The 114,060-nt window shown below is 72.1% G+C and carries 99 protein-coding genes and 1 pseudogene (2 of these 100 cut by a window edge); 55 read left to right on the top strand and 45 right to left on the bottom strand.

What is annotated here, in order from left to right; all coding sequences use genetic code 11:
* The 3 genes in view from ACWD11_RS18450 to ACWD11_RS18440 are tightly spaced (at most 35 nt apart) and all read right to left on the bottom strand, a layout consistent with a single transcriptional unit that may run on beyond the window.
* On the bottom strand, positions 1 to 1,217 hold the 5' portion of the coding sequence (locus ACWD11_RS18450) for a cation:proton antiporter (protein WP_389419970.1). The gene continues 91 nt to the left of window position 1, outside the view; only the first 1,217 of its 1,308 coding nucleotides appear in the window; the start codon lies at positions 1,215 to 1,217; its stop codon lies beyond the left edge, outside the window.
* Between the two features lie 35 nt (positions 1,218 to 1,252).
* Positions 1,253 to 2,266 carry a 2-oxoacid:ferredoxin oxidoreductase subunit beta gene (locus tag ACWD11_RS18445; RefSeq protein WP_389419969.1) on the bottom strand — a complete coding sequence of 338 codons (1,014 nt, stop codon included), beginning with the start codon at positions 2,264 to 2,266 and terminating at the stop codon, positions 1,253 to 1,255.
* On the bottom strand, positions 2,256 to 4,139 hold the full coding sequence (locus ACWD11_RS18440) for a 2-oxoacid:acceptor oxidoreductase subunit alpha (protein ID WP_389420087.1): 1,884 nt from the start codon (positions 4,137 to 4,139) through the stop codon (positions 2,256 to 2,258). Before ACWD11_RS18440 ends, ACWD11_RS18445 begins: the two co-directional genes overlap by 11 nt.
* A gap of 196 nt (positions 4,140 to 4,335) precedes the next feature.
* Between ACWD11_RS18440 and ACWD11_RS18435 the strand changes: the two genes are divergently transcribed.
* From ACWD11_RS18435 to ACWD11_RS18420, 4 genes are read left to right on the top strand one after another with little or no spacing between them, the layout of a single operon-like run.
* Positions 4,336 to 5,595 (top strand): beta-ketoacyl-[acyl-carrier-protein] synthase family protein, encoded by a 1,260-nt coding sequence (locus ACWD11_RS18435; RefSeq protein ID WP_451284095.1) that lies wholly within the window; start codon positions 4,336 to 4,338, stop codon positions 5,593 to 5,595.
* The gene (locus ACWD11_RS18430; RefSeq protein ID WP_389419967.1) at positions 5,592 to 6,818 is read left to right on the top strand and encodes a beta-ketoacyl synthase N-terminal-like domain-containing protein; all 1,227 of its coding nucleotides are present in this window, start codon (positions 5,592 to 5,594) and stop codon (positions 6,816 to 6,818) included. Before ACWD11_RS18435 ends, ACWD11_RS18430 begins: the two co-directional genes overlap by 4 nt.
* 2 nt (positions 6,819 to 6,820) lie before the next feature.
* Positions 6,821 to 7,618 carry an SDR family NAD(P)-dependent oxidoreductase gene (locus tag ACWD11_RS18425; RefSeq protein ID WP_389420086.1) on the top strand — a complete coding sequence of 266 codons (798 nt, stop codon included), beginning with the start codon at positions 6,821 to 6,823 and terminating at the stop codon, positions 7,616 to 7,618.
* 26 nt (positions 7,619 to 7,644) lie between these two features.
* Complete coding sequence (locus tag ACWD11_RS18420; RefSeq protein WP_389419966.1) at positions 7,645 to 8,529, top strand: aromatase/cyclase; 885 nt, start codon at positions 7,645 to 7,647, stop codon at positions 8,527 to 8,529.
* On the opposite strand, the gene ACWD11_RS18415 is transcribed toward ACWD11_RS18420, so the two are convergent.
* Positions 8,526 to 9,278, bottom strand: a complete 753-nt coding sequence (locus tag ACWD11_RS18415; protein ID WP_451284093.1) for an SDR family oxidoreductase — start codon at positions 9,276 to 9,278, stop codon at positions 8,526 to 8,528. The genes ACWD11_RS18420 and ACWD11_RS18415 overlap by 4 nt on opposite strands.
* A gap of 237 nt (positions 9,279 to 9,515) precedes the next feature.
* On the opposite strand from ACWD11_RS18415, the gene ACWD11_RS18410 reads away from it, so the two are divergent.
* The 7 genes from ACWD11_RS18410 to ACWD11_RS18380 all read left to right on the top strand — a co-directional run bounded on the left by ACWD11_RS18410 (position 9,516) and on the right by ACWD11_RS18380 (position 15,235).
* Complete coding sequence (locus ACWD11_RS18410) at positions 9,516 to 11,081, top strand: acyl-CoA carboxylase subunit beta (RefSeq protein WP_389419964.1); 1,566 nt, start codon at positions 9,516 to 9,518, stop codon at positions 11,079 to 11,081.
* Entirely contained in the window at positions 11,078 to 11,299 is a 222-nt protein-coding gene (locus tag ACWD11_RS18405) for an acyl-CoA carboxylase subunit epsilon (protein WP_451284091.1), read from the top strand. The genes ACWD11_RS18410 and ACWD11_RS18405 overlap by 4 nt, the downstream gene beginning before the upstream one ends.
* The gene (locus tag ACWD11_RS18400; RefSeq protein WP_451284089.1) at positions 11,296 to 12,225 is read left to right on the top strand and encodes an MBL fold metallo-hydrolase; all 930 of its coding nucleotides are present in this window, start codon (positions 11,296 to 11,298) and stop codon (positions 12,223 to 12,225) included. Before ACWD11_RS18405 ends, ACWD11_RS18400 begins: the two co-directional genes overlap by 4 nt.
* Positions 12,226 to 12,355: 130 nt before the next feature.
* Complete coding sequence (locus tag ACWD11_RS18395; protein ID WP_389419961.1) at positions 12,356 to 12,745, top strand: cell division protein SepF; 390 nt, start codon at positions 12,356 to 12,358, stop codon at positions 12,743 to 12,745.
* A 227-nt stretch (positions 12,746 to 12,972) separates the two neighbouring features.
* Positions 12,973 to 14,235, top strand: coding sequence for an ATP-binding protein (locus ACWD11_RS18390; RefSeq protein ID WP_451284262.1), 1,263 nt, complete (start codon positions 12,973 to 12,975; stop codon positions 14,233 to 14,235).
* Complete coding sequence (locus ACWD11_RS18385) at positions 14,232 to 14,558, top strand: nucleotide pyrophosphohydrolase (RefSeq protein ID WP_389419959.1); 327 nt, start codon at positions 14,232 to 14,234, stop codon at positions 14,556 to 14,558. The genes ACWD11_RS18390 and ACWD11_RS18385 overlap by 4 nt, the downstream gene beginning before the upstream one ends.
* A gap of 194 nt (positions 14,559 to 14,752) precedes the next feature.
* Positions 14,753 to 15,235, top strand: a complete 483-nt coding sequence (locus ACWD11_RS18380; RefSeq protein ID WP_389420085.1) for a DUF6099 family protein — start codon at positions 14,753 to 14,755, stop codon at positions 15,233 to 15,235.
* Between the two features lie 52 nt (positions 15,236 to 15,287).
* Here the strand turns inward: ACWD11_RS18380 and ACWD11_RS18375 are convergent, their stop codons facing one another.
* The gene (locus ACWD11_RS18375; RefSeq protein WP_451284086.1) at positions 15,288 to 15,488 is read right to left on the bottom strand and encodes a hypothetical protein; all 201 of its coding nucleotides are present in this window, start codon (positions 15,486 to 15,488) and stop codon (positions 15,288 to 15,290) included.
* A 243-nt stretch (positions 15,489 to 15,731) separates the two neighbouring features.
* Here ACWD11_RS18375 and ACWD11_RS18370 point away from each other — a divergent pair, with 243 nt between their 5' ends.
* The 3 genes from ACWD11_RS18370 (at position 15,732) to ACWD11_RS18360 (ending at position 20,792) form a co-directional block, all read left to right on the top strand.
* The gene (locus ACWD11_RS18370; RefSeq protein ID WP_389419957.1) at positions 15,732 to 16,655 is read left to right on the top strand and encodes an LLM class F420-dependent oxidoreductase; all 924 of its coding nucleotides are present in this window, start codon (positions 15,732 to 15,734) and stop codon (positions 16,653 to 16,655) included.
* Positions 16,656 to 16,797: 142 nt separating this feature from the next.
* A complete protein-coding gene (locus ACWD11_RS18365) occupies positions 16,798 to 18,258 on the top strand; it encodes a 3' terminal RNA ribose 2'-O-methyltransferase Hen1 (protein WP_451284084.1) in 1,461 nt (486 codons plus the stop codon).
* Positions 18,255 to 20,792 (top strand): polynucleotide kinase-phosphatase, encoded by a 2,538-nt coding sequence (locus tag ACWD11_RS18360; protein ID WP_451284082.1) that lies wholly within the window; start codon positions 18,255 to 18,257, stop codon positions 20,790 to 20,792. The genes ACWD11_RS18365 and ACWD11_RS18360 overlap by 4 nt, the downstream gene beginning before the upstream one ends.
* A gap of 9 nt (positions 20,793 to 20,801) precedes the next feature.
* On the opposite strand, the gene ACWD11_RS18355 is transcribed toward ACWD11_RS18360, so the two are convergent.
* Positions 20,802 to 21,695: a hypothetical protein gene (locus ACWD11_RS18355; protein WP_451284080.1), complete on the bottom strand. Its 894-nt coding sequence runs from the start codon at positions 21,693 to 21,695 to the stop codon at positions 20,802 to 20,804.
* Positions 21,692 to 22,762, bottom strand: coding sequence for an SPFH domain-containing protein (locus tag ACWD11_RS18350; RefSeq protein ID WP_451284078.1), 1,071 nt, complete (start codon positions 22,760 to 22,762; stop codon positions 21,692 to 21,694). The genes ACWD11_RS18355 and ACWD11_RS18350 overlap by 4 nt, the downstream gene beginning before the upstream one ends.
* 129 nt (positions 22,763 to 22,891) lie before the next feature.
* On the opposite strand from ACWD11_RS18350, the gene ACWD11_RS18345 reads away from it, so the two are divergent.
* On the top strand, positions 22,892 to 24,115 hold the full coding sequence (locus ACWD11_RS18345) for an arginine deiminase (protein ID WP_451284076.1): 1,224 nt from the start codon (positions 22,892 to 22,894) through the stop codon (positions 24,113 to 24,115).
* Between the two features lie 79 nt (positions 24,116 to 24,194).
* On the top strand, positions 24,195 to 25,205 hold the full coding sequence (gene argF / locus ACWD11_RS18340; RefSeq protein ID WP_451284074.1) for an ornithine carbamoyltransferase: 1,011 nt from the start codon (positions 24,195 to 24,197) through the stop codon (positions 25,203 to 25,205).
* Positions 25,206 to 25,211: 6 nt separating this feature from the next.
* Here argF and ACWD11_RS18335 read toward each other — a convergent pair whose 3' ends face one another.
* A complete protein-coding gene (locus ACWD11_RS18335; protein ID WP_389419950.1) occupies positions 25,212 to 25,664 on the bottom strand; it encodes an ATP-binding protein in 453 nt (150 codons plus the stop codon).
* A gap of 293 nt (positions 25,665 to 25,957) precedes the next feature.
* Here ACWD11_RS18335 and ACWD11_RS18330 point away from each other — a divergent pair, with 293 nt between their 5' ends.
* Positions 25,958 to 26,785, top strand: coding sequence for an enoyl-CoA hydratase family protein (locus ACWD11_RS18330; protein WP_389419949.1), 828 nt, complete (start codon positions 25,958 to 25,960; stop codon positions 26,783 to 26,785).
* Positions 26,770 to 29,133 carry a bifunctional salicylyl-CoA 5-hydroxylase/oxidoreductase gene (locus tag ACWD11_RS18325; RefSeq protein WP_451284071.1) on the top strand — a complete coding sequence of 788 codons (2,364 nt, stop codon included), beginning with the start codon at positions 26,770 to 26,772 and terminating at the stop codon, positions 29,131 to 29,133. Before ACWD11_RS18330 ends, ACWD11_RS18325 begins: the two co-directional genes overlap by 16 nt.
* 54 nt (positions 29,134 to 29,187) lie before the next feature.
* Here ACWD11_RS18325 and ACWD11_RS18320 read toward each other — a convergent pair whose 3' ends face one another.
* Positions 29,188 to 30,000 (bottom strand): PaaX family transcriptional regulator, encoded by an 813-nt coding sequence (locus ACWD11_RS18320; protein ID WP_389419947.1) that lies wholly within the window; start codon positions 29,998 to 30,000, stop codon positions 29,188 to 29,190.
* 15 nt (positions 30,001 to 30,015) lie between these two features.
* Positions 30,016 to 31,620: an AMP-binding protein gene (locus ACWD11_RS18315; RefSeq protein ID WP_451284069.1), complete on the bottom strand. Its 1,605-nt coding sequence runs from the start codon at positions 31,618 to 31,620 to the stop codon at positions 30,016 to 30,018.
* Positions 31,621 to 31,774: 154 nt separating this feature from the next.
* Here ACWD11_RS18315 and ACWD11_RS18310 point away from each other — a divergent pair, with 154 nt between their 5' ends.
* Both ACWD11_RS18310 and ACWD11_RS18305 read left to right on the top strand, forming a co-directional pair.
* Positions 31,775 to 32,905 carry an acyl-CoA dehydrogenase family protein gene (locus ACWD11_RS18310; RefSeq protein ID WP_451284067.1) on the top strand — a complete coding sequence of 377 codons (1,131 nt, stop codon included), beginning with the start codon at positions 31,775 to 31,777 and terminating at the stop codon, positions 32,903 to 32,905.
* Entirely contained in the window at positions 32,902 to 33,300 is a 399-nt protein-coding gene (locus ACWD11_RS18305; RefSeq protein WP_389419944.1) for a RidA family protein, read from the top strand. Before ACWD11_RS18310 ends, ACWD11_RS18305 begins: the two co-directional genes overlap by 4 nt.
* A gap of 8 nt (positions 33,301 to 33,308) precedes the next feature.
* Here ACWD11_RS18305 and ACWD11_RS18300 read toward each other — a convergent pair whose 3' ends face one another.
* Positions 33,309 to 33,503, bottom strand: coding sequence for a DUF5999 family protein (locus ACWD11_RS18300; protein WP_389419943.1), 195 nt, complete (start codon positions 33,501 to 33,503; stop codon positions 33,309 to 33,311).
* Positions 33,504 to 33,730: 227 nt separating this feature from the next.
* Here ACWD11_RS18300 and ACWD11_RS18295 point away from each other — a divergent pair, with 227 nt between their 5' ends.
* A complete protein-coding gene (locus ACWD11_RS18295) occupies positions 33,731 to 34,153 on the top strand; it encodes a DUF6299 family protein (protein ID WP_389419942.1) in 423 nt (140 codons plus the stop codon).
* Positions 34,154 to 34,283: 130 nt separating this feature from the next.
* On the opposite strand, the gene ACWD11_RS18290 is transcribed toward ACWD11_RS18295, so the two are convergent.
* The 4 genes from ACWD11_RS18290 to ACWD11_RS18275 form a co-directional block, all read right to left on the bottom strand.
* Positions 34,284 to 34,856: a DUF305 domain-containing protein gene (locus ACWD11_RS18290; protein ID WP_451284064.1), complete on the bottom strand. Its 573-nt coding sequence runs from the start codon at positions 34,854 to 34,856 to the stop codon at positions 34,284 to 34,286.
* Between the two features lie 58 nt (positions 34,857 to 34,914).
* A complete protein-coding gene (locus ACWD11_RS18285) occupies positions 34,915 to 36,444 on the bottom strand; it encodes a helix-turn-helix domain-containing protein (protein WP_389419941.1) in 1,530 nt (509 codons plus the stop codon).
* A gap of 64 nt (positions 36,445 to 36,508) precedes the next feature.
* On the bottom strand, positions 36,509 to 36,706 hold the full coding sequence (locus ACWD11_RS18280) for a DUF4236 domain-containing protein (protein ID WP_190194188.1): 198 nt from the start codon (positions 36,704 to 36,706) through the stop codon (positions 36,509 to 36,511).
* Between the two features lie 37 nt (positions 36,707 to 36,743).
* Complete coding sequence (locus ACWD11_RS18275) at positions 36,744 to 37,442, bottom strand: hypothetical protein (RefSeq protein ID WP_389419940.1); 699 nt, start codon at positions 37,440 to 37,442, stop codon at positions 36,744 to 36,746.
* Positions 37,443 to 37,663: 221 nt separating this feature from the next.
* Here ACWD11_RS18275 and acnA point away from each other — a divergent pair, with 221 nt between their 5' ends.
* Positions 37,664 to 40,381: an aconitate hydratase AcnA gene (acnA, locus tag ACWD11_RS18270; RefSeq protein WP_389419939.1), complete on the top strand. Its 2,718-nt coding sequence runs from the start codon at positions 37,664 to 37,666 to the stop codon at positions 40,379 to 40,381.
* Positions 40,382 to 40,596: 215 nt separating this feature from the next.
* Here acnA and ACWD11_RS18265 read toward each other — a convergent pair whose 3' ends face one another.
* From ACWD11_RS18265 to ACWD11_RS18250, 4 genes and pseudogenes are all read right to left on the bottom strand, one after another.
* Entirely contained in the window at positions 40,597 to 41,802 is a 1,206-nt protein-coding gene (locus tag ACWD11_RS18265) for a vWA domain-containing protein (RefSeq protein WP_451284260.1), read from the bottom strand.
* Positions 41,803 to 41,933: 131 nt separating this feature from the next.
* A pseudogene (locus ACWD11_RS18260) lies at positions 41,934 to 43,174 on the bottom strand (AAA family ATPase).
* An 83-nt stretch (positions 43,175 to 43,257) separates the two neighbouring features.
* Positions 43,258 to 45,075 carry a hypothetical protein gene (locus ACWD11_RS18255; RefSeq protein WP_451284061.1) on the bottom strand — a complete coding sequence of 606 codons (1,818 nt, stop codon included), beginning with the start codon at positions 45,073 to 45,075 and terminating at the stop codon, positions 43,258 to 43,260.
* Between the two features lie 159 nt (positions 45,076 to 45,234).
* Entirely contained in the window at positions 45,235 to 49,023 is a 3,789-nt protein-coding gene (locus tag ACWD11_RS18250; RefSeq protein WP_451284059.1) for a GH92 family glycosyl hydrolase, read from the bottom strand.
* Between the two features lie 345 nt (positions 49,024 to 49,368).
* Here ACWD11_RS18250 and ngcE point away from each other — a divergent pair, with 345 nt between their 5' ends.
* The 10 genes from ngcE (at position 49,369) to ACWD11_RS18200 (ending at position 62,909) form a co-directional block, all read left to right on the top strand.
* Positions 49,369 to 50,814, top strand: a complete 1,446-nt coding sequence (ngcE, locus tag ACWD11_RS18245) for an N-acetylglucosamine/diacetylchitobiose ABC transporter substrate-binding protein (RefSeq protein ID WP_389419935.1) — start codon at positions 49,369 to 49,371, stop codon at positions 50,812 to 50,814.
* Between the two features lie 74 nt (positions 50,815 to 50,888).
* Entirely contained in the window at positions 50,889 to 51,818 is a 930-nt protein-coding gene (locus tag ACWD11_RS18240; RefSeq protein ID WP_389419934.1) for a carbohydrate ABC transporter permease, read from the top strand.
* A gap of 19 nt (positions 51,819 to 51,837) precedes the next feature.
* The gene (locus ACWD11_RS18235; protein ID WP_389419933.1) at positions 51,838 to 52,758 is read left to right on the top strand and encodes a carbohydrate ABC transporter permease; all 921 of its coding nucleotides are present in this window, start codon (positions 51,838 to 51,840) and stop codon (positions 52,756 to 52,758) included.
* Between the two features lie 183 nt (positions 52,759 to 52,941).
* Positions 52,942 to 54,141: an ROK family transcriptional regulator gene (locus ACWD11_RS18230; RefSeq protein WP_389420083.1), complete on the top strand. Its 1,200-nt coding sequence runs from the start codon at positions 52,942 to 52,944 to the stop codon at positions 54,139 to 54,141.
* Positions 54,142 to 54,274: 133 nt separating this feature from the next.
* Entirely contained in the window at positions 54,275 to 55,372 is a 1,098-nt protein-coding gene (locus ACWD11_RS18225) for a substrate-binding domain-containing protein (protein WP_389420082.1), read from the top strand.
* Between the two features lie 183 nt (positions 55,373 to 55,555).
* Positions 55,556 to 56,347, top strand: coding sequence for an ATP-binding cassette domain-containing protein (locus ACWD11_RS18220; RefSeq protein WP_383314236.1), 792 nt, complete (start codon positions 55,556 to 55,558; stop codon positions 56,345 to 56,347).
* A complete protein-coding gene (locus tag ACWD11_RS18215) occupies positions 56,344 to 57,636 on the top strand; it encodes a sugar ABC transporter permease (RefSeq protein WP_451284056.1) in 1,293 nt (430 codons plus the stop codon). The genes ACWD11_RS18220 and ACWD11_RS18215 overlap by 4 nt, the downstream gene beginning before the upstream one ends.
* A gap of 191 nt (positions 57,637 to 57,827) precedes the next feature.
* The gene (gene dxs, locus ACWD11_RS18210; RefSeq protein WP_389419931.1) at positions 57,828 to 59,744 is read left to right on the top strand and encodes a 1-deoxy-D-xylulose-5-phosphate synthase; all 1,917 of its coding nucleotides are present in this window, start codon (positions 57,828 to 57,830) and stop codon (positions 59,742 to 59,744) included.
* Between the two features lie 138 nt (positions 59,745 to 59,882).
* Entirely contained in the window at positions 59,883 to 61,406 is a 1,524-nt protein-coding gene (locus ACWD11_RS18205) for an amino acid permease (protein ID WP_389419930.1), read from the top strand.
* A 75-nt stretch (positions 61,407 to 61,481) separates the two neighbouring features.
* Positions 61,482 to 62,909 (top strand): glycosyltransferase family 39 protein, encoded by a 1,428-nt coding sequence (locus ACWD11_RS18200; RefSeq protein WP_451284053.1) that lies wholly within the window; start codon positions 61,482 to 61,484, stop codon positions 62,907 to 62,909.
* Here ACWD11_RS18200 and ACWD11_RS18195 read toward each other — a convergent pair whose 3' ends face one another.
* A complete protein-coding gene (locus ACWD11_RS18195; protein ID WP_451284051.1) occupies positions 62,910 to 63,278 on the bottom strand; it encodes an NTP pyrophosphohydrolase in 369 nt (122 codons plus the stop codon).
* Positions 63,279 to 63,329: 51 nt separating this feature from the next.
* Between ACWD11_RS18195 and ACWD11_RS18190 the strand changes: the two genes are divergently transcribed.
* On the top strand, positions 63,330 to 64,343 hold the full coding sequence (locus tag ACWD11_RS18190) for a hypothetical protein (protein WP_451284049.1): 1,014 nt from the start codon (positions 63,330 to 63,332) through the stop codon (positions 64,341 to 64,343).
* Between the two features lie 54 nt (positions 64,344 to 64,397).
* On the opposite strand, the gene ACWD11_RS18185 is transcribed toward ACWD11_RS18190, so the two are convergent.
* The 5 genes from ACWD11_RS18185 to ACWD11_RS18165 all read right to left on the bottom strand — a co-directional run bounded on the left by ACWD11_RS18185 (position 64,398) and on the right by ACWD11_RS18165 (position 70,996).
* Positions 64,398 to 66,527, bottom strand: a complete 2,130-nt coding sequence (locus ACWD11_RS18185; protein ID WP_389419926.1) for a 3-hydroxyacyl-CoA dehydrogenase NAD-binding domain-containing protein — start codon at positions 66,525 to 66,527, stop codon at positions 64,398 to 64,400.
* Entirely contained in the window at positions 66,524 to 67,744 is a 1,221-nt protein-coding gene (locus tag ACWD11_RS18180; RefSeq protein ID WP_389419925.1) for a thiolase family protein, read from the bottom strand. The genes ACWD11_RS18185 and ACWD11_RS18180 overlap by 4 nt, the downstream gene beginning before the upstream one ends.
* Positions 67,745 to 67,944: 200 nt before the next feature.
* Positions 67,945 to 69,255 (bottom strand): ribonuclease D, encoded by a 1,311-nt coding sequence (locus tag ACWD11_RS18175; RefSeq protein ID WP_389419924.1) that lies wholly within the window; start codon positions 69,253 to 69,255, stop codon positions 67,945 to 67,947.
* A 173-nt stretch (positions 69,256 to 69,428) separates the two neighbouring features.
* Positions 69,429 to 70,091, bottom strand: coding sequence for a response regulator transcription factor (locus ACWD11_RS18170; RefSeq protein WP_053751649.1), 663 nt, complete (start codon positions 70,089 to 70,091; stop codon positions 69,429 to 69,431).
* A gap of 233 nt (positions 70,092 to 70,324) precedes the next feature.
* A complete protein-coding gene (locus ACWD11_RS18165; RefSeq protein ID WP_451119868.1) occupies positions 70,325 to 70,996 on the bottom strand; it encodes a DUF3000 domain-containing protein in 672 nt (223 codons plus the stop codon).
* A 129-nt stretch (positions 70,997 to 71,125) separates the two neighbouring features.
* Here ACWD11_RS18165 and hemE point away from each other — a divergent pair, with 129 nt between their 5' ends.
* On the top strand, positions 71,126 to 72,181 hold the full coding sequence (hemE, locus tag ACWD11_RS18160; RefSeq protein ID WP_389419922.1) for a uroporphyrinogen decarboxylase: 1,056 nt from the start codon (positions 71,126 to 71,128) through the stop codon (positions 72,179 to 72,181).
* Between the two features lies 1 nt (position 72,182).
* Here the strand turns inward: hemE and ACWD11_RS18155 are convergent, their stop codons facing one another.
* Positions 72,183 to 73,004, bottom strand: coding sequence for a rhomboid family intramembrane serine protease (locus tag ACWD11_RS18155; protein WP_389419921.1), 822 nt, complete (start codon positions 73,002 to 73,004; stop codon positions 72,183 to 72,185).
* 95 nt (positions 73,005 to 73,099) lie between these two features.
* Here ACWD11_RS18155 and ACWD11_RS18150 point away from each other — a divergent pair, with 95 nt between their 5' ends.
* Positions 73,100 to 73,393, top strand: coding sequence for a hypothetical protein (locus tag ACWD11_RS18150; RefSeq protein WP_389419920.1), 294 nt, complete (start codon positions 73,100 to 73,102; stop codon positions 73,391 to 73,393).
* Here ACWD11_RS18150 and ACWD11_RS18145 read toward each other — a convergent pair.
* The gene (locus ACWD11_RS18145; protein ID WP_451284046.1) at positions 73,390 to 74,787 is read right to left on the bottom strand and encodes an FAD-dependent oxidoreductase; all 1,398 of its coding nucleotides are present in this window, start codon (positions 74,785 to 74,787) and stop codon (positions 73,390 to 73,392) included. The two genes, ACWD11_RS18150 and ACWD11_RS18145, sit on opposite strands and share 4 nt — an antisense overlap.
* Before the next feature lie 39 nt (positions 74,788 to 74,826).
* Positions 74,827 to 75,732 carry a DUF4349 domain-containing protein gene (locus tag ACWD11_RS18140; RefSeq protein ID WP_451284044.1) on the bottom strand — a complete coding sequence of 302 codons (906 nt, stop codon included), beginning with the start codon at positions 75,730 to 75,732 and terminating at the stop codon, positions 74,827 to 74,829.
* Between the two features lie 171 nt (positions 75,733 to 75,903).
* Here ACWD11_RS18140 and hemG point away from each other — a divergent pair, with 171 nt between their 5' ends.
* Both hemG and hemQ read left to right on the top strand, forming a co-directional pair.
* Positions 75,904 to 77,361, top strand: coding sequence for a protoporphyrinogen oxidase (gene hemG / locus ACWD11_RS18135; RefSeq protein WP_451284042.1), 1,458 nt, complete (start codon positions 75,904 to 75,906; stop codon positions 77,359 to 77,361).
* Positions 77,362 to 77,366: 5 nt separating this feature from the next.
* A complete protein-coding gene (hemQ, locus tag ACWD11_RS18130; RefSeq protein ID WP_389419916.1) occupies positions 77,367 to 78,098 on the top strand; it encodes a hydrogen peroxide-dependent heme synthase in 732 nt (243 codons plus the stop codon).
* 16 nt (positions 78,099 to 78,114) lie between these two features.
* On the opposite strand, the gene ACWD11_RS18125 is transcribed toward hemQ, so the two are convergent.
* From ACWD11_RS18125 to zapE, 11 genes are all read right to left on the bottom strand, one after another.
* Positions 78,115 to 79,692 (bottom strand): alpha/beta hydrolase, encoded by a 1,578-nt coding sequence (locus ACWD11_RS18125; RefSeq protein ID WP_451284040.1) that lies wholly within the window; start codon positions 79,690 to 79,692, stop codon positions 78,115 to 78,117.
* A 122-nt stretch (positions 79,693 to 79,814) separates the two neighbouring features.
* Entirely contained in the window at positions 79,815 to 80,588 is a 774-nt protein-coding gene (locus ACWD11_RS18120) for a TIGR04222 domain-containing membrane protein (RefSeq protein ID WP_389419914.1), read from the bottom strand.
* 116 nt (positions 80,589 to 80,704) lie between these two features.
* A complete protein-coding gene (locus tag ACWD11_RS18115; protein WP_451284038.1) occupies positions 80,705 to 81,991 on the bottom strand; it encodes a DUF692 domain-containing protein in 1,287 nt (428 codons plus the stop codon).
* Between the two features lie 84 nt (positions 81,992 to 82,075).
* Entirely contained in the window at positions 82,076 to 82,813 is a 738-nt protein-coding gene (locus ACWD11_RS18110) for a peptidyl-tRNA hydrolase (RefSeq protein WP_451284036.1), read from the bottom strand.
* A 46-nt stretch (positions 82,814 to 82,859) separates the two neighbouring features.
* On the bottom strand, positions 82,860 to 83,042 hold the full coding sequence (locus ACWD11_RS18105) for a hypothetical protein (RefSeq protein ID WP_389419911.1): 183 nt from the start codon (positions 83,040 to 83,042) through the stop codon (positions 82,860 to 82,862).
* An 18-nt stretch (positions 83,043 to 83,060) separates the two neighbouring features.
* The gene (locus tag ACWD11_RS18100) at positions 83,061 to 83,903 is read right to left on the bottom strand and encodes a polysaccharide deacetylase family protein (RefSeq protein WP_451284034.1); all 843 of its coding nucleotides are present in this window, start codon (positions 83,901 to 83,903) and stop codon (positions 83,061 to 83,063) included.
* Positions 83,904 to 83,985: 82 nt separating this feature from the next.
* Positions 83,986 to 85,365 (bottom strand): PhoX family protein, encoded by a 1,380-nt coding sequence (locus tag ACWD11_RS18095; RefSeq protein WP_451284032.1) that lies wholly within the window; start codon positions 85,363 to 85,365, stop codon positions 83,986 to 83,988.
* Between the two features lie 433 nt (positions 85,366 to 85,798).
* On the bottom strand, positions 85,799 to 87,253 hold the full coding sequence (locus ACWD11_RS18090; protein ID WP_451284258.1) for a SulP family inorganic anion transporter: 1,455 nt from the start codon (positions 87,251 to 87,253) through the stop codon (positions 85,799 to 85,801).
* A gap of 8 nt (positions 87,254 to 87,261) precedes the next feature.
* Positions 87,262 to 87,840 (bottom strand): carbonic anhydrase, encoded by a 579-nt coding sequence (locus ACWD11_RS18085; protein WP_451284030.1) that lies wholly within the window; start codon positions 87,838 to 87,840, stop codon positions 87,262 to 87,264.
* Between the two features lie 82 nt (positions 87,841 to 87,922).
* Entirely contained in the window at positions 87,923 to 88,087 is a 165-nt protein-coding gene (locus ACWD11_RS18080) for a hypothetical protein (RefSeq protein WP_389419907.1), read from the bottom strand.
* Between the two features lie 153 nt (positions 88,088 to 88,240).
* Positions 88,241 to 89,347, bottom strand: a complete 1,107-nt coding sequence (zapE, locus tag ACWD11_RS18075; protein WP_451284028.1) for a cell division protein ZapE — start codon at positions 89,345 to 89,347, stop codon at positions 88,241 to 88,243.
* Between the two features lie 104 nt (positions 89,348 to 89,451).
* Here zapE and ACWD11_RS18070 point away from each other — a divergent pair, with 104 nt between their 5' ends.
* The 6 genes from ACWD11_RS18070 to ACWD11_RS18045 all read left to right on the top strand — a co-directional run bounded on the left by ACWD11_RS18070 (position 89,452) and on the right by ACWD11_RS18045 (position 95,618).
* Positions 89,452 to 90,207 (top strand): pyrimidine reductase family protein, encoded by a 756-nt coding sequence (locus ACWD11_RS18070; protein WP_451284026.1) that lies wholly within the window; start codon positions 89,452 to 89,454, stop codon positions 90,205 to 90,207.
* Positions 90,208 to 90,401: 194 nt separating this feature from the next.
* On the top strand, positions 90,402 to 90,857 hold the full coding sequence (locus tag ACWD11_RS18065; RefSeq protein WP_389420080.1) for an indole-3-glycerol phosphate synthase: 456 nt from the start codon (positions 90,402 to 90,404) through the stop codon (positions 90,855 to 90,857).
* A 74-nt stretch (positions 90,858 to 90,931) separates the two neighbouring features.
* Positions 90,932 to 92,317 (top strand): UDP-N-acetylmuramate--L-alanine ligase, encoded by a 1,386-nt coding sequence (murC, locus tag ACWD11_RS18060; protein WP_389419904.1) that lies wholly within the window; start codon positions 90,932 to 90,934, stop codon positions 92,315 to 92,317.
* 13 nt (positions 92,318 to 92,330) lie between these two features.
* Positions 92,331 to 92,738: a peptide-methionine (R)-S-oxide reductase MsrB gene (gene msrB / locus ACWD11_RS18055; protein ID WP_451284023.1), complete on the top strand. Its 408-nt coding sequence runs from the start codon at positions 92,331 to 92,333 to the stop codon at positions 92,736 to 92,738.
* Between the two features lie 160 nt (positions 92,739 to 92,898).
* Entirely contained in the window at positions 92,899 to 94,251 is a 1,353-nt protein-coding gene (locus ACWD11_RS18050) for an FAD-dependent oxidoreductase (protein ID WP_451284256.1), read from the top strand.
* Between the two features lie 146 nt (positions 94,252 to 94,397).
* Positions 94,398 to 95,618, top strand: coding sequence for a PP2C family protein-serine/threonine phosphatase (locus ACWD11_RS18045; RefSeq protein WP_451284021.1), 1,221 nt, complete (start codon positions 94,398 to 94,400; stop codon positions 95,616 to 95,618).
* Between the two features lie 518 nt (positions 95,619 to 96,136).
* On the opposite strand, the gene ACWD11_RS18040 is transcribed toward ACWD11_RS18045, so the two are convergent.
* Together ACWD11_RS18040 and ACWD11_RS18035 are read right to left on the bottom strand one after the other, a co-directional pair.
* Positions 96,137 to 97,117: a lysylphosphatidylglycerol synthase transmembrane domain-containing protein gene (locus ACWD11_RS18040; protein WP_389419901.1), complete on the bottom strand. Its 981-nt coding sequence runs from the start codon at positions 97,115 to 97,117 to the stop codon at positions 96,137 to 96,139.
* A gap of 203 nt (positions 97,118 to 97,320) precedes the next feature.
* Entirely contained in the window at positions 97,321 to 98,112 is a 792-nt protein-coding gene (locus ACWD11_RS18035; protein WP_389420078.1) for an SAM-dependent methyltransferase, read from the bottom strand.
* Between the two features lie 259 nt (positions 98,113 to 98,371).
* Between ACWD11_RS18035 and ACWD11_RS18030 the strand changes: the two genes are divergently transcribed.
* Together ACWD11_RS18030 and ACWD11_RS18025 are read left to right on the top strand one after the other, a co-directional pair.
* Entirely contained in the window at positions 98,372 to 98,953 is a 582-nt protein-coding gene (locus ACWD11_RS18030) for an Rv1733c family protein (RefSeq protein WP_451284019.1), read from the top strand.
* A gap of 237 nt (positions 98,954 to 99,190) precedes the next feature.
* Positions 99,191 to 100,246 carry a PucR family transcriptional regulator gene (locus ACWD11_RS18025; RefSeq protein ID WP_389419899.1) on the top strand — a complete coding sequence of 352 codons (1,056 nt, stop codon included), beginning with the start codon at positions 99,191 to 99,193 and terminating at the stop codon, positions 100,244 to 100,246.
* Between the two features lie 34 nt (positions 100,247 to 100,280).
* On the opposite strand, the gene ACWD11_RS18020 is transcribed toward ACWD11_RS18025, so the two are convergent.
* Entirely contained in the window at positions 100,281 to 101,039 is a 759-nt protein-coding gene (locus ACWD11_RS18020; protein ID WP_389419898.1) for a DUF4142 domain-containing protein, read from the bottom strand.
* Positions 101,040 to 101,239: 200 nt separating this feature from the next.
* On the opposite strand from ACWD11_RS18020, the gene ACWD11_RS18015 reads away from it, so the two are divergent.
* The 3 genes from ACWD11_RS18015 to ACWD11_RS18005 all read left to right on the top strand — a co-directional run bounded on the left by ACWD11_RS18015 (position 101,240) and on the right by ACWD11_RS18005 (position 105,884).
* Positions 101,240 to 103,927 (top strand): SpoIIE family protein phosphatase, encoded by a 2,688-nt coding sequence (locus ACWD11_RS18015; protein WP_451284253.1) that lies wholly within the window; start codon positions 101,240 to 101,242, stop codon positions 103,925 to 103,927.
* Positions 103,928 to 104,082: 155 nt separating this feature from the next.
* Entirely contained in the window at positions 104,083 to 104,769 is a 687-nt protein-coding gene (locus ACWD11_RS18010; protein ID WP_389419897.1) for a response regulator, read from the top strand.
* A 2-nt stretch (positions 104,770 to 104,771) separates the two neighbouring features.
* On the top strand, positions 104,772 to 105,884 hold the full coding sequence (locus tag ACWD11_RS18005) for a sensor histidine kinase (RefSeq protein ID WP_389419896.1): 1,113 nt from the start codon (positions 104,772 to 104,774) through the stop codon (positions 105,882 to 105,884).
* Positions 105,885 to 105,887: 3 nt separating this feature from the next.
* Here ACWD11_RS18005 and ACWD11_RS18000 read toward each other — a convergent pair whose 3' ends face one another.
* Together ACWD11_RS18000 and ACWD11_RS17995 are read right to left on the bottom strand one after the other, a co-directional pair.
* Positions 105,888 to 107,324 carry an ATP-binding protein gene (locus ACWD11_RS18000; protein WP_451284016.1) on the bottom strand — a complete coding sequence of 479 codons (1,437 nt, stop codon included), beginning with the start codon at positions 107,322 to 107,324 and terminating at the stop codon, positions 105,888 to 105,890.
* The gene (locus ACWD11_RS17995; protein ID WP_451284014.1) at positions 107,321 to 108,010 is read right to left on the bottom strand and encodes a response regulator transcription factor; all 690 of its coding nucleotides are present in this window, start codon (positions 108,008 to 108,010) and stop codon (positions 107,321 to 107,323) included. Before ACWD11_RS17995 ends, ACWD11_RS18000 begins: the two co-directional genes overlap by 4 nt.
* A gap of 157 nt (positions 108,011 to 108,167) precedes the next feature.
* On the opposite strand from ACWD11_RS17995, the gene ACWD11_RS17990 reads away from it, so the two are divergent.
* From ACWD11_RS17990 to ACWD11_RS17980, 3 genes are read left to right on the top strand one after another with little or no spacing between them, the layout of a single operon-like run.
* Positions 108,168 to 109,508, top strand: coding sequence for a ferredoxin reductase family protein (locus ACWD11_RS17990; protein ID WP_451284012.1), 1,341 nt, complete (start codon positions 108,168 to 108,170; stop codon positions 109,506 to 109,508).
* Positions 109,509 to 109,518: 10 nt separating this feature from the next.
* A complete protein-coding gene (locus tag ACWD11_RS17985; RefSeq protein ID WP_451284010.1) occupies positions 109,519 to 109,920 on the top strand; it encodes an FMN-binding protein in 402 nt (133 codons plus the stop codon).
* Between the two features lies 1 nt (position 109,921).
* Positions 109,922 to 110,656 (top strand): FAD:protein FMN transferase, encoded by a 735-nt coding sequence (locus ACWD11_RS17980; protein WP_451284008.1) that lies wholly within the window; start codon positions 109,922 to 109,924, stop codon positions 110,654 to 110,656.
* Positions 110,657 to 110,838: 182 nt separating this feature from the next.
* On the opposite strand, the gene ACWD11_RS17975 is transcribed toward ACWD11_RS17980, so the two are convergent.
* Complete coding sequence (locus ACWD11_RS17975; protein ID WP_389419891.1) at positions 110,839 to 111,639, bottom strand: class I SAM-dependent methyltransferase; 801 nt, start codon at positions 111,637 to 111,639, stop codon at positions 110,839 to 110,841.
* 99 nt (positions 111,640 to 111,738) lie between these two features.
* On the opposite strand from ACWD11_RS17975, the gene ACWD11_RS17970 reads away from it, so the two are divergent.
* From ACWD11_RS17970 to ACWD11_RS17955, 4 genes are all read left to right on the top strand, one after another.
* On the top strand, positions 111,739 to 112,116 hold the full coding sequence (locus tag ACWD11_RS17970) for a hypothetical protein (protein ID WP_389419890.1): 378 nt from the start codon (positions 111,739 to 111,741) through the stop codon (positions 112,114 to 112,116).
* Positions 112,117 to 112,201: 85 nt separating this feature from the next.
* Complete coding sequence (locus tag ACWD11_RS17965) at positions 112,202 to 113,335, top strand: ABC transporter ATP-binding protein (protein WP_389419889.1); 1,134 nt, start codon at positions 112,202 to 112,204, stop codon at positions 113,333 to 113,335.
* Entirely contained in the window at positions 113,332 to 113,982 is a 651-nt protein-coding gene (locus tag ACWD11_RS17960; RefSeq protein ID WP_451284005.1) for an ABC transporter permease, read from the top strand. The genes ACWD11_RS17965 and ACWD11_RS17960 overlap by 4 nt, the downstream gene beginning before the upstream one ends.
* A protein-coding gene (locus ACWD11_RS17955; protein ID WP_451284003.1) for an ABC transporter permease crosses the window boundary here: on the top strand, positions 113,979 to 114,060 show its start. It continues 593 nt past the right edge of the window; the window shows 82 of its 675 coding nt (coding positions 1-82); its start codon is at positions 113,979 to 113,981; its stop codon lies off the right edge, out of view. The genes ACWD11_RS17960 and ACWD11_RS17955 overlap by 4 nt, the downstream gene beginning before the upstream one ends.

The following is a 114,060-nucleotide window of genomic DNA, read 5'->3' as shown; positions in this document are numbered from 1 at the left end:
AGCAGCGGCGCGGCCATCGCGGTGGTGACCAGGGCCATGATCACCATGGCGCTGAACAACTCGACGGAGAGCAGGCCGAGTTGGAGACCGACGTTGAGGATCACCAGCTCGGTCAGGCCACGAGTGTTCATCAGCAGCCCGAGCACGGTGGCGTCGCGCCAGTTCATCCCGGTCAGCTTGGCCGGGATCGCCACACCGCCGAGCTTGCCGATGCAGGCCACCGCGATCACGGCGAGCATCACCATCAGGCCGCCGCCGGTGATCGTGGTGAGGTCGACGGACAGGCCGGTCACCACGAAGAACAGGGGCAGCAGCAGCTTGCTGGCCTTCTCGGTCGGGCCGAAGGCCGACTGCATCAGCCTGCGGTCCCGGGGCATGACCAGGCCGAAGAAGAACGCGCCGAAGATGGCGTGGATGCCGATCTCGGAGGTGAGCCAGGCGGAGCCGAAGGCACCGCAGGCGGCGATCACCATGACGTACTGCATCGCCGAGTCCCGCATCTTCGCGGTGGCCTTGCGCAGCAGCGGCTTGACGATCCACAGCATGCCGGCCACGTACACCAGCGACCACAGCAGCATCGTGATGAACGCGCCCGTGCCGGTGGCCGTCACCAGCGCCACGACCAGGGCGAGCATGCACCACGCCAGGACGTCGTCGGCCGCGGCCAGCGCCAGCGAGAGCGCTCCGGCCCGGCTGAACTGCAGGCCCTGGTCGGCGACGATGCGGGCCAGCACCGGGAAGGCCGTGATCGACATGGCCACGCCGAGGTAGAGGGTGAACTCGAACATCCCCACCTGTTTGCCGTTCACCGTGCCGTAGGTGCCGTAGATCAGCGCGGCGAGGCCCATGCCGAGGGCGAGCGGGCAGGCGATCGAGCTCAGCCAGATGATGCCGGTGGACTTGCGGCGTCCGCTGAAGCTGGTGCCGTCGAACTCCCAGCCGATGACGAACATGAAGAGGATCAGGCCGATCTGGGCGGCGGTGCCCAGATGGGCGCGTGCCTCGGGCGGAAAGAACTGGTTCGGGAGATCGCCGGGCAGCAGACCGAGCAGACTGGGGCCCAGGCAGATGCCCGCGGCGATCTCACCGACCACGGCCGGCTGGCCGAAGCGCCGGGCGCAGACCGCGAAGGCCACACCCACCAGCAGCGTCAGCGCGACGCCGCCGATCACTGTCGTGGTCAGCCACTCGGAGTTGGCGGCAGCTGCGAAGCTCACTGGGTCTCCTTACATACGGGTGGGGCGGGAACGGATCAGCGGCTCCATGTGTCGCTGCCTGCCAGGACGGCCGCGAGGTCGCCCTTGCCGTGCTGTTCGACCGCGGCTTCCAGCTGGTCGGCCAACTGCCGGTCGTAGACCGGCCGTTCGATGTCCCTGAAGACACCGATCGGCGTGTGGTGCAGGGTCTGCGGATCCGCGAGCCGGGACAGCGCGAAGGCGGTGGTGGGAGAGGCCGCGTGGGCGTCGTGGACGAGGACGCGGTCCTCGTTCTCGCCGGTCACCTCGACCACCTCCAGATCGCCGGTGGCCGGGTCGCGCACGACACCCTTGGCGCCGTCCGCACCGAAGCGGACGGGCCGGCCGTGCTCCAGCCGGATCACCGACTCCTGCGCCTGCTGCTTGTCCTTGAGGACCTCGAAGGCGCCGTCGTTGAAGATGTTGCAGTTCTGGTAGATCTCCACCAGCGCGGTGCCCGGGTGCTGATGGGCCGCGCGCAGCACCTCGGTGAGGTGCTTGCGGTCGGAGTCGACGGTCCGGGCCACGAAGGTGGCCTCGGCGCCGAGCGCCAGCGACACCGGGTTGAAGGGCGCGTCGAGCGAGCCCATCGGCGTCGACTTGGTGATCTTCCCCAGTTCGCTGGTCGGGCTGTACTGGCCCTTGGTCAGGCCGTAGATGCGGTTGTTGAACAGCAGGATCTTGAGGTTCACATTGCGGCGCAGGGCGTGGATCAGATGGTTGCCGCCGATGGACAGCGCGTCGCCGTCGCCGGTCACCACCCACACGCTCAGGTCCGGCCGGGTCACGGACAGGCCGGTGGCGATCGCCGGGGCACGGCCGTGGATGGAGTGCATGCCGTAGGTGTTCATGTAGTACGGGAAGCGCGAGGAGCAGCCGATCCCGGAGATGAAGACGATGTTCTCCCGTGCCACCCCGAGCTCGGGCATGAAGCCCTGCACGGCCGCGAGGATCGCGTAGTCACCGCACCCGGGGCACCAGCGCACCTCCTGGTCGGACTTGAAGTCACGGGCGAGCAGGTCAGCCGGCATGGATCTCCTCCTTCAGGACCGCGGCGAGCTGCTCCGCCTTGAAGGGCATGCCGCTCACCTGGGTGTGGCTGCGTACGTCGACCAGGTACCGGGCACGCAGCAGGGCCGCGAGCTGGCCGAGGTTCATCTCGGGGACCACGACCCGCCGGTAACGCCCGAGGACCTCGCCGAGGTTGCGCGGGAAGGGGCTGAGATGGCGCAGATGCGCCTGCGCGATCCGCTCCCCGGCGGTGCGCAGCCGGCGCACGGCCGCGGTGACCGGGCCGTAGGTCGAACCCCAGCCCAGCACCAGGGTGTCGGCGCCGTGCGGGTCGTCGGCCTCCAGGTCGGGCACCCAGACGCCGTCGATCTTCCGCTGCCGGGTGCGCACCATGAAGTCGTGGTTGGCCGGGTCGTAGGAGATGTCGCCCGTGCCGTCCTGCTTCTCGATGCCGCCGACGCGGTGCTCCAGACCCGGGGTGCCCGGGATCGCCCAGGGGCGGGCCAGGGTCAGCGGGTCGCGCTTGTACGGCCAGAAGACCTCGGTGCCGTCCCCCAACGTGTGGTTGGGCCCGTCGGCGAAGTTCACCCGCAGGTCCGGCAGTTCGTGCAGCTCGGGGATCCGCCACGGCTCGGTGCCGTTGGCCAGGTAGCCGTCGCTGAGCAGATAGACCGGGGTGCGGTAGGTCACGGCGATGCGGACCGCCTCCAGCGCCGCGTCGAAACAGTCGGCGGGCGTCTGCGGCGCCACGATCGGCACCGGAGCCTCGCCGTTGCGCCCGTACATCGTCTGGAGCAGGTCGGCCTGCTCGGTCTTGGTCGGCAGGCCCGTCGAGGGGCCGCCGCGCTGGATGTCGACGATGACCATGGGCAGTTCGAGGGCGACGGCCAGACCGATCGTCTCGCTCTTGAGCGCCATCCCGGGGCCCGAGTTGGAGGTCACCGCCAGCGAACCGCCGAACGCCGCGCCGAGCGCCGCGCCGGCCGCCGCGATCTCGTCCTCCGCCTGGAAGGTCCGCACCCCGAAGTTCTTGTGCCGGCTCAGCTCGTGCAGGATGTCGGAGGCCGGAGTGATGGGGTACGAGCCCAGGAAGAGCGGCAGGTCCGCCTGCCGGGCCGCGGTGAGCAGACCGTAGGACAGGGCGAGGTTGCCGGAGATGTTGCGGTAGGTGCCGGACGGGAACGTGTTCGCCGCCGGGGCGATCTCGTAGGAGACCGCGAAATCCTCCGTCGTCTCGCCGAAGTTCCAGCCGGCCTTGAACGCGGCCACGTTGGCGGCCGCGATCTCCGGCTTCTTGGCGAACTTCGTCCGCAGGAACCGCTCGGTGCCCTCGGTGGGCCGGTGGTACATCCAGGACAGCAGACCGAGCGCGAACATGTTCTTGGCGCGCTGGGCCTCCTTGCGGGTCAGCCCGAACTGCTTCAGCGCCTCGACGGTGAGGCTGGTCAGCGGCACCGGGTGCAGGCGGTAGCCCTGGAGCGAGTCGTCGTCCAGGGGGGAGGTGTCGTACCCGGCCTTGGCCAGCGCCCGGGAGTCGAACTCGTCGCTGTTGACGAGGAGTTCGCCGCCGGGGCGCAGGTCGCCCAGGTTGGTCTTCAGGGCCGCCGGGTTCATGGCCACCAGCACGTCCACGGCGTCGCCGGGCGTGAGGATGTCGTGGTCCGCGAAGTGCAGCTGGAAGGAGGAGACGCCGCCCAGGGTGCCGGCGGGGGCACGGATCTCGGCGGGGAAGTTCGGCAGGGTCGACAGGTCGTTGCCGAACGAGGCGGTCTCCGACGTGAATCGGTCACCCGTCAGCTGCATGCCGTCTCCGGAGTCGCCTGCGAACCGGATGACCACACGGGACAGTCGCTCGGTCCGCGAGGAAGCGTCCGAGGCCGCCGGTGGATGGATGCTGGGGTGAGGAGCTGCAGTCACCGAGCCTCTACCTCTCTCTCGTGGGGTGCCCACGGCGGTTGCAGTGTCGGTAGGTCGCCTAGAGGGGTGGTCAAGAAGCGGTGCACCGGGGGAGGGTGTGCCGACGTACGCCCGTCGGCCAGGTCGGGCACCCCTCCACCACCCCTTGAGCCTGCGCCTCGACCATCGCCGCATGACCCGACGCGCAGTGATCACCGGGCTGGGTGTGGTCGCCCCCGGTGGCATCGGCACCAAGGACTACTGGGCGCTGCTCACCGGCGGCCGGGCCGCGACCCGGCACATCACCTTCTTCGACGCCTCCGGCTACCGCTCCCGGGTCGCCGCCGAGGTCGACTTCGACCCCGCGGCCGCCGGACTCGGGGTCCGGGAGATCCACCGCATGGACCGCTCGGCGCAGTTCGCCGTGGTCAGTGCCTGGGAGGCGGTCGCCGACAGCGGCCTCGCGCTCGGCGGTCTGGACCCGCTGCGCACCGGCGTCAGCATCGGCTGCGCGGTCGGCGCGGCCACCAGCCTGGACGCGGCCTACCCGCTGCTCAGCGACGAGGGCCGCGACTGGCGCACCGACACCCGCTATGCCGTCCCGCAGCTGTACGACTACATGGTGCCGAGCGCGCTCGCCCGCGAGGTCGCCTGGACCGTCGCCGCGCAGGGTCCGGTCGCGATGGTCTCCACCGGCTGCACCTCGGGGCTCGACGCCCTCGGCCACGCCGCCGGGATCATCGCGGAGGGATCGGCCGACGTGATGCTCGCCGGGGCGGCCGAGGCGCCCGTGTGCGCCATCACCGCGGCCTCCTTCGACGCCATCAAGGCCACCACGCCGTACCAGGGCGACGAACCCGCCGAGGCGTCCCGGCCCTTCGACCTGAACCGCGACGGATTCGTGCTCGGCGAGGGCGGCGCCGTCCTCGTCCTGGAGGAGAAGGAGCACGCCCGCCGCCGCGGCGCGCACGTCTACGCCGAGGTCGCCGGGTTCGCCACCCGCGGCAACGCCTACCACATGACCGGACTGCGCCCGGACGGCACCGAACTCGCCGCCGCCGTCGCCGCCGCCCTGGACGAGGCCCGGCTGCCCGCCGACGCCGTCGACTACATCAACGCCCATGGCTCCGGGACCCGGCAGAACGACGTCCACGAGACCAACGCGCTGAAGATCGGCCTCGGCCCGCACGCCTACGACGTACCGGTCAGCTCCATCAAGTCGATGATCGGCCACTCGCTGGGCGCCATCGGTTCCCTGGAGGCGGCCGCCTGCGCCCTGGCCCTGGAGCACGGCGCCATCCCGCCGACCGCGAACCTTCACACCCCGGACCCGGAATGCGATCTCGACTACGTGCCCTTGACCGCGCGGGCTCAGCCCCTCAAGACCGTCCTCAGCGTGGGCAGCGGCTTCGGCGGCCTGCAGAGCGCCCTCGTCCTGAGGAAGCCCGAATGACCCCCGAACCCGTCCCGGCCCCGCCCGCCCGGGTGCGCGCGGCCGTCACCGGACTCGGTGTCGTCGCCCCCAACGGCGTCGGCACCCGCGCCTGGTGGGAGGCGACCCTGCGCGGGGTCAGCGCCCTGCGCCCGGCCCGCGACGCCCCCGTCAACCGCGTCCCGGTCGCCGGTGAGGTCACCTCCTTCGTGGCCGAACAGCACGTGCCCAGCAGGCTGTTGCCGCAGACCGCCCGCTTCACCCGGCTCGCGCTCGCCGCCGCCGCCGAGGCCCTGTACGACGCCGACGTCGACCCCGCCGCGCTGGAGGAGTCCGGCGCCGGCGTGTTCACCGCCAGCTCGGCCGGCGGCTACGAGTTCGGGCAGCACGAGATGGGCGCCCTGTGGCGCACCGGCAGCGACAGCGTCAGCGCCTACCAGTCCTTCGCCTGGTTCTACGCCGCCTGCACCGGCCAGGTCTCCATCCGGCACGGGATGCGCGGCCCGAGCGGCACCCTGGTCACCGAACAGTGCGGGGGACTGGACGCGGTGGGCCAGGCCCGGCGGCGGCTCGGCGACGGCACCCAGGTGCTGCTGGCCGGCGGCTCCGACGCGGGACTGTGCCCGCTGGGCTGGGCGGGCCACCTCGCCACCGGACAGGTCAGCCCGCACACCCACCCGGCCCGTGCCTACCTGCCCTTCCACCCCGATGCCTCCGGTTACGTCCCCGGCGAGGGCGCCGCCTACGTCGTACTGGAGGAGCGGCAGGCCGCCGAGCGGCGGGGCGCGCAGGTGCTCGGCGAGGTCGCCGGGTACGCCGCCGCCTTCGATCCGCCGACCGGGCCCGGCAACCTCGGCCTCGCCGCCCGGCTCGCGCTCGCCGACGCCGGACTGACCCCGGACGACATCGACGCCGTCTTCGCCGACGCCTCCGGGGTGCCCGCGCTGGACGCGGCCGAGGCCGAGGTGATCGAAGCGCTCTTCGGGCCGTACGGCGTCCCGGTCGCGGTGCCGAAGACGATGACCGGACGGATCGGCGCCGGCGGCTCCGCGCTCGACCTGGTGGCGGCGCTGCTGGCGCTGCGCGAGGGGGTGCTGCCGCCGGCGGTGCACGTGGACCGGCCCAAGGACGTCTGGCACCTCGACCTGGTCACCGGTGCCCCCCGCCCGGTCGAGCTGCGCGCCGCGCTGGTGCTGGCCCGGGGATACGGCGGATTCAACTCGGCCGCGGTGGTGGTGCGATGACGATGGGCAGGGCCGTGCCCGGCTCCTGGGCGGGCGCCCTGGGCGGCGGCCCGCGGGGCCGCGACCGGCCGCACCGCACCGCGCTGGTGACCGGCGCGACCGGCGGTATCGGACGGGCCGTCGCCGAACGCCTCGCCGAGGACGACTTCGACCTGTACGTCTGCGCGCGCGACGCGGACGCGGTCGCCGGGACCGTCGCCGCGCTGCGCGCCAAGGGCGTGAAGGCGGACGGCATGGCCGCCGACGTCCGCGACCCCCGGGCCGCCGCCGAACTGGCCGAGGCCGCCGTCGCCTGCCACGGCCGGCTCGACGTCCTCGTCAACAACTCGGGCCGCGACGGCGGGGGAGTCACCGCCGAACTCACCGACGAGCTCTGGCTCGACATCATCGAGACCAACCTCAACAGCGTCTTCCGCCTCACCCGCGAGATGCTCCGCCGGGGCGGCGCCGTCGACCGCGGCTGGGGGAGGATCGTCACCATCGCCTCCACCGCCGGGAAACAGGGCGTGATCCGCGGCGCCCCCTGCTCCGCCGCCGAGCACGCCGTGGTCGGCTTCACCAAGGCCCTCGGCCTGGAGCTCGCCACGACCGGCGTCACCGTCAACGCGGTGTGCCCCGGCTACGTCCGCACCCCGTCGGCCGAAGGGTTCTTGCGGGACCGCGCCGACGCCACGATCCCGCTGGGCCGTCACACCACCACGGAGGAGGTCGCCGGCCTGGTCGGCCACCTGGTCGGCGACGACGCCGCGGCCATCACGGCCCAGGCGATCAATGTCTGCGGCGGCCTGGTAAGCCACTGACCGTCTCCGACACCGAGGGAACCGGCATGCCGAACACCGTCCACACCACCCGGATCGCGGCGCCCGCGCAGGCCGTCCACGCGCTCGTCGCCGATGTGACCGTCTGGCCGCTGATGTTCGAGCCGAACATCCACACCGAGTACGTCGAGGGCTCACCGCGCACGGAGGGCAGCGAACGCATCCGCATCTGGGCGTTCGCGGGCGAGCAGATCCGCAGCTGGACCTCCGAGCGGACCCTCGACCCGCACGCGCTGACCGTCGGCTTCCGCCAGCAGGACCCGGCCACGCCGCTGACGTCGATGAGCGGGCGCTGGGTGGCCAAGGACATCGGCGGCGGTGAGACGCTGCTCGAACTGCACCACGAGTTCCAGGCGTTCACCGACGAGCACTTCGTGCTGCACGCCCTCCATCACAACAGCCCGGCCGAGCTGGCCGGGGTGCGGATCGCCGCGGAGAACCCGAGGACGCCGTACACCTTCGAGGACAGCCTGCGCATCGCCGCGCCCCCGGAGGCCGTCTACGGCTTCCTGTACGACGCCGGCCACTGGCCGGACCGGCTGCCGCACGTGGCCTCGCTGGACCTCACCGAGGAGACGCCGGGCATCCAGCGGATGGCGATGGAGACCCGGAGCCCCGACGGCACGCTGCACCACAGTGAGTCGGTACGGGTGTGCAGGCCCGGCACCGGCAGCATCGTCTACAAGCAGATCCGCACCCCCACGGTCCTGGTGGCCCACACCGGGCAGTGGCGCCTCGACCCGCTGCCGGACGGCACGACGCTGGCCACGTCCCGGCACAGCGTGATCCTGGCGGACCCCAAGGCACGCGAGGCGGTGCGGGCCGCGCTGGGGACGAACAGCAGGGCGACCCTGCGCCGCGCCAAGGAGTTCGCGGAAACCCGCCGCGCCTAGGCCCTGTTGCCGCCGGTGGACCGCGCCCCCGCGGCACGGGGTGCGGTCAGCGCGGGCGCGGGGCGCCGTGCGCCGGTCGGGCCTGTCGTCGCGTCCGGCCGGCGCCCGAGCAGGGCGTACACCGCCTCCGCGACCTCCTCGCAGGTCTCCGCCCGGACCGGGTCCGTCAGGCCCGGGACGACGGCGTCGACGCGGACCTGCGGACCGGTCACCGCCGCCAGCAGCCGCGTCAGGTCGGTCAGGGCCGCCGCCTGGCTCACGGCGCGCGGCCCCCGGCCCCCGGACGGCCGCCCGTCGGCCACCGGCCCCACGTTGACCACCCGCCCGGCCCCGCCCGCCCGCAGCTGCGGCAGCGCGGCCAGACACATCTGCCAGGTCCCGACGACGTCCACGTCGAAGAACTCCCGCCACACCTCGGCGTCCTGGCGCGGCCCCCGCCGGGGCACGCCCAGGGAGTTCACCAGCACATCCAGCCGGCCGTAGCGCCGCACGGCCGCCGCGACCAGCGCCTCGGCCTCCGCGCGCACCGCGATGTCGGCGGCCACGTACAGCGCGTCGGGCAGCCCGGCCGCCGGCACCTCGCCCGCCGCCCGGCCGTGCGCCACGTTCACCACCACCCGCATGCCCGCGGCCGCGAGCCGGCGCGCCACCGCCGCCCCGGTCCCCGCCGTCCCTCCCGTCACCAGGGCGACCGGCGCCCCTCCCCGCTGACCGGCTCTGCCGTGTCCATCCTCGGACGCATGTGTCATGGCACACCTTTCCGCCAGGTTCCCCCGGCTCCCGCCGGGCCGTCCGCATGGTCCGCCCCGGTCGTCGAGTGCGGCTCGACGCCCGAATGAGCAAGCGCTGCCAGTCTTCGCGCCCAGGTACGCGCGGTGGCATTTAAGCCCCACTCCACCGGCTCTCCAGCTCAGCGACGCACTCTGTCGCCCACGCGTTCCGAAAACGGGCTGAACCAGCCTCTTGACGACCTGTGAGGAGCGTCAATGGACCGCTTTCCACCTCCACTCCGGGAACGGACTGCCGAACTCCACGAACTGCGCGAGTCGGTGCACCGCGGTCCCTCGGAGCGGGCGACCCAGGCACAGCACGCCAAGGGGAAGCTGACCGCACGCGAACGGATCGATCTGCTCTTCGACAAGGGCACGTTCACCGAGACCGAGGGCCTACGACGGCACCGGGCGACCGGCTTCGGCCTGGAGGCCCGCCGACCGCACACCGACGGCGTGATCACCGGCTGGGGCCGGATCAACGGCCGCACCGCCTTCGTGTACGCCCATGACTTCCGGATCTTCGGTGGCGCGCTAGGCGAGGCGCACGCCCAGAAGATCCACAAGCTGATGGATCTGGCCACGGCGGCCGGCGCCCCGGTGATCGGCCTGTGCGACGGCGCCGGCGCCCGGATCCAGGAGGGCGTCACCGCGCTCGCCGGGTACGGCGGCATCTTCTCCCGCAATGTACGCAACTCCGGGGTCATCCCCCAGATCAGCGTCATCATGGGCCCGTGCGCGGGCGGCGCGGCCTACTCGCCGGCGCTCACCGACTTCGTGTTCATGGTGCGCGGCACCTCGCAGATGTTCATCACCGGCCCCGACGTCGTCCAGGCGGTGACCGGCGAGGAGATCACCATGGACGGGCTCGGCGGCGCCGACCCGCACTCCACCGCCTCCGGCGTGGCCCACGCGGTCTTCGACGACGAGGAGGAGTGCCTGGAGAACGTCCGCTTCCTGCTCTCCCTGCTGCCCGCCAACAACCGCGAACTCGCCCCGTCCGTCGCCGAGTCCGACCCGGTCGACCGGCGCACCGAGGCGCTGCTGGACATGGTCCCGGCCGACCCGCGCGCCTCCTACGACGTCCGGGACGTCATCGAGGAGATCGTCGACGACGGCTTCCTCTTCGAGGTCCACGAGAACTGGGCCCGCAACGTGGTCTGCGCGCTGGTCCGGATGGGCGGCGACGTCACCGGCATCGTCGCCAACCAGCCCATGGTGCAGGCCGGTGCGCTGGACATCGCGGCCTCCGAGAAGGCGGCGCGGTTCGTGCGGTTCTGCGACTCCTTCAACATCCCGCTGGTCACGCTGGTGGACGTGCCCGGGTTCCTGCCCGGCGTCGGCCAGGAGCACGGCGGCATCATCCGGCACGGCGCGAAGCTGCTGTACGCGTACTGCGACGCGACCGTGCCCCGGGTCCAGCTGATCATGCGCAAGGCGTACGGCGGCGCGTACATCGTCATGGACTCCCGTTCCATCGGCTGCGACGTCTCCCTGGCCTGGCCGGTCAACGAGATCGCGGTGATGGGCGCGGAGGGCGCGGCGAACGTCGTCTTCCGGCGCGAGATCGCGGCCTCGGACGATCCGCAGGCGACGCGCGAGCAACTGGTGAAGGAGTACCGCTCGGAGCTGATGCACCCGTACTACGCGGCCGAACGCGGCCTGGTGGACGACGTCATCGACCCCGCGGAGACCCGCGCCCGGCTCATCGACGCGCTGCGCACGCTGCGCCGCAAGCACGCCGACCGCCCCTCCCGCAAGCACGGGAACCAGCCCCAGTGACCGAGGACCGGGTGATACGAGTGCTACGAGGCGAACCGACACCGGAGGAACTCTCCGCCCTGCTCACGGTGCTGCTGGCGATGTCCGGCCGCCGGGAGGCGCCGGCGGAGGTGGAACCCCTGCCGGTCCAGCCGCCGGCGGTGGCCTGGACGCAGACGGGCGGAGGGGGAACGAGTTGGGCGGCGCCGGGATACCCGTACTGGACGGCGGTGACATGAGCGGATCCGCGACGCGGCTGCGGACCGAGCTCACCGAGGTCGCCGACGGGGTCTACGCCCACCTCCAGCCCGACGGGGGCTGGTGCCTCAGCAACGCGGGTGTGGTCGCCGGTCCCGAGGGCCTGCTCCTCGTCGACACGGCGGCCACGGCCGCGCGGGCGGCGGCTTTGCGGGAGGCGGTGGGAGGGCTCGGCCGCGGCCCGGTCCGGGTCCTGGTCAACACCCACCACCACGGCGACCACACCCACGGCAACGGCGCGTTCGCGGGCGCGACGGTGGTGGCGCACGCCCGGACCCGGGCGGAGATGGAGCGCAACGGCCTGGCCCTCACGGGGGTCTGGCCGGACGTGGCGTGGGGAGAGCTGTCGGTACGGCTGCCGGACCTCACCTTCACCGACCAGCTGAGCCTCTACCAGGGCGACCGCGAGATCCGCCTGCTCCATCTGGGCCCGGCGCACACCAACGACGACGTGGTGGCGTGGCTCCCCGAGGAACGGGTCCTGTTCGCCGGGGACGTCGCGATGGCGGGCTGCTCGCCGTTCGTCCTCATGGGCTCGGTGTCGGGCTCCCTGGCGACCCTGGCCCGGCTGCGCGCCCTCAGGCCCCGCACGGTGGTCTGCGGCCACGGCCCGGTACGGGGGCCGGAGGTGCTGGACGAGACGGCGGAGTACCTGCGCTGGATCCAGCGGGTGGCGGCGGAGGGCCGGGCCCGGCGCCTGACCCCCCTGGTGGCGGCCAGGGAGGCGGGCAAGGGCGCCTTCGGCCATCTCACCGAGTTCGAGCGCATCGTGGGCAACCTGCACCGCGCCTACGCGGAACTCGACGAGCGCGAGGCGATCGCCTCCGGCCGGACGGTGGACGTGGCCGAGGCGTTCGGCGAGATGATCACCTACAACGGCGGCGCCCTCCCCACCTGCCACGCCTGACGGGGCACCGACACAGGCACCGACACAGGCCGCACCACTCCGGCCCGTGTCGGTGTTGGGCCGAACGGGTGACTTGGCGTAAGAATTGGCTGGTGCAGGCATTGAGTACCAGTCAGTTCGGGGGGAGCCGGTGAACCGCTACGACGTCACCGATGAACAGTGGGAAGGGCTCGCCCAGGTCGTACCCCTGCGCGGCCGGGACGCATGGCCGTCCGCGGTGGACCACCGCTCGCTTCCCGAGGCGGCGACCGAGCCGCGCCGCCGCTTCGTGGTCCTGCGGGTCAACGTCTTCGGCGACGCCCGTGAGGTCGCGGAGACGCTGATGGCCGGCATCCCGGTCCTCCTCGACCTCACCGGCGCGGAGACGGAGGTCGCCAAGCGCGTCCTCGACTTCAGCACCGGCGTCGTCTTCGGCCTGTCGAGCGGGATGCACCGGGTCGACCGGAACGTGTTCCTGCTGACCCCGCACGGCACCGAGGTGAGCGGCCTGATGGAGGGAGCGACGGTCCCCGACTCCTGACCCGCCCGGTCCCCCGATCGTAGGAACCCCCCACCACCGAAACGATTCCCCCGCCCCCACCCTCCTACGGTCCGCATATGACCCCACCCCCCACGCCCCCGAAGCCGACCGACTCGCGCGTGCCGGACCCCGCCGTCTCCACGCGGGCCGACGGCGAGCCGCCGAGCCTGTCCCGCGCGCCGGGTTCTCCGACGTCCGCCCGCACGCCGAAGCCACCGGCGCCTCGCGTGCCCGCGCCGACGGAGCCCCCGAGCCCTTCCCACGCACCCGGCTCCAGCACGTCCACCCCACCCCCGACCCCGACCGCCCCCCGGACATCCCGCGCGACCGCGTCCCCCTCGGGTGGGCCGAGCGCTGTCTCCGGGGAGGTCCGGCGTCCTCAGCGGCCGCAGGTCACCGAGTTGCGGCTTTCCGCGTTTGCCGGGCATCGGGGGGTTCGGGTGCCGTTAGGGGCGTGCACCTTGCTCGCGGGGGTCAGTGGGTGCGGGAAGACGAGTGCGCTGCGGGCGTACGAGGCGCTGGCCCGGCTCGGCGGGGGCGCCGCACTGCGGGACGTGTTCCCCGATCCCCTCGCCTGCGTGCCGGACGGCGCCCGCCCCGACGCCCAGCGCCGCCGGGGCTTCCGCATCGGCTGCACCGCCGACGGCCCCGAGGGCCCGGTCCGGCTCGACCTCGCCGTACAGGCCGAACCCGCCCTGCGGATCGTCGGCGAGCGGCTGACGGCCGACGGCGTCACCCTGCTGGAGACCGCCCTGCGCGACCCCGGCCGGCGCACGGTCCAGGCCGCCTGGCACACCGCCGGATCCGCGCCCGTGACCCGCGCCCCGCTCCCCGACGACCTGCTCGGCACCGCGCTGCTGCCCCTGCGCGTGGCCGGCAAGACGGACGGCCAGCGCCGCGTCCTGGCCGCCGCCGAGCAGATGGTCGTCGCCCTGCGCTCGGTCTTCCCCTGCGATCCGCACCCGGACCGGATGCGCGCCCCCGTCCCCACCGGCTCCGGACGCCTCCTCGGCGGCTGCGACAACCTCGCCGACGTCCTGTGGCGCACCCGCGTCGAGTGCGCCCGCCGCCACCAGCAACTGATCGCCGCGGTACGCGCCGGATGCGCCGGCCCCGTCCAGGACGTCCTGGCCGAACAGCCCGGCGACGGCACCGTCCGCGGCGTGCTGGACCGCGGCGACGGCACCCGCACCGACTTCGCCCGCCTCGGTGACGGCGAACTCCGCCATCTCGCGCTCGCCCTCGTCCTGCTCACCGGCCCCGGCGTGCTGGACCTGGACGCCCCCGGCGAGGTGCCCCCGGCCATGCGGACCCTCACCGTCCTGACGGACGGCCTCGAACGCGCCCTGGACCCACACCAGCGCACCGAACTCCTGCGGCTCGCCGCCCGGATGTGCGCCCGCGGCCACATCCGCCTCGTCGGGACGGTCAGCGACCCGGCCTGCGCCGACGGAACGCCCGGCGTCACGGTGGTACACCTGACCCCGTGACCGAACCCCTCGACGTGGCGAAGCTCCAGCGCAGGCTGGCCGAGTTCGCCGCCGCCCGCGACTGGCAGCCGTACCACACCCCCAAGAACCTCGTCGCCGCGCTCAGCGTGGAGGCCTCCGAACTGGTCGAGATCTTCCAGTGGCTGACGCCCGAGGAGTCGGCCCGGGTGATGTCCGACCCCGACACCGCGCACCGCGTCACGGACGAGGTCGCCGACGTGCTGGCGTATCTGCTGCAACTGTGCGAGGTGCTCGGCATCGACCCCCTGGCGGCCCTGGCCGCGAAGATCGACCGGAACGAACGCCGGTTCCCGGCGCCGTAAGGCCGGTCGTGCACCTGGGAGTTGATCAGCCCTATATCACTCTCAGTCACCAATCACCCGCCCGAAACCGATTTGTTGTCCGCAGATTTCCGTCTTCCTCTGGCTTTTCGTCTCACACCCCCTCACTCTGGGTAGTGAACAAGGGAGTTCAGGAAGACGTGCCAGAGGCGCGTCGGAGCAGACGGGGGCAGCGCATGGACGCGGTGCGGCTCATCGTGACGAGCAGGCGTGCCCTGGCGGCGAGCGACCGCACGCCGGAGATCATGACCGAGGTGTGGCAGGCACAGGCGCTGGCCCAGGCGATAGGCAGCCGGCTCGCGGTCTTCGGCCCGCCCGAACTGCGCGGCGAGGCACTGGGATTGACCGAACTCGCGGGAAGGGGCTGCGGGGTGCTCGACACCCCCGTACTCGACCTCAAGGACCTGCGCGCCGCCCAGCTCGGCGACCTGGGCGACGCCCGCCAGGCGCTGATGTACCTGGGCGGGCTGCTCGGTGAGGTCGGCATCGCCCTCGTCGGTCTGGCGAGCGCGGCGGACGACGAGGCCACGTACTGGCAGTGCATGGAGGCCATCGACGCGGCCGACGAGTCCCGCGACCGCGTCCTGGAGATGCTCCGCAGACTGGCCGACCGGGACAGGGAACTGCTGTTGCAGGAGGCGCAGAGAGAAGCCGGCTGACCGGCCCACCGACCTCAGCCCCCACGAGGAAAGCCCCCCGGCGAGAACCTTCCTAGTCGCCGTCCTCCACGACCCCCGCCGCCGCACCCCGCCCCGGCCCTCCGGCCGACTGGAACTCCGCGTCCAGCGCGGACAGATCCGCGTTCAGCGCCGCCATCAGCTCCTCCATCTGCTGCAACAGCCCCTTCGGCTGACCGGCGGCGCCCCCGGCGCCCCCGGCCCCGCCCTGCTGCGGCACGGATTCTTCGGACATGACGGCCTCCTCGGCCCCCGGCCCCGGGTTGCGGAGACCGATGCGGGTGTCGCCCGGCGGCGAACAGGCCGGTGCGGGAGCCGGGCGGTCCGGCTCCGCCCGAGCCAACGATCATCACCGAACCGGGTCACTGGCCCGGCCCCGCCCCGGCCCACGCCGTCGACGTTTTTCACCCGACCGTGGGGGAGCGCGGCCGGTGGGACCGCCGGGGTTGACCACCGCCCCACCATGCAGGATGGAGGCATGGATCTGCGCATCTTCACCGAGCCCCAGCAGGGGGCCACCTACGACACCTTGCTCACCGTGGCGAAGGCCACCGAGGACCTTGGATTCGATGCCTTCTTCCGGTCCGACCACTATCTGAGCATGGGCTCCGGGGACGGCCTGCCCGGCCCCACCGACGCCTGGATCACCCTCGCCGGTCTCGCCCGCGAGACCAAGCGCGTCCGCCTCGGCACCCTCATGACCGCGGGCACCTTCCGGCTGCCCGGCGTGCTCGCCATCCAGGTCGCGCAGGTCGACCAGATGTCGGGCGGCCGGATCGAACTCGGCCTCGGCGCGGGCTGGTTCGAGGAGGAGCACAAGGCGTACGGCATCCCCTTCCCGAAGGAGAAGTTCGGGCGCCTGGAGGAGCAGCTGGCGATCGTCACCGGTCTGTGGGCCACCGAGACCGGCAAGACCTTCGACTTCCACGGCACCTACTACGACCTCACCGGCTCGCCCGCGCTGCCCAAGCCCGCCCAGGCGAGGATCCCGGTGCTGATCGGCGGCCACGGCGCCAGCCGCACCCCGCGTCTGGCGGGCCGGTACGCGGACGAGTTCAACATGCCCTTCGGCAGCATCGAGGACACCGTCCGGCAGTTCGGCCGGGTCCGGGCCGCCGCCGAGGCGGCCGGCCGCCCCGCCGACGCGCTCACCTACTCCAACACCCTGGTGGTCTGCGTCGGCAAGGACGACGCGGAGGTAGCCCGCCGGGCCGCCGCCATCGGCCGTGAGGTGGACGAACTGAAGGCCAACGGCCTGACCGGCTCCCCGGCCGAGGTCGTCGACAAGATCGGCCGCTACGCCGAGACCGGCTCCAGCCGGATCTACCTCCAGCTCTTGGACCTCTCCGACCTCGACCACCTGGACCTCATCTCCTCCCAGGTGCAGTCGCAGCTCTCGTAAGGCCGCAGGAATAAACAAAGGCGCCGGTCGGGCCCGGTGTGCGAAGGTGTGACCGTCGTCCTGAAGGCCCCCAGGATCACCCTCCTGGGGGCCTTCGTCGTACGGCGGCGCATCCGTCCACCGAGCCTCAAAGGCCCTGCCCATGTTCCTGACGATCAGTACCACCGGCACCCCACAGCGCCCCGCCACCGACCTCGGCTACCTGCTGCACAAGCATCCCGAGAAGGCGCAGGCGTTCTCCACGTCCTACGGCACGGCCCATGTCCTCTACCCCGAGGCGGACGCCGAACGCTGCACGGCGGCGCTGCTGCTGGAGGTCGACGCGGTGGCGCTGGTCCGGCGCGGCAAGGGCAAGGGCCGCGGCGGCGCCCCCGACGCGGCGCTCGCGCAGTACGTCAACGACCGCCCCTACGCCGCCTCCTCGTTGCTCGCGGTGGCCCTGAGCGGGGTGTTCTCCAGCGCGATGAAGGGCGTCTGCGCGGCCAGGCCGGACCTCCCGGGACAGGCCCGCCCGCTGTGCGTCGAGGTGCCCGCGCTGCCCGCCCGCGGCGGCCCGGACCTGGTGCGGCGACTGTTCGAGCCGCTCGGCTGGACGGTCACCGCCGAACCGGTGGCCCTCGACGAGCGGTTCCCGCAGTGGGGCGATTCGCGCTACGTCCGGCTCGTCCTGGAGTCGGATGCGCTCACCCTCGCCGAGGCGTTGCGCCACCTGTACGTCCTGCTGCCCGTCCTGGACGACGCCAAGCACTACTGGGTCGCGCCGGACGAGGTCGACAAGTTGCTGCGCGCCGGTGAGGGCTGGCTGCCGGAGCATCCCGAGCAGAAGCTGATCACCAGCCGCTATCTCTCCCGCCGCTGGTCGCTGACGCGCCAGGCCATGGAGCGTCTTGAGCTGGTGCGGCTCGCCGAGGCCGATGACAGCGAGGTCGAGGACATCGACAACGCCGTGGAGGCCGACGCGGAGGAAGAGGAGCGCCCCACCCCGCTCGCCGTGCAGCGCCGGGACGCGATCCTCGCCGCGCTGCGGGAGTCCGGTGCCGCACGCGTCCTCGACCTCGGCTGCGGCCAGGGCCAGTTGGTGCAGGCGCTGCTCAAGGACGTCCGCTTCACCGAGATCGTCGGCACCGATGTCTCGATGCGGGCGCTGACCATCGCCGCCCACCGGCTCAAGCTGGACCGCATGGGCGAGCGGCAGGCGTCCCGGGTGAAGCTCTTCCAGGGCTCGCTCGCCTACACCGACAACCGGCTCAAGGGCTACGACGCCGCCGTGCTCAGCGAGGTCATCGAGCACCTCGACCTGCCGCGGCTGCCCGCCCTGGAGTACGCGGTCTTCGGCGCCGCCCGCCCGCGGACGGTCCTGGTGACCACCCCGAACGTCGAGTACAACGTCCGCTGGGAGTCCCTCCCGGCCGGACACGTCCGGCACGGCGACCACCGCTTCGAGTGGACCCGCGAGGAGTTCCGCGCCTGGGCGCGGAAGGTCGCCGAACGGCACGGCTACGCCGTGGAGTTCACCCCCGTGGGACCCGAGGACCCCGAGGTGGGTCCGCCCACCCAGATGGCCGTCTTCCGGCTGACCGACAAGGAGGCGAAGGCCGCATGACCGAGAACCAGGGGCGTACCCTGCCCGTCACCGACCTCTCCCTCGTGGTGCTCGTCGGCGCCTCCGGCTCCGGCAAGTCCACCTTCGCGCGCCAGCACTTCAAGCCCACCGAGGTGATCTCCTCGGACTTCTGCCGGGGCCTGGTCGCCGACGACGAGAACGACCAGAGCGTCAGCAAGGACGCCTTCGACGTCCTGCACTACATCGCGGGCAAGCGGCTCGCGGCCGGCCGCCGTACGGTCGTCGACGCCACCAGCGTCCAGCAGGATTCCCGGCGCCAGCTCATCGAATTGGCCAAGCGCTATGACGTGCTGCCGATAGCCATCGTGCTGGACGTGCCGGAGGAGGTGTGCGCCGAGCGCAACGCGGCCCGCACCGACCGCGCCGACATGCCCCGCCGGGTGATCCAGCGGCACATCCGCGAACTGCGCCGCTCCATCCGGCAGTTGGAGCGCGAGGGCTTCCGCAAGGTGCACGTCCTGCGCGGAGTCCAGGAGGTGGAGCAGGCCACCGTCGTCACCGAGAAGCGCTACAACGACCTGACCCACCTCACCGGCCCCTTCGACATCATCGGCGACATCCACGGCTGCTCCGCCGAACTGGAGGCGCTGCTCGGCAAGCTCGGTTACGCCGGCGGCGTCCACCCGGACGGCCGGACCGCCGTCTTCGTCGGCGACCTCGTCGACCGCGGCCCGGACAGCCCGGGTGTGCTGCGCCGGGTGATGTCGATGGTGAAGTCGGGTCACGCGCTGTGCGTGCCGGGCAACCACGAGAACAAGTTCGGCCGCCACCTCAAGGGCCGCGCGGTCCAGCACACGCACGGACTCGCCGAGACCATCGAGCAGATGGAGGGGCAGAGCGAGGAGTTCGTGCGCGAGGTAAGGGAGTTCATCGACGGCCTGGTCAGCCATTACGTTCTCGACGGCGGCAAGCTGGTCGTCTGCCACGCCGGTCTGCCGGAGAAGTACCACGGCCGCACCTCGGGCCGGGTCCGCTCGCACGCTCTGTACGGCGACACCACCGGCGAGACCGACGAGTTCGGGTTGCCGGTGCGCTACCCGTGGGCCGAGGACTACCGGGGCCGGGCGGCCGTGGTGTACGGCCACACCCCCGTCCCGGAGGCCACCTGGCTCAACAACACCATCTGCCTGGACACCGGTGCCGTCTTCGGCGGCAAGCTGACCGCGCTGCGCTGGCCGGAGCGGGAACTGGTCGACGTACCCGCCGAGCAGGTCTGGTACGAACCGGCCAGGCCGCTGCGCACGGAGGCGCCCGGCGGGCACGACGGGCGGCCGCTGGACCTGGCGGACGTGCACGGGCGCCGGGCCGTGGAGACGCGGCACGCGGGACGGGTCGCCGTCCGGGAGGAGAACGCGGCGGCGGCCCTGGAGGTGATGAGCCGCTTCGCGATCGACCCGCGGCTGCTGCCGTACCTCCCGCCGACCATGGCGCCGACGGCGACCTCGCAGGTGGAGGGGTACCTGGAGCACCCGCAGGAGGCGTTCGCGCAGTACCGGGAGGACGGGGTCGAGCGGGTCGTGTGCGAGGAGAAGCACATGGGCTCGCGCGCCGTGGTCCTGGTGTGCCGGGACGCGGACGCGGCGCGCGGGCGGTTCGGGGTCGACGGGCCGACCGGGTCGCTGTACACGCGGACCGGGCGTCCCTTCTTCGACGACGAGTCGGTGACGGAGACGATCCTCGGTCACCTGCGCGCGGCCGTCGGCGCGGCCGGACTGTGGGACGAACTCGCCACCGACTGGCTGCTGCTGGACGCCGAGCTGATGCCCTGGTCGCTGAAGGCGTCCGGGCTGCTGCGCTCGCAGTACGCGGCCGTGGGCGCCGCCTCCGGGGCGGTGTTCCCGGGTGCGCTCGCCGCGCTGGAGGGCACCGCCGCGCGGGGTGTCGACGTGTCGGGGCTGCTGGTCCGCCAGCGCGAACGGGCCGCGGACGCCTCGGCGTTCACCGAGGCCTACCGCCGCTACTGCTGGCCCACCGAGGGCCTGGACGGCGTCCGCCTGGCGCCGTTCCAGATCCTGGCGGTCCAGGGCCGCAGCCTCGCCGCGCTCCCGCACGACGAACAGCTCGCGCTGCTGGACCGGCTGGTGGAGCACGACGGCACGGGCCTGCTGCAGACGACGCGTCGCCTGCACGTCGACACCACCGACCCGGAGTCGGTGCGGGCGGGCGTCGACTGGTGGCTGGAGATGACCGGCCGCGGCGGCGAGGGCATGGTCGTCAAACCGGCCGGCGCCCTGGTGCGCAGCCCGCAGGGCCGGCTGGTGCAGCCGGGCATCAAGTGCCGTGGCCGCGAGTACCTGCGGATCATCTACGGCCCCGAGTACACGCGCCCGGACAACCTGACCCGGCTGCGCCGGCGCTTCCTCAACCACAAGCGCTCGCTCGCGATCCGCGAGTACGCGCTCGGTCTGGAGGCCCTGGACCGGCTGGCCGGGGGCGAGCCGCTGTGGCGGGTGCACGAGGCGGTGTTCGGGGTGCTGGCGCTGGAGTCGGAGCCGGTCGACCCGCGGCTGTGACCGGCGGCCCTACCCCGCGAGCCGCAGCCGCTCCCGGCACACGCCGATCCGGACCGACTGGCCCCAGGTCAGTTCCAGGGCGTCGGTCTCCATGCCGTCCCCGAAGGCGACCAGGCGTTCGGACTCGACGGTGAGGGTCAGCCGGGCCGGGCCGGCCAGCTCACCGGCCACCAGGGAGGTCCCGGTGGCCGGTGAGGGCCAGGCCTCGCGGACGAACCACACCAGCCGTTCCTCCGCCGGGGAGGGCAGCCGCAGCCGCCCTCCCCAGTCCTGCCACACCGACCGGAGCCATCCGGTCGCCCCCGTCCCGGTGCCGATCAGCACCCCGGACGAGGCCTGGGCCTCGACGACACCCCCGTCGTCCTCCAGGCCCAGGCGGTACCGTGCCGTCTGGTGTCCGGCGGCGCCCAGATAGATCTCGTTCAGCGCGACCAGCCGCTGGGTGTCGTCGGCGACGGCCTCGACCATGGTGAGCTCGTCCACGGCCGAGGTGCCGGCCGACGCCAGCAGCTTCGCCGCGTCCCCGGGCCGGTGCCGTACCAGGACCCCGGGGTTGCGTCCGGGTTCGGCGTCGATGCCGATCACCGGTTGCCCCGACAGGTACTTGGCGACGTTCGCCACCAGTCCGTCCTGGCCGACCACCACGACCACGTCCTGCGGCGCGAACAGGAAGCGGTCCACGTCGGCCCGCTCGACCCGTGCCTGCCGCCAGGTCAGCGGGATCGCCGCGGCCACCTCGGCGAGCGCCCGGCGGGTGCGGCGGTGCCGGGCCGCGATCTCCTCGATGTCCCGGCCGCGGGAGCGCAGGAAGTAGGCGGCCTGGCCGTGGGTGCCGTGCCGGGCCACCAACTCCTCGTACTCCGTGGTGCGGTGGACCAGCACGGCCCGGGGCGCGAGACTCACGTCCGCTCCCCGTCGCCGAGCCGGGCGAGCAGTCCGGTGAGCACGTCCGGCGAGACGGTGACGCTGTCGATGCGGGGCAGGTTCTCGGCGAGCCGGGTGCCGGTGAGGGCGTGCAGGACGGCGACGTCCACCTCGGCGTGCACCCGCAGCCAGGCGGCCTGGGCCGCGGCCTTCGCGTCACCGACCTCCCGGGTGCCCTCGGCCTCGGCGCGGGCGAGCCGTACGGAACGCGCGGCCTCGGCCTCCGCGAGCCGTTCGGTGCGCCGCGCCTCGGCGTCGGCCAGCCGCACCGAGCGAGCCGCCTCCGCCTCGGCCCGTACCGCGTCGGCCGCGGCGGCCTCCTCCGCCTCCCGGCGCGCGTTGGTGCCCCGCTGATCGACCAACTGCTCCTCGCGGCGGGCGAGTTCGATCTGGCTGGCCAGCTCGTTCTCGGCGATCGCGCGTTCCCGCTCGACGGCCACCGCCCGTCGCTCGTACGTGGCCCGGTCGGCCTCCTGCTGGATCAGCTCGCGCGCCGGGGTCCGCAGCGCCCGCTCCACCTCCGGCTCCGGGCGCAGCGCCACCACCCGCACGGCGACGATCTCGATGCCGGTGGCGGGCAGCCGGGGTTCGGCGGCGAGCCCGGCGGCGACCCGTTCGCGCACCGCGCTCACCCCGTCCACCAGGGCCGACGCGAGCGGCGTACGGGCGAGGACGGCGAGGGCGTGCTGCTGGGCCGTCTCGGTGAGCAGGGTGCCGAGCTGTTCCAGGGGAGCGCCGCGCCAGGCCCCGGTGTCGGGGTCGACCGAGAAGTCCAGCCGGGCCGAGGCGAGGGCCGGGTCGCTGATGCGGTAGGTGACCGTCGCCTGCACGGCCACGTCCTGGAAGTCGGCCGTACGGGCGTGGAACGTCATCGCCAGCTCCCGGTCGTCGACCGGCACTTCGGAGATCGCCGCGCTGAGCGGCCGGAACCAGAAGCTGATCCCGGGTCCGTCGTGCACCAGGCGGCCCGAGCGGTGGTGCCGGATGTGCGCCGTCGGCGCCCCGCGCAGATGGCGCCACCCGAGGCGCCGGGTGATGTCGGCCATGGAATGACCCCCCTCACTGGTTTTCGTCATGACGACGATAAGCGGGGAGCCCGTTTATCGTCAAGGGGACGAGAACCGGAAGTGGTCAAGAAGGGGGTGAAGGGCGCCCCCGGTGGTCAGGATGGAGTCATGGGATTCCATGTCGACTCCGAGGCCGGGCGGCTCAGCCGCGTCATCCTGCACCGGCCGGATCTCGAGCTCAAAAGGCTCACCCCCAGCAACAAGGACGCGCTGCTCTTCGACGACGTGCTCTGGGTGCGCCGGGCGCGCGCCGAGCACGACGGCTTCGCCGACGTCCTGCGCGACCGCGGGGTCACCGTCCACCTCTTCGGCGACCTGCTCACCGAGGCCCTGGCGATCCCGGCGGCCCGCACCCTCGTCCTGGACCGCGTCTTCGACGAGAAGGAGTACGGCGTCCTCGCCACCGACCATCTGCGTGCCGCCTTCGAGAACCTGCCCGCCCCCGAACTGGCCGAGGCCCTCGTCGGCGGCATGACCAAGCGCGAGTACCTGGACGCCCACCCGGAGCCGGTCTCCGTGCGCTTCCATGCCATGGAGCTCGACGACTTCCTCCTCGCGCCCCTGCCCAACCACCTCTTCACCCGCGACACCTCCGCCTGGATCTACGACGGCGTCTCCGTCAACGCCATGCGCTGGCCGGCCCGTCAGCGCGAGACCGTGCACTTCGAGGCGATCTACCGGCACCACCCGCTGTTCCGCGCGGAGACGTTCCCCTTCTGGTCCGAGGGGCAGGCCGACTACCCGTCCACCATCGAGGGCGGCGACGTCCTGGTGATCGGCAACGGCGCCGTGCTGATCGGCATGAGCGAGCGCACCACCCCGCAGGCCGTGGAGATGCTGGCGTACAAGCTGTTCGCCGCGGGTTCCGCCCAGTCGATCGTGGCCCTGGACATGCCCAAGCGGCGTGCCTTCATGCACCTCGACACCGTGATGACGATGGTCGACGGCGACACCTTCACCCAGTACGCCGGGCTCGGCATGCTCCGCTCGTACACCATCGAGCCCGGCGTCGACGGCAAGGAGCTGAAGGTCACCGACCATCCGCCGGAGCACATGCACCGAGCCATCGCCGCCGCCCTCGGACTGAGCGAGATCCGGGTCCTGACCGCGACCCAGGACGTGCACGCGGCCGAGCGGGAGCAGTGGGACGACGGCTGCAACGTCCTCGCGGTCGAGCCGGGCGTCGTCGTGGCCTACGAGCGGAACTCCACCACCAACACGCATCTGCGCAAGCAGGGCATCGAGGTCATCGAGATCCCCGGCAGCGAACTGGGCCGGGGGAGGGGCGGCCCGCGCTGCATGAGCTGCCCGGTCGAGCGAGGGGCCGTGTAGCCCAAACCGCCCTGTATATAAATGTGGAACATCGTATAGACTTCCAGGGTCATTGTTCACGTATCTCTGGAGCGCCCCCATGGCGACAGTCCCGACCGCCCTCGCCGGCCGCCACTTCCTCAAGGAGCTCGACTTCACCGAGGAGGAGTTCCGCGGGCTGATCGAGCTGGCCACCGAGCTGAAGGCCGCCAAGAAGGCCGGGACCGAGCCGCAGCACCTGCGCGGCAGGAACATCGCGCTGATCTTCGAGAAGACGTCCACCCGCACCCGCTGCGCCTTCGAGGTCGCCGCCGCCGACCAGGGCGCCTCGACGACCTACCTGGACCCCTCCGGCTCGCAGATCGGGCACAAGGAGTCGGTCAAGGACACCGCGCGGGTGCTCGGGCGGATGTTCGACGCCATCGAGTACCGCGGGGACAGCCAGGAGAAGGTCGAGGAGCTGGCCGCGCACGCCGGGGTGCCGGTCTACAACGGCCTCACCGACGACTGGCACCCCACCCAGATGCTCGCCGACGTCCTCACCATGCTGGAGCACACCCCGAAGACCCTGGACGACTCCATCGCCTTCGCCTACCTCGGCGACGCCCGCTTCAACATGGGCAACAGCTATCTGATCACCGGCGCGCTGCTCGGCATGGACGTGCGGATCGTCGCGCCCAAGGCGTACTGGCCGCACGAGGACATCGTCGCCGAGGCGCGCCGGCTCGCCGAGACCAGCGGGGCAGCCGTCCTGCTCACCGAGTCCGTGGCCGAGGGCGTCCTGGGCGCCGACTTCGTCGCCACGGACGTCTGGGTCTCGATGGGTGAGCCCAAGGACGTCTGGGACGAGCGGATCAAGGCGCTGGTCCCGTACGCGGTCACGATGGACGTGCTGCGGGCCACCGGCAACCCGGACGTGAAGTTCCTGCACTGCCTCCCGGCCTTCCACGACCTGGGCACGAAGGTCGGCCGGGAGATCTTCGAGGCCCACGGCCTGGACTCCCTGGAAGTCACCGACGAGGTCTTCGAGTCGCCGCACTCGGTGGTCTTCGACGAGGCGGAGAACCGCATGCACACGATCAAGGCGGTCCTGGTCGCCACGCTGGCCTGAGACCGCCTACCCGGGCCGCCGCTGCGCCGGTATCGCCGGCAACCTGAACCACACAGCCTTCCCCGACGGCGTCGGCCGGTGACCGCACGACGAGCTCAGCGTGCGGATCAGCAGCAGCCCCCGGCCGTGCTCCTGCCAGGGATCCGGCTCCCCCTCGCAGGGGCGGGTGAGGTTCCCCGGCGGCGCCGGGTCCGGGTCGTGCACCTCGACCTGGCAGCCGCCCGGCAGCAGCCGCACCACCAGCTCTATCGGCCCCTCGCCCGCCGTGTGCTCCACGGCGTTGGCCACCAGCTCCGCGGTCAGCAGCTCCGCGGTGTCGCTGTCGGCACAATGCTCCAGCTCGGCCAGGGCGGTACGGATCAGGGCGCGCGCGACCGGCACCGCCGCGGTGGTGTGCGGCAGCGCGATGCGCCAGGAGGCGGAGGCGGGGAGGCGATCGTGCACGGCGGATCCGTTCATCAAGCAGGCAGTCCTGCTCTCGACCAGAGGAATGGTACGGGGCCCTCGCCGAAGGCGTCCGGCGGGCACCGCCCGGGGCCCTTCACCCCGGTGACCAGCGGCCTACCCAGGTGAGCGGCGCGCCTCGCGCCGTTGCTCCCGTCGTTACCGGGGCGTCGACGACCCGTGACACCCGGGTCGCCGCCGTGACGTATCGCGCTGTCCTGACGACAGTCACGGATGGGTGATAACTTCGTCGGGTAGACCTCAGTGGAACAGCGCCGCCCGCAGTCCGCCCGAGGAGGCCGCCCGCCATGAGTCCCTTCACCGGCTCCGCCGCCCGGACCGAGCGCTGGCGCCATCTGCGGGTGGACCTCACCGACGGCGTCGCCACCGTCACCCTCGCCCGCCCCGAGAAGCTCAACGCCCTCACCTTCGGCGCCTACGCCGACCTGCGCGACCTCCTCGCCGAGCTGTCCCGGGAGCGGGCGGTACGAGCCCTGGTGCTGGCCGGGGAGGGGCGCGGCTTCTGCTCCGGCGGGGACGTGGACGAGATCATCGGCGAGACGCTGTCCATGGACACGGCCCAGCTGCTGGACTTCAACCGGATGACCGGCCAGGTGGTGCGGGCGGTCCGCGAGTGCCCGTTCCCGGTGATCGCGGCGATCCACGGCGTGGCGGCGGGCGCGGGCGCGGTGCTGGCCCTGGCCTGCGACTTCCGCGTCGCCGACCCCTCGGCCCGCTTCGCGTTCCTGTTCACCCGGGTCGGCCTGTCCGGCGGCGACATGGGAGCGGCGTACCTGCTGCCCAGGGTCGTCGGCCTCGGCCACGCCACCCGCCTGCTGATGCTGGGCGACCCGGTACGGGCGCCGGAGGCCGAGCGCATCGGCCTGATCAGCGAGCTGACGGAGGAGGGCCGGGCGGACGAGGCGGCACGGTCCCTGGCCCGCCGCCTGTCCGAGGGCCCGGCTCTGGCGTACGCCCAGACCAAGGCGCTCCTGACGGCGGAACTGGACATGCCCCTGGCGGCAGCGGTGGAACTGGACGCCTCGACACAGGCCCTGCTGATGACGGGCGAGGACTACGCGGAGTTCCACGCGGCCTTCACCGCGAAGCGACCTCCCAAATGGAGGGGACGGTGACTGTTCCGACCCCAGGGGCGCGGGGAACCGCGCGACCAGCCCCCACCCACCCGCAGCCGCTGACCACCACCAGCCACCCCCTCCAGGTGGCGATCATCGGCGGCGGCCCCGGCGGCCTCTACGCCGCCGCCCTCCTCAAACGCCTCGACCCCGCCCGCGAGATCACCGTCTGGGAACGCAACGCCCCCGACGACACCTTCGGCTTCGGCGTGGTCCTCTCCGACGAAACCCTGGGCGGCATAGAACACGCCGACCCCGAGGTCTACGCGGCCCTGCAACAGGACTTCATCCGCTGGGACGACATCGACATCGTCCACGGCGACTCCCGCCACACCTCCGGCGGACACGGTTTCGCCGCCCTCGGCCGCAAACGCCTGCTGGAGATCCTGCACGACCGCTGCCACGCCCTCGGCGTGGACCTCCGCTTCACCTCCGAGGCTCCCGGTCCCGCCCGGCTGGCGGAGACCCACGACCTGGTCATCGCCGCCGACGGTGTGCACAGCACCACCCGTGCGGCCTACGCCCCTGTGTTCCGCCCCCATGTGGCCACCCACCACTGCCGTTACATCTGGCTGGCCACCGACTTCGCCTTCGACGCCTTCCGCTTCGACATCGCCGAGACCGAACACGGCGTGATGCAACTGCACGGCTACCCCTATGCCCGCGCCGCCTCCACCGTCATCATCGAGATGCGCGAAGAGGTGTGGCGCGCCGCCGGATTCGACGGGCCCGACCCGCAGGAATCCATCGAGAGCTGCGCCAAGATCTTCGCGGAGGCCCTGCGCGGCCGCCCCCTGCACTCCAACAAGTCCGCGTGGACGACCTTCCGCACGGTCGTCAACGAACGCTGGTCGCACGAGAACATCGTGCTGCTGGGCGACGCCGCGCACACGGCCCACTTCTCCATCGGCTCGGGCACGAAGCTGGCGGTGGAGGACGCCCTCGCACTCGCCGCGTGCCTCCAGGAACAGCCCGGCATCCCCAGCGCGCTCAGCGCGTACGAGGAGGAACGCAAACCCGTCGTCGCCTCCACCCAGCGCGCCGCCCGCGCCAGCCTGGAGTGGTTCGAGGACATCGCCCGCTACCTCGGCCAGCCCCCGCGCCAGTTCGCCTTCAACCTGCTCACCCGCAGCCGCCGGGTCACCCACGACAACCTCCGCCTGCGCGACGCCCGCTTCACGGAATCGGTGGAACGCGCCTTCGGCTGCCCGTCCGGTACGCCGCCGATGTTCACCCCGTTCCGGCTGCGCGGGCTGACCCTGCGCAACCGGATCGTCGTCTCGCCGATGGACATGTACTCGGCCGTGGACGGACTCCCCGGCGACTTCCACCTCGTCCACCTGGGCGCCCGGGCCCTCGGCGGGGCCGGCCTGGTGATGACCGAGATGGTGTGCATCAGCCCCGAGGGCCGGATCACCCCCGGCTGCACCGGCCTCTACCACGGCAAGCAGGCCGAGGCCTGGCGCCGGATCACCGACTTCGTGCACACCCGGGCGCCCGGCACCGCGATCGGCGTGCAGCTCGGCCACAGCGGGCGCAAGGGCTCCACCCGGCTGATGTGGGAGGGCATGGACGAGCCGCTGCCCGACGGCAACTGGCCGCTGGTGGCCGCCTCCGCGCTCCCGTACAAGCCCGGGAGCCAGACCCCGCGCGAGCTCTCCCGCGCCCAGCTCACCGATCTGCGCGAGCAGTTCACGGCGGCGGCCTGGCGTGCCGCCCGCGCGGGCTTCGACCTCCTCGAACTCCACTGCGCGCACGGCTATCTGCTCTCCGGCTTCCTCTCCCCGCTGACCAACCGCCGTACCGACGCCTACGGCGGCTCCCTGGACAAGCGGCTGCGTTTCCCGCTGGAGGTCTTCGACGCGGTCCGGGGCGTATGGCCGCAGGAACGGCCCATGACCGTCCGTATCTCCGCCACGGACTGGGCCGAGGGCGGCACCGGTGCCGAGGACGCCGTCGAGATCGCCCGCGCCTTCGCCGCGCACGGCGCCGACGCGATCGACGTCTCGACCGGGCAGGTGGTGGCCGAGGAGCAACCGGAGTTCGGGCGCTCGTACCAGACGCCGTACGCCGACCGCATCCGCAACAGCACCGGCGTCCCGGTGATCGCGGTGGGCGCGATCTCCTCCTGGGACGACGTCAACTCCCTGCTCCTGGCGGGCCGCGCCGACCTGTGCGCCCTGGCCCGCCCCCACCTCTACGACCCCAACTGGACGCTGCACGCGGCGGCGGAGCAGTCGTACGAGGGACCGGGCGTCGTCTGGCCGGACCAGTACCGGGCGGGCAGCCGCCACCCCCGGACGGGCCGCACGGACGCCCCCAAGCCCCGCCTGACGCTGGGGACATGAGGGCGTACATCCTTGTTGCAAGGGTTCCCTGAGTGACCGAAGGCATGGCCGGTGTCACAACCCGGCGAAGACGGCCCCCGCGTCCCGCAGCCGCGCGTGCAGCGCACGGAACACCTCCGCCGACCGTACCCCGGGCCAGTCCTCGGGCAGCAGCCGGGCGGGCAGCCCGGGATCGACGTACGGCAGATGACGCCAGGAGTCCAGGGCGAGGAGATAGTCGCGGTACGCCTCCTCGGGCGGGGTGTCGGAGCGCTGCTCCCAGGCGTGCAGCACGCGCGCGTGGCGGTCGAGGAACGCCTCGTGCTCCTTGGCGACGGCCGCCAGGTCCCACCAGCGGGTGACCGCCTCGACGGTGGGCGCGAAGCCGAGGTGCTCACCGCGGAAGAAGTCGACGTACGCCTCCAGGCGCAGCCGCGCCAGGGTGTGCCGGGTCTCCTCGTACAGCCGCGCGGGCGCGATCCACACACCGGGGGCGGCGCTGCCGAAGCCGAGGCCCGCCAGCCGGGAGCGCAGCACGTGCCGCTTCTGGCGCTCCGACTCCGGTACGGAGAAGACCGCCAGGACCCAGCCCTCCTCGTCGGGCGGCGCGGTGGCGTACACGCGCCGGTCGCCGTCGTCGAGCAACTGGCGGGCGTCCGGGGAGAGTTCGTAACCGGCCGCGCCCTCGGCGGTACGGGCGGGGACGAGCAGCCCGCGCCGTTTGAGGCGGGACACCGACGAGCGCACCGAGGGAGCGTCCACGCCCACCGCGGCCAGCAGCCGGATCAGTTCGGCGACGGGCACCGGGCCGGGCACGAAGCGGCCGTAGGCGCCGTAGAGCGTGACGATCAAGGACCGTGGTGCATGCTGGTCGGACACGTTGATCATCTTAGGTCGTCGGTATCACTGCCGGTCACCCGCGGCGTCGGCCGCGAGACGCAGCCTGAACCGCTGGAGCTTGCCGGTCGCCGTGCGCGGCAGGGCGTCCAGGAAGACGATCTCGCGCGGGCACTTGTACGGCGCGAGTTCCGCCTTGACGAAGGCGCGCAGCGCCGCCGCGTCCCGGGGCGCGCCCGGCCTGAGCACCGCGAACGCCATCACGACCTGTCCGCGCGCGGCATCGGGCCGGCCCACCACCGCCGTCTCCAGTACGTCCGGGTGGCGCAGCAGCGCCTCCTCGACCTCCGGGCCCGCGATGTTGTACCCGGCCGAGATGATCATGTCGTCCGCGCGGGCGACGTAACGGAAGTAGCCGTCACTCTCCCGGACGTAGGTGTCGCCGGTGATGTTCCAGCCGTGCCGTACGTACTCGCACTGGCGGGGGTCGGCGAGATAGCGGCAGCCGACCGGCCCGCGCACCGCGAGCAGTCCCGGCTCCCCGTCGGGCTTCTCCCGGCCGTCGGCGTCCACCACGCGCGCCTGCCAGCCGGGCACCGGCAGCCCGGTGGTGCCGGGCCTGATGTCCTCGTCGGCGGCGGAGACGAAGATGTGCAGCAGTTCGGTGGCGCCGATGCCGTTGATGATGCGCAGCCCGGTCCGCTCGTGCCAGGCCCGCCAGGTGGCCGCGGGCAGGTTCTCGCCGGCCGATACACAGCGGCGCAGGCTGGAGACGTCGTGCCCGTCCAGTTCGTCCAGCATCACGCGGTAGGCGGTCGGCGCGGTGAACAGCACCGTCACCCGGTGCTCGGCGACGGCGGACAGCAGCTGCCGGGGACCGGCCTGTTCGAGCAGCAGCGCGCTCGCCCCGGCCCGCAGCGGGAAGACCACGAGCCCGCCGAGCCCGAAGGTGAAGCCGAGCGGGGGACTGCCGGTGAAGACATCGCCCGTACGGGGCTGGAGCACATGCTGGGAGAAGGTGTCCGCCGTCGCCAGCACATCCCGGTGGAAGTGCATGCAGCCCTTGGGCCGGCCGGTGGTGCCGGAGGTGAAGGCGATCAGCGCCACGTCGTCGCAGGCGGTGTCCACGGGCGTGTACGGGGCGTGCGGCGCCGGCCGCTCGAGCAGGTCGTCCGGGGCGTCACCGCCGTACGTGGCGATCCGCAGCCCGGGTATCTCCGCCTTGGCGAGGTCGTCGACGGCCCGGATGTCGCACAGCGCGTGGCTCACCTCGGCCATCCCGCACATCGTGCGCAGCTCCTGCGGGCGCTGCTGGGCCAGGACGGTCACGGCGACCGCGCCCGCCTTCAGCACCGCGAGCCAGCAAGCCGCGAGCCAGGGGCTGGTGGGGCCGCGCAGCAGCACCCGGTTGCCCGGGACGACCCCGAGGTCGCCGGTCAGCAGGTGCGCGAGGCGGTCGACCCGGGCCCGCAGCTCACCGTAGGTCCAGCTGGGACCGTCGGCGGTGTGGAACGCCGGACGGTCGTCCGGGGGGCCGTGCAGCAGCTCGGCGGCGCAGTTCAGCCGTTCGGGGTAACGCAGCTCGGGCAGATCGAAGGTGAGCTCGGGCCACTGGTCGGCCGGCGGGAGATGGTCGCGCGCGAAGGTGTCGAGATGCGCCGAGACGTTCATGGCGGTGCGCCCCCTTGCCTGGTGGGCTCCCTGGTTGCCTGGTGGGCTCGCTCGAGGAGCGTATCGCGTTGGTGACGGCAGTCAACTGCGCGCGATACCGTCGGGGGAGTGGCCCCGCGGTCCCGTCGACCGGCCGCGGGCGGAGAGGACGGCGATGTCCGCATTCTCACTCGAACCGGAACAGGCCGCCTGGTGTGCCGAACTGCGTCTGCTGGCCGCGGAGCGCCTGCGCCCGCTCGCCGAGAAGGGCGAACCCGGCCAGGTCAACCGCCCGCTCGTCGCCGAACTGGGCGCCCTCGGCCTGCTGCCCCGCCTGTTCACCTCCGGCGCCCTGGACCTGTGCCTGATGCGCGAGTCCCTGGCCTACGCCTGCACGGAGGCGGAGACCGCGCTCGCCCTCCAGGGCCTGGGCGCCCGCCCCATCCACGCCCACGGCACCCCGGCCCAGCGCGAGCACTGGCTGCCGAGGGTCGGCGCGGGCACGGCGGTGGCCGCGTTCGCGCTCAGCGAGCCGGGCGCGGGCTCGGACGCGGCGGCCCTCTCCCTCACCGCCCACCCCGACGGCCCGTCCGCCTGGCGCCTCACCGGCGAGAAGTGCTGGATCTCCAACGCCCCCGACGCCGACTTCTACACGGTGTTCGCCCGCACCACCCCGGGCGCGGGATCCCGGGGCGTGACCGCGTTCCTGGTACCGGCCGACCGCCCGGGCCTGACCGGCACCCCCCTCGACATGCTCTCCCCGCACCCCATCGGGACGCTGGCCTTCGACGCGGTCCCGGTGACGGCCGACGACCTCCTGGGCGAGCCCGACCGGGGCTTCCGGGTGGCGATGGGCACCCTGAACCTCTTCCGCCCCAGCGTCGGCGCCTTCGCGGTCGGCATGGCACAGGCGGCCCTGGACGCGACGCTCGCCCACACCGCCCGGCGGGACGCGTTCGGCGGCACGTTGAGCGACCTCCAGACGGTCGCCCACCAGGTCGCCGAGCTGGCCCTGCGCACCGAGGCGGCCCGCCTGATGGTGTACGCGGCGGCCACGGCGTACGACGAAGGCGCCCCGGACGTCCCGAGGCGCGCCGCGATGGCGAAGCTGCTGGCGACCGAGACGGCGCAGTACGTGGTCGACCGGGCCGTCCAGCTGCACGGCGCCCGGGCCCTGCGCCGGGGCCATCTCCTGGAGCATCTGTACCGCGAAGTCCGGGCCCCGCGGATCTACGAGGGCGCCAGCGAGGTGCAACGCGGCATCATCGCCAGGGAGTTGTACGCCGACCTGGAGGCCCGAGCATGACAGCGCGACGAGTCGACCCGCCCGAGCTGTCCCCGCCCACCGGGTTCACCCACGCGGTGGTGGCGACGGGCTCCCGGCTGGTGTTCCTGGCGGGCCAGACAGCGCTGGACGCCGACGGCAGGATCGAGGGCGACACGCTCCCGGAGCAGTTCGAGAAGGCGCTGGGCAACCTGCTGACGGCCCTGCGCGCGGCGGGCGGCACCCCGGCGGACCTGGCGCGGGTCACGGTGTACGCCACGGACATCGAGACCTACCGCGCGCACGCCCGTGAACTGGGCCTGACCTGGCGGCGGCTGGCGGGCCGGGACTACCCGGCGATGGCCGTGGTGGAGGTCGTGCGCCTGTGGGACCGGCAGGCGCTGGTGGAACTGGACGGCTTCGCGGTGCTCCCGTAGCGAGCCGCTCAGGCGGCCGCCACCAGCCGGCCCACCGGCACGCGCTGAGGCGACACGACCCGCCCGTCCGGCAGCAGCTCGCCGGAGTCGTCGAAGACGATCGTGCCGTCGCACAGCAGGCTCCACCCCTGCTCGGGATGGGCGGCGACGACGAGCGGAGCATGCGAACCGGTCACGGAACACGACGTCTGGTGAGCACTCATGGTGCGCCTCCACATGGGTCGGACACTTCCTATGGACAGACCATCCTCCCGGCGTGCCCTCATCGCCACGGGCCGGCCGCAAGCGTGACACCACGGGGACAACTCCCGGACGGTCTGGGGACCCCCGGCGCGGACTCGCCACCGAAGGGGTGACGATCACGCGCGTGGGCGTGCGCGCCCGGTACTGGTGGAGGCCCCCGAACTCCGCTCACCCGGAAGGTCTTCCCATGCCCGTACGCGCCGCCCTCGGCACCGCCGCCGCTGCCACCCTGCTCCTGGTCACGGCCCCCGCCGCGCCCGCCGCCCCCGGTGAGACGGTGACCGTCGACCCGACCGGCACCATCGCCGCCGACGGCACGGTCACCCTCTCCGGCACCTACCGCTGCACCGGCGGCACGGGCCCGGTCTTCGTCAGCTCCTCCGTGGGCAAGCCCTCGTCGGGTCTGCGCCACGGCATCGGCGGCACCCGCGCGGTCTGCGACGGCGTGGAGCGCCGCTGGCAGAACACCGGCAAGCCGTCCCGCAGTTCGCTCGAAGCGGGCCCGGCCCACGTGGAGGCGACCGTTATGGAGCTGGACACCAAGGGCGGCCTGCCGCTGCCCGTCTTCCACGCGGCCCACCAGGAGGACGTGACCCTCGTCGCGAACTGACCCCGCGGCCAGAGGCCGACGGGCAACGGGCGACGACTCGGGCCGGACCCCGCGGCCAGAGGCCAACCGGATACGACTCGGGCCGGGCTCCGCGGTCGGTGAAAGGCCGCCGCGGAGTCCGGCCTCCGCGTTACGAGAGCCGGTCGACGACGGCCTGGAGCTGCTCGACCTCCGCGGACCGGCTCTTGACGACCGCCGCCGCCATCTTCCGGGCGTCGGGGTTCTCGCCGTTCTTCCGCTCGTCCTCGGCCATGGCGATCGCGCCGTCGTGGTGCTCGATCATCATCTCGGCGAAGGCCCGGTCGAACTCGGTGCCCTTCAGGGCCTTCAGCTCCGCCAAGTCCGCGGATCCGCGGTCGGCTGCTTCCAGGACTCCGGCCGGCCCTTCATCGTCCATGCCGTCGCCCCCGCAGGCCGCGAGGAACAGGGCGCCGCCCGCGACGAGACCCGCCGCGGCGAGGCCGCGCTTGATCGCAGTCGTGAGATCAGGGCCGCGCGGCGGGGGACGGGGCCGCTCCACGGCGGCGACCTGGGTGAGGAGCCGGGCCGCCCGGTCCCGGGCACGGGCGCTCGCCGCCTTCGGCAAGGCGGCGAGCACCAAGGCACCGAAGAGCACCACGACACACAGCGACATCGGATCCATCGGCACGGCGGGCTCGTGCGTGGACGACCCGTCCGGCACCTCCGCCACCGGACGGTCCATGGGCGCCACGTGGGAGGAGGCCCGCATCCCGGAACCCGCACGGTCCGAGCCCGCGTGCTCAGATGTCCCGGAACGTCTCGATCTGCGCACCGATCGAGTTGAGGCGCTCGGCGAGGTCTTCGTAGCCGCGGTTGATGACGTAGACGTTGCGGAGCACCGACGTGCCCTCCGCCGCCATCATCGCCAGCAGGACGACCACCGCGGGGCGCAGGGCCGGCGGGCACATCATCTCGGCGGCGCGCCAGCGGGTGGGGCCCTCGACCAGGACGCGGTGCGGGTCCAGCAACTGCAGGCGGCCGCCCAGGCGGTTGAGGTCGGTGAGGTAGATCGCGCGGTTGTCGTAGACCCAGTCGTGGATGAGGGTCTTGCCCGAGGCGACGGCCGCGATGGCCGCGAAGAAGGGGACGTTGTCGATGTTCAGGCCCGGGAACGGCATCGGGTGGATCTTGTCGATCGGCGCCTCCAGCTTGGAGGGCCGCACGGTCAGGTCCACCAGGCGCGTACGGCCGTTGTCCGCGACGTACTCGGGGGTGCGGTCGTGGTCGAGGCCCATCTCCTCCAGGACCGCGAGCTCGATCTCCAGGAACTCGATGGGCACCCGGCGGACCGTCAGCTCCGACTCGGTCACCACCGCGGCGGCCAGCAGGCTCATCGCCTCGACCGGGTCCTCGGAGGGGGAGTAGTCGACGTCGACGTCGATGGTCGGCACGCCGTGCACGGTGAGCGTGGTGGTGCCGATGCCCTCGACCTTGACGCCGAGCGCCTCCAGGAAGAAGCACAGGTCCTGGACCATGTAGTTGGAGGAGGCGTTGCGGATCGTGGTCACGCCGTCGTGGCGGGCGGCGGCCAGCAGCGCGTTCTCGGTGACCGTGTCCCCGCGCTCGGTCAGCACGATCGGGCGGTCGGGGGAGATCGACCGGTCCACCCGGGCGTGGTACAGGCCCTCGGTGGCCGCGATGTCCAGGCCGAACCGGCGCAGCGCGATCATGTGCGGCTCGATGGTGCGCGTACCGAGGTCGCAGCCGCCCGCGTAGGGCAGCTTGAAGGCGTCCATCCGGTGCAGCAGCGGGCCCAGGAACATGATGATGGAGCGGGTGCGGACGGCCGCCTCGGCGTCGATGGCGCCCATGTCCAGCTCGGCCGGGGGCACCAGCTCCAGGTCGACCCCGCCGTTGATCCAGCGCGTCCGCACACCGATGGACTGGAGCACCTCCAGCAGCCGGTAGACCTCCTCGATGCGGGCCACCCGGCGCAGCACCGTGCGCCCCTTGTTGAGCAGGGAGGCGCACAGCAGGGCCACGCACGCGTTCTTGCTCGTCTTCACATCGATCGCGCCGGACAGCCGCCGGCCGCCCACCACCCGCAGATGCATCGGGCCCGCGTAGCCCAGAGAGACGATTTCGCTGTCCAGGGCTTCACCGATACGGGCGATCATCTCAAGGCTGATGTTTTGATTGCCGCGCTCGATCCGGTTGACGGCGCTCTGACTGGTGCCGAGCGCCTCGGCCAGCTGCGTCTGTGTCCAGCCACGGTGTTGCCGGGCGTCACGGATGAGCTTGCCGATGCGTACGAGGTAGTCGTCTGCCATGGGATTGAGGTTATCTCAGATATGAGATGGCGCCTCCTGGGGGGCCCGTACGGGTGACGGGGCGTCAACGCCGCCTGGCGGTACGGGTGCGGCGCCACCCGAAAGGTCCGGGCAAATCCATCGATGTCGTACGACGTCCGGTGCTGCTGTGGGTGTGCCGGGGACCGTTCGCCCCACCGGTGGTGATGGACCAGGAACGCCGGTTGATGTTCAGCCGGACCCCGGGCAGGATGCGGAAGCTCTTGCGAAAGGTGAGCGGCATGGAGGCCTCCCGTCGAAGTGGTTCGGACCCCTTTCGGCTACCCCGGCTTGGCGAACTGATGGCAGAATTCCACGGGTTCGTCGAAGGTGACGGCGGCTATGGGCGCGCCGGTGACGACGTACGCGTGCCGTGACACCCGCCCCTGCTCCGTCCGCAGCTCCAGCAGGCCGGGCTCGGGGCACCGCCAGGTGAGCCGGGTGACGCACTCGCCGAGGGCGTTGGCCAGATTGCTCCACCCCTGGCCGTTGGCGCGCAACTCGAACTCCGAGCACTCCATCACGCCGTAGTCGAACGGGATGCTGCTCCAGTAGCCGATGAGCGCCTCGTCCAGGCCGGTGCGCGGGTTCGCGGCGTCCTCCTCCGCGATCCGGCGGTCGGTGGCGATCTCGGGTCCGCCGACGTCCACCACGCGGGTGCCGTGCACGGCGACGCCGAGGTCGCGGAACTCGACGCCGACGTAGGGGATGCCGTCCCGGGCGACCGGGTGGAGGTGGACGGCGCGCACGTCGAGTCCCTCGGGAAAGCCCTCGTAGTGGGCGCAGACGGCGTGCCGGAGCGCGGTGAAGAGGTCGGGCAGATGGGTGGCCGTCCAGGCGGCGCGCGCCAGGTCGTCGTCGGTCAGCAGGGGGCAGCGCAGCGGGGCGCGCCCGGGACGCAGCCGCGTCCATGCGGTCGTCGGCAGCGGTACCCACTTCGTCCAGCCGCCCGCATGCCGGTGGAAATCGCCTCGCTTCATGGTGGAAGGAGGACATCACACGGAGGCCGGGCATGACCATCCCGGCCCCATGTACTAGAGTTATCTCGACATCGAGATATCTGCCGAGGCGTACCGCAGCCGCACGCGATCATCGGTCTGGCAGTAAGGGTGACCTAACTTAGCCTTACCTTAGCGGATCGGCCAGGTCGTCGTGGCGGCAGGATGCGGTGGGAACGCGCACATCAAAGAAGGAGACTGTCGTGTCGGCGAACAGCTTCGACGCCCGCAGCACGCTGCAGGTGGGCGACGAGTCGTACGAGATCTTCCGGCTGGACAAGGTGGAAGGCTCGGCCCGCCTTCCGTACAGCCTCAAGGTCCTGCTGGAGAACCTGCTCCGCACGGAGGACGGCGCGAACATCACCGCCGACCACATCCGCGCGCTCGGCGGGTGGGACTCGAGCGCCCAGCCGTCGCAGGAGATCCAGTTCACGCCCGCCCGCGTGATCATGCAGGACTTCACCGGCGTGCCCTGTGTCGTGGACCTCGCCACCATGCGTGAGGCCGTCAAGGAGCTCGGCGGCGACCCGGCGAAGGTCAACCCGCTCTCCCCGGCCGAGCTGGTCATCGACCACTCCGTCATCGCCGACAAGTTCGGCACGAACGAAGCGTTCGCGCAGAACGTCGAGCTGGAGTACGGGCGCAACAAGGAGCGCTACCAGTTCCTGCGCTGGGGCCAGACCGCCTTCGACGACTTCAAGGTCGTCCCGCCGGGCACCGGCATCGTCCACCAGGTCAACATCGAGCACCTCGCTCGTACGGTCATGGTCCGCAACGGCCAGGCCTACCCCGACACCCTGGTCGGCACCGACTCGCACACCACCATGGTCAACGGCCTCGGCGTGCTCGGCTGGGGCGTCGGCGGCATCGAGGCCGAGGCCGCGATGCTCGGCCAGCCGGTCTCCATGCTCATCCCGCGTGTCGTCGGCTTCAAGCTGACCGGTGAGCTCACCCCCGGCACCACCGCCACCGACCTGGTGCTGACCATCACCGAGATGCTGCGCAAGCACGGCGTGGTCGGCAAGTTCGTCGAGTTCTACGGCGAGGGCGTCTCCGCCACCTCGCTCGCGAACCGCGCCACCATCGGCAACATGTCGCCGGAGTTCGGCTCCACCGCCGCGATCTTCCCGATCGACGACGAGACCATCAAGTACCTGAAGCTGACCGGCCGTTCCGAGCAGCAGCTCGCGCTGGTCGAGGCGTACGCCAAGGAGCAGGGCCTCTGGCTGGACCCGGCCGCCGAGCCGGACTTCTCCGAGAAGCTGGAGCTGGACCTGTCGACGGTCGTCCCGTCGATCGCCGGCCCGAAGCGCCCGCAGGACCGCATCGTCCTCGCGAACGCCGCCCAGCAGTTCGCGCAGGACGTGCGCAACTACGTGGACGACGTGGACGAGGCGGGCAAGGAGTCCTTCCCGGCCTCCGACGCCCCGGCGAACACCCCCAACGGCGCCCCGTCGAAGCCGGTCCCCGTGACCGCCCCCGACGGCTCGACGTACGAGATCGACCACGGTGCCGTGACGGTCGCCGCGATCACGTCCTGCACCAACACCTCCAACCCGTACGTCATGGTCGCCGCGGCCCTCGTCGCGAAGAAGGCCGTGGAGAAGGGCCTGACCCGCAAGCCGTGGGTCAAGACCACCCTCGCCCCGGGTTCGAAGGTCGTCACGGACTACTTCGACAAGGCCGGTCTGACCCCGTACCTGGACAAGGTCGGCTTCAACCTGGTCGGTTACGGCTGCACCACCTGCATCGGCAACTCCGGCCCACTGCCGGAGGAGGTCTCCAAGGCCGTCAACGACCACGATCTCGCGGTCACTTCGGTCCTCTCCGGCAACCGCAACTTCGAGGGCCGGATCAACCCCGACGTCAAGATGAACTACCTGGCGTCCCCGCCGCTGGTCGTCGCGTACGCCCTCGCCGGCTCCATGAAGGTCGACATCACCAAGGACGCCCTGGGCACCGACCAGGACGGCAACCCGGTCTACCTCAAGGACATCTGGCCCTCCGAGGCCGAGGTCAACGACGTCGTCGCCAACGCCATCGGCGAGGACATGTTCTCCAAGTCCTACCAGGACGTCTTCGCGGGCGACGCCCAGTGGCAGGCGCTGCCCATCCCGACCGGCAACACCTTCGAGTGGGACCCGCAGTCCACCTACGTCCGCAAGCCCCCGTACTTCGAGGGCATGACGATGGAGACCACTCCCGTCTCGGACATCACGGGCGCGCGCGTCCTGGCCAAGCTGGGCGACTCGGTCACCACCGACCACATCTCACCGGCCGGTGCCATCAAGGCCGACACCCCGGCCGGCAAGTACCTCACGGAGCACGGCGTCGAGCGCCGCGACTTCAACAGCTACGGCTCGCGCCGCGGCAACCACGAGGTCATGATCCGCGGCACGTTCGCCAACATCCGCCTGCGCAACCAGATCGCGCCGGGCACCGAGGGCGGCTACACCCGCGACTTCACCCAGCCCGACGGTCCGGTGTCGTTCATCTACGACGCCTCGCGCAACTACATCGAGCAGGGCATCCCGCTGGTCGTCCTGGCCGGCAAGGAGTACGGCTCCGGCTCGTCCCGCGACTGGGCCGCCAAGGGCACCGCGCTGCTCGGCGTCAAGGCCGTCATCGCCGAGTCCTACGAGCGCATCCACCGCTCGAACCTCATCGGCATGGGCGTGCTGCCGCTGCAGTTCCCGGAGGGCGCCTCGGCCGCGTCCCTCGGCCTGACCGGCGAGGAGACCTTCTCCTTCACCGGCGTCGAGGAGCTCAACAACGGCACCACCCCGCGCACGGTGAAGGTCACCACCGACACCGGCGTCGAGTTCGACGCGGTCGTCCGCATCGACACCCCCGGCGAGGCGGACTACTACCGCAACGGCGGCATCATGCAGTACGTGCTGCGCAGCCTGATCCGCAAGTAAGCGGAACCGCACGGCTGTTGAGGGCCGCACCCCTGGCACCGGGGGTGCGGCCCTGCGCACTTGGGGGAAACTGTGCGTGTGCCAGGCGTTTACAAGCACGCCCCGCAACGCTACGTTCCGACCCAGTGGGGTGGGAGCGCTCCCATGCAAGGTGGACCGGAACCCGCCCCCAGGAGCGCCCCCACCCCACACCTCCCCCCGGCGCGCCGGTCCGTTCAGCCGATGGTGACGACCCGTGCCCAGGGCGGCGGGGTGTCCGGAACGTAGTGCGGGTCGTCCTCGTCCGCGGGGCGTCCCGGGCGCGGGAAGAGGCCGACGACGGTACGGCAGGGCGGCGGCGAGGACGGCCAGGGGGTCTGGCCGTCCGTCAGCGCGACGATCACGTCCGGACGGGGCCGCGAGCGCAGCGCCAGCGCGAAGCCGGAGCGCAGGTCCGTCCCCCCGCCGCCGATCAGCTCGATGTCCTCGGCACGGCAGATCGGGCCCGCGATCCCCGCCGCCGCGTCACAGGAGATCACCGAGACCAGGTCCCGTCGTCCGCCCACCGCCCGGGAGATCGCCGCCACCTCCACCAGCGCACTGCCCAGCTCGGCGTCGCTCACCGAACCGGAGGTGTCGATCACCACGCAGACCCGGGGAGGGATCCGCCGCAGACTCGGCAGCAGCACCCCCGGGACAGCGGCCGACCGCCGGGACGGACGCCGGTAGCTGTGGTTCTCGCCCACCCCCGGCGCCCCGGCCGCGGAGCGCACCGCCGCCCCCAGCAACCGCCGCCACGGCTGAGGCGGATGGAAGGCCTCGTCCGCCCAGCGGCGCCACCCCTCCGGAGCGTCGCCCGGCCGGCCCTTGATCCCCTCGGCGACCCGGAACCGCACCGCGTCCCGCTGCTGCTTGCTCAGCCCATGGGAACCGTCGGCTCCCAGCTCCCACGGCCGCTCCTCGCCGTCGGCGCCGCCGCCGCAGTCCAGCCAGGCCAGATCGGCGACGAGCCCGGACAGCGACGCCCTGTCCAGGTACTCCTCCATCAGCAGCCCGTCGGGCAGCCGCAGCAGCGACGGGAGCACCACCCCGGTGGGCCGGGGCAGTCCGTCGCCGTAGATGTCATCGTTGATCTCGAAGTCGGCGGCGATGTTCCGCCGCAGCCGCTCACCCGGCCCGTACTCCTCGTGCTCCCGCGCATAGCGCTCGCCGCGCCCGTGATGGTCCCGCAGCAGATGCGAGACCTCGTGCACCCAGACGCCCGCCAGCTCCTCCACCGGGGTGCGGGCCACGAAGCCGGGGGAGACGTAGCAGCGCCAGTGCGCGTCGACCGCCATCGTCGGCACCGACCGGTCCTCCACCACCCGCAGCGCGAAGAGCGCGACGGCCAGATAGGGGCGGACCTTGACGGCGTGCAGCCGGGCGGTGAGCAACTTCTCCATGTCCAGCGGAAGTGCGCGGTCCGCCGCGCGCCCGCCCGCCGTGGCGGGCGGTGCCGGCACGGTCGCCCGCACCGGCCGCGGCGGCGGACCCATCGGCCGCGGCAGCACGCGCGGGCGCGGCACGGCCCCCGTCATCGGCGCGCCCCCCGCGCCAGGGCGGCCTCGGCCCGTTCCACCGACCGGTCCGCACCGGCGGCGAGACCGACGATCGCGGCGAGCCGTTCCACCGCCGCCGGCACCTCCCAGTCGTCGCGCCGCACCGCGGCCAGCGCCTTGGCCGGGGCGACCAGCAGGTCCGGGGCGCCGGTCTCCAGGGCCCGGACCAGGACCGCCCACCCCGCCTCCCAGCGCCTTCGCTCCGGCCGTGCCCCGACGGCGGCCACCACCGCCTCCAGCGCGGCCTGCCGGAGGTCACCGCGCTCGGGCAGCTCGGCGCGGGCCGGGTCGGCCAGCAGCAGCTCCGGGTCCGGCAGGTCCATCCGGTCCAGGTGGGCGAGGAGTTCCAGCCCGGGTCCGTCGCCCACCGCGCCCCGTACCAGCAGCGCCAGCACCTCCCGGGAGACGGAGGCCGCCGTGCCGAAGGCCAGCAGGGTCAGCGCGGTCTCCCAGCTCCGGGGCGAGGGCCAGGCTCCGCCGCGCCGTGTCTCGGAGCTGGGCAGCCGGTGGATCAGCGTCGGCCGCGCGGCGAGGAACCCGCACACCGCGCGCCGGGCGAGGGCCACCGCCTCCGGCAGCCGCTCCGGTTCGAGCCGGGGCAGTTCGGCCCGGGGCCAGACCCCGCCGAGGCCGCGTACCACCACGTCCCGGTCGTGCACCCAGTACAGATGCACGAACCGGTTGGCCAGGGGCGGGCTCAGCTCCCACCCGTCCGCCGCCGAGGCGCGCGGATTGCCGCGGCCACGATCCGTACGCCGGGCGGCAGTTGCAGGGCACCGACCCGCCGCTCCAGCACGACCCGGAGCAGCGCGGCCTGGACGGCCGGGGTGGCGGTGGACAGTTCGTCCAGGAAGAGCAGTCCGCGCCCGGCCCGCACCAGCTCCACGGCCCACTGCGGCGGTGCCATCGGCACGCCCTGCACCGCGGGGTCGTCGCCCACGATGGGCAGCCCGGAGAAGTCGGTCGGCTCGTGGACACTGGCGATCACGGTGGTCAGCGGCAGGTCGAGGGAGGCGGCGAGCTGGGTCAGGGCCGCGGTCTTGCCGATGCCCGGTTCGCCCCAGAGCAGCACCGGAAGGTCGGCGGCCACGGCCAGGGTGAGCGCTTCGAGCTGCTCGTCGGGGCGGGGCTCGGTGGTGGTCGTCCGCAGAAGCGTCAACAGGTCCTCGGCGAGGGCGAGTTGGCCGTCGGTGGACGCAAGGGTGCTGGACGTCATGGATATCACCTGGGTGTGTGAAGAGAAGGGGACAGCCGCGCGGGCTGAAGCTGTGGGTGAAGGGGACGAGTGAGGTCGCCCGGTCACAAGGGCAGGGCGGTACGGGGCCGGCCGGGGCTGTTGCGCTTGGAGCGCCAGACGGACGGTGTACGCCGGTCGAGACGGGGCCGGGGTTCCGCCGCGGCGGTGGCGGCGGCGGGGTGTACGGCGACCAGCCCCGAACGGAACAGCCCGTGCTCGATGCGGCGGGCCGCGGCGGACTCCAACTCCTCGCGGAGCGGCCCGTCGCGCAGCAGCGCACCGGGACCGAGCAGCCCCTCGACCACGGCCAGCGCCCCGGCGACATCACCGTGGGCGAGCCGCTCCCGGACCGCGGGCAGTGCCTCCGGGGTGCGGTGCACCGCGTCGATCGCCCGCAGACACGGCAACGCGGGCCCGCCGAGCGCCACCAGCAGCTCCTCCCGGCGCAGCTCGCCCGGGTCGTGGTCGACCGCCGTCAGGGCCCCGTCCCGCAAGGCGATCCGGTGCACTGCGCCCCGGCACTCCACACGATGCGGATCGCTGGGTGCGCTGGGTTCACCGGCGGGGCCTGCCAGCGGTGCCGGTGCCGGGGCCGTCGACGCCAGCGCGGCGGCGACGAGCGGATGCAGCCGGTCGGCCGTGATCAGCCCGGCCCGCAGCAGCTCCAGATCCGGCAGGACCCGTGCGGCCGCCTCCGGCAGCACGGGAAGCGCCGCGATTCCCTGCGGCGGCAGCTCCTGACGCCCCTGCCGGATCGTCGGAACATGACTGTCGTCGGGTGCGACGAGCTCGAACACGGCCCACCTGCGCGTACCGAGCCGCACGGTGAACGCCCCGCGAGTACACCCCTCGTCCCGCAGCAACAGCTCGGCCTCGGCAGCCCAACGGGCGGTGGCCCAGGGGGAGTAGGGCACGGCCGCCGCGACCCACCTTTCGGTGGCCGAGGCGGCATCGGTCGCGGCCCCACCGGCCCAACTCGCCATGGCCGAGGGAAAATGCTCCCCCGCCGACGAGCGTCCGGTCCCTGCCCCGGTACCCCAACTCGCGGTGGCCGAAGGGGAGTCTTGCACCGCTCCGGCGCCCCAGATCGCCGGGCCCGACCGGGTGACGGCTGCGGCCTCACCGGTCCCATGCGCGGTGGTCGAGAGGGAGTCTTGCCTGGCCCAGGCGGGTCGGATCGGCGTGGCCGATGGGGAGACGGGCGTTGCCCCAGTGGCCGGACTTCCCGCTCCCGACGAGGAGTCGCACGTTGACCCGGTTCCCCAACTCCCCGCGCCCGCAGGAAAATCGCCCGCCGCCCCGGCATCCCGACTCGCGCTGGTCGGTGAGGAGCCCGCCCCCACCCCACAGCGCCCCGTCAGTTCACCGCTGTGCTCTGCGTCCCAGAGGTGGCGGTGCAGGTCGAGGCGGAAGCGTCGGTCGGGGTACGGATGCGGATGGTGTTCGGGATGGCCGGTCCCGGACTCCTCCCACAGTGCCAGTGACATCCGCTGCCCGGCGTCCGCCCAGGCCGGCGGCGTCCGCACCACCAGATGTGCCAGGGCCCCGCCGTAAGCCGGATAGCGGGCCAGGGACAGGGTGAGGCCGGGCCGGAGCCGTCCGTCGGGGGCGATCCGGGGCATGTGCCAGCGGAGCAGATCCGGCGCCAGCCGACGCAGGTCCGCCCGCAGACGGGTGACGAATTCGGTGCCGTGGCGGTCGCGCACGGCGCGCAGATCGAGGTCGACGTCGACCCGGGCGGCGGCGCAGGCCCCGGCCCAGTCACCGGCGGCACGTCGCGCGGTGGCGGTCTCGATCATGGACAGTGGCACGGCGTACTCGCGTACGCGCTGCCACATCGACAGGCGGGTCGGAATCGTGGGCGTGAAGTGAGATGCCATCAGCACTCACCGGACGCGGACGATTCCCCCAATCCACCAGAGGAGAAGTTCTTCATCGGCGGCATCATAAGCACCGCGATCACGATCTGTCAGCAGCTATCACGGCCCGGGGGCGGCGCCGCACGCGACACCGCCCCCGGACTCACACCCCAACTACCGCTACCTGGCCAGGAGTTCCACCTCCGCCACAGCCGCCTCCGCGTCCAGCACCAGGCGGTACTTCTCGTACGTGCCCGGTGACCCCACCGAGAACGCCCGGGTCTGCCGGTCCCAGGTGAAGGACTCACCGGTACGCCGGTCCAGGGTCGTCCACTGGGTCCCGTCCGAGGAGCCCTGGAGGGTCCAGCCGGTCGGCGCCTTGGTCCGGTCCGAGGAGGTCAGCGTGTACTGGACGGCCTCGGCCGCCCGAGGCGTCGGCAGGTCCACGGAGGTCACCGTCGCCTGCGTGGCCGAGGTGTTGTCGAACAGGGCGCCATCACCCTTCAGCACGTCCGCCCGAGGCGTCGGCACCTTGTCGTCCCGGGTGATCGACACGGGCGCCGCGTGCTCGCCCGTACCCCAGGAGGACGGCCGCGGGCCCATGTCGAACTCCAGCACCCCGCCCTTGGCGAGCAACTCGTGCGGCAGCGAAGTCGAGTTCCACGCCTTGCCGTTGACCTTCAGCCCCTGCACATAGACATTGCGGGCGCTGTTCCGCGGCGCCTTGACGACGAGGTCCGCACCGTTCTCCAGATGCACGGTCGCCTTGGTGAACAGCGGGGAGCCGACGGCGTATTCGCCGCTGCCCATCACCAGCGGGTAGAAGCCGAGCGCGGAGAAGAGGAACCACGCCGACTGCTCGCCGTTGTCCTCGTCACCGTGGTAGCCCTGGCCGATCTCGCTGCCGGTGTAGAGGCGGGACAGCACCTCGCGGACGTTGCGCTGCGCCTTCCACGGCTGCCCGGCCGCGTCGTACATGTAGATGGCGTGGTGGGCGACCTGGTTGGAATGCCCGTACATGCCCATCCGTACGTCCCGCGCCTCCGTCATCTCGTGGATGACACCGCCGTAGGAGCCGACGAAGTCGGGGGAGGCGGTCTCCGGGGTGGAGAAGTACTCGTCGAGCTTGTCGGCGAGCTTGTTCCGGCCGCCGTAGAGGTTGGCGAGACCGCGTGAGTCCTGGGGGGCGGTGAAGGCGTACCCCCAGCCGTTGGTCTCGGTGTAGTCGTGACCCCAGACGCGCGGGTCGTACTTCGAGGACTCGACGCGCCAGTCGCCCTTCGCGTCCCGGCCCTGGAAGAACCCGGCCTTGGCATCGAACAGGTTCACATAGTCCTGGGCCCGGTCGAGGAAGTACTCCGACTCCTCCCGGTAGCGCTTCTCGCCGGTCTTCTTGAACAGCTCCTGGCCCATCCGCGCGATGCCGTAGTCGTTGAGGTAGCCCTCCAGCGCCCAGGACAGGCCCTCGTGGGTGTCGGTGCTGGTGTAGCCGAGGAACGGCGAGGTCGCCATGCCCTTGCGGCCCACGCCCGAGGACGGCGGGACGACGGTGGCGTTCTTCACGGCCGCGTCGTACGCCGCCTTCGCGTCGAAGCCGACGCCCTTGACGTAGGCGTCCGCGAACGCCACGTCGGAGGAGGTGCCGGTCATCAGGTCCGCGTATCCCGGCGAGGACCAGCGCGATGTCCAGCCGCCGTCCTTGTACTGCTGGACGAACCCGTCGACCATCTCGCCCGCCTGAGAGGGCGTCAGCAGCGAGTACGCCGGCCAGGTGGTCCGGTAGGTGTCCCAGAAGCCGTTGTTGACGTACACCTTGCCGTCCACGATCTTCGCGCCGGTGTGCGTCGGGGTGTCCGGATTCGGCATCGGCGAGAAGGGCGAGGCGTACTGGTACTTCGAACCAACCTTCTCGAAACCGGAGTTGGGGTACAGATACAGCCGGTACAGGCTGGAGTACAGCGTGGTCAGCTGGTCCGGGGTCGCGCCCTCGACCTCCACCTTGCCGAGGATGCGGTCCCACTGGCGCTGGGCGCGGTGCTTGACGGCGTCGAAGGAGGTGCCGTCCGGGACCTCCTGGCGCAGATTGGCCTTGGCCTGGTCGACGCTGATCAGGGAGGTGGCCAGGCGCAGGGTGACGGTCCGGTCCGCGCCCGCGTCGAACCGCAGATAGCCCTTGACGCCGCTGGAGTCGCCCTCGGTCACCGGCCGGTCGAACTCGCCGTACACGAACAGCCGCGTCGCGCCGGTCGACAGGCCCGACTTCACGTCGGAGTACCCGGTGAAGGTCCCGCTGTCCTTGTCGAGGGTCAGGCCCGCCTGGTCGGTGACGTTGTCGAACAGGACGCTCGTGTCGTCGCCGGGGTAGGTGAAGCGCAGCACGGCCGCGTGGTCGGTCGGCGCCATCTCCGCCTTCAGGCCGTTCTCGAACCGCACGCCGTAGTAGTACGGCCGCGCCGTCTCGTTCTCGTGCCGGAAGGCCAGCTCCCGGGCCTCCCGCCCGGTCTCCGGGGTGCCGGACGCGGCGGACGGCATCACCTGGAAGGTCTGCCGGTCGCCCATCCAGGGGCTCGGCTCATGGCTGGCGCTGAACGCCTGGATGGTGGGCAGATTGTCCGCGTTGTTCCCGCGCGCGTAGTCGTACAGCCAGCTCAGCGAGCCCGCGTTGGTCACCGGCGTCCAGAAGTTGAAGCCGTGCGGCACTGCCGTCGCCGGGAAGTTGTTGCCGCGCGAGAACCCGCCGCTGGAGTTCGTGCCCCGGGTCGTCACCGCGTAGTCCGACAGATGCGCCTTGGGCCGCTCCCGCGGCACCCTCCCCAGCGCCACGTCGTCCAGCCAGCCGCGGAACTTCGCGGGGCCCTTGGGGGAGTCGTAGGCGACCAGGATCCGGTCCACCGTCTTGCCGGCCGCGACGGACCCGATCCGCGAGGCGACGTTGTTCCACTGGTTGACGTAGAGGATCTTGGCGGCACCCTGCCCCTGCGGGGTGAGCGCGAACCCGTGCTGGTCGGTGGCGTTCAGGTCGCTGAGGTAGGTGCCGTCGGTGAAGGCGAGGTCGACGGAGACGTTGGTGGCGTCGTAGTCGAGATCGCCGTCGGCCATCGAGGGGAAGATCCGGTACGACAGCCGGGTGTCCCGGCCGACCTTCACGTCCACGTCGAAGATCTTGTTGTACGAGTACGCCCGCCCGTCCGCCGTGTGCCGCCCCGCGTAGCGCAGCGCCCGCTTGCCGGTGAAGCCCGCGCCCGCCTTGGCCGTGGGTGAGCCGCTGGGGCCCCGGTCGACCAGCGAGAGCATGTCCTGGGGCACCGGCCCGTCGCCGCCGCCCGTGGAGAACTGGACGTCGGCGAGCTGGAGTATGCCGGAGGCGCCGTTGTTCCGGGTGACCTCCAGCCGGAAGTGCCGGTACTCGGCCGGCTCGGCGATGTCGTACGTCCTGGTCTGGAACCGCTCGGCGAAGCTCTCCCCGGAGCGGGTGTCGAGGGTCGCCCAGGTCGTGCCGTCGGTGGAGCCCTTGAGGGTCCAGTCCCGCGGGTCGCGCTCGGCGAAGTCATTGGCCGAAGTGAGCGCGTATTTCGCCACTCTGACCGGCTTGTCCAGGTCGAACTCGGCCCATCCGGTGGGCTGGAAGACCAGCCACTTGGTGCTGGGCTCGCCGTCGGCGAGGTTCTCCTTGACCTCCCCGCCGCCGGTGTTCTCGCCACTGGCCCGCACGTCCGTGACATGGTCGGTCACATTGCCCGGAATGCCGGAGCTGTACCCGCCGTCCACGCCTGCGGCCCGCTTCGATCCGTCCGGTGTCTCATCGACCGTGTTGAGCCAGTCCGGAGCGGGGTCGCCGCTCTCGAACGAGGAGCTGAACTCCCGGTCGGCGCTGGGGGCCTCGGGCAGGGCGACCGCCACGCCCTGCGAGCCCACCGCCAAAGCGAAGGCGGTCGTCCACGCGACCGCCGTGCCACGTCTGTGCCTCATCGGCAAGCACTCTCCCTGCGCTCTGGACAACGTTGTCAACATGGGTGCGCAAGGATTAGTAGTGGCTCAAGTCGTCTGTGGTGTCAAGGGTGTTGACTGTGGCATTCGAGGGGGATGGCGGGGATTTTTCCGTCGGGCGGGGCACAGCCCGCTCATATTTCCGAGAGGTCTCAACTCGGAAAAGACCGACAGCCAACCTTGCATTCGATCTTGCTCCGCTGGCGGGAAGTGGACTATACCTGTCGGCAATTCCCGGTACTTCCGGCACGACCCTGCTTGACCTGACCGCGGTGCCCGGAGGATCCGGTACACCGCCTGAGTCCTGGAGAAGGCGAGGACTTGAGCATGGGATCCACTTCCGACCCGAACAGCACCACCGGGGGCACAAACCGCCGCGATCTGATCAAGCGGTCCGCCGCACTCGGTCTGATCACCGTCCCCACGATGAGTTTCCTGTCCGCCTGCGCGAGCGGCGGCGGCGATGACGAGTCCGGCACCGACACCGAGGGCAAGACCTCCGAGTCGAACCCCTTCGGCGTGAAGAAGGGCAGCAAGCTCGACGTCGTCGTCTTCAAGGGCGGCTACGGCGACGACTACGCCAAGGCGTGGGAGGCGTCCTTCGAGAAGAAGTGGGGGGTCACCTCCACCCACACCGGCACCCAGGAGATCACCGGCAAGCTCCAGCCGCGGTTCAACGCGGGCAACCCGCCGGACATCGTGGACGACTCGGGCGCCCAGCAGATCCCGATCGACGTCCTGCACAAGAACGGCCAGCTCCTCGACCTCGCCGCGGTCCTGGACGCCCCGTCGGTCGACGACCCGAGCAAGAAGGTCCGCGACACCCTGATCCCGGGCACGCTGGACGCGGGCATGCAGAGCGGCAAGGTCGTCGCGCTCAACTACATCTACACGGTGTGGGGCCTGTGGTACTCCGGCAAGCTCTTCCAGGAGAAGGGCTGGGAGGTGCCCAAGACCTGGGACGACTTCCTCGCCATCTGCAAGGACGCCAAGTCCCAGGGCATCGGGGGCCTCGCCCACCAGGGCAAGTACCCGTACTACATCAACGTCGCCATCATGGACCTGATCGCCAAGACCGGCGGTCTGGACGCCATGAAGGCGATCGACAACCTGGAGCCCAACGCCTTCGTCGGCTCGGACGCCGCGACGGCCGCCATCGAGGCGGTCTACGAGCTGGTCGAAAAGGGCTACTTGATGCCCGGTACGAACGGTCTGACCCACACCGAGTCGCAGACCCGGTGGAACCAGTACAAGGCGGTCTTCATCACCAGCGGTTCCTGGCTGGAGAACGAGCAGCTGAAGCAGACCCCCGAGGACTTCGACATGAAGTTCCTGCCGATGCCGCTGCTGCCGGACAGCAAGCTGCCGTTCGAGGCGATCCGGGCCGGCTCCGGCGAGCCGTTCATCATCCCGGCCAAGGCGAAGAACCTGCCCGCGGCCAAGGAGTTCATGCGGATGATGCTCTCCAAGGAGTGGTCGACGCTGTTCGCCAAGGAGGCGAACTCGCTGACGATCCTCAAGGACGGCGTCGACTCCAGCGTCCAGCTGCGACCCGGCACCCAGTCGACGGTGGAGGCCTCCAAGTCCGCCGGCGACAACACCTTCCGGTTCCTGTACACGGAGTGGTACAGCGAGATGAACACGGAGATCGAGAACGCCTCCAACGAGCTGATGGCGAAGCGGATTCAGCCCAAGGAGTGGCTGAAGCGGGCGCAGGCCGCGGTCGACAAGCAGGCCAAGGACCCGGCTTCCAAGAACAACCGTCGGGACTGATCCCGCTCGACCGACCACGTTCCGGGCCGGACGTCACCGGCCCGGAACGGGACTTCAGGGGCAGGAAAACGCGTATGCGTAAAGGGCAGCACCGGTTCGTCGCGGGGTTTTTGTTCTTCCCCGTGGCGCTCTATCTGATCTTCGTGATCTGGCCGTACATCCAGACGTTCGGTTATTCGCTGACCGACTGGAAGGGGCAGTCGCAGACGTTCAACTTCGTCGGCCTGGACAACTACACCGCGTTGTTCAAGGACGACATCTTCACGGGGGCGATCTGGCACAACATCCTGTTCCTGATCTTCATCCCGGCGATCACGATCCTGCTGGCCCTGTTCTTCGCGTTCATGCTGAACGCGGGCGGGCGCGGGCGGTCCGGCGGTGTCTCGGGAGTGACCGGCTCCTGGTTCTACAAGGTCGTGTACTTCTTCCCGCAGGTCCTGTCGCTGGCGATCCTCGCCGTGCTGTTCGGCGCGGTGTACCGCAGCGATGGCGGCGGCATGCTCAACGGCGCCCTGATCAAGCTCGGCCTGGTCGACGAGAACACCCCCGTGGAGTGGCTCAACGAGCCGAACATGGTGCTGTGGGCGCTGATGGCGGTCGTCGTCTGGCACGGCGTCGGCTTCTATCTGGTGCTGTTCTCGGCCGCCATGCAGTCCATCCCCCGGGACATCTACGAGGCCGCCCTGATCGACGGCGCGGGCCGGGCCCACACCTTCTTCCGCATCACCCTGCCGCTGCTGTGGGACTCCGTGCAGACCGCCTGGGTCTACCTCGGCATCGCCGCGATGGACATGTTCATCCTGGTCACCACCATGACCTCCGGTGACTACGGCGGCGGCCCCGATCACCACAGCGAGGTCATGGCGACGGTGATGATGCGGAACTTCCTGCTGTACGGCAAGAGCGGCTACGCCTGTGCCATGGGCGTGATCATGCTGCTGCTCACCCTGATCGTGTCCGTGGTCACGCTGCGCGCCACCCGCCGCGAGCGCATCGAGTTCTGAGCGGGAGAGACGACGACCCATGAGCGCACCCATCAAGGAATCCGCGCCCCCCGCCGGGCGGCCCGTGGACAAGACCCCGGTACGCCCCGGCGACGAACGCGGCGAAGGCGTCGTACTGAACGTCTTCTCGCACGGCTTCCTCGCCCTGTGGGCGCTGCTGATCGTGCTGCCGCTGCTGTGGCTGGTGCTCAGTTCCTTCAAGTCCGACGTACAGATCGGCTCCTCGGCCTTCGGCTGGCCCGAGAACTGGTCCCTGGACGTCTTCTCCCGGGCCTGGGACAAGGGCATCGGGGACTACTTCATCAACACGGTCATCGTGCTGGTCTTCTCGGTGCCGCTGACCATGCTGCTCGGCTCCATGGCCGCGTACGTGCTGGCCCGTTACCAGTTCTGGGGCAACCGGTTCCTCTACTACTTCTTCGTCGCGGGCGCCATGTTCCCGGTGTTCCTGGCGCTGGTCCCGCTGTTCTTCATGGTCAAACGGCTGGACATGCTCAACACCTACCAGGGCCTGATCCTGGTGTACGTCGCCTACTCGATGCCGTTCACGGTCTTCTTCATGCACGCCTTCTTCCGGACCCTGCCCGGCGCGGTGTTCGAGGCGGCGATCCTGGACGGCGCCTCGCACACCCGGGCCTTCTTCCAGGTCATGATGCCGATGGCGAAGCCGGGACTGCTCAGCGTCGGCATCTTCAACACCCTCGGCCAGTGGAACCAGTTCATCCTGCCGACGGTGCTGATGCAGCCGCAGAGCGGTGACGATCCCGAGCGCTATGTGCTCACCCAGGGGCTCATCCAGCTCCAGCAGCAGCAGGGGTACGCCTCCGACCTCCCGGTGCTCTTCGCGGGCGTGACCATCGCGATGATCCCCATGCTGGTCGTGTACCTGTCCTTCCAGCGTCAGGTGCAGGCGGGGCTGACCTCCGCGACCTTGAAGTAACCCTCGGCACTCACTCGTGCGCACGCCGTTCCCGCCCCAGGGAGCGGCGTGTGTCGGTGTGCCCTGCACCCCGGATGTTGTTCAACCTCTTGACGGGAGGCAACCCGAACGGCTCAGCTTAGAGTTCACTAGTTGGACATAGACGGGGCCTCACTGAAGCGGTCCCGCGCGCAGGAGGTCGTCGTGGAGACTCCGGGGTCGCAGTCGTCGCTGCACCGAGCCAACCTGGAGCGGGTCGTCCGGGCCGTGCGGCTGGCGGGTTCGCTCACCCAGGCGGAGATCGCCAGGACGACGGGTCTGTCGGCGGCGACGGTATCCAATATCGTCCGGGAGCTGAAGGACGGCGGGACCGTCGAGGTCACGCCCACATCGGCGGGCGGCCGCCGGGCCCGCAGCGTCTCCCTGAGCGGGGACGCCGGCATCGTGATCGGGGTCGACTTCGGGCACACCCATCTGCGCGTAGCGGTCGGCAACCTCGCCCACCAGGTGCTGGCCGAGGAGTCCGAGCCGCTGGACGTGGACGCCTCCTCGACCCAGGGCTTCGACCGGGCCGAAGAGCTGGTCAACCGCCTGATCGCGGCGACCGGGGTGGACCGGTCGAAGATCGCGGGGGTGGGCCTCGGCGTGCCCGGACCGATCGACGTGGAGTCGGGGACCCTCGGGTCGACCGCCATCCTGCCGGGCTGGACCGGCACCAAGCCCGCCGAGGAGCTGCGCGGCCGGCTCGGCGTGCCGGTGCACGTGGACAACGACGCCAACCTCGGCGCCCTCGGCGAACTGGTCTGGGGCAGCGGCCGGGGGGTCCGGGACCTGGCGTACATCAAGGTCGCGAGCGGTGTCGGCGCGGGCCTGGTGATCAGCGGCAAGATCTACCGCGGTCCGGGCGGCACAGCAGGAGAAATCGGACATATTACACTTGACGAGTCCGGCCCGGTCTGCCGCTGTGGAAACCGCGGCTGCCTGGAGACCTTCGCGGCCGCCCGCTATGTGCTGCCGCTCCTCCAGTCCAGTCACGGCACGGATCTCACCATGGAGGGCGTCGTACGGCTGGCCAGGGACGGAGATCCGGGCTGCCGTCGGGTGATCGCCGACGTCGGCCGACACATCGGCAGTGGAGTGGCCAATCTCTGCAATCTCCTGAACCCGAGCCGGGTGGTCCTGGGCGGTGATCTCGCCGAGGCCGGCGAGCTGGTTCTCGGGCCCATCAGGGAGTCCGTGAGCCGGTACGCGATCCCCAGCGCGGCACGTCAACTCTCCGTTCTTCCAGGGGCCCTTGGGGGCCGCGCGGAGGTGCTCGGGGCGCTCGCCCTGGCCCTCAGTGAAATGGGTGATTCGACCCTTTTGGACGGCACCCTGCACGCAGCGGCACCCGCCTTCACTTAGAGAACGGATGGCACCGTTGCCAACCCGTTAAGGATTTACTTCTTGACGTCGCACGCGTGGCCGAGTTGACTTCCAGCCACCTCGGCCGCAACGACGCGGCCTCGTCAGGGAGGTTTCTAGAGTGAACACGCGTATGCGTCGTGCCGCCGTCGCCGTTGCCGCTGGTGCAATGGCCGTCTCGCTGGCCGCTTGTGGCAGCGCCGATGAAGCGGGCGACAGTGACTCCACCAAGTCGGCCGCCGCGAAGGGCGACGACATCAAGGTCGGTCTCCTCCTTCCGGAGAACCAGACCGCCCGCTACGAGAAGTTCGACCGCCCGCTCATCGAGAAGAAGATCGGCGAGCTGACGAACGGCAAGGGCGAGGTCGTCTACGCCAACGCCAAGCAGGACGCGAGCCAGCAGGCCCAGCAGGTCGAGTCGATGATCACCAACAAGGTGGACGTGATCATCCTGGACGCGGTCGACGCCGCGGCCATCAAGAGCTCGGTGCAGAAGGCCAAGGACGCGAACATCCCGGTCGTCGCCTACGACCGCCTGGCGCAGGGCCCGATCGACGCCTACACGTCCTTCGACAACGTGACGGTCGGCAAGACCCAGGGCGAGGCCCTCCTGGAGGCCCTTGGCGACAAGGCCAAGGACGGCCAGATCGTCATGATGAACGGTTCCTCCACGGACCCGAACGCCGCCCAGTTCAAGGAGGGCGCGCACTCCGTCCTCGACGGCAAGGTGAACGTCGGCAAGGAGTACGACACCAAGGAGTGGAAGCCGGAGAACGCCAACGCCAACATGGAGGGCGCGATCTCGGCGATCGGCAAGGACAAGATCATCGGCGTCTACTCCGCCAATGACGGCATGGCCGGCGGCATCATCACCGCCCTCAAGGCCGCCGGCATCGACGTCCCGGTGACCGGTCAGGACGCCGAGCTCGCGGGTGTGCAGCGCATCGTCTCCGGTGAGCAGTACATGAGCGTCTACAAGCCGTACGCCCCCGAGGCCGACGCCGCCGCCGAGATGGCCGTCGCGCTCGCCCAGGGCAAGTCGCTCGACTCGATCGCCAAGGACAAGGTCGACAGCCCCACCAACAAGGGCATCCCGTCCGTCCTGGTCGACGTCACCTCGCTGACCAAGGAGAACATCAAGGACACCGTCGTCAAGGACGGCGTCTACACCGTCGCCGAGATCTGCACCGCCAAGTACAAGGCGGCCTGCGAGAAGATCGGCCTCGAGTAAACAGCACCGAGTCCCTTCACACGTACGGGAACTCAACCCCCTGAGTTCCGGTACGGGACTTGATGCCCCAGGCTCCTCCGGCGCCCCGCGCACTCGACAGCCCCGCAAGCTCGGCGCGGGGCGCCGGACGGAACTTCCCCTCATTCTTTGCACAACCTCCCGCCGGGTCAGGCGGCGAAGGAGATGGTTCACGTGTCCGCTACGCCCGTGCTGGCGTTGCGCGGGGTCTCCAAGCGATTCGGTGCCGTTCAGGCGCTCACCGACGTAGAGCTTGAGGTCCACGCCGGTGAGGTGGTCGCCCTGGTCGGCGACAACGGCGCCGGAAAGTCCACGCTGGTCAAGACGATCGCCGGCGTGCACCCCATCGATGACGGCGTCATCGAGTGGGACGGCAAGCCCGTAACGATCAACAAGCCGCACGACGCCCAGAACCTGGGCATCGCGACGGTCTACCAGGACCTCGCGCTGTGCGACAACATCGATGTCGTCGGCAACCTCTACCTGGGCCGGGAAGTCCGCAAGCGCGGCATCCTGGACGAGGTGGAGATGGAGCGCCGCTCCCGCGAGCTGCTGGACACGCTGTCGATCCGCATCCCCAGCGTCCGCATCCCGATCGCCTCGCTCTCCGGCGGTCAGCGCCAGACGGTCGCCATCGCCCGCTCCATGCTGGGCGAGCCCAAGCTGGTCATCCTCGACGAGCCCACCGCCGCCCTCGGCGTCGAGCAGACCGCCCAGGTCCTCGACCTGGTGGAGCGGCTGCGCGAGCGCGGGCACGCCGTCATCCTCATCAGCCACAACATGGCGGATGTGAAGGCGGTGGCCGACAAGGTCGCCGTCCTGCGCCTCGGGCGCAACAACGGCGTCTTCGAGGTCAAGTCGACCTCGCAAGAAGAGATCATCTCCGCCATCACCGGCGCCACGGACAACGCCGTGACCCGTCGTGCGGCGCGCTCCACTGGGGAGATCAAGAAGTGAGTATCGACAAGACCTCCACACCGCCCGAGGACCACGCGGTGGAGAACCCCGAGGCGGCGGCCGCGGCCGTGACCGTCGTCGACCCCCGTCTGCTGGTGCGTGAGCAGGGCCTCGCGGGCTACGTCTCCGAGTTCAAGCGCAAGATGAAGGCCGGCGACCTGGGTTCCATCCCGGTCGTCATCGGCCTGGCGGTCATCTGGATCATCTTCCAGAGCCTGAACTCCAACTTCCTCACCGCGGGCAACCTCTCCGACATCTCCGTCGCCATGGTCGGCACGGGCATGATCGCCGTCGGCATCGTGTTCGTCCTGCTGCTCGGCGAGATCGACCTGTCGGTCGGTTCGGTCTCCGGTGTCGCGGGCGCCTCCTTCGCGGTGCTGAACGTCACCAACGGCATGAGCGAGTGGCTCGCCTTCGTGCTGGCCATCCTCACCGGTACGGCCGCCGGCGCCATCCACGGCTTCTTCTTCGCGAAGATCGGCGTCCCCGCCTTCGCCGTGACCCTGGCCGGTCTGCTGTTCTGGAACGGCTTCATGCTCAGGATCCTGGGCGACAGCGGCACCATCAACCTGGACAGCGACGGCCTCGTGGGCAAGCTGACCGGTTACTACTTCTCCGACGTGGCCGCCGCCTACGGTCTCGCCATCGCCGCGACGGTGCTGTTCTTCCTCAGCTCCTTCTACGACAACCGCCGCCGCGAGGCCGCGGGCGTGCCGTCGAGGCCCCTGAGCGACACCATCCTGCGCACCGCGCTGCTGGGGATCGTTTCCGTGGCCGTGGCCATGGTCTACAACTCGCACAAGGGCCTGCCGCTCGCCGTGGTGCTCTTCATCGCGGTCCTGCTGCTCACGGACTTCGTCCTGCGCCGCACCGCCTACGGCCGCAAGGTGTTCGCGCTCGGCGGCAGCGTCGAGGCGTCCCGCCGTGCCGGTATCAACGTCGAGATGGTCCGCATCTCGGTCTTCGCGATCTCCGGCACCTTCGCGGCCATCGGCGGTCTGTTCATCGCCTCCAAGATCGCCTCCGCGAACCAGGGCGCCGGCGCCGGTGACCTGCTGATGAACGCCATCGCGGCGGCCGTCATCGGCGGCACCTCGCTCTTCGGCGGCCGGGGCCGCACCTGGAACGCCCTGCTCGGTGTCCTCGTGATCGTCTCCATCCAGTACGGCCTGGCCCTGGAGGGCATCGCCTCCCCGGTCCAGTACATGATCACCGGTGGTGTGCTGCTGGCGACCGTCGTCATCGACGCGGTGACCCGCAAGACCCAGAAGACCGCCGGTCGCGCGTAGCGGCCCGGTCGGTCCTGTTGCCCGGTGCCCCCAGGGGTACCGGGCAACAGCCATGTCGTAGGAACGCCGCATTATGGGTACAGCCGACGCGTGACCCACGACGCACCGCCCGGGCGCAGGCCGCAAGGGCGGAACATTAGACTCGACAAGCCCGGCAACAGCTCGAACAGCTCTACTGCAAGGAGGCACGGGTGCCGCTGCTGACCCGCATCAGGGGACCGCGCGATCTGGACCGGCTCAGCCTGGAGCAGCTGGACCAGCTGGCAGAGGAGATCCGGACCTTCCTCGTCGACGCCGTCTCCAAGACCGGCGGCCACCTCGGCCCCAACCTCGGTGTGGTCGAGCTGACCATCGCCCTGCACCGGGTCTTCGAGTCGCCCAAGGACAAGGTGCTCTGGGACACCGGCCACCAGTCCTACGTCCACAAGCTGCTCACCGGCCGCCAGGACTTCTCCCGGCTGAAGATGAAGGGCGGCCTGTCCGGCTACCCCTCGCAGGCCGAGTCCGAGCACGACGTCATCGAGAACAGCCACGCCTCGACGGTCCTCGGCTGGGCCGACGGCCTGGCCAAGGCCAACCAGATCCGTAAACGCGACGACCGCGTCGTCGCCGTGATCGGTGACGGCGCCCTCACCGGCGGCATGGCCTGGGAAGCGCTGAACAACATCGCCGACGGCGACCGCCCGCTGGTCATCGTCGTCAACGACAACGAGCGCTCCTACGCGCCGACCATCGGCGGCCTCGCCAACCACCTGGCGACCCTGCGCACCACCGACGGCTACGAGCGCTTCCTGGCCCGCACCAGGGAGGTCCTGGAGCGCACCCCGGTCGTCGGCAAGCCGCTCTACGAGACCCTGCACGGCGCCAAGAAGGGCCTGAAGGACTTCATCGCCCCGCAGGGCATGTTCGAGGACCTCGGCCTGAAGTACGTCGGCCCCATCGACGGCCACGACATCGAGGCCCTGGAGTCGGCCCTGGCCCGCGCCAAGCGCTTCGGCGGCCCCGTCATCGTGCACTGCCTCACCGAGAAGGGCCGCGGCTACCAGCCCGCCCTCCAGGACGAGGCGGACCGCTTCCACGCCGTCGGCAAGATCCACCCCGACACGGGCCTGCCGATCGCGACCGCCGGCGCCGACTGGACCTCCGTCTTCGGCGAGGAGATGGTCGCGCTCGGCAAGGAGCGCGAGGACATCGTCGCCATCACCGCCGCCATGCTCCAGCCGGTCGGCCTCGACAAGTTCGCCAAGGCGTTCCCCGACCGGGTCTACGACGTCGGCATCGCCGAGCAGCACGGCGCCGTCTCCGCGGCGGGCCTGGCCACCGGCGGGGTGCACCCGGTCTTCGCGGTGTACGCCACCTTCCTCAACCGCGCCTTCGACCAGGTCCTGATGGACGTGGCCCTGCACAAGTGCGGGGTGACCTTCGTGCTGGACCGGGCGGGCGTCACCGGCACCGACGGCGCCTCCCACAACGGCATGTGGGACATGTCGATCCTCCAGGTCGTACCCGGCCTCAGACTCGCCGCCCCGCGCGACGCCGAGCAGGTCCGCGCCCAGCTCCGCGAGGCCGTCGAGGTCAAGGACGCGCCGACCGTGGTCCGCTTCTCCAAGGGCGCCGTCGGCCCCGCCGTACCCGCCGTGGGCCGCGTCGGCGGCATGGACGTGCTGCGCGAGCCGGGCACCGACCGGCCCGACGTGCTGCTCGTCTCGGTGGGCGCCCTCGCCCCGATGTGCCTGGAGATCGCCGGCCTGCTCGACCGGCAGGGCATCACCACCACCGTCGTCGACCCGCGCTGGGTCAAGCCCGTCGACGAGTCCATGGCCCCGCTCGCCGAGCGGCACCGCGTGGTCGTCACCGTCGAGGACAACTCCCGCGTCGGCGGCGTCGGCTCGGCCGTCGCCCAGGCGCTGCGCGACGCCGGTGTCGACGTCCCGCTGCGGGACTTCGGCATCCCGCCGCGCTTCCTCGACCACGCCTCGCGCGCCGAGGTGCTGGCGGAGATCGGCCTGACCGCCCCCGACATCGCCCGCCAGGTCACCGGACTCGTCTCCAAGCTGGACGGCCGGTTCGACCGGGCCGCGGCCGAAGTGGAAGCCGCGCGCGACTGAGTACCGCCGAATGGGCCGGTTCCGCCCCCCTACGAGGTGGTGGAACCGGCCCGTCCGTGTGACCTCGCTGGTGTCCGGGCATACCGACGACGCCCCCTCTCGATCATGTCGAGGACGACAAGCGTCGGAGGTACGCCCATGAGCAGCACCCTCTTCCGGACGAAGAAGGTCGAGCAGTCCATCCTCGATACCGAGGAACCCGAGCACGCACTCAAGAAATCCCTGTCCGCGCTCGATCTGACGGTCTTCGGCGTCGGTGTCATCATCGGCACCGGAATCTTCGTCCTGACCGGCACCGTCGCCAAGAACAACGCCGGACCCGCCGTCGCGCTGGCCTTCGTCGCGGCCGGCGTCGCCTGCGCGCTCGCCGCGCTCTGCTACGCCGAGTTCGCCTCCACCCTGCCGGTGGCGGGATCGGCGTACACCTTCTCCTACGCCTCCCTCGGCGAACTGCCCGCCTGGATCATCGGCTGGGACCTCGTCCTGGAGTTCGCGCTCGGCACGGCGGTGGTGGCGGTCGGCTGGTCCGGCTACATCGCCTCGCTGATGGACAACGCGGGGTGGCAGCTGCCCGCCGCGCTCGCCTCCCGGGACGGGGCCGACGGGTTCGGCTTCGACATCCTCGCCGCCGCGCTCGTGCTGGTGCTCACCGCGATCCTGGTGCTCGGCACCAAGCTCTCCGCGCGGGTCACCTCGGTGGTCGTGGCCATCAAGGTGACGGTCGTGCTGACCGTGATCATCGCGGGCGCCTTCTTCATCAAGGGCGCCAACTACGACCCGTTCGTCCCCAAGGCCCAGCCGGTGGACGCGGGCGACAGCCTGGACGCGCCGCTGATCCAGCTGATGTTCGGCTGGGCGCCCTCCAACTTCGGCGTGATGGGCATCTTCACCGCGGCCTCCGTCGTCTTCTTCGCCTTCATCGGCTTCGACGTCGTCGCCACGGCCGCGGAGGAGACCAAGAACCCGCAGCGCGACATGCCCCGGGGCATCCTCGGATCGCTCATCATCTGCACCGTCCTGTACGTCGCGGTGTCCATCGTGGTGACCGGCATGCAGCACTACAGCGACCTGTCCATCACCGCTCCGCTCGCCGACGCCTTCAAGGCCACCGGGCATCCCTGGTTCGCGGGCTTCATCAGCTTCGGCGCCGCGGTCGGCCTGACGACGGTCTGCATGATCCTGCTCCTCGGCCAGACCCGGGTGTTCTTCGCGATGAGCCGCGACGGACTGCTGCCGCGCTTCTTCTCCCAGGTCCACCCGAAGTTCAAGACCCCGCACCGGCCCACCATCCTGCTCGGTGTGCTCATCGCGATCCTCGCCGGCTTCACCCCGCTGAGCGAACTGGCCGAACTGGTCAACATCGGCACCCTGTTCGCCTTCGTGGTCGTCGCCATCGGCGTGATCATCCTCCGCCGCACCCGCCCCGACCTGCACCGGGCCTTCCGCACCCCCTGGGTGCCGCTCATCCCGATCCTGTCGGTGTGCGCCTCGCTGTGGCTGATGCTGAACCTGCCCGCCGAGACCTGGCTCCGGTTCGCGCTCTGGATGGCGGCCGGCTTCATCGTCTACTTCCTGTACGGCCGCGGCCACAGCCGGCTGGGCCGCGCCGAGGAGACCTCGGTCGGCCAGGTCGTGCAGCCGCCCCGGGGTGACGCCGAGTAGCGTCCCCGGTTCGCCGCCCCGGCCCCGTATGTCCCGCTCAGGCAGGGACTGCGGGGCCGGATAGCGTGCACTTCCATGTACGCCGAGCCCCTCGCCCAGCAACGCTCCGTGACGCCGCCGCAAGCCGGCCGGGGCTACTGGCGCCGGCTGCTGCCCCTGCTGACGGCGCTCGCCTGTCTCACCCGCGTCCCGTCCTTCGCCCATCCCCTCTGGAACCCGGACGAGGGGTACCTGGCCGTACAGGCACGCATGCTGGCCCACGGCGGAGAGCTGTACGAGACGGTCGTGGACCGCAAGCCGCCGCTCGTACCCTGGCTCTACCAGGGGGCGTTCGCGCTGGCGGGCTCGGACTCGCTGGTGTCGGTGCGGCTGCTGGCCGTCCTGGCCCAGCTGCTGACCGCGGCCCTCCTCGCCGCACTGGCCCGCCGTCGCTGGGGCGACACCGCTGGCCGCACGGCGGGCGTGCTGTTTCTGCTGATCTCCGTCGGCCTGAACCCCGAGGACGCGCAGGCGGCCGGGTTCGAGGTGTTCATGCTGCCGTGCACGGCAGCCGCCATGTGGTGCGCGGGCCGGGGGCGCTGGGCGGCGGCGGGGGCTGCCGTCGGCTGCGCGTTCCTCGCCAAGCAGACCGGCGGGGCGGTGCTGCTGCCGGTGCTGTGGCTGTGCGGGGCGTCCTGGGGCGGGCTGCTGCGGCTCGGGGCGGGGGCGCTGGCGCCGGTGCTGTCGGCGGCGGTGCTCACCGACCCGGCGGGCTTCGTGTTCTGGACGGTCACCGGATCGGGCGCGTACGCCTCCTTCACCGGCTCCGAACTCCACGTCCTGACCCGGGCGGTGGCGAACACCGCGATCCTGGCGGTGGCCTGCGCGGGACTGCTCCCGCTGGCGGCGCGGGCCCGTACCGCGGCGGCAGACCTGTGGCTGTGGCTGGCGTCCGCGGCCGGAGCGGTCGCCCTGGGCTTCCACTTCTTCGGCCACTACTACCTGCAACTGACCCCACCGCTCGCCCTGCTGGCGACAGCGGCACTGCGCACCCTGCCCCCGGCCCGCCGGACCCGCGCCCTCGCGACCTCGGCCTGCTGCTGCGCCCTGTTCCTGACCTGGGGCCTGCTCGCCCCCCGCCCGGAGCTGACCCACGCCCAGCGCCTGGCGGACGCGATCAGCCGCCGCACCGCACCGGACGACCGGATCCTGCTGTGGGGGATACACCCGGAGACGTACTGGCTGGCCCACCGCGCCCCGGCCACCCGCTATCTGACGGCGGGTCTCCTGACGAACTACAGCGGCGGCCGGGACGGCCCGTCAGTGGGCGAGAAGTACGCGATGCGGGGCGCCTGGGCCACGCTCCACCGCGAACTGGCCACCCGCCCGCCCCGGTTGATCGTCGACGACTCCCGGGGCAAGCCCTACGCCCCGGACCGGATCAGGTCCCTGCGCCGGGTGCTGGCCGGGTACGAGGAAGTGGCGGTGGTGGACGGTGCCGTACTGCACGCCCCGGCGCGGTAGTCACGGCCGTACCGTCCGCGGTCCCGCCACCTCAGCCCCCAGCTCCGCCACCCGCCGCCGCAGCTCCCGGTCCGCCGTCACCACCAGGCACGGGCGCCCGTCCGCCCGCCCGGCGACCAGGTCCACCACGTGGTCGTCCCCGCTGCCCGCGGCGGACTCCACCCGCACCCCCGCCACCGACGACACCCCCCGGGCCGCCCCCTCCACCACCAGCACGATCTCGGCGGGCCCCGGCCGCCCCGGCACTCCGTCCGCCGCCAGCCGGTCCCGCAGCCGCTCGGCGGCCCCCTTGCGGTCCCGCCACCAGCCGTCCGGCACCGACCCGACGACGTTCGCCGCGTCGACGATCACCAACAAGGCACACTCCATGGCCCCAGGGTCGCACGCGGTGCCCGGGACGCCCCCGTTTAGAGTGATCCGGTGAACGGCGACTGGCTCATACGCGGTCGAGATGGCCGCCTCAGCGTCTACTGGTACACCCAGGACGCCGTCCTGTGCCGTGCGGAGCACGTCCCCGGGGGCACCTGGGACGCCCCGCGCCGGGTGGGCGGCGAGCAGAAGGTGCAGCCCGGATTCGCGCTGGGGCAGGGCGCGGACGGGTACGCCCACCTGGTGGGCTGGCGGTCCACTCGTGCGGGTGAATCGGGCCTGGTGCACTCCACGCACTTCCGCCCGCTGCTGGCCGCCCTGGACTGGCTGCCCGTCGGCCACCCGAACAAGCAGGGCGAGCGCACCGGCACCCCGGCCGTCGCCGTCGACACGGAGGGCCGCGCCTACCTCTTCGTCCGCAACCGCGGCCAGGGCGTGCACACCGTCAACCAGAAGGAACGCGGCGGCTGGAACGGCTGGCACGACCTGAAGGGCTCCAAGGTGGCGGAGCAACTCGTCGCCGTCACCGCGGAGTCGGGCCTGGTCCAGGTGTACGCGACCGGTCCCGTCGGCGTGCTGCGCTGGCTCCAGCAGGAGCCGGGCGGCCGCCCGGTCGCGGCCGACCCCTTGGCGGTGTCCCTCGCCCCGGGCACCCTGAGCGCCCTGCCGACCTCGAAGGAGCACACCACGCTCTTCTACACCGACCCCGAGGGCATGCTGTACGCCTGGCGGCCGGACGGCGACCCGATGCCCCTGCTCGCCGCCGCGGGCCCCGGCCGGGTGTCCGCCGTCCGCTGTGTGCTGGACGGCCACGACTGCACCCTGCTCGCCCAGCGCTCCTCCTCCGGCCGGGTCGCGTTCGCCGCGTATCCGACGGAGCGGGAGTCGGCGGGTCTGTGGTGGACGGAGTCGGGTCCTGCCCTGCCGGCGGGCACCCGGGTCGCCGTGGCGGAGGACGCGGCGGGCCGGGTGGTGGCCGCCAGCCTGACGCCGGACGGCGTCCTGCGCCTGGCCCGCCAGAAGGACGAACCGGGTCTCGCGCTGGCCGCCTGGCAGGAGGTCTGAGGAACGCGCAGAGGGCCCCCGCCGACCGGCGGGGGCCCTCTGCGTTCAGCGCTGTTACGCGGGGACCGAAGCCACGCCCGGCGCGAGGAACTTCTTGCCGTTCACGCGCTCCGAGACACCCTCACGGTCCAGGTACGGCGTGATGCCGCCCAGGTGGAAGGGCCAGCCGGCGCCCGTGATCAGGCACAGGTCGATGTCCTGGGCCTCGGCGACGACACCCTCGTCGAGCATGAGCCCGATCTCCTGGGCGACGGCGTCGAGCACCCGCTCGCGGACCTGCTCCTCGGTCAGGACGACATCGCCCTGCTTCAGCAGCGCGGCGACCTCCGGGTCCAGCTCCGGCTTGCCGGAGTCGTAGACGTAGAAGCCGCGCTTGCCCGCCTTGACGACGGCGGCGAGGTTCGGGGAGACCGTGAAGCGGTCCGGGAAGGCCCGGTTGAGGGTCTCCGAGACGTGCAGGCCGATCGCGGGACCGACCAGCTCCAGCAGCACCAGCGGGGACATCGGCAGACCGAGCGGCTCGATGGCCTTCTCGGCGGTCTCGACCGGGGTGCCCTCGTCGATGACGTTCTGGATCTCGCCCATGAAGCGGGTGAGGATGCGGTTCACGACGAACGCCGGGGCGTCCTTCGTCAGCACCGCGGTCTTCTTCAGCTTCTTGGCGACGGCGAACGCCGTGGCCAGCGAGGCGTCGTCGGTCTGCTCGCCGCGGACGATCTCCAGCAGCGGCAGGATCGCGACCGGGTTGAAGAAGTGGAAGCCCACGACCCGCTCGGGGTGCTTCAGCTTCGACGCCATCTCGGAGACCGAGAGCGAGGAGGTGTTGGTGGCGAGGATCGCGTGCGCCGGGGCGACCGCCTCGACCTCCGCGAACACCTGCTGCTTGACGCCGATCTCCTCGAACACGGCCTCGATGACGAAGTCCGCGTCGGAGAAGCCCTCGGCCTTGTCCAGCACGCCGGTGACCAGGGCCTTGAGGCGGTTGGCCTTGTCCTGGTTGATACGGCCCTTGCCGAGCAGCTTCTCGATCTCGGCGTGGACGTAGCCCACACCCTTGTCGACGCGCTCCTGGTCGATGTCGGTCAGCACGACCGGCACCTCCAGGCGGCGCAGGAAGAGCAGCGCGAGCTGGGAGGCCATCAGACCGGCGCCGACGACACCGACCTTGGTGACCGGGCGGGCCAGGTTCTTGTCCGGGGCACCGGCCGGGCGCTTGCCGCGCTTCTGCACCAGGTTGAACGCGTAGATGCCGGCGCGCAGTTCGCCACCCATGATCAGGTCGGCGAGCGCCTGGTCCTCGGCGTCGAAGCCCTGCTGCAGGTCGCCGTTCTTGGCGGCGGCGATGATGTCCAGGGCGCGGTAGGCGGCCGGGGCGGCGCCGTGCACCTTGGAGTCGGCGATGAAGCGGCCCTTGGCGACGGCCTGGTCCCACGCCTCGCCGCGGTCGATCGCCGGGCGCTCGATGACGATTTCGCCCTTGAGGACGCTCGCGGTCCAGATCAGCGACTGCTCCAGGAAGTCCGCGCCCTCGAAGAGGGCGTCGGCGATCCCGAGGTCGAAGACCTGCTCGCCCTTGAGCTGCTTGTTCTGGTTGAGGCTGTTCTCGATGATCACCGAGACGGCCTTCTCGGCGCCGATCAGGTTCGGCAGGATCGTGCAGCCGCCCCAGCCGGGCACCAGGCCGAGGAAGACCTCGGGGAGCGAGAACGCGGGGAGCGCCTTGGAGACGGTCCGGTACCGGCAGTGCAGACCGACCTCGACGCCACCGCCCATCGCGGCGCCGTTGTAGTACGCGAAGGTCGGCACCGCGAGACCCGCGAGGCGCTTGAAGACCTCGTGGCCGCCCTTGCCGATGGCCAGCGCGTCCTGGTGCTCCTTCAGCAGCTCGACGCCCTTGAGGTCGGCGCCGACCGCGAAGATGAACGGCTTGCCGGTGATGCCGACGCCGACGATCTCGCCGGCCGCGGCCTCCGCCTCGACCTGGTCGATGGCGGTGTCCAGGTTGGCCAGCGACTGCGGGCCGAAGGTGGTCGGCTTGGTGTGGTCGAAGCCGTTGTCCAGCGTGATCAGGGCGAAGCGCCCGGCGCCGGACGGCAGGTCGAGGTGGCGTACGTGCGCGGACGTGACGACCTCGTCGGGGAACAGCTCGGCCGCGCCCTTCAGGAGCTCAGCGGTGGTGCTCACTTGTTGCCTCCGTCGAAGTGCGGGTTCTCCCAGATGACCGTCGCGCCCATGCCGAAGCCGACGCACATGGTGGTCAGGCCGTAGCGGACGTGCGGCTGCTCCTCGAACTGGCGGGCCAGCTGCGTCATCAGACGCACACCGGAGGAGGCCAGCGGGTGCCCGAAGGCGATGGCGCCGCCGTACTGGTTGACGCGCGCGTCGTCGTCCGCGATGCCGTAGTGGTCGAGGAAGGCCAGGACCTGGACGGCGAAGGCCTCGTTGATCTCGAAGAGGTTGATGTCCTCGATCGACAGGCCCGCCTTGGCGAGGGCCTTCTCGGTGGCCGGGATCGGGCCGTAGCCCATGACCTCCGGCTCGACGCCCGCGAAGGCGTAGGAGACCAGGCGCATCTTCACCGGGAGGTCGTGCTCCCGGGCGAACTCCTCGGAGGCGATGATCGAGGCGGTGGCGCCGTCGTTCAGACCGGCCGCGTTGCCGGCGGTGACCCGGCCGTGGACGCGGAACGGGGTCTTCAGACCGGCCAGGTTCTCCAGCGTGGTGCCCGGGCGCATCGGCTCGTCGGCGGTGACCAGGCCCCAGCCGGTCTCACCGGCCTCCGGGTTGGTGCGGCGCACCGAGACCGGCACCAGGTCGGCCTGGATCTTGCCGTTGGCGTACGCCTTGGCGGCCTTCTCCTGCGAGCGCACGGCGTACTCGTCGGCGCGCTGCTTGGTGATGTGCGGGTAACGGTCGTGCAGGTTCTCGGCGGTCATGCCCATGAACAGCGCCGACTCGTCCACCAGCTTCTCGCTGACGAACCGCGGGTTGGGGTCCACGCCCTCGCCCATCGGGTGGCGGCCCATGTGCTCGACACCACCGGCGATGACGGCGTCGTAGGCGCCGAAGGCGATGGAACCGGCGACGGACGTCACCGCGGTCAGGGCGCCGGCGCACATCCGGTCGATCGAGTAGCCGGGAACCGACTGCGGCAGACCGGCGAGGATGCCGGCCGTGCGGCCGAGGGTCAGGCCCTGGTCCCCGATCTGCGTGGTCGCGGCGATGGCGACCTCGTCGATCTTCTTGGGGTCGAGACCGGGGTTGCGGCGCAGCAGCTCCCGGATCGCCTTCACGACGAGGTCGTCGGCGCGGGTCTCGTGGTAGATGCCCTTCGGGCCCGCCTTGCCGAACGGGGTGCGGACGCCGTCGACGAAGACGACGTCCCTGATGGTACGAGGCACGATGGCTCTCCTCCAGAATGCGGGACTGCACTGCTGCGGCACGCATGCACTGAGCGCGCGCTTACAACCATGCTACTTATGAGTAACGTAGCTGCCCAGTCCCGCGGAACCAAGCGGCGAAGGTCACACCGCGGGGTGTCGTCGGCGGACCTTGGCGCGATCTCGACGTCGCCGGCCCTCCCGCGCGGTGCCTCCCGGCCCTACGCCTGGGCCGACAGCGCGGCCACCAGCACCGGCGTGACCTGCTCCACCTGCCACGGCCGGGCCCCGTACCCGGCGAGGGCGGCCCCCACCGTCTCGGTGTCCACGTCCTTCGGCGGCTCCCAGCACACCCGGCGCACGGTGTCCGGGGTGATCAGGTTCTCCTGGGGCATGTTGAGCCGTTCGGCGAGGGCGGAGACCCCGGCGCGGGCCGCCGACAGCCGGGCCGCGGCGGCGGGGTCCTTGTCGGCCCACGCGCGCGGCGGCGGCGGACCGGTCACCGGCTGCCCGGGTTGCGGCAGCTGCGACTCGCTGAGCAGCCTGGCCCGGTCGACGGCCGCCTGCCACTGCTCCAGCTGCCGCCGGCCCGTCCGGTGCCCGAAGCCGTTGAGCGCGGCCAGCGCGTGCACATTGGCGGGCAGCGCCAGCGCGGCCTCCACGATCGCGGCGTCCGACAGCACCTTGCCGGGCGACACGTCCCTGCGCTGGGCGATCTTGTCCCGGGTCTCCCACAGCTCGCGCACCACGCCGAGCTGCCGACGGCGGCGCACCTTGTGCATCCCGGAGGTGCGGCGCCAGGGGTCCTTGCGCGGCTCGGCCGGCGGCGCGGAGGCGATCGCGTCGAACTCCTGGCGGGCCCACTCCAGCTTGCCCTGCCGGTCGAGGTCCTTCTCCAGCGCGTCGCGCAGGTCGACGAGGAGCTCCACGTCCAGCGCGGCGTACCGCAGCCACGGCTCGGGCAGCGGGCGGGTGGACCAGTCGACGGCGGAGTGCCCCTTCTCCAGCACGAAGCCGAGCACGCTCTCGACCATCGCGCCGAGCCCGACCCGGGGGAACCCGGCGAGCCGGCCCGCCAGCTCGGTGTCGAACAGCCGGGTGGGGACCATGCCTATTTCCCTGAGACAGGGCAGATCCTGGGTCGCGGCGTGCAGCACCCACTCGGTGCCGGACAGCGCCACACCGAGACCGGAGAGGTCGGTGCAGGCGACGGGGTCGATCAGCGCGGTGCCCGCGCCCTCGCGGCGCAGCTGCACCAGATAGGCGCGCTGTCCGTAGCGGTAGCCGGAGGCGCGCTCGGCGTCCACGGCGACGGGTCCCGATCCGGCGGCGAACGCTTCGATGACGCGGGCGAGGGACTCCTCGTCGGCGATCACCGGCGGAATGCCTTCGCGCGGTTCCAGCAAAGGGGTGGGTTCGGGGTCGGCCGCCCCGCCCGGCGCCCCCGTAACAGAAGATCCGCCGTCGTCCGGAGGGGCGCCTCCGGTGGTTCGCAGTGAGCTGTCTGCTGCGGTGTCTTGGGCGTCGGTCACCTGTCAAGGGTATCCGTGTATGGACAGCGCCCGTCGACGGAACGTTCCGTCGACGGGCGCTTGGGGGTCGTAAACCAGTCAGGTCGGTGCATCGTCCGGTTCACGACGGGTGGAGCACGGGCGGAGCGGGCCGGCGGCCGGTCCGTTCACGTCCGTGAAGGGCGGTCGGGGAGTCAGTGGATGATGCCGGTGCGCAGGGCGACGGCGACCATGCCGGCACGGTCGCCCGTGCCGAGCTTGCGGGCGATTCGGGCGAGGTGGCTCTTGACGGTCAGCGCGGACAGGCCCATCGAGACGCCGATGGCCTTGTTCGACTGGCCCTCCGCCACCAGCCGCAGCACCTCGACCTCACGGCCGGACAGTTCGCGGTAGCCGCCCGGGTGGCTCGGGGCACCCGGGGGGCGGCGGTGCATACGGGCGGCGGCGGCGCCGATGGGGGCGGCACCGGGCCGGGTGGGGAGCCCGACGTTGGTGCGGGTGCCGGTGACGACGTAACCCTTCACGCCTCCGGCCAGCGCGTTGCGTACGGCGCCGATGTCGTCGGCCGCGGAGAGGGCGAGGCCGTTGGGCCAGCCCGCGGCGCGGGTCTCGGACAGCAGGGTCAGGCCCGAGCCGTCGGGCAGGTGGACGTCGGCGACACAGATGTCGCGGGGGTTGCCGATGCGGGGACGAGCCTCCGCGACGGACGAGGCCTCGATGACGTCTCTCACACCGAGCGCCCACAGGTGGCGGGTGACGGTGGAGCGGACGCGGGGGTCGGCCACGACCACCATGGCGGTCGGCTTGTTCGGGCGGTAGGCGACCAGGCTTGCGGGCTGCTCGAGGAGAACGGACACCAGGCCTCCTGGGGTGCGGACGGCTTTGAAGGTCAAAGACGTCTTCGGCACCGAACGCGGAGTCCTTTAGGCAATGATCACGATCTAGTGAGTAACAATTAGTGCAATTCGGACGTACGGTCGATCGTTCGGTGAACGAATCGGTTCGTTCGAGTGTCTGTGATGACTGAAAGTGGCCGTATCGACAAAGTGATGCCCACGTCACCGCCCCTCATGCACCCGTCCCCGCTCCGCTAACGCGACTGCGGTCCCCTCCGCTGCGGCAGCGTCACCACCGCCGCGTCCCCGGGACCGGCCGGCGGCAGCCCCGCGACCTGCGCGAGCAGATCCGCCCAGGACGCCAGATGCGCCGCGGTGTCCGGCACCCCGCCCAGCCCCTCGCGCGGGGTCCAGGAGGCGCGGATCTCGATCTGTGAGGCGGAGGGGCGTTCGGACAGGCCGCCGAAGTAGTGCGAACTCGCGCGCGTGACGGTGCCGCTGGGTTCGCCGTACGTCAGTCCGCGCGCCTGGAGCGCGCCGGTCAGCCACGACCAGCACACCTCCGGCAGCAGCGGGTCCGCCGCCATCTCCGGCTCCAGTTCCGCCCGCACCAGCGTCACCAGCCGGAACGTGCCCCGCCAGGCGTCGTGCCCGGCCGGGTCGTGCAGCAGCACCAGACGTCCGTCGGCGAGATCCTGGTCGCCGTCGAGGACGGTCGCCTCCAGCGCGTACGCGTGCGGGGCGAGCCGCTGCGGGGCGCGCGTCGGCTCCACCTCGATCTGCGGCCTCAGCCGACTGCCGCGCAGGGCCTGGACCGCGGCCTGGAACGCCGACGGAGCCGCCGCCCCGCTCCCCTCCCGGTTACCGTCCTTCGCCTCGTCCATCCCACCAGTGCCGTCCGAGAGTCGTTCCTGAGCCGCAGCCATGCCGGAAGATTAAGGGGAACCGGGCCCCGGCGCTGGCCTAGACACCCGTGATCTTCCGGGGCGGCGACGGGACAGGGGCCCCGGGAGCGGGGGACAGCGCACCCTTGCCCCCGTGCGAGACTTTCCGACGTGAGTGCACACGAGACGACGCCGACCGCCACGCACGACTCCGCCTTCCTGAGGGCCTGCCGCCGCGAACCCGTGCCGCACACGCCCGTGTGGTTCATGCGCCAGGCCGGGCGCTCCCTGCCGGAGTACCGCAAGGTCCGCGAGGGCATCCCGATGCTCGAGTCCTGCATGCGCCCGGAGCTGGTCACCGAGATCACGCTGCAGCCCGTGCGCCGGCACCACGTGGACGCGGCGATCTACTTCAGCGACATCGTCGTCCCCCTCAAGGCCATCGGCATCGACCTCGACATCAAGCCCGGCGTCGGCCCGGTCGTCGAGAACCCGATCCGCACCCGCGCCGACCTGGCCCGGCTGCGCGACCTCACCCCCGAGGACGTCTCCTACGTCACCGAGGCCATCGGCCTGCTCACCCGCGAGCTCGGCTCCACCCCGCTCATCGGCTTCGCCGGCGCGCCTTTCACCCTCGCGAGCTACCTCGTCGAGGGGGGCCCGTCCCGGACGTACGAGAACGCCAAGGCGATGATGTACGGCGACCCGGAGCTCTGGGCCGAGCTGCTCGACCGCCTCGCCGACATCACGGCCGGCTTCCTGAAGGTCCAGATCGAGGCCGGCGCCTCCGCGGTCCAGCTCTTCGACTCCTGGGTCGGCGCGCTCGCCCCCGCCGACTACCGCCGCTCGGTGATGCCCGCCTCGGCCAAGGTCTTCGAGGCCGTCGCCGGATACGGCGTCCCGCGCATCCACTTCGGTGTCGGCACCGGTGAACTGCTCGGCCTGATGGGCGAGGCCGGCGCGGACGTCGTCGGCGTCGACTGGCGCGTCCCGCTGGACGAGGCCGTCCGCCGGGTCGGCCCCGGCAAGGCGCTCCAGGGCAACCTCGACCCGACCGTGCTGTTCTCCACCACCGAGGCCGTCGAGGCGAAGACGCAGGAGGTCCTCGACGCCGCGGCGGGCCTGGAGGGCCATGTCTTCAACCTCGGCCACGGCGTCATGCCGCACACCGACCCGGACTCCCTGACCCGGCTCGTGGAGTACGTCCACACCCGCACCGCGCGCTGACTCACCACGTCTGGCGGGGCCGGGCGCGTCTGCCGAACAGCAGACCGCGCGGCTCCGGCGGCGGCGGTGTGCCGGGCTTGAGCGGCCAGGCGAGCAGCATGCCCGCGAGGAAGCCGACGACATGCGCGGTGTACGCGATCGTCCCGGCCTCCGAGATGCCCTCGCCGGACGAGTACACCGCCTGGAGCCCGAACCAGAAGCCGAGCACCATCCAGGCCGGCAGTCTCAGCGGCAGGAAGACCAGGAACGGCACCAGCACCCACACCCTGGCCTTCGGATACAGCACCAGATAGGCGCCCAGCACCCCGGCGATCGCGCCCGAGGCGCCGATCAGCGGGTCGCCGGAGTCGGCGTTGAGCAGCGCGAAGCCGTAACCGGCCGCGTAGCCGCACACGACGTAGAACAGCACGTACCGCACATGGCCCATGCGGTCCTCGATGTTGTTGCCGAAGATCAGCAGGAAGAGCATGTTGCCGAGCAGGTGCAGCCAGCCGCCGTGCAGGAACATCGCCGTGAAGACCGACAGCAGCGGTGACTTGTCGTAGCCCGGCTCGCCGACCACGCAGCCGGGGCCGTGCGGGCCGACCGAGACGTCGCCGGTGGGGACCAGGCGGGGCAGCTGACCGTGGATCAACTCCCGTGGCACCGCGGCGTACTGGTCCAGCAGCGCGTGCAGCTCGCAGGTCTGGGCCAGGCGGCTTTCCCAGGGCATGCCCACCGTGCCGGGCAGGGCCAGGAAGACGAAGACGTTCGCGGCGATCAGGCCGTACGTCACGTACGGGGTGCCGCGTACGGGGTTCACGTCATGGACGGGGATGACCACGAGTGACTTCTTCCCTGGATGCGGTCCCGGAATCGGTGAACGCCGGGGCCGTTGCGCGCGTATGGCTTGTCGACCGGACTACGGGAGGACAGGCGATGAACGAAAGAGTTGCTCCGTCGATGCACGCGCTGCCGGACGGTGAGGCCGAGCTCTCCGTAGTGGTGCGGCTCCCCTGGGAGGACGTGGCGCGGCTGGGCCAGGAGGCCGGCCGGCTGGCCGCGCAGACGGGGCGTCCGGTGACGCTCGACGAGGCGGTGAGCCATCGGCTGCGGTCCGTGCGGCCGCCGGCCGCGCATGCCAGGCCGGGCACGGGCACGGGGGAGCAGCCGGCGGCCGCCCCCGCCGGCGCGTCGGTGGCGTCGCTGCCGAGGATCAGCGGCTCGGCCTAGGAGTCCTCGGACACGGCCCTCGCCGCCTTGCGGGCCGCCACCAGGACGGGGTCCCACACCGGGCTGAACGGCGGGGCGTAGCCGAGGTCCAGGGCCGTCATGCGGTCCACCGTCATCCCCGCGGTCAGGGCCACCGCCGCGATGTCCACGCGCTTGGCGGCGCCCTCCCGGCCGACGATCTGCACGCCCAGCAGTCGGCCGGTGCGACGCTCGGCGAGGATCTTGACCGTCATCGGGGAGGAACCGGGGTAGTACCCCGCCCGGCTGGTCGACTCGATGGTGGCCGTGACGTACTGCAGGCCGGCCCGGCGCGCGTCTTTCTCGCGCAGGCCCGTGCGGGCGATCTCCAGGTCGCAGACCTTGCTGACCGCGGTGCCGACCACACCGGGGAAGGTGGCGTATCCGCCGCCCACGTTGGTGCCGATGACCTGCCCGTGCTTGTTGGCGTGGGTGCCCAGCGCGATGTGGCGCTCCTGACCGGAGACCAGGTCCAGGACCTCCACGCAGTCGCCGCCCGCCCAGATGTTCTCGTGTCCGCGCACCCGCATCGCGAGGTCCGTCAGCAGCCCCTGGTGCCGCCCCAGGGGCAGCCCCGCCCGGCGCGCCAGTGTCGTCTCCGGGCGGACCCCGATGCCGAGCACGACGACGTCCGCCGGGTACTCGGCGTCCTGCGTCACGACCGCGCGGACCCGGCCGTCGTCGCCGGTGCGGATCCCGGTGACCTCGGCGCCGCCGACCATGGTGATGCCGAGGCCCGTCATGGCCTCGTGCACCAGGCGGCCCATGTCCGGGTCGAGCGTGGACATCGGCTCCTCGCCGCGGTTGACGACCGTCACCTCGTACCCGCGCTTGATCAGCGCCTCGGCCATCTCCACGCCGATGTAACCGGCGCCGACCACGACCGCGTGCCGCCCACGCGTGCGTGCCAGCGTGTCCAGCAGCGCCTGCCCGTCGCCCAGGCTCTGCACCCCGTGCACCCCCGGCGCCTCCACGCCCGGCAGGTCGGGGCGGACCGGCCGCGCACCGGTGGCGATCACGAGCTTGTCGTACGACGTCCAGGACTCGGCCCCGGAATCGACGTCACGCGCGCGTACCCGCTGCCCGGCCGGGTCGACCTCCACGACCTCGGTGCGCATGCGCAGATCGATGTCCCGCGCGCGGTGCTCCTCGGGCGTCCGGGCGATCAGCTCGTCGCGCCCGGCGACGTCGCCGCCGACCCAGTACGGGATGCCGCACGCCGAGTACGAGGAGAAGTCGCCGCGTTCGAAGGCCACGATCTCCAGTTCGGCGGCGCCCTTCATGCGCCGTGCCTGCGACGCCGCGGACATCCCCGCGGCGTCGCCGCCGATCACGACCAGCCGTTCCCTCGGACCCCGCCCACGCTTCATGTTCATGCGAACACGCTACGGGCGCAGATCATTTCGGGCTCGCGGTCAGTCCTCCTCGCGCGCGGGTGCCGGGCGCGGGGTCAGCCGGGGCTGCACCAGCCGCAGCCAGAGCACGATCAGCAGGGCCGCACCCACGGCGAACGGCAGGACCGCCGCCACGGCCATGACGATCCAGCGCAGCATCGTCACGAAGGCGTCCCAGCCGCCCGTGAGCGCGTCCATGACCCCGGGGTCGTCGTCCTCGGCCACCGCCTTCTTCACCGGTGTCTCGGACAGCGACAGGGTGATGGTGGCCAGGCTCGTGCGGTCCTCCAGGGAGGCCTGCTGGGCCAGCAGCGACTCCAGGTCCGCCTGACGGGTGCTCAGTTCGCCTTCCAGCGTCACCACGTCGGTCAGCTTGGTGGCCTGGTCCATCAGCGCGCGGATCCGGGTCACGCTGGCCCGCTGCGACTTGATGCGGCTCTCCACGTCGACGACCTGCTCGGTGACGTCCTGCGCCTTGGCGGTGCGGTCGAGCAGCTTGCCGGTGCCCTCCAGGTCGGCGAGGACGTCCGCGTAGGAGCCGACGGGGACGCGCAGCACGACGCGGGTGCGCTCCCTGCCGTCCTGGTCGCGGGTGGTCGTCTCGTTGCCGACGTAGCCGCCCGCGTTCTCGGCGGTGGTGCGGGCCTCGTCGAGGGCCTTCGGTACGTCCTTGACCTGCACGGTCAGCGACGCCGTACGGATGATGTGGCTCGCGGTGATCCTGGGCGGGGCGTCCGCCTTCTCGGCGCCGGACCGGCCCGAGGCCGCCGCGCCCGCGGCGCTGTCCGCCTGGGACTTGGCGCCCTCGTTGCTGCCGGCGGAGTCGCCGGAGTCGGCGCCGCCGGTGCATCCGGTCAGCGCCAGGGCTGCCGCCAGCAGAACGCCGGCGACGGCATGGACAGGTCGTACCAAACGTGGTGCGCGCATGGTGTGTTACCCCCCGAGGGTCGTGACGGCTGATGCTTCTTCGACGCCGGAGAAGGCCCGGACGTTGGCCTCCGGCGGTTCCGATGCGGTCACGGTCGGGACTCGGGCCGGGCACGCGAAGGGCCGGACGGCGTCGGCGGGAGTGTCAGTGGCGTTTGAGAGAGTGGGCTCATGCACGCAGCGGACACTCCAGCGGAACACGGACAGGTCGTCGTCATCGGCGCCGGGATCGCCGGCCTCGCGGCAGCCCACCGGCTGCTGGCCGGGGGCAGCCGGGTGACCGTGCTGGAGGCATCGGACCGGATCGGCGGCAAGCTGCTGCCCGGCGAGATCGCGGGCGTCCGGGTGGACCTGGGCGCCGAGTCGATGCTGGCCCGCCGCCCCGAGGCCGTGGCGCTCGCCCGCGAGGCCGGTCTCGCCGAGCGTCTGCAGCCCCCGGCCACCGCCACCGCCTCCCTGTGGACCCGCGGCGCCCTGCGCCCCATGCCCAAGGGCCACGTCATGGGTGTGCCCGGCACCGCCGCCGCCCTGGCCGGCGTCCTGTCCGACGAGGGCCTGGCCCGTATCGAGCGCGACGCCGAACTGCCCCGCACCGAGGTCGGTGACGATGTGGCGGTCGGCGCGTACGTGGCGCGGCGGCTGGGCCGCGAGGTCGTCGACCGGCTGGTCGAGCCCCTGCTGGGCGGGGTGTACGCGGGCGACGCCTACCGCATCTCGATGCGCTCGGCCGTCCCGCAGCTCTTCCGGGCCGCCCAGGCCCATGACTCCCTGACCGAGGCGGTCCGCGCGATCCAGGCCGGTGCGGCGGCGGCTCAGCACAGCGGCCCGGTGTTCATGGGCATCGAGGGCGGCATCGGCACGCTTCCGCTCGCCGTCGCTCAGGCGGTGCGGGCCAGGGGCGGCGAGATCGTCACCGGCGCGCCGGTGACCGGGCTGCGCCGCGAACCGGACGGCTGGCGGGTCGTCACCGGCGAGCGGACGTTGCGCGCGGACGCCGTCGTCGTCGCCGTACCCGCGCGGGCCGCCGCCGACCTGCTGCGCGCCGAAGCCCCGGCCGCCGCGAGCGAACTGGCCGCCGTCGAGTACGCCTCCATGGCCCTGGTCACCCTGGCTTACCGGCGCGCCGGCACCGCACTGCCCGCCGGCAGCGGCTTCCTGGTGCCGCCCGTCGACGGCCGCACCATCAAGGCGTCGACCTTCGCCTCCCACAAGTGGGCCTGGATCGCCGACCAGGACCCGGACGTGCTGGTGCTGCGCACCTCGGTCGGGCGGTACGGCGAGACGGAGATCCTGCAGCGGGAGGACACCGACCTCGTCGAGGTCTCCCGGCACGACCTGGAGGCGGCGACCGGCCTGACCGCCACTCCGCTCGCCACCCGCGTCACCCGCTGGACCGACGGCCTGCCCCAGTACCCGGTCGGCCACCACGCGCGCGTGGCCCGCATCCGCGACCACCTGGGCAAGGTGCCGGGCCTGGCGGTGTGCGGCGCGGCCTACGACGGCGTGGGCATCCCGGCGTGCATCGCGAGCGCTTACGCGGCCGTCGACCAGATCCACGGTGATCTGCGCGCTGTGCAGCAGCTCACCGCCCACCCGGTGCAGAGTCTGCACGGAGGAGCAGGAGAATAAGGACCATGAGTGACGACGCCCCCACCACCGAGCCCGGCAGGATCCCGAACAAGGGCAAGCTGGCCAAGGACCTCAACGATGTCATCCGCTACACCCTCTGGTCCGTCTTCAGGCTGAAGGACGTGCTCCCCGAGGACCGCGCGGGCTACGCCGACGAGGTCCAGGAGCTGTTCGACCAGCTCGCCGCCAAGGACGTGACGATCCGCGGCACCTACGACGTGTCGGGGCTGCGCGCCGACGCCGACGTCATGATCTGGTGGCACGCCGAGACCAGCGACCAGCTCCAGGAGGCGTACAACCTCTTCCGCCGCACCCGGCTCGGCCGCGCGCTGGAGCCGGTCTGGTCGAACATGGCGCTGCACCGCCCCGCCGAGTTCAACCGCTCGCACATCCCGGCGTTCCTCGCCGACGAGACGCCCCGCGACTACGTCAGCGTCTACCCCTTCGTGCGCAGCTACGACTGGTACCTGCTGCCCGACGAGGACCGCCGCCGCATGCTCGCCGACCACGGCAAGATGGCCCGCGGCTACCCGGACGTCCGCGCCAACACGGTCGCCTCCTTCTCGCTGGGCGACTACGAGTGGATCCTCGCCTTCGAGGCGGACGAGCTGTACCGCATCGTCGACCTGATGCGCCACCTGCGCGCGTCCGAGGCGCGCATGCACGTACGCGAGGAGGTCCCGTTCTACACGGGCCGCCGCAAGTCGGTGGCGGACCTGATCGCCGGGCTGGCCTGAGGCCCTCGGCCGCCCCTCACGTGGCGGGACGCGGCTCCGGACGCGGCGCACACGCGGTGCGACGCACCGGAAGCCGCCCCTCCAGCAGATACACCTCCACATGCGCGTTGACGCACGCGTTGGGCCCGCCCGCGACCCCGTGCGTCCCCGCGTCCCGCTCGGTCACCAGCACCGAGTCCGCCAGCCGCCGGTGCAGCTCCAGCGCCCCCTGATAGGGCGCCGCGGCATCCCGCTCGGCGGCGAGGATCAGCGTCGGCGGCAGCTCACCGGGCGCCGTCCGCACATCGAGCGGCCGCTGACGCGGCGCGGGCCAGAAGGCGCAGGGCAGGTTCGCCCACACGTTGTCCCACGTCTCGAACGGCGCCACCCGGGCGAGCCGGGTGTTGTCCCGGTCCCACACCCGCCAGTCGGTGGGCCAGGCCGCGTCGTTGCACTCGACGGCCGTGTACACCGCCTTGCTGTTCTCCGCCTCGACGGCGGCCTCCTTCACCGGCGAGGCGATGTCGATCAGCGGCTTCGGATCGCCCTTCAGATACGCCGACAGCGCCTGCGCCCGGTACGGCCAGTAGTCGTCGTAGTACCCGGCCTGGAGAAACGCCCCGTGCAGCTGTCGCGGCCCCACCTTCCCGCCCGCCGGTTCGGCGGCGAGCCGCGCCCGCGCCCGCTCGTAGCTGCGCAGTACCTTCGCCGGGGTGTCGCCCAGCCGGTACACCTTGTGGTGCTTGGCGATCCACTCCCGGAAGTCCGCCCAGCGGCCCTCGAACGCGGCCGACTGGTCGAGGTTGTTGCGGTACCAGATCTGCTCCGGGTCCGGATTCACCGCCGCGTCGAACACCATCCGGCGCACCCGCGAGGGGAAGAGCGTCGCGTACAGGGCGCCGAAGTACGTGCCGTAGGACGCGCCCATGAACGTCAGCCGCTCCTCGCCCAGCGCGGACCGCAGGACGTCCAGGTCGCGGGCGTTGTTGAGGGAGTGGTAGTGCCGCAGCGCGCCGCCGGAGCGCTGGGCGCAGCCGCGCGCGTACGCCTTGGCCCGGGCGATGCGTTCCCGCTTGTACGACTCCGAGGGATGGGTGGGCGCCGGTGCGGGCCCCTTGAAGAAGTGCTCGGGGTCCTGGCAGGACAGCGGAGCGCTGCGGCCCACCCCGCGCGGGGCGTAGCCGACGAGGTCGTAGGCGGCCGCCAGGCGCTTCCACTCGGGCATCAGGCCGATCAGCGGGAAGTACATGCCGGAGGCGCCCGGCCCGCCGGGGTTGAAGACCAGGGCACCCTGCCGGGGCACCCGGCGCTTGCTGTTGTGCGGGTCCTTGTGGGTGGCCCGCACCCGGCTGACCGTCAGCTCGATCTGCCGGCCGTCCGGACGCGCGTAGTCCAGCGGGACCTTGACCGTGCCGCACTGCAGGGATCCCGGCATGTCCTGCTCCTCGGAGCAGGAGCCGAAGTCGATGCCGGTCACCCTCGCCCGCGCGGCGGCCACCACGGTGCCGCGCAGCTCGGCCAGACCCGGGACGGCCTCCGCGGCACCGGCCGGGGTGGCGGCGAGGGAGCTCAGGAGCAACGACCCGGCGGCCGTGTGGAGGACGAGGGCTCTCATCGGGTATCCCTTCGGTGCACGGACGCAACAAAAGGGATGCTTCGGTCGGTTGTGGGCGAAGGCAAGCACCGTCCGGCCGGTGTCGGCGCCAATGCTCCCTGTGCGCCCCCTGGGCCGGGGTGTCAGTCGCGCCAGTGGGGCGCGCGCTGCTCGAAGGCCGCCCGCAGGTCCGGCTCGCCGATCGCGCGGACGCCCCGCACCGCGACGGTGGTGAGGTACGTACGGTCGTCCCCGCCGCCCGTGTGTGGGGTCAGCGCGCCCAGCAGCCGCTGTCCGGCCGGGGACGCCCAGCGCGAGTACGGGTGGACCTCGACGCGCGCGATGGCCAGACAGCTCAGGGTGAGCGCGAGCGGCAGCCCGAACCAGAGGGCGACCAAGTGGCGGGGCAGCTCGGTCGCGCCGGGCATGAGCAGCGCGGTCGCGCCCAGCGCCAGGACGGCCGCCGCGGCGAGCCGCACCCGCTGGACCGCGGCCGCTATGCCGGTGCGGGCTCCGTCGGGAACGGCGAGACCGGCCCGGACCAGCCGCTCGGCGAGGCTGCCCACCGCCTCCGCGTCGGCCGCGGCGTCCCGCACCGGCGCGATCCGGGACTGGCCCTCGGGCCCGATCGCCCCTATGACGGACCGTTCGATGTCGTCCCGGCCGCGCGGGTCGACGACCGTCGCCCAGCCCGTGCGGGCGAGCAGGAGCCGACGCTGGCGGGCCATGGAGACGAGCGTCAGATCGGCGACCCGGCGCGGGCCGCCCGACAGGAACGCGGCTTCGTAGAGCGTCAGATCGTGCGCTCGGCCCGCGTTCACGTCCACGGCCGCCGCGTGGACCGCGGCCAGGCACAGCCGGGTGCACGCGAGGCCGGCGACGGCCCAGGCCAGCAGCAGGAGGAGGACCCAGAACATGCCGCGTTTCTATGCCAAACGCCCGTGCGAACGCCATGCCTTATTCACCATCCGGACGGAGCGTTGCCGATATGCAACGTTCCGTGGGAAAGGTCACGGCTCGGCGGGCCCCTCGGTCACCGGCGGGTCAGGGTCCGGCGTATCCGCGCCAGCCGCGCGGGCGGGCGCGGGGCCGGGCCCGAGCGCTCGCGCCGCCACCGGCCCAGCTCCCTGCGGGCGCGGCCGTCCAGCGTCCCCTCGGTGTCCAGCAGGTGCCCGGCGAAGTCGAGCGCGTCGCGTCGATAACCGCCGGTCATGGGGTTGCGCTGGGCGTAGGCGAGGAAGGCGGGACGGTAGCGCGGGCCGAGGATGACGGGCAGTTCGGGCGCGACCTTCGCCACCACGTCCGCCCGCTTCCCGGCGAGCGCCCGGGCCTGGACACCCATACGCGTCCGGTCGAATCCCTCGGGTACGGGTGTCCCGGCGACGAGCGCGGACAGCAGCGCGGCCTGGGCGAGGGCGACGCGCTCGCGGGCGGCCGGGGAGGGCGGTCCCGCAAGGGGGCGGCCCACCGGGTCGGCCGGGGCCTTCGGCTCCTGGCCGCCCTTCTCGACGGCCGCCCGGATCTCCGCCAACTCCCGCTCCAGCTCGGCCGGTCCGGGGAAGTTCTCGTCGCGCTCCAGCAGGACACCGGGCGGGGCGACCCGGGAGGCCAGGTCGGTGAGGATGTCGAGCACCGGCCGCGGGACCGGGTGGGCGTGGCTGTCGTGCCAGACGCCGTCCCGCTCGAAGCCGCCCGCGACATGGACGTACGCGAGGGCCTCCAGGGGGAGTTCGGCGAGCGCCTCGGCCGGGTCCTCGCCCCGGTTGACGTGGTTGGTGTGCAGGTTGGCCACGTCGACGAGGAGCCGCACGCCGGTGCGGTCGGCCAGTTCGTACAGGAACTGTCCCTCGGTCAGCTCCTCGCCGGGCCAGGAGATCAGCGCGGCGATGTTCTCCACGGCGAGCGGGACGGGGAGGGCGTCCTGGGCGATCCGGATGTTCTCGCACAGCACGGCGAGGGCGTCCCGGGTGCGCGGCACGGGCAGCAGATGGCCCGCCTCCAGGTGCGGTGACGCGGTGAGCGGGCCGCCCGCCCGGACGAACGCGATGTGCTCGGTGACCAGCGGCGAGCCCAGCGCCTCGGCCCGCTCGGCCAATGCGGTCAGCCGGGCGGCGTCGGGCCGGTCGGCGCCGCCGAGGCCGAGCGAGACACCGTGCGGGATCACGGTGACCCCGCGTTCGCGCAGCCGCAGCAGCGCCGCGGGGAGATGGCCGGGGCACACGTTCTCCGCGACGACCTCGACCCAGTCGATGCCCGGCATGCGGGCCACGGCGTCCGCGATCTCCGGCCGCCATCCGATCCCCGTACCCAGTCGCTCCATCGTGGTCCCCCTCCGTCACGCCCAGCACGTGCGTGGAGGGGGTATGGCCCCGGCGCGCGGCGGTGAATCGCTTCTGCCGTGGCTTCAGAGCAACATTTGAGGTTGCTGGCGCAGCGCCGGGTGATCGGCGACCACCGTGCAGGAGCCGGGGGCGATCTCCGTGAAGCCGGCGTCCCGTACGACCGGCAGGCCGCTCGTGGTGAGCGCGGGCCAGCGGTCGCGGGGCGCCGTCCGTACGGCGAGCGGGAAGCCGGCGTCGCGCCAGGCGGTGCGCTCCTGCTCCGTCAGGTCCCACCAGGCGAGCTGGGCGCCGTGACCGGCCTGGGCCATCGCCTTGCCGGCCGACATGCCGAGGTCGGGGTTGAGCCACAGCACCGGGGCCGTCGGGTCCGGAGCGGCCGGGGCTTCGGGGTCGTCGAGGTCGGTGCCGGAGACCTGGAGCCTGGCGAGATCCTTGGGCCAGCCGTCGAGGGGGACGGGCGGGAACACCCGTACCTCGGCGGTCCCGCCGGTCACGGTGATGCCCGGCAGGGCCTCCGCCCGCCGCCACTCGGCGCCCCGGGCCCGTCGTACGACCTTGCGGATCCGCGCGTCCTGCCAGTCCCGCACGGCCTCGGCCCACTCGCCGTCCCCGGCGGCCCGCTCGTCCGCGAGCAGCACCAGGACGGCTCGGGCGGCGGTCTCCAGGGCGTCGGTACGGGCCGGGGGAGCGGCCCGCTCGATCCGGACGACGAGCGGCAGCACGTACTGCGGGGCGAGGTCGCGGGAGGCGGGCTCGGTGCGGGAGGGGCTTTCGGCGGCGGACGTGGTTTCGTGGCTCACCCCGCCCAGTCTGCCAGCCCGAGGACCGGTGCCTGCTCCCGCGGATTCACCCCGAGCAGGCGGTCCGCTCGGCCTCGCGCCACTCGCACACCGGGCACAGGGTGAGGCCCTTGTACGACTCCGGGTACTCCGTCGGCTCCCGGCACAGCACGCACTCCGCGTACGGCGGCCCCTCGGCCTTCGGCGGCTTGGTCGCGTCGGCGATCGTGCAGTAGTCGGCGTCGCTCATGCCTCCAGCGTAGAACGGTCACCGGCGGTCGTGGGCGGCCCCGATCAGCTCGGAGACCCGGACGAAGCGGAACCCCTGGCGCCGCAGCTCGGGCACGATCGTGCGGACGGCGCGCTCGGTGGTGGGGGCGGCGCTGCGGGTGCAGTGCAGGACGACGACCGAGCCCGGCCGCACCCCGTCCAGCACCTGGCGGGCCACGGCGTCGGCGTCGGTGGCGAAGGCGTCCCCGCTCACCACGTCCCACTGCACGGCGGTCACCCCGGCCGGGGTCAGCGCCTTGAGCGCCCGCCGGTCGTAACACCCCCCGGGGAACCGGAAGTAGGGCCGCGCGTCCGGCACCCCGGCCTTGCGGAAGGCGGCGTACGCCCGCTCCACGTCCGCCCGCATCCGGTCCTCGGGCACGGTCGGCAGCCCGTAGCAGTCGCCGGTGAAGGCGTGATGGCTGTAGGAGTGATTGGCGACCTCGAAGAGCGGGTCCCGCCCGATGGCCCGCGCCTGGCCGGGGTACTCCTCGGCCCACCGCCCGGTCATGAACACGGTCGCGGGCACCTTCAGCTCCCGCAGCGCCCCGATCAGCCCCGGATTGTCGAACCGCTCCCCGGCCAGGGCCCGCGGCCCCTGGTCGGCGGTCATGTCGGCGTCGAAGGTGAGCGCGACGGTCTTGTCCGGGGTCCGGGGCCCGTTGGTGAACACGGGGGTGAGTCCGGCGGGCCCCGGAGCGAGCGTCGGCGGCTGGGAGGGGGCGACGGAGGTCGCGGCGGGCGCCGGACGAGCGGCCCGGGGGGTCTGGGGGGCGCCGCAGGCGGCGAGTGCGGCGCCCAGGACACAGACGGCGGTGATGCTGCGTACACGAGTGATCACCGTATGAGAATTACGGTGATATGCCGTTCATCCGATCGCGGGCGCCGCCGACACGGGGCCGTGTCACCCGGTCAGAGGCCGGTCACCCGCGCCAGGGTCCCGTCACCGCGAACGTCGTTCCCGGCGTGTAGCAGTTGACGTACATCGTCCGGCCGTCCGGGGAGAAGGCGACTCCGGCGAACTCGCCCCACTCCGGTTCCTCGGGCGTGCCGATGTTCTGGGCGTTGCGGGCCATCGCGTAGACCTCGCCGTGCCGGGTGACGCCGTAGACGTGCTGGGCGCCGTTGCCGTCCTCGCAGACCATGAGGCCGCCGGAGGGGGCCAGGCAGATGTTGTCGGGGGATTCGCCGGGGAGCTGGATGTCCGTGTCGGGGCCGAAGACGATCACCAGGGTCAGCCGGCGGCGCTCCGGGTCGTACCGCCAGATCTGGCCATAGTGGTCCGCCGCCGAGCCCTCGGCGCTGCGGGCGAAGGACGACACGAAGTAGACCGAGCGGCCGCCCCAGTAGCAGCCCTCCAGCTTCTGGGCGTGGGTGATGCCCCGGGGGCCGAAGTCCTGGAGGCGGATCGGGGTCTCGGCGGCCAGGGGATCCGGTACGTCGACCCACTCGACCCGGTCGAAGGACGCTCCCGGTTCCTGGACCGACGACAGGTCCGGTACGTCCGGCACCCGCATCGCCTGGAGGCGGCCGCCCGCCCGCAGGGAACCTCCGCCGCCGAGGGGCTGGTGGGGGAGGAAGCGGTAGAACAGGCCGAAGGGCCGCTGGAAGGCGTCCTCGGTCTCGTAGACGATGCCCCGTTTCGGGTCCACCGCCACCGCCTCGTGCTGGAAGCGGCCCATCGCGGTCAGCGGTACCGCGCCGCTGCGGTGCGGGTCGGCGGGGTCCACCTCGAAGATGAAGCCGTGGTCCTTGGTGTAGCCGTTGGTGCCCGCCTTGTCCTCGTTTTCCTCGCAGGTCAGCCAGGTACCCCAAGGCGTGGGCCCGCCCGCGCAGTTGACGGCCGTACCGGCGATGCCGACGCGCTCGGCGACGACCTTGCCGCGGGCGTCCAGGGTCAGCGTGGTACAGCCGCCCTTGGCCTGCGGGTCGTACGTCAGGCCCTCGACCGCCGGGACGGGCAGTCTCGCGGTGTGGCGGTTCTCGTGGTTGCGGACCAGGTGGACCCGGCCGTGCCGGCCGGCCAGGGCGGTCATGCCGTCGTGGTTCGAGGGGACCTGGCCCTCTCCCGAGCGCAGGGGGTCGCCCTCGCGGGACAGGACCCGGTAGCGGAAACCTTTCGGCAGGTCGAGGAGGCCGTTCGGGTCCGGGATGAGGGGGCCGTAACCGGTGTGGCCCAGGTTCTGCGCGGCGGCCGTGCCCGCGAAGAGTTCGCTGAGGTTCCCGGCGAAGGCGATCGAGACGCCCAGGGCGCCGGTGCGGGCGAGCATCTGACGGCGGCTCTGCAAGCCGTGGTCGGACATGGTGGAACCTTCCTGCTGGCGGACAGGACTGTGTCGACGCCGTGTCTACCATTTGGGTCCGGCCAGGTGAACCACGCGCGTAGAGCGAGTTCACTTTCCTTGCGGGCGCTCCGGCACCGGTTGCCGGGCCCGCGCCAGGAAGCGCAGGCAGCTCCACCGGGAACGGCAGCACCAGCGTGGAGTTCTTCTCGGCCGCGACCGCCACCACCGTCTGGAGCAGCCGCAGTTGGAGCGCGGAGGGGGGTGTCCTCCATCTGGGGCCGCTTCGACCGGCTTGCGCTTGACGATCCGAGCCGCGGAGGCGACACGGACCGGTCCGGCGGCCCCGGCTGCAGCGCCCGCCGCCGGCAGCTCCTCGACCATGACGTTCTCCCCGCCTCGTCGGCGGTATGCCCCGGGCCGGGGCCGGTTCGCCCCGGCCCGGGACATGCCGTCAGGGCGAGGTGACCCGCACCGGTTCGGTACCCGCCGCGCTGTGCCGCTCGACCCAGCTCTCCAGCGCCGTACGGCAAGCGTGGTCCAGGTGGTGCAGCCCGGACAGGTCCAGCTCCACCGGCCGGTCCTGGGGCAGCGCCTCCAGGCTGTCCAGTATTTTCGGCAGCCGCAGGAAGGTGGCGTTGCCCGACAGGTACGCCTGGACCGGTCCGGCGCCCTTGTCCACGACCTCCAGCTTCAGGTGCGAGGCCTCCCAGGCCGCCTTGGCGACGGCCAGCGCGAGACCGATGAGCACCCCCTCGAACATGCTGACCGCGACGATCGACACGGCCGTGACCACGAGGATCAGCACCTCCCCGCGGTGCTCGCGCCACAGCGAGCGGATGGCGCGCACGGGGATCAGCTTGGCTCCGGCGTGCACCAGGACGCCCGCCAGGGCCGGGAGCGGGATCCAGGCCAGCACGGACGGCAGCAGCGCCGCGAACAGCAGCAGCCAGACGCCGTGCATCACCCGGGACGCCTTGGTCCGGGCGCCCGCCTGGACATTGGCCGAGCTGCGCACGATCACCGCGGTCATCGGCAGCGCGCCCAGCGCCCCGCACACGGTGTTGCCCGCGCCCTGGGCGATCAGCTCCTTGTCGTAGTCGGTGCGCGGACCGTCGTGCATCCGGTCCACGGCCGCCGCGCTGAACAGCGTTTCCGCGGACGCGATCAGCGTGAAGGCGATGATCGTGACCAGCAGTCCCACGTCGGCCAGCTCGCCGAAGGAGCTCAGTGACGGCGGCTGGATCGAGCCCAGCAGCCCCTTCACCTCGACGGTGGCCACCGGCAGCGCGCATACCCCCGCGACCAGCGTCGCCAGCCCCACCGCCGCGAGCGGAGCGGGCACCGTGCGCAGCGCGCCCGGCATCCGCCGCCACAGCACCAGGACGGCGACGGTGCCCGCGCCGAGTCCCAGCGAGGCCAACGCCTCGGTGTCACCGAGGGCGTCGGCGAGCGCGCCGGGCAGCCCGGCTATTTTCGCCGGGCCCGAGGCCGGCGCCTCGGCGCCGGCCATGGCGTAGAGCTGTCCGGCGATGATCACGAGGCCGATGCCGGCCAGCATGCCCTCGACGACCGAGACCGAGATGGCCCGGAACCAGCGCCCGAGTCCGAAGGTGCCCATCAGGAGCTGGAGCAGCCCCGTGGCCAGCACGATCACCCCGAGCGCGGGCAGTCCGAACTCCTGGACGGCCTCGAAGACCAGCACGGTCATGCCCGCCGCGGGGCCCGACACCTGGAGGCTGCTGCCCCGCATCATGCCGGTGACGATGCCGCCCACGATGCCGGTGACCAGGCCCAGTTCGGCCGGGACACCGGAGGCGACGGCCACGCCCACGCACAGCGGCAGCGCGACCAGGAAGACGACCAGGGAGGCGGCGAAGTCCCGCCGCAGATGCGGGAAGGCGGTCATCGGCGTGCTCACAGCGCCTCGAAGGTGTCGGTGTCGGCGCGGTGCTCCCGCACGGTGCCGGTGTGCACCTCGTAGTACCAGCCGTGCAGAGCCAGTTGATGATCCGTCAGCTTCTTCTCGATGAACGGGTACGAGCGCAGCCGCAGCAGCTGGGTGCGGACGTGGCTCTGGACGCCCTCGGTGACGGCCGGGTCCTCGGCCGCTCCGGTGGGTCGCGGGGTCGCGTGCGTCAGCCAGTCGCGCACGGCGGGTACGGCGCTCAGGTCGTCGCCGCGCACCAGCGCGCCGACGGCACCGCAGTGGGAGTGGCCGCAGACCACGATGTCGCCGACGCCGAGGACCTCCACGGCGTATTCGATGGTGGCCGCCTCGCTGGTGGGGTGGTCGAAGGCGTACGGCGGGACGATGTTGCCCGCGGTGCGCAGCTCGAAGAGCTCGCCGGGGCGGGCGCCCGTGATCAGGGCCGGCACGACTCGGGAGTCCGAGCAGGTGATGAAGAGCACCTGCGGGGACTGGCCTTCGGCGAGCTTGGCGAACTCCTCAGGGCGCTGTCCGAAGGTACGGGCGTTGTCGATGAGGGGCTGCATATGTGGTCACTCCTCCTGGCGCGCCGCACAGGGGCGCGTCGGACGGGCAGGACAAAGCAGAGTGGGGGAGCTGCTCTGCTGATCAGCGGCCGTGGACCCGGAAGACCCGGAGCGCCCAGGCTCTGGCCTTTGCATGACGGACCGTGTGCGCGGGTGCGAAGGGCGCGGCCGGAGCGAAGAATCTGCGGGCGAACAGGGCGGCGGCGAGGGCCGATATCGCGATCACGTCCGTCGTACCTCGGAACACGCGCCCTCCTCCGATCGCCCCGCACCTCTAGTACGCCCCAACAGTTGGTCAACCGCTGGTCAAGAAACACGGTAACCCTGCAAAGTTGTTTGCAGGGTCAACTTGGCGCTTCGTGCGGAAGAGAGCGTGAAAAGTGGGGTGGCCTGGCGTGAACTAGGCGGTTCGGACGAAACCCTTCGCATCCCGGGCGAGCGCGGTGAGGCGCGAGATCGCGCGGAAGTACTTCTTGCGGTACCCGCCCTTCAGCATCTCCTCGCTGAACAGCTGATCGAACGGCAGCCCCGAGGCCAGCACCGGCACTTCACGGTCGTAGAGCCGGTCCGCGAGCACCACCAGCCGCAGCGCCGTCGACTGGTCCGGGACCGGCCGCACATCGGTCAGGCACACCGCCGTCACGCCGTCGGTCAGCGCGCCGTACCGGCTGGGGTGCACCTTCGCCAGGTGCTCCAGCAGCCGCGGGAAGTCGTCGAGCGAGGCGCCCGCGGTCGCGTGGGCCGCCTCGGTCACCTGCTCGTCGCCGAACGGCGCCGGGGCCTCGGGCAGGCCGCGGTGGCGGTAGTCCTCGCCGTCGATGCGCAGCGGGCGGAAGTGCGCCGACAGGCCCTGGATCTCCCGCAGGAAGTCGGCCGCGGCGAAGCGGCCCTCGCCGAGCTTGCCGGGCAGCGTGTTGGACGTGGCGGCCAGCGCGACCCCGGCGTCGACCAGCTTGCCGAGCAGGGTGGAGACGAGGACCGTGTCGCCGGGGTCGTCCAGCTCGAACTCGTCGATGCACAGCAGGCGGTGCCCGGACAGGGTCTGCACCGTCTGCTGGAAGCCCAGGGCGCCGACGAGGTTCGTCAGCTCCACGAAGGTGCCGAACGCCTTGCGGGACGGCTCGGCGGGGGTGGCGTGCCAGAGCGAGGCGAGCAGGTGGGTCTTGCCCACGCCGTAACCGCCGTCCAGGTAGACACCCCGGGGGCCGGCGGGGGCCTTGGGTGCCTTGGGCCTGCCGAGGCCGAAGAAGCCGCGCCTGCCGGAGCCGCCCGCCGCCTGCGTGCCGCCGAGCCCCGCCGCGAAGGACTCCAGGACCTGGACCGCCTCCGTCTGGCTCGGCTGGTTCGGGTCCGGGAGGTAGGTGCCGAAGCGGACCGAGTCGAAGCGGGGCGGGGGGACCATCTCGGCCACCAGCCGGTCCGCGGGGACGCGCGGCTCGCGGGAGCAGAGGGACAGGGGGGTCGCTTCGGCTATCGGGGACTCGCCGGCGGAGCTGGAGGAGGACACGTTCACCGATTTTAGGGGGTGGCCGGCGGGCGGCCTCTCCGGTGCGGGCCGACCGGGGGTGCTCGCGCCGGTATGTCCTCGCCCCTGCGTGGAACACTGCCCGCATGCGACGCCTGTTCCCAATGACCGATCAGACGGACGACCGTGAGTGGACGCTCGACGAGCTGGCCGACGTCTACGCCTATCCCGACCCCACCGCACCATGGCTGCGCGCCAACATGGTCTCCACGCTCGACGGGGCCGCCCAGTACGACGGCAAGTCGCAGCCGATCTCCAGCGCGACCGACATGCGGATCTTCGGCACCCTGCGGGCGCTGGCGGATGTCGTGGTCGTCGGTGCGGAAACGGTACGCCAGGAGGGGTACCGGCCCGCACGCGCGCGTGCGGAGTTCGCGGCGCGGCGCGAGGCGGCCGGGCAGGCGCCCGCACCGGCCATCGCGGTCGTCACCGCCGGCCTCGACCTGGATTTCTCCCTTCCGCTTTTCGCCTCGCCGCTGGTGCCGACGGTCGTGCTGACCGGCGCCGGGGCGGCCCCGGACCGGGTCGCCGCCGCGGAGAAGGCGGGGGCGCGGGTGCTCTTCGCCGGTGACGGCGCCGGGGTGGAGCCCGGCCGTGCCGTCCAGGCCCTCACCGGACTCGGGTACCGGCGGCTGCTGACCGAGGGCGGGCCGCGCCTGCTCGGCCAGCTGATCGCGGCCGGGGTGCTCGACGAGATCTGCCTGACCGTGGCCCCGATGCTCACCGCGGGGAACGCGCAGCGGATCGCGGACGGGCCCCCGGTCGAGCTGCCCCGCAAGTTCGCACTGATGTCCTTGCTGGAGGAGGAGGGCTTCCTCTTCACCCGGTACGGCCGGGTCTGACGGGGGCGGCGGGGACGGGGAGGTGCCGACTCGGGCACCGGGGTCCCGAAAACACCGGAATCACCCGTTCCGTTTAGCCCCCGGCGGGCACACTACAACTCGCAGTCCCCGTGCGATCACGGGGCAGGATGGTTTCCGCAGGGCCTTGCCGGGTCCTGTCGCAGAAGGAGCGCCTGGTGTTCAGAAGCGTATTGATGATCGAGAAGGCCCTGACGTCCGCGGACGTGGAGTTCGTCACCACGCTGCACGGGGACGAGCCGGTCTCCTTCCATGTGCTGCTCCAGCCGCGCGGCGACCAGGCCGATCGCCTGCTGCGGGCCATCGACGACGTGGCGCTCGGCGAGCTGGACGAGGCGGCGCGGGAGCACGAGACGCCGGAGGGCGAGGAGGCCAGGGGATTCGGGGAGCGGGCCCTCGCCGTCTCCCTCCAGGCGCTGCGGGCGTCCGGGAGCGAGGCGGACGGGCGGCTGATCGAGGATCATCCGCTGGACGCGCTGAAGTCCCTGGTGGACGAGGTGCGGGCGGACGAGGTGATCGTCCTCACCGATCCGCACTACGTGGAGGAGTTCTTCCACCGCGACTGGGCTTCGCGGGCCCGGCACAAAGTGGGAGTGCCGGTGCTGAAGCTGTTCTCGCACAGCAAGGCGTAGGTCCTCGGCGGGCCGCCGCACCCCATAGGCTGGGGGCACCTTCACCGTCGTACCGGATCTTGGGAGATATGTACATGGCACCCGGCCTTCCCTCCGCCATGGACCGACCGCACTTCATCGGCATCGGCGGTGCCGGGATGTCCGGCATCGCGAAGATCCTGGCGCAGCGCGGGGCCGTGGTGGCCGGAAGCGATGCCAAGGAGTCCGCCACCGCCGAGGCGCTGCGCGCGCTGGGCGTGACCGTGCACATCGGGCATGCCGCCGCGCATCTCGCCGACGACGCGAGCTGTGTCGTCGTGTCGTCGGCGATCCGGCACGACAACCCCGAGCTGGCGCGCGCGGCCGAGCTGGGGATCCCGGTGGTGCACCGGTCCGACGCGCTGGCCGCGCTCATGGACGGACTGCGGCCGATCGCGGTCGCCGGTACGCACGGCAAGACGACCACCACCTCGATGCTGGCCGTGTCGCTGAGCGCGCTCGGTCTCGACCCCTCGTACGCGATCGGCGGGGACCTGGACGCGCCGGGCTCCAACGCCCTGCACGGCGACGGGGAGATCTTCGTCGCCGAGGCCGACGAGTCGGACCGCAGCTTCCACAAGTACGCGCCCGAGGTGGCGATCGTGCTCAACGTGGAGCTGGACCACCACGCGAACTACGCCTCGATGGACGAGATCTACGAGTCCTTCGAGACCTTCGCGGGCCGGATCGTGCCCGGCGGCACGCTGGTGATCTCCGCCGACCACGAGGGCGCGCGCGAACTCACCCGGCGCCTGGACGGCGTCCGCGTGGTGACGTACGGCGAGTCCGAGGACGCCGACGTGCGGGTGCTGTCCGTGGTCGCGCAGGGCCTGAAGAGCGAGGTGACCGTGGACCTGGACGGTCAGCGGCTCACCTTCGCCGTCTCCGTGCCGGGCCGGCACTACGCCCACAACGCCGTGGCCGCGCTGGCGGCGGGCGTGGCGCTCGGGATCCCGGCCGCGGAACTCGCCGGGGCACTCGCCGCCTACACCGGCGTCAAGCGGCGCCTGCAGCTCAAGGGCGAGGCCGCCGGGGTGCAGGTCATCGACTCCTACGCGCACCACCCGACCGAGATGACCGCGGACCTGGAGGCCATGCGCGCCGCCGCGGGGGACGCCCGGATCCTCGTCGTCTTCCAGCCGCATCTGTTCTCGCGGACTCAGGAGCTGGGCAAGGAGATGGGGCAGTCGCTGGCCCTCGCGGACGCCTCGCTGGTGCTGGACATCTACCCGGCCCGCGAGGACCCGATCCCCGGAGTCACCAGCGAGCTGATCATCGAGGCGGCCCGGGTCGCCGGCGCCGACGTGACGCCCGTGCGCGACAAGGGCGAGGTCGCCTCCGTCGTGGCGGGAATGGCGAAGCCGGGTGATCTCGTTCTCACCATGGGCGCGGGCGACGTGACGGACCTCGGCCCGCAGATCCTGGACCGCCTGTCGAAGTGAAGGGCTGAGACCCATGTCGTACGACGTCGAGAAGCCGGACGAGCAGTGGCGCGCGGAATTGACCCCGGCCGAGTACGCCGTGCTGCGGCAGGCCGGTACCGAGCCCGCGTTCACCGGTGAGTACACCGACACCAAGACCGAGGGCGTGTACTCCTGTCGCGCCTGCGGTGCCGAACTGTTCACCTCGGACACCAAGTTCGAGTCCCACTGCGGCTGGCCGTCCTTCTTCGACCCTAAGGACTCCGACGCGGTGGAACTGCTGTCGGACACCTCGCACGGCATGGTGCGCACCGAGGTGCGGTGCGCGCGGTGCGGGTCCCACCTCGGCCATGTCTTCGAGGGCGAGGGCTATCCCACGCCGACCGACCAGCGGTACTGCATCAACAGCATCTCCCTGCGGCTGACGCCCGGCGCGGACTGACCGCGTCAGGGCGACAGCGGCCCGCGGAAGGCCGAAAGTCGGTCAACCCCCTTTCGCGGCGCGGGATACTCGGGTCCTCGCGTGACGTGGCGACCAGGGGAGCGGATCGTTGAACTCGGCCGGAGACAAGGGCCGCCCGGGCGGGCGGCATGCGGTGGTGGTGGGCGGCAGCCTCGCGGGGCTCCTCGCGGCGCACGTCCTGGCCCGGCACGCCGACCGGGTGACCGTCGTGGAGCGCGACCGCTTCCCGGACGGCGGTGACTCCCGGCCCGGTGTGCCGCAGGGCCGCCATCCGCACGTCCTGCTCCAAGGCGGGCAGACCGCCCTGGAGTCGCTGCTGCCGGGCTTCCTCGCGCAGTTGCGGGAGGCGGGGGCGCCGCGGGTGGGCATGCCGGCGGACATGGTGCTGTGGCAGAGCGGCCGCTGGCTGCGCCGGGTGCTTGCGACGACGCACATCTACACCGGTTCCCGCGCCCAGTTGGAGGCGCTGGTGCGGGCGCGGGTCCTCGCCGATCCGGTGATCAGCGTGGTGGAGGGGGCCGACGTCGTCGGGCTCCTCGGGGACGCCTCCCGGGTGCGGGGCGTCCTGCTGCGGGAGCGCTCCGGCGACGCCCGCGGGGAGCAGCGGCCGCTGGAGGCCGACCTGGTCGTCGACGCCACCGGCAGCGGCACGAAGGCGCCGCAGTGGCTGGAGGCGATCGGCGCCGAGCGCGCGCCGGAGGAGACGATCGACACCGGGCTCGCCTACGCCTCCCGCGTCTACCGCGGCCACAACGGCGCCCTCGGCGGCGAGACGCTCGGCTACTACGTCTATCCCGGCCCCCTGCAACCCCACGGCGGCGGCGCGCTGCCGCTGGAGGACGGCAGCCACCTGGTCATCGTCTCGGGGCTGCGCGGCGACGAACCGCCCACGGACGACGAGGAGTTCGTCGCCTACACCAAGCGGCTGGCGCATCCGCTCCTGGACCGCTGGCTGGAGGACGCCGAACCGCTGTCACCGCCGTTCGGCTACCGGCGGACCGCGAACATCCGCCGCCGCTACGACCTGCCCGGCCGCCGCCCGGCCGGATTCCTCGCCACCGGCGACGCCCTGTGCACCTTCAACCCGATCTACGGTCAGGGCATGGCCATCGCCGCGATGGGCGCGGTCGCCCTCGGGGACGCGCTGGCCGACCGGCGCCGGACGCCCACGACGCGGCGCGTGCAGCGGGCGCTCCTCGCGGCGTCCCGGCAGGCGTGGGACATCTCCGCCGGCGCGGACCGCTCGATGCCCGGAGCGGTCGGCACCGCGACCGAGGGCGGGCCCGCGGACCGGGTCGCCGGCTGGTACCTGCGGCGGGTCCAGGAGCGGGCCCCCGGCGACCCCGTGGTGGGGCGCGCCTTCCGCCAGGTCCTGAGCCTCGCCGCGCCCGTCACCGCCCTGTTCGCCCCGCCCGTGGCCCGGGCCGTCCTCTTCGGGCCGCCCGGACCGACGCCCGTCGATCCGCCGGCGGAACCGGAGCGAGCGGTCTAGATCCCTAGGGGCCCCGAGGAGTCCTCAGCCCTCGTGGGGCACGGGACCCGAGGGCGTCCGGCACCTCCCGCCGACGTACGGGCGTTCGAAACGTCGCCACCTGCGCGTTACCTGCTCCGGTTCGCCGTGCTCGTAGGGTGGTAGGTGTGGCGCGATCGTTCGAGTCGTTTCATAGCCCGGCGACGGCTGAGCCGGCCGATTCCGCCGACCCGCCCCCGTGGGGCGCCGGCGGCTCCCGGCTGAGCGCGCTGCGCTCGGCGGCCGCCCGCGTCGGCACGACCCTGGACGAGGACACCACCTGGGCCGAGCTGACCCGGGAAGTCGCCGGCCAGGTGGGAGGCGCGGTGGCGGTCCTGCGCGAGCGGGGCGAGGCCGGCGCGCGGTACGAGTTCGTCATCGGGAACCCGGCGGTGCTGCCCGACGCCCGCCGGGCCGCCGAGGTGGCCCGCGGGACGGGCGGGAACGGCGCCGTACGCCTGGCGTCCGGCGGCTCCCGGCCCGCCCTGCGCATCCCCCTCGCCGCCCATGGCCACCGTTACGGCACGCTGGTCTGCGCCCGGGAAGGGGCGCCCTTCGGCCCCGCGGAGGAGGAAGTGGCCGCGTTCCTGGCCGAGCGCGCCGCCTCGACCATCCGGCACGCCCGCGAGCACGACGCGGTGAGCGGCATCGTCGGCAGACTCCAGCGGGCCCTGCTCGCCGAACCGGGCCGCCCGCATCCCAACCTCGACGTCGCCATCCGCTACCTGCCCGTCGGGCATCGCGCGCTGGTCGGCGGCGACTGGTGCGAGACCGTACGGCTGCATTTCGGCCGTACGCTGCTGGTGGTCGGCGACGTCATGGGGCACGGTCTGGACGCCGCCGTCGACATGACGGCCTACCGCTCGGCCCTGCGCTACATAGCCTCCGCCGATCTGCCGCCCCACCGGATACTCCGCCAGCTCGACGACATCGCCTCCGCGGAGCCGGAACGCCGCCCCGCCACCTGCCTCATCGCGCGCGTGGACCCCGTACGCGGCCTGGTCACCCTGGCCGGCGCCGGGCATCTCCCGCCCGCCGTGATCGACGGATCCGGGCGGGTCTCCCTGCTCCCCGTGCCGGTTGGCCCGCCCCTGGGCACCGGGCTCGGCGGCTACGAACCGGCCACGTACCGCCTCGACCCCTCCCAGGCGCTCCTGCTCTTCACCGACGGCCTCGTCGAGCGCCGCGGCGAGGACATCGACCAGTCCCTGGACCGCCTGGCGGGGGTCAGCTTCTCGGCCGCCACCGGCGTCCAGGACGTCCTCGACACCGTCCTCGCCCGCCTCGACGCCCGGCACGCCGAGGACGACGTGGCAGTCCTCGCCGCCCGCCTCCACCACCGCTCCTGAGGCCCGGCGAAGCGGGGGCCGTGCGGCGCGGTGCCTCTCGACCGGCCTGCGGGTGGCCGAGGGCCGGGGGGTGCCGGGGGGGACCGGAACGGCAGGGCCCGGCGCCTTTCCTGATCTCGGTGACGCAGGGCTGTGCGGCGTGGTGTTGCGTGCGTGTGGCCGGGGGCCGCGGTGTCGGGGTGGCCCGAGTGGCAGGGCTCGGCGCCGTTCCTGATCTCGGTGACGCTGGGGCCGCGCAGTGAGGGGTCTCTCGACCCGCCTGCGCGGGGCCGGGGGCCGCGGTGCGCGGTGTTGGGATGAGCGGAATGGCAGGGCCTGGCGCCTTTCCTGATCTCGGCGAACGTCAGGGCTGTGCGGCGTGGTGTTGCGTGCGGGTGGCCGGGGGCCGCGGTGTCGGGGTGGCCCGAGTGGCAGGGCTCGGCGCCGTTCCTGATCTCGGTGACGCTGGGCCCTGCAGCGGGGTGTCTCTCGGTCGGTCGCCGCTGCGCGACCCGAGCGACAGGGTCCCTGTGTGCCCGTCAGAGCAGTTTTCGGTGGGTCAGGGCTGAGAGCGTGAGGAGGCCGGGTAGCAGTGGTAGCCATACCGTCAGCACGCGGTAGCCGAGTACGGTCGCCGTGGCGGGGGCCAGGGCGGTGCCGAGGGTGACCATGGTGAACACCAGCGCCGCGTCCACCGGACCGATCCCGCCCGGCGCGGGCACCGCCCCGACGGCCGTACTGGCGGCCAGGAACGCGAACACCAGCTGCGCCCACGACAGCGGCAGCCCGAGCGAGGCCCCCACCGAGGCGACCACACCGGCTTGGAGCAGCGGGATCGCGGCCGCCCCGCCCCACAGGGCCAGCACCCGGCAGGGCATGGTGTGCAGCAGCCGCGCGTCGGTCAGCGCGGTGCGCAGGAACCGCAGGATCCCGCGCCGCAGCGGCCGTACGGTCGCCAGGAGCAGGGCCAGTGCGGCGAGTACCGTCGTCGCGCCCACGCCGGCCGTCACCAGGATCCCGCGGTCCGGGACGAGCCCTTCGAGACGGATCAGCTCAGGGGCCGCCAGCAGCAAGGTGAGCAGTACGAACGTCTTCGCGACCGGTTTGACCAGGGAGTACAGGGCGAGCGAGGCCGCGGCCCGGGGCAGGGGTATGCCCTGGCCCTGGAGGAAGCGCAGGGTCACGGCGTGGGCGCCGATACTCGCCGGGAGTACATGGTTCGCGGCGCCCGCGGCGAACTGCGAGGCGAGCAGCGGCAGGGGCGGCAGCCGCTCGGGGATCGCGCCCTGCCGGACGCAGGCGGCGGCCACCCAGGTCAGGCAAGTGAAGCCCACGCCGGCCAGCAGCCACCACGGGTCGGCGGAACTCAGCCGGGAGACACCGGCGTACACGCCGCGCCAGTCGGCGGCCAGCCAGACGCCGATCAGCACGAGAGGGAGGGCGGTCAGCACATGGCGGGCGAGGGCGTTGGGCGAGGGGGAGTACCAGCGGGCCGGGGCGGGGAGCGGGAGAAGGGACATGGCGCACGTCGTCCTTCCGCGTCACGCCCACGCGGCGCAGGGCGGACGGATCACAAGGCGAAGCAGGGGGGACGAGCGAAAGGTGCCCGCTGGATGTGACGCCGCGGAGTCCGGAAACCGACGGCCCACCGAAGAAACGGGTCACGGCGTGCGCAGCGGGCCGTTCCGCGCCTGTGGAACGGCCCCCGCAGCAGTGAGCGTGCCTACGCCTTGCGGCCGACCCCGCAGTAGGCGTCCACGGCGTTGGCCGGAGCCTGCGGGCCGGTCTCGTCGCGGCGCCAGTCGGTGACCGGGACGACGCCCGGCTCCACCAGGTCCAGGCCGTCGAAGAAGGCGGCGATGTCCTCGACACTGCGGACGTAGTACGGCACCGCGCCGCTCGCGTTGTAGGCCTCGGACGCGGCGATCATGCCCTCGCTGGTGGCCGTGCTGTCGCTGACCACCAGGTAGCTGCCCGAGGCCAGGCCCGCCATCAGCCGCTGCACCAGGTCCACGGCCTGGGCGTGGTCGGCGACATGGCCCAGGGTGTTGAGGATCATCAGCGCGACCGGCTGTGAGAGGTCGAGGGTCTCCCCGGCGGCTTCGAGGACGGACTTCGGCTCGTACAGGTTGGCGTCCAGATAGGCCGTCTTGCCCTCGGGGGTGCTGGTGAGCAGGGCGTTGGCGTGGGCCAGGACGATGGGGTCGTTGTCGACGTAGACGATCCGGGCGTCCGGGGCCACGCGCTGGGCGACCTCATGGGTGTTGTCGGCGGTGGGCAGGCCGGTGCCGATGTCCAGGAACTGGCGGATGCCCTGCTCCCCGGCCAGATGGCGGACCGCGCGGCCCAGGAAATGGCGGCTGGAGACCGCGACGTCGACCAGACCGGGGAAGATCTGCTTGATCTCGTCGCCGATCTCCCGGTCGACCTCGTAGTTGTCCTTGCCGCCGACGAAGTAGTTCCAGAAGCGCGCGGAGTGCGGCTTCGTCGTGTCGATGCGGGCGCGTATGTCCATCGACGCGCGGATCTGGGGATCGACGTCCGACACGGTGCGGCCTCCTGCGGTGGCTTCGTTGATCAGGTGGTGCCCAACTTAAGCGAACTGACTTTCGCCGGATGCGGCTTGGAACGGGAGAGCCCCGGGAACAGTCGATTTTCGGCCAGGTTGATTGAACAGTTGATGAAGACGGGCGGGAGACCGGCCGGGCGCGGTACCCGCCGGACAGGCGCACACTGGGAGTGTGCTGTCGGTGCTCTCCAGGGGGTGTCGGCCGATGGCTGAGCCACGGTGCGAACGCATACGGATGTGGCGGTGGCGGCGCAGTCCGCTGAGGCGGCGCTGCGACCTCGTCGAGGCCTGGGTGGTGCTCGGCGGCTGGGTGCTGGCCCTGGTGGGCGGGGCGGTGGCGGGTCTGATGGCGGTCGGCGCGGTGGAGCGGGCCGCCGAGGAGCAGCGGGAGCGGAGCCGGCAGGTGTCGGCGGTGCTCGTGGAGAACGCGGACGACAAGGTGCCCGCCCGGATGCCGGCCGACTACCGGGTGTGGGCCGAGGTGAGCTGGACCGACCCCGACGGCACCACCCGGACCGACGACGCACGGGTGGCGCCCAGGACCAAGGCCGGGGCGCAGGTCCCCGTCTGGACCGACGGCCAGGGCCGGGTCACCGCCCCGCCGTTGAGCAGCGGTGAGATCGGACTGCACGCCGCCTCCGGCGGGACGCTGGCCGCGCTGTGCACGGCGGGCACGGTCCTCGGCACGGTGTGGGTCGTCCGGCAGCTGATGGAGCGCCGGCGCCTCGAACAGTGGGCCGTCGAGTGGGAGCGGATCGACACCCGCAACGGCTGGAAGACGGGCTGAGCCCGGGGGCCCGGGAACCCCCTGCCGTTCCGGGCGGCTCCTCGCGCTGGAAAGTCGCGGGAAAACGACGTAGAAAGCGATGTCGGAACGGCGGACGGCACACGACGACGTACGCACGACGAAACGCGACGACGTTCGACTACAGACGACTCACGACGACTCACGACGACGTACGACGACGTACGACGACGTACGACTACGACGACTCACGACACAGCGGAGAGCGGAGGAGCGCCGATGGCGGGGCCGGACGCGTACGCGGAATATCTGACCGGCTACCGCGACATCCTCGCCGACGCCTCGGCCACCGGCCGACGGCTCACCCGCGCGGAGCTCGAGTCCCGTCGTGACCTGGGGGAACGGGCCGCCGAGGCCGGGCTCGGGCTGCGTGCCATGGTCGCCGCCCACATGGCCGAGACCCGCGCCGCCCGGCCCGCCGGCGGCTCCGTGGACGCCGTCCTGGCCGCCGCCGCGCAGGCCCTGGACGCCTTCGCGGAGGGCTACGAACGCGCGCAGCGGGACGCGGTACGCCAGGAGGAGGCCGCGCGCCGGGAGTTCGTGGACGATCTGCTCTACGGCCGCAGCGACCTCGGCCTGCTGGCGCAGCGGGCGGAGCGCTACGGGCTGCGGCTGTCGCACGCGCACGCCGTCGCCGTGGCCCGGGGCCGGACCGGTTACGACGACGGTGACCCCGTGCCCCGGGAGGTGGAGCGCGGGCTCATCGGCCGGTTCGGGGACCGCAGCATCCTGCTCACCACCAAGGACGGCCGGATGGTCTGCATCGCCCCCGGCAACCACGACGACGTCCTCGTCCACTTCGCCAAGCACGCCCATGCCGCCACGGACGGCGGCCAGGTGGCGATCGGCCGCGCGCACCCGGGGCCGGCGGGCGTCGTCCAGTCGTACGAGGAGGCCCTGAACGCCCTCGATCTCGCCGAGCGCCTGGATCTCGGCGAGCCGGTGCTGCACGCTGCCGACCTGCTCGTCTACCCGGTCCTCACCCGGGACCGGCAGGCCATGGCCGACCTCGTGATCAGTGCTCTCGGCCCGCTGCGCCAGGCCCGCGGCGGCGCCCGGCCCCTGCTGGACACGCTGACCGCCTACTTCGACTCCGGCTGCGTGGCCGCGGAGGCGGCCCGCCGGCTGTCGCTCAGCGTGCGCGCGCTGACCTATCGCCTGGACCGCGTCCACCAGCTGACGGGCGCGAACCCGGCCGACCCGGTCCAGCGGTACACCCTCCAGACCGCGGTGATCGGAGCCCGCCTGCTGGACTGGCCGGCCAAGCCGCTGTGACCCTGAACCCGCCCTGCCCGCCTCCGCCCGACCGTCAGCCCACCGTCCCGCTGGGGCTCGGGTTCGGGTTCGGGGTGGGGGAGGCCGTGTTGACGTTCAGGTCCGGGCGGGGCTTGAGGACCAGGACCGGGGAGCCGGGCTGGGGCGGGGGCGGGGTGAGCTGTTCGTCGGGGAGTTTCGGGGGGGAGGTTTGCTGGAAGTTGACCTGTTCGTAGTTGACCAGGCCGGTCTTCTCCAGCACCGTGATGTGGTCCAGCACCGTGTCGTTGGTCAGGTCCGCCAGCTGCCGCACCAGCGTGTTCTGCGTGTTGGCCCGGATGCTGGCGACGGTCGGGAAGATCCGGCCGTGGGCCACCCGCATGATGGTGACCGCGGTGGAGTCGAACTCCTTGCCGGCCTTGGAGTCCGCGGTCGCCACGAACTGCTGCTGCTGCGGGCTCGGCTGGTTCGGCAGCGTGATGCCGAGATCGGGCGCGATCTTGCGGCACAGCGCGTCGAGCCCCGAGTGCCCGACGAGCAGATGCTTGCCCACTTCCTTCATCTCCGCGGTGGTGCCGCGCTCCAGCGCCATCTCCCCCAGCGGGTACTCCCACAGTCCGGCCGCCCGTACCTTCACCACGAAGTCCCGGTCCGCCTCCGTGAGCGGCCCCCATTGGGTATTGGCGATGATGCGGGACGTGTCGGACGAGGTGTTCTCCACCCCGAGCATCGCGGGGTACGCGAGGGCGGAGAGAGTGAGCACCAGGGCGCCGCCGACGAAGACGGTTCCCGCCGTGCTGCGCGAGATGCGCATCGGACCTCCTGAGGCGAACGGCTCGGACACCCGGAGATACGGACGGGCGGCCCGGAACAATCAGCGCCGCAGGCAAAAAATCCCGGAGACAAGGGGTGTCCTCGGTCACACCCCCGGGGCCCTTTCCGCTCCCTTCACGGATTGTTGTGAGGTGGGTCACATAGGGTCTAGGGTGAAATCGCCTGAGGGAAGTGAGTCATTTGTCCGTCGCCTGGGACGACATCGGCGGACTCGTCGATGCCCATGAACGCTTCCTCGCCGGAGCCCGTGTCGACTCGGAGGTCCGGGACTCCGTGCTGGCGTCCTGGAAGCGGTGCAGGTCGGCGGGGCTCGAACCGGACCGGCTGGACATCCCGTACGACCCCGACGTGGTCCTCGGCGAGCGGTTCCTGCGCGCCGCCGAACCCGTCCTCGGACAGCTCGCCGACTCCCTCGCCGAGCTCGGCACGACCATCGCCCTGTGCGACGGGCGGGGGCGGATCGTCCAGCGGCTCGGCGGCGGGCGGGCGCTGCTCGCCCGGCTCGACGCGGTGCGCTTCGCCCCCGGCTTCGACGCCTCCGAACAGGCGGCGGGCACCAACGGCGTCGGCACCGCGCTGGTCGAGCGCGGGCCCGTCCAGGTCGTCGGCCGGGAGCACTTCGCCGACTGTCTGCAGCCGTTCGCCTGCGTCGGCGCCCCCGTCCGCGACCCGCTCAGCGGGCGGATCGAGGCCGTGCTGGATCTGACCTGTCTGCGCGACGACGGCGACCCGATCATGCTCCGGCTGGTGTCCGAGGCCGCCCAGGCCATCGAGGGGCGGCTGCTGGAGCAGTCCACCCAGCGGGAGCGGGCGCTGCTTGCGGCCTATCGGCAGGCCGGCCGCGAGTCCGGCCCGGAGTCGGACGGCTCCGGACTCGGCCGGATCGACCTGGCCGTCCTGCGCGAGAAGGCCGAGGCGCTGCTGGCCTCGCCGCATCGCATCCTCGACGAGGTGAACCTGACCGGCGGCCGGACCGCCACCCTGATGCGCCGCAAGGTCGTGGGCGCGGCCGGGGAGACCGGCGTGGTCGTCGAGGCCCGCATCCTGGGGCACCCGCGCCCGGTCCCGCTCACCCCGCCGACACCCCCTCCCACGGCGGCCACCGCCGGTCTCGCCACCCCGGCCGACACCGGTGACGGGTCCGGCGGACGGCTGGTACTGGTCGGGGAGCCCGGGGTCGGGCGGCTGGCCCTCCTCGCGCGCAGACGGCTGGAACTGCTGCACGAGGCCGGGGCGCGGATCGGCGCCACCCTCGACGTCACCCGCACCGCGGAGGAGCTGGCCGAGGTGGCCGTGCCCCGGTTCGCCGACTTCACCGCCGTCGACCTGCCGGACGCCGTGCTGAACGGGGAGGAGCCCGCCGCGGTCGGCGCGGACGTCCCGCTGCGCCGGGTCGCCCTGCGCAGCCGCCACGACGAGCCGCGGCTCTACCACGTCGGCGACGGCTTCGCCTACGTCGGCTCCACCCCGCAGGCCCGCAGCCTGGAGAGCGGGCGGGCCGTGCTGGAACCGGTGCTGTCCGAGGCGGGCGGCTGGTACGCACAGGATCCGGTACGGCTGGACCGGGTGCTCGCGGCCGGGACGCACTCCCTGATCACCGTGCCGCTGCGGGCCCGCGGCGCCACCCTCGGCGTGGTCAGCTTCTACCGCTGCGCCAATCCCGCCCCCTTCGAGGACGACGACCTCTCCCTCGCCCAGGAGCTGGCCGGGCGGGCCGCCATGTGCATAGACAACGCCCGCCGCTTCACCCGAGAGCACAACACCGCGCTCGCGCTCCAGCGCAGCCTGCTGCCCCGGGGGCGGCCCGAGCAGAGCGCCGTCGAGGTCGCCTACCGGTATCTGCCCGCGCAGGCCGACGTGGGCGGCGACTGGTTCGACGTCATCCCGCTCTCCGGCGCCCGGGTGGCACTGGTGGTCGGCGACGTCGTGGGGCACGGGCTGCACGCCGCCGCGACGATGGGCCGGCTGCGTACCGCCGTGCACAACTTCTGCTCCCTCGACCTGCCCCCGGACGATCTCCTCACCCACCTCGACGACCTGGTCGGCCGGCTCGACCGGGGCGAGGGCTGGGCGGTGGAGGGCGCCCCCCAGGAGAACTGCGGCATCGGCGCCACCTGCCTGGTCGCGGTCTACGATCCGGTGTCCCGGCGCTGCGCCCTCACCCGCGCCGGGCACCCCCTGCCCGCGGTGGTCTCCCCCGACGGCTCGGTGGACTTCGTCGACCTGCCGTCCGGGCCGCCGCTCGGTCTGGGCGGGATGCCCTTCGAGACCGCCGAGCTGGAACTCGCCGAGGGCAGCCAGCTGGTGCTCTACACCGACGGTCTGGTCGAGGACCGCCACCGCGACATCGACGCCGGCCTGGACCGGCTGCGCTCCGTCCTCCGGTGTGCCGGGCGGCCTCCCGAGGACACCTGCGAGGCCGTCCTCGACGCCATGCTCCCGGCCCGGCCGAGCGACGACGTGGCCCTGCTGGTCGCCCGCACCCACGTCCTCGGGCCCGACCGGGTCGCCCAGTGGGACCTGCCGAGCGACCCGGCGGTCGTCTCCCGGTCCCGCGCCGCGGTCACCGGACAGCTCGCCGCCTGGGGCCTGGACGACCTCGCCTTCACGACCGAACTCGTCGCCAGCGAACTGGTCACCAACGCCATCCGTCACGCCACCGGCCCCGTCCAGCTCCGTCTGCTCCGCGACCGTGCGCTGATCTGCGAGGTGTCCGACGGCAGCGGCACCTCACCGCGGTTGCGCCGGGCGCGGAGCGAGGACGAGGGCGGACGCGGGCTCTTCCTGGTGGCCCAGCTCACCGAGCGCTGGGGCACGCGCTACACCCCGCACGGAAAGGTCATCTGGACCGAGCAGCCCCTGCCCTGACCGGGAGCGAACCGGTCACCGGCCCGTCCACAGCAGGTGGTTCACGAGGGCCGGATCCGTTCCGTCTCCGCCTTGCTCATCGTCGGTTTCTTACGAAACAAGGACGTCGGCAGGCGGGTGGCGCACCCGGGCACGCCTGATGCGAGGCTGGCGGCATGGAACAGCAGCAACCCCGGGTGCTCGTCGTCGACGACGACCCGACCGTCGCCGAGGTCGTCTCCGGCTACCTCGACCGCGCCGGATACCTCGTCGACCGCGCCGGCGACGGCCCGGACGCCCTCGCCCGCGCCGCCGAGCACTGGCCGGACCTCGTCGTCCTGGACCTGATGCTGCCCGGCATGGACGGCCTGGAGGTGTGCCGCCGGATGCGCGGGCAGGGCCCGGTGCCGGTCATCATGCTCACCGCGCGCGGCGACGAGGACGACCGGATCCTCGGCCTTGAGGTCGGCGCCGACGACTACGTCACCAAGCCGTTCAGCCCCCGTGAACTCGTCCTGCGCGTCGAGTCCGTACTGCGCCGGGTCCGCCCCGCGCAGCCGGCGGGGCTGCTGCGCGCCGGGGGCCTCTCGATCGACCCGGAGGCCCGCCGCGCGGCCAAGGAGGGCGCCGAACTCTCCCTCACCATCCGCGAGTTCGACCTCCTCACCTTCCTCCTGCGGCACCCGGGACGGGTGTTCAGCCGCGAAGACCTGATGCGGGAGGTGTGGGGCTGGGACTTCGGCGACCTGTCGACGGTCACCGTCCATGTGCGGCGCCTGCGCGGCAAGGTCGAGGACGACCCGGCCCGACCCCGGCTGATACAGACGGTGTGGGGCGTCGGCTACCGGTTCGAGGGGGTCTGACCGTGCGGGACACGCTCCTCATCGCCCTGTTCGCCTTCCTCGGCGCCGCCGCGGCCGGCGTGCTCGGCGCCGGCGTCCTGCGGCTGATCCGGCGCCGTTCGCTCGCCGTGCACCTCACGGTGGTGGCCGCCGTCGCCGTCACCGCGATGCTCGCGGGCACCCTCGCCGTCGCCCAGGCGATGTTCCTGTCCGAGCACGACCTGAAGGTCGTCACCCTGGTCGTCGCCATGGCCGCCGTGGTCTCCCTGGCCACCGCCCTGCTGCTGGGCCGCTGGGTCGTCGCCGGCAGCCGCGCCCTCGCCCTCGCCGCCCGCTCCTTCGGCGACGGCGGCGCCTTCACCTCCCCCGACCGCCCGGCGAGCGCCGAACTCGCCGCACTGAGCCGCGAGTTGGAGACCACCAGCGCCCGCCTCGCCGAGTCCCGGGAACGGGAACGCGCCCTGGAGTCCTCCCGCCGGGAACTCGTCGCCTGGATCTCCCACGACCTGCGCACCCCGCTGGCCGGACTGCGCGCGATGTCCGAGGCCCTGGAGGACGGCGTCGCCGCCGACCCCGACCGCTACCTCCGGCAGATCCGCACCGAGGTCGAACGCCTCAACGCCATGGTCGGCGACCTCTTCGAGCTCTCCCGCATCCACGCCGGCGCCCTCGCCCTCAGCCCCACCCGGGTCTCCCTGTACGACCTCGTCGGCGACGCCCTCGCGGGCGCGGACCCCCTCGCCCGCGAGCACGGCGTCCGGCTCGTCGGCGACGGCGTGGAGCCGCTGCCGGTCGAGGTCGACGGCAAGGAGATGAGCCGCGTCCTCGGCAACCTCCTGGTCAACGCGATCCGCCGGACCCCGTCCGACGGCACGGTCGCGATCGCCGCCGAACGCGTCCCCGACGGGGTGCTGCTGTCCGTGACCGACGGCTGCGGAGGCATCCCCGAGGAGGATCTGCCGCGCGTCTTCGACACCGGCTGGCGCGGCACCGACGCCCGTACCCCGCCGGCCGGCGCGGGCCTCGGCCTCGCGATCGTGCGCGGCATCGTCGAAGCCCACCGCGGCCGGGCCACCGTACGGAACATCCCCGGCGGCTGCCGCTTCGAGGTGACCCTTCCGGCAGCCCGGGGCTGAGACTCAGCGGACCGGATTCAGGGTGACCGTGAACACCGTCTCCCCGGGCTCGCTGCTCAGCTCGATCGTGCCGCCGTGCGCCCGGATCAGGGAGCCGGCCACGGCCAGGCCCAGGCCGCTGCCGCCGCGGTCGCGGCTGCGGGCCTTGTCGACCCGGTAGAACCGGTCGAAGACCCGGTCGCGATCGGCGGGCGGGATGCCGGGGCCCGCGTCGGCGACCCGGATCCGGGCGGTGCCGGCGGAGACCGACAGGCCCACCCGCACCCGCGTGCCGGGCGGGGTGTGCACCGCCGCGTTGGTGAGGAGGTTGTCCAGGACCTGCCGGATCCGCTGCGCGTCCACCCGGGCGGGCAGGGCCGCGGGGCCGGGCGCGACGGTCAGGGGATGGCCCGGGTGGCTGGCGCGGAAGGCGTCCGCGGCCTCCTGGACCAGCTCCACCAGATCCGTCTCGCGGACACGCAGCGGGGTCTCCGCCTCCGCCGCGTCCAGCCGCGCGAGCAGCAGCAGGTCGTCCAGCAGGAAACCCATCCGGGCCGCCTCGGCGCGCAGCCGCGCCAGGTGCTTGTCGCGCTCCTCGGGGGCGTTGGCCGCCGCGTACTGGAAGAGGTCCGCGTACCCCCGTACCGACATCAACGGCGTACGCAGCTCGTGCGAGGCGTCCGCGACGAAGCGGCGCAGCCGCTGCTCGGCCTCCGTGCGCACCGCGAGGGACTCGTCGATGTGCTCCAGCATCGTGTTGAACGCCGTCCGCAGCTCCTCCACCTCGGGTCCGCCGCTGCGCCCGTCGTGCCGCACCGGCAGCCGGGCCGAGTCCGTCAGATCGTGCGAGGTGATGCCCCGCGCGGTGTGCGCCATGTCGCTCAGCGGCCGCAGCCCGCGCCGCAGCAGCGACCGCCCGGCCACCACCAGGGCCAGCAGGGCGAGACCGAAGGTGACCGCCTGGATGGTGATCAGCTGGCCCATGGTGTCGTCGATCTCGTCCATGGGCGCGGCGCTGACCAGCACCACGCCCGGCTCCACCTCGCAGGCCCGCAGCCGGTACCGCCCCTCGCCCTTGAGATGCCCGGTGCGCAGCACCTCCGTGTCGGAGACGGACTGCGCCCGGGCCACCACGGTGAACTCCTCGACGTCCGCGGGCAGATCGCCGGCCGTCTCGGGCGTGCGCAACCGCGGGGTGCCGTCCGTCACGTCGTACACGGCGTAGTACCAGCGCCAGTACTTCTTGCCCGACAGCGTGCCGTAGTGCGCGATGCTCTTGGACTGGGCGCCCTGGGCCTGCGCGAGCTGGGTGTCGAGCTGCGCCGACAGATAGTCGCGCATGTACGTCGTCAGCGCGGTGCCGACGACCGCGAACACCACCAGGGCCAGCGCCCCCACCCCCAGCGCCAGCCGGGTGCCGAGGCGCGTCCTGCCGTACGCCCGCCGCAGCCGCCCGATCACCGGGCGGCCTGCCGGATGACGTACCCGAAGCCCCGCACGGTGTGGATCATCGGCTCGCCGGTGTCGTCCAGCTTGCGGCGCAGCCTGCTGACGACCAGCTCGACCACGTTGGAACGGCCGCCGAAGCCGTACTCCCACACATGGTCCAGGATCTGCGCCTTGGTCTGCACGGTCGGCGACTTGCGCATCAGGTAGCGCAGCACCTCGTACTCGGTCGGCGTGAGCGTGAGCAGCCGTTCGCCGTGGCGCACCTCGCGGGTGTCCTCGTCCATCGTCAGATCGCCCACCCGCAGCACCGAGCGCTGGAAGCCGGGCCCGGCGCTGCGCCGCAGCACGGTCCGCAGCCGGGCCATCAGCTCCTCCACCGCGAACGGCTTGACCAGGTAGTCGTCACCGCCCCGGGTCAGCCCCGCCACCCGGTCGGCGACGCCGTCGCGGGCGGTGAGGAACACCACCGGCACCATCGTCCCCGAGCGGCGCAGCCGGTCCAGCACACCGAAGCCGTCCACGTCCGGCAGCATCAGATCGAGCACGACGATGTCGGGACGGAACTCGGCGGCGCGCCGCAGCGCCTCCTCGCCGGAGTTCGCGGTGACCGCCTCCCAGCCCTCGTACCGGGCGACCGTCGCCACGAGGTCGGCGATCGGCGGGTCGTCGTCCACGACGAGGAGTCGTACTTTTTCCACTTGTTCATAGTGCGTCACCCGGTGCCCCGCGCCACAGCCCGGCGGGCCGCCCCCGGTACATCGATAACCACTTGAAAGATCTACGACAGCTGATCGACAGCTTCGGGAGGCCAAGCTCGGTACCCCGGCCCCGGACCCCCATGAGGAGCTGCCACCCGTGACGACCGTCCAATCGCCCCCTGCGCCCGCCACGGCGATACGCCCCAGGGTGGTGGCCCGCACCGGCCTGTACGCCCTGCTGGCCGCGAACGCGGCCGTGGTGACCTGGTTCTTCGTCGACGCGGGCGTCGGCGCCTCCAACGCGCTGCTCGTCCTCGGCCGCCTCGCCGGGCTCTACGGCGCCCTGTTCATGGCGTTCCAGCTGCTGCTGGTGGCCCGCCTGCCGTGGCTGGACCGCCGGATCGGCATGGACCGGCTGACGTCCTGGCACCGCTGGACCGGCTTCGGCATCCTGTGGACGCTGCTGGCGCACGCCGTCTTCATCACCTTCGGCTACGCCGACTCCTCCGGCCTCGACCCGGTCAACCAGCTGGTCGACCTCGCCGAGACCGTCGAGGGCGTGCTGCGGGCCGTCGCCGCGCTGGTGATCGTCCTCGTGGTCGGCGCGGTCTCCGGCCGGTTCGCCCGCCGCCGGCTCGCCTACGAGACCTGGCACTTCATCCACCTGTACACCTACCTCGCCGTGGTGCTGGCCTTCACCCACCAGGTCGCGGTCGGTCCGACCTTCACCGCCTCGCCGGCCGCCACGGCGTACTGGTACGCCTTGTGGGGCGTCGCGATCGGCTCGGTGTTCACGGGCCGCGTGGTCCTGCCGCTGTGGCGGAACGCGCGCCACCGGCTGCGCGTCTCCGCGGTCGTCCCGGAGTCCGACACCGTGGTCTCCGTCCACATCACCGGCCGCGACCTCGACCGGCTGCCCGCCCGCGCGGGACAGTTCTTCCTGTGGCGGTTCCTGACGAAGGACCGCTGGTGGCAGGCGAACCCCTTCTCCCTGTCCGCCGCCCCCGACGGCCGCGGGCTCCGGCTCACCGTCAAGGCGGCCGGCGCCGGCAGCGCGGGGCTGCGCCACCTCCGGCCCGGCACCCGCGTCTTCGCCGAGGGCCCCTACGGCGCCTTCACCGCCCTGCACCGCACCCGCCCCGAGGCTGTGCTGATCGCCGGCGGCGTCGGCGTCACGCCCATCCGGGCGCTGCTGGAGGAGATCCAGGGGCATGCCGTGGTCGTGTACCGCGTCGCCACGGACCGGGACGCGGTCCTCTACGACGAGCTGCGCGAGCTGGCCCTCGCCAAGGGCGCCGACCTGCACCTGGTGACCGGCCCGGCCAGCCCCGACCGGCTGGCGCCCGCCGAACTGACCCGGATGGTCCCGGACATCGCCGACCGGGACGTCTTCCTGTGCGGGCCGCCGCCGATGATGAACGCGGTCCTGGGCAGCCTGCGCGAGCTGGGCGTGCCCAAGCCGCAGATCCACTTCGAGCGTTTCAGCCTGGCGGGATGAGAGGGACACCGTGAAGCGAGCCATACCCGTCCTGGTCCTGACCGCCGTCGGTCTGGTCCCGCTGTGGCGCTACGAGCCGTCGACGGACCCGGCGCCCACGACGCGGGCGGTCGCACCGGCCCCCTCCGCGTCCGCCTCGTCGGGCAGCTCCGCCCTGGTCATCGAGGGCTCGGTGGTCACCACCGAGAAGGGTCCCGTGCAGGTGGAGGTGACCTTCGACGGGGACACGATCGCGTCGGTGCGGATGCTGCAGCAGCCGGATCATCCGCAGACGACGGCGGCGGTGCCGAAGCTGATCGAGGGGACGCTGGAGGCGCAGAGCGCGGACGTGGACACGGTGTCGGGGGCGACGATCACGAGCGAGGGCTACCGGGAGTCCTTGCAGGCCGCCCTCGACGCGAAGGGTGCCTGAGGTGCGGCGCGTCGAGCATGTGATGGGGTTTCCGGTCTCGCTCCGGGTGGACGACGCGCACGTGCCCGGTGCGGCCGTGGACGCCGTCTTCGCCTGGCTGCGGGAGGTCGACGAGCGGTTCAGCCCGTTCCGGGACGGCAGCGAGGTGTCCCGGCTCGACCGGGGCGAGATCGGCCCCGGTGAGGTCAGCGCCGACCTCGCCGAGGTCCTCGGCCTGTGCGAGGCGTACCGGACCGCCACCGGCGGTGCCTTCGACGCCCGGCTGCCCGGCCGTGGCCTCGACCCGTGCGCGGTGGTCAAGGGCTGGTCGGTGCAGCGGGGCGCGGAGCTGTTGCGGGCGGCCGGCGTGCAGCGGTTCTGTCTGAACGCCGGGGGTGACGTGGTCGCTGCGGGCGGGCCCTGGCGGGTGGGCGTACGGCATCCGGAACGGGCCGACCGGCTCTGCACGGTGCTGGAGATCACCGACCGGGCGGTCGCGACCTCGGCGTTGTACGAGCGGGGGGCACACATCCTCGACGGCCGTACCGGCCGTCCGGCGACGGGCCTGCTCTCCGTCACGGTCATCGCGGACACCCTCACGGAAGCGGACAGCACAGCCACGGCGGCCTTCGCGATGGGCCCGGAGGGCATCGCGTGGGCGTCCTCCCGACCTGGCTGCGAGGTGTTCGCGGTGGACGCGGAGCGCCGGGCGGTGCGGACGGAGGGGGCGCCGGTGGTGGTGAGGACGGGGGTTTGATGCCGGTCGTCCGTTCGGCTGGAGGGTCGCTGGTGGTGGTCGATCAGCGGCGACTCCGGCTCTGGGCAGCCCCGGTCGGCAGCGCCGGACAGTGACGACACCGGCCACACCCTCCCGGCCCAACCGGTGAGCAGTTCCCCGCGCTGCCGATGCCCGGGACGAGCCTGACACCGACCATGCAGTTACCGCTTGATACCGCTCACCGACCACGCCCGGGCCGACAGTTCGATGGAGCCGTCCGGATCGCGCGGGAGGGATTCGGCGAGGGTGTCACGGAGGCGGTCCCGGTCGTCCGGAGAGAGGTCGGCCACGTAGGCGCCGGCCGGGCCCTGGCCCGCGAGGAACGGGGACCACAGATCGGCGAGGTCGGTGAAGACGGTCCGGATGACGATCGGGGTGACCCACACGTCCGCCAGCCCGGCGCCCGTCCACAGCGCGTGCAGGGGATCGGGGCCGCACACCGGGAACCGGCGCCCCTCGTCCAGCTCGGCCGCCGCCGGATCCAGCGCCGTGGCCGCGTCCCAGAACCGGCGCAGCAGGACCATGCCCTCCGCGTAGTCCCAGACGTACGCGGCGACCCGGCCCCCGGCCCGGACCGCCCGGGCCATCTCGGCGACGCCCTCGGCGGGTTCGGGCAGGAAGTTCAGCGCCAGCCCGCTGACCGCGGCGTCGCACGCACCGTCCCGCACGGGCAGCGCCCCCGCGTCGGCCACCACGAACCGCACCGGACCGTACGCCGCGTCCCGGGCCGTCGCCACCAGCTCCGCGGACCGGTCGCAGCCCAGCACCAGCGCCGGCCGGCACCGCGCCGCCAGCACCGCCGACAACGCCCCGGTCCCGCACCCCACGTCCAGCCAGCGCAGCCCGTCCGGGTGGCCGGCCAGGGCGGTGAAGCGCTCGGCGACCTTCCGGCTCCACCGGCCCATGAACCGCTCGTAGGCGGGTCCGGCCTGCCACACGTCGAACCGTTGCTGCTCGCTCATGACTCCACCTTGAGGGACGCGGACGGCTTCGGCCGACATCCGGGGCACCCCGCGGAAAACGGGTCGTTGCGGCGGCGCCCACCATGGTGAACTGCGGCCATGAGTCTGACGGTGGAGATCTTCCTGGTCCGGGCGGACGGGGAGGTCGAGGTCCAGGCAACGCCCGAGGGGGTGCCGGACCTCGCGGGCCCCGAGAGCTGGCGCACCCTGGTGTGGGGCTCCCGGGCCATCCGCTCCCTCGGCGCCCGGTTCTTCCCCGACTTGGCCGGGGGCGGCCTCGTCGCGCCCGACGAGACACCCGCCTTCCTGGCCGAATGCGCCCTCGTGCGCGAGCATCTGGAGCGGCTCGCGGAGCTCACCTGCCGACCGGACCGGACGGTCGCCCAACACGCCGACCACATCGGGTCGCGGCTGGGAATCATCGAGGAGACCGCCCTGCGCGCACGGGAGATGGGAGGCGGCGTCCTGATCTGGTGAGCGGTCTAGACTCTCAGCGCAACGGCATGCTCAACCCCGGCCGGAAGCGGGCGACTTCTGCCAGACCCGAAGGGTATTCGGCGTTTTGATACGGATAGATTCAGTCACCAAGCGATACCCGGACGGCACGGTGGCGGTCGACCGGCTGTCGCTGGAGATACCCGACCGCTCGGTCACCGTCCTCGTCGGCCCGTCGGGCTGCGGGAAGACGACCACCCTGCGCATGATCAACCGGATGGTCGAGCCGACCGAGGGCACCATCCTCCTCGACGGCAAGGACATCCAGCAGCAGCCGGTCAACACCCTGCGCCGCTCGATGGGTTACGTCATCCAGAACGCCGGCCTCTTCCAGCACCGCACGATCCTGGACAACATCGCGACCGTGCCCCGCATGCTCGGCTGGGGCAAGGAGAAGTCCCGGGCCAGGGCCCGCGAGCTGATGGAGCGGGTCGGCCTCGACACCGCCCTCGCCAAGCGCTACCCCTACCAGCTCTCCGGCGGACAGCAGCAGCGCGTCGGCGTGGCCCGGGCGCTCGCCGCCGATCCGCCGGTGCTGCTGATGGACGAGCCGTTCTCCGCGGTCGACCCGGTCGTCCGCAAGGGCCTTCAGGACGAACTGCTGCGCATCCAGGCCGAGTTGGGCAAGACGATCGTCTTCGTCACCCACGACATCGACGAGGCCGTCAAGCTCGGCACGATGGTCGCCGTGATGCGCACCGGCGGCCGGCTCGCCCAGTTCGCCCCGCCCGCCGACCTGCTGACGAGCCCCGCCGACTCCTTCGTCGAGGACTTCCTCGGCACCGACCGGGGCATCAGGCGGCTGTCCTTCTTCCCCTCCGCGGGCCTGGAGCTGCGCACGGACCCGATCGTCGCGATCGACGCCACCGCCGAGCAGATCGCCGCCCGCGACACCGCCGACGCCCCCTATCTCCTCGTCACGGACCTGAACGGCAAGCCGCTCGGCTGGGCCGAACCCCGGGACGTGACCGCCGGACGGATCGACAGGGACCGACTCCTGCCGTACGGCCGCCCGTTCGTACCCCGCACCGACTCCCTGCGGGCCGCCCTCGACGGCGCGGTGCTCTCGCCGACCGGCTGGGCCGTCGCCGTGGACGCGGAGGGCCGGGCGACCGGAGTGGTCTCGCAGCAGACCATCGGCGAGGCGATCCGGGGCGCCCACGCCAAGAGCGCGACGGCGACGGAGAAGGTCGCGCGATGAGCGAGTTCTTCGACATGCCGAGCGACCTGCAGAACAGCTACCTCGGCCTGGTCGTCCTCCACCTCCGCGAGGCCCTGCTGCCGGTGCTGGCCGGACTGCTGATCGCCCTGCCCATCGCCCAACTGTGCATACGGCTGCGCTGGTTGTACGCGCCGGTGCTCTGGGTGACGACGGTGCTGTACGCGATCCCGTCGCTGGCCTTCTTCGTGATCCTCATCGACTACACGGGCCTGTCCGAGCTGACCGTGATGATCCCGCTGGCCGTGTACAGCCTGGTGGTCCTGGTCCCGGCGATCGTCGACGGCGTCCGCTCGGTCCCGCAGGAAACGCTGGCGGCCGCCACCGCGATGGGCTTCGGCCCCGTACGCCGCTATCTCCAGGTCCAGTTGCCGATCGCCACCCCCGCGATCATCGCCGGGCTGCGGGTGGCGGCGGTGTCGAGCATCTCCCTGGTCAGCGTCGGCATGCTGATCGGCAACCAGGGCGCGCTCGGCAACCTCCTCAACAGCGGCATGATCTACAACCAGCCCCGCCTGGTGTGGCTCTCGGTGCTGGGCACGGCCGTCCTCGCGATCCTGGTGGACGCGGCCCTGATCGTCGTACGGATGCTGCTGACCCCCTGGATGCCCCGCGAGGCCACGCGATGAACCTCCTCCACCACATCGACGCCTTCTTCAGCGACGGCGCGCACTGGACGGGCTACGACGGCATCCCCACCCGGCTGG

The sequence above is a fragment of the Streptomyces sp. NPDC002776 genome (assembly GCF_053592195.1).
Note: the sequence above shows the minus strand (reverse complement) of the source record. Positions and strands in the feature narration are given on the sequence as shown.

Bases quoted from the DNA above. Each gene is read 5' to 3' on its own strand.
- ACWD11_RS18105 (WP_389419911.1), bottom strand. From the start codon at position 83,042: ATGAGCGACGCCGACTACTGCACGATCGCCGACGCGACCAAGCCGCCG.
- ACWD11_RS18410 (WP_389419964.1), top strand. From the start codon at position 9,516: ATGGACCGCTTTCCACCTCCACTCCGGGAACGGACTGCCGAACTCCAC.
- ACWD11_RS18255 (WP_451284061.1), bottom strand. From the start codon at position 45,075: ATGGCATCTCACTTCACGCCCACGATTCCGACCCGCCTGTCGATGTGG.
- ACWD11_RS18280 (WP_190194188.1), bottom strand. From the start codon at position 36,706: ATGCCGCTCACCTTTCGCAAGAGCTTCCGCATCCTGCCCGGGGTCCGG.
- ACWD11_RS18035 (WP_389420078.1), bottom strand. From the start codon at position 98,112: ATGGACATACGCGCCCGCATCGACACGACGAAGCCGCACTCCGCGCGC.
- ACWD11_RS18365 (WP_451284084.1), top strand. From the start codon at position 16,798: ATGTTCCTGACGATCAGTACCACCGGCACCCCACAGCGCCCCGCCACC.
- ACWD11_RS18070 (WP_451284026.1), top strand. From the start codon at position 89,452: ATGCGACGCCTGTTCCCAATGACCGATCAGACGGACGACCGTGAGTGG.
- ACWD11_RS17975 (WP_389419891.1), bottom strand. From the start codon at position 111,639: ATGAGCGAGCAGCAACGGTTCGACGTGTGGCAGGCCGGACCCGCCTAC.
- argF (WP_451284074.1), top strand. From the start codon at position 24,195: ATGGCGACAGTCCCGACCGCCCTCGCCGGCCGCCACTTCCTCAAGGAG.
- ACWD11_RS18360 (WP_451284082.1), top strand. From the start codon at position 18,255: ATGACCGAGAACCAGGGGCGTACCCTGCCCGTCACCGACCTCTCCCTC.
- ACWD11_RS18205 (WP_389419930.1), top strand. From the start codon at position 59,883: ATGAGCAGCACCCTCTTCCGGACGAAGAAGGTCGAGCAGTCCATCCTC.
- ACWD11_RS18425 (WP_389420086.1), top strand. From the start codon at position 6,821: ATGGGCAGGGCCGTGCCCGGCTCCTGGGCGGGCGCCCTGGGCGGCGGC.
- ACWD11_RS18010 (WP_389419897.1), top strand. From the start codon at position 104,083: ATGGAACAGCAGCAACCCCGGGTGCTCGTCGTCGACGACGACCCGACC.
- ACWD11_RS18400 (WP_451284089.1), top strand. From the start codon at position 11,296: ATGAGCGGATCCGCGACGCGGCTGCGGACCGAGCTCACCGAGGTCGCC.
- ACWD11_RS18165 (WP_451119868.1), bottom strand. From the start codon at position 70,996: ATGGCTGCGGCTCAGGAACGACTCTCGGACGGCACTGGTGGGATGGAC.
- ACWD11_RS18435 (WP_451284095.1), top strand. From the start codon at position 4,336: ATGACCCGACGCGCAGTGATCACCGGGCTGGGTGTGGTCGCCCCCGGT.
- ACWD11_RS18020 (WP_389419898.1), bottom strand. From the start codon at position 101,039: ATGCGCATCTCGCGCAGCACGGCGGGAACCGTCTTCGTCGGCGGCGCC.
- hemQ (WP_389419916.1), top strand. From the start codon at position 77,367: ATGAGTGACGACGCCCCCACCACCGAGCCCGGCAGGATCCCGAACAAG.
- ACWD11_RS18375 (WP_451284086.1), bottom strand. From the start codon at position 15,488: ATGTCCGAAGAATCCGTGCCGCAGCAGGGCGGGGCCGGGGGCGCCGGG.
- ACWD11_RS18310 (WP_451284067.1), top strand. From the start codon at position 31,775: ATGTCCGCATTCTCACTCGAACCGGAACAGGCCGCCTGGTGTGCCGAA.
- ACWD11_RS18285 (WP_389419941.1), bottom strand. From the start codon at position 36,444: ATGGCAGACGACTACCTCGTACGCATCGGCAAGCTCATCCGTGACGCC.
- ACWD11_RS18415 (WP_451284093.1), bottom strand. From the start codon at position 9,278: ATGACACATGCGTCCGAGGATGGACACGGCAGAGCCGGTCAGCGGGGA.
- ACWD11_RS18420 (WP_389419966.1), top strand. From the start codon at position 7,645: ATGCCGAACACCGTCCACACCACCCGGATCGCGGCGCCCGCGCAGGCC.
- ACWD11_RS18290 (WP_451284064.1), bottom strand. From the start codon at position 34,856: ATGGACCGTCCGGTGGCGGAGGTGCCGGACGGGTCGTCCACGCACGAG.
- ACWD11_RS18325 (WP_451284071.1), top strand. From the start codon at position 26,770: ATGGAGGGGACGGTGACTGTTCCGACCCCAGGGGCGCGGGGAACCGCG.
- ACWD11_RS18225 (WP_389420082.1), top strand. From the start codon at position 54,275: ATGCGTCGTGCCGCCGTCGCCGTTGCCGCTGGTGCAATGGCCGTCTCG.
- ACWD11_RS18065 (WP_389420080.1), top strand. From the start codon at position 90,402: ATGATCGAGAAGGCCCTGACGTCCGCGGACGTGGAGTTCGTCACCACG.
- ACWD11_RS17960 (WP_451284005.1), top strand. From the start codon at position 113,332: ATGAGCGAGTTCTTCGACATGCCGAGCGACCTGCAGAACAGCTACCTC.
- ACWD11_RS18330 (WP_389419949.1), top strand. From the start codon at position 25,958: ATGAGTCCCTTCACCGGCTCCGCCGCCCGGACCGAGCGCTGGCGCCAT.
- ACWD11_RS18115 (WP_451284038.1), bottom strand. From the start codon at position 81,991: ATGGAGCGACTGGGTACGGGGATCGGATGGCGGCCGGAGATCGCGGAC.
- ACWD11_RS18370 (WP_389419957.1), top strand. From the start codon at position 15,732: ATGGATCTGCGCATCTTCACCGAGCCCCAGCAGGGGGCCACCTACGAC.
- ACWD11_RS18305 (WP_389419944.1), top strand. From the start codon at position 32,902: ATGACAGCGCGACGAGTCGACCCGCCCGAGCTGTCCCCGCCCACCGGG.
- ACWD11_RS18315 (WP_451284069.1), bottom strand. From the start codon at position 31,620: ATGAACGTCTCGGCGCATCTCGACACCTTCGCGCGCGACCATCTCCCG.
- murC (WP_389419904.1), top strand. From the start codon at position 90,932: ATGGCACCCGGCCTTCCCTCCGCCATGGACCGACCGCACTTCATCGGC.
- ACWD11_RS18040 (WP_389419901.1), bottom strand. From the start codon at position 97,117: ATGTCCCTTCTCCCGCTCCCCGCCCCGGCCCGCTGGTACTCCCCCTCG.
- ACWD11_RS18295 (WP_389419942.1), top strand. From the start codon at position 33,731: ATGCCCGTACGCGCCGCCCTCGGCACCGCCGCCGCTGCCACCCTGCTC.
- ACWD11_RS18240 (WP_389419934.1), top strand. From the start codon at position 50,889: ATGCGTAAAGGGCAGCACCGGTTCGTCGCGGGGTTTTTGTTCTTCCCC.
- ACWD11_RS18150 (WP_389419920.1), top strand. From the start codon at position 73,100: ATGAACGAAAGAGTTGCTCCGTCGATGCACGCGCTGCCGGACGGTGAG.
- ACWD11_RS18025 (WP_389419899.1), top strand. From the start codon at position 99,191: ATGGCGGGGCCGGACGCGTACGCGGAATATCTGACCGGCTACCGCGAC.
- ACWD11_RS18430 (WP_389419967.1), top strand. From the start codon at position 5,592: ATGACCCCCGAACCCGTCCCGGCCCCGCCCGCCCGGGTGCGCGCGGCC.
- ACWD11_RS18125 (WP_451284040.1), bottom strand. From the start codon at position 79,692: ATGAGAGCCCTCGTCCTCCACACGGCCGCCGGGTCGTTGCTCCTGAGC.
- ACWD11_RS18445 (WP_389419969.1), bottom strand. From the start codon at position 2,266: ATGCCGGCTGACCTGCTCGCCCGTGACTTCAAGTCCGACCAGGAGGTG.
- ACWD11_RS18265 (WP_451284260.1), bottom strand. From the start codon at position 41,802: ATGGAGAAGTTGCTCACCGCCCGGCTGCACGCCGTCAAGGTCCGCCCC.
- ACWD11_RS18235 (WP_389419933.1), top strand. From the start codon at position 51,838: ATGAGCGCACCCATCAAGGAATCCGCGCCCCCCGCCGGGCGGCCCGTG.
- ACWD11_RS18085 (WP_451284030.1), bottom strand. From the start codon at position 87,840: ATGCAGCCCCTCATCGACAACGCCCGTACCTTCGGACAGCGCCCTGAG.
- ACWD11_RS18320 (WP_389419947.1), bottom strand. From the start codon at position 30,000: ATGATCAACGTGTCCGACCAGCATGCACCACGGTCCTTGATCGTCACG.
- ACWD11_RS18300 (WP_389419943.1), bottom strand. From the start codon at position 33,503: ATGAGTGCTCACCAGACGTCGTGTTCCGTGACCGGTTCGCATGCTCCG.
- ACWD11_RS18200 (WP_451284053.1), top strand. From the start codon at position 61,482: ATGTACGCCGAGCCCCTCGCCCAGCAACGCTCCGTGACGCCGCCGCAA.
- ACWD11_RS18030 (WP_451284019.1), top strand. From the start codon at position 98,372: ATGGCTGAGCCACGGTGCGAACGCATACGGATGTGGCGGTGGCGGCGC.
- ACWD11_RS17970 (WP_389419890.1), top strand. From the start codon at position 111,739: ATGAGTCTGACGGTGGAGATCTTCCTGGTCCGGGCGGACGGGGAGGTC.
- ACWD11_RS18095 (WP_451284032.1), bottom strand. From the start codon at position 85,365: ATGTCCGACCACGGCTTGCAGAGCCGCCGTCAGATGCTCGCCCGCACC.
- msrB (WP_451284023.1), top strand. From the start codon at position 92,331: ATGTCGTACGACGTCGAGAAGCCGGACGAGCAGTGGCGCGCGGAATTG.
- ACWD11_RS18120 (WP_389419914.1), bottom strand. From the start codon at position 80,588: ATGTTCTGGGTCCTCCTCCTGCTGCTGGCCTGGGCCGTCGCCGGCCTC.
- ACWD11_RS18145 (WP_451284046.1), bottom strand. From the start codon at position 74,787: ATGAACATGAAGCGTGGGCGGGGTCCGAGGGAACGGCTGGTCGTGATC.
- ACWD11_RS18350 (WP_451284078.1), bottom strand. From the start codon at position 22,762: ATGGCCGACATCACCCGGCGCCTCGGGTGGCGCCATCTGCGCGGGGCG.
- ACWD11_RS18195 (WP_451284051.1), bottom strand. From the start codon at position 63,278: ATGGAGTGTGCCTTGTTGGTGATCGTCGACGCGGCGAACGTCGTCGGG.
- ACWD11_RS18090 (WP_451284258.1), bottom strand. From the start codon at position 87,253: ATGACCGCCTTCCCGCATCTGCGGCGGGACTTCGCCGCCTCCCTGGTC.
- ACWD11_RS18220 (WP_383314236.1), top strand. From the start codon at position 55,556: ATGGTTCACGTGTCCGCTACGCCCGTGCTGGCGTTGCGCGGGGTCTCC.
- ACWD11_RS18380 (WP_389420085.1), top strand. From the start codon at position 14,753: ATGGACGCGGTGCGGCTCATCGTGACGAGCAGGCGTGCCCTGGCGGCG.
- ngcE (WP_389419935.1), top strand. From the start codon at position 49,369: ATGGGATCCACTTCCGACCCGAACAGCACCACCGGGGGCACAAACCGC.
- ACWD11_RS18335 (WP_389419950.1), bottom strand. From the start codon at position 25,664: ATGAACGGATCCGCCGTGCACGATCGCCTCCCCGCCTCCGCCTCCTGG.
- ACWD11_RS18140 (WP_451284044.1), bottom strand. From the start codon at position 75,732: ATGCGCGCACCACGTTTGGTACGACCTGTCCATGCCGTCGCCGGCGTT.
- ACWD11_RS18250 (WP_451284059.1), bottom strand. From the start codon at position 49,023: ATGAGGCACAGACGTGGCACGGCGGTCGCGTGGACGACCGCCTTCGCT.
- ACWD11_RS18275 (WP_389419940.1), bottom strand. From the start codon at position 37,442: ATGAAGCGAGGCGATTTCCACCGGCATGCGGGCGGCTGGACGAAGTGG.
- hemG (WP_451284042.1), top strand. From the start codon at position 75,904: ATGCACGCAGCGGACACTCCAGCGGAACACGGACAGGTCGTCGTCATC.
- ACWD11_RS18345 (WP_451284076.1), top strand. From the start codon at position 22,892: ATGGGATTCCATGTCGACTCCGAGGCCGGGCGGCTCAGCCGCGTCATC.